General features: G+C 70.2%; 109 protein-coding genes, 2 tRNA genes and 3 pseudogenes (2 of these 114 only partly in view). 59 read left to right on the forward strand and 55 right to left on the reverse strand.

Features of this window, described 5'->3' with window-relative positions; genetic code table 11:
• The 3 genes from ACIA5C_RS29090 to ACIA5C_RS29100 all read left to right on the forward strand — a co-directional run.
• A protein-coding gene (locus ACIA5C_RS29090) for a PLP-dependent aminotransferase family protein (RefSeq protein WP_396060140.1) crosses the window boundary here: on the forward strand, positions 1–613 show its 3' end. It extends 662 nt beyond the left edge of the window; 613 of the gene's 1,275 nt are visible here — the last part of the coding sequence; its start codon lies off the left edge, out of view; the stop codon is at positions 611–613.
• A 74-nt stretch (positions 614–687) separates the two neighbouring features.
• Positions 688–1,236 carry a hypothetical protein gene (locus tag ACIA5C_RS29095; protein ID WP_396060142.1) on the forward strand — a complete coding sequence of 183 codons (549 nt, stop codon included), beginning with the start codon at positions 688–690 and terminating at the stop codon, positions 1,234–1,236.
• Positions 1,229–3,751: a M48 family metalloprotease gene (locus tag ACIA5C_RS29100; protein WP_396060144.1), complete on the forward strand. Its 2,523-nt coding sequence runs from the start codon at positions 1,229–1,231 to the stop codon at positions 3,749–3,751. Before ACIA5C_RS29095 ends, ACIA5C_RS29100 begins: the two co-directional genes overlap by 8 nt.
• An 8-nt stretch (positions 3,752–3,759) precedes the next feature.
• Here ACIA5C_RS29100 and ACIA5C_RS29105 read toward each other — a convergent pair whose 3' ends face one another.
• Positions 3,760–4,443: a hypothetical protein gene (locus tag ACIA5C_RS29105; RefSeq protein ID WP_396060146.1), complete on the reverse strand. Its 684-nt coding sequence runs from the start codon at positions 4,441–4,443 to the stop codon at positions 3,760–3,762.
• A 279-nt stretch (positions 4,444–4,722) separates the two neighbouring features.
• Between ACIA5C_RS29105 and ACIA5C_RS29110 the strand changes: the two genes are divergently transcribed.
• From ACIA5C_RS29110 to ACIA5C_RS29120, 3 genes are read left to right on the forward strand one after another with little or no spacing between them, the layout of a single operon-like run.
• Positions 4,723–5,931, forward strand: a complete 1,209-nt coding sequence (locus ACIA5C_RS29110) for an OmpA family protein (protein ID WP_396060148.1) — start codon at positions 4,723–4,725, stop codon at positions 5,929–5,931.
• Positions 5,928–7,307, forward strand: a complete 1,380-nt coding sequence (locus tag ACIA5C_RS29115; protein WP_396060150.1) for a hypothetical protein — start codon at positions 5,928–5,930, stop codon at positions 7,305–7,307. Before ACIA5C_RS29110 ends, ACIA5C_RS29115 begins: the two co-directional genes overlap by 4 nt.
• Positions 7,304–8,074, forward strand: coding sequence for a hypothetical protein (locus tag ACIA5C_RS29120; RefSeq protein ID WP_396060152.1), 771 nt, complete (start codon positions 7,304–7,306; stop codon positions 8,072–8,074). Before ACIA5C_RS29115 ends, ACIA5C_RS29120 begins: the two co-directional genes overlap by 4 nt.
• Here ACIA5C_RS29120 and ACIA5C_RS29125 read toward each other — a convergent pair.
• Both ACIA5C_RS29125 and ACIA5C_RS29130 read right to left on the reverse strand, forming a co-directional pair.
• The gene (locus ACIA5C_RS29125; RefSeq protein ID WP_396060154.1) at positions 8,052–8,768 is read right to left on the reverse strand and encodes a nucleotidyltransferase domain-containing protein; all 717 of its coding nucleotides are present in this window, start codon (positions 8,766–8,768) and stop codon (positions 8,052–8,054) included. The genes ACIA5C_RS29120 and ACIA5C_RS29125 overlap by 23 nt on opposite strands.
• 139 nt (positions 8,769–8,907) lie before the next feature.
• A complete protein-coding gene (locus ACIA5C_RS29130; protein ID WP_396060156.1) occupies positions 8,908–9,990 on the reverse strand; it encodes a YbfB/YjiJ family MFS transporter in 1,083 nt (360 codons plus the stop codon).
• Between the two features lie 92 nt (positions 9,991–10,082).
• Here ACIA5C_RS29130 and ACIA5C_RS29135 point away from each other — a divergent pair, with 92 nt between their 5' ends.
• Positions 10,083–10,997 carry a LysR family transcriptional regulator gene (locus tag ACIA5C_RS29135; RefSeq protein WP_396060158.1) on the forward strand — a complete coding sequence of 305 codons (915 nt, stop codon included), beginning with the start codon at positions 10,083–10,085 and terminating at the stop codon, positions 10,995–10,997.
• Here ACIA5C_RS29135 and pepN read toward each other — a convergent pair.
• Positions 10,994–13,417: an aminopeptidase N gene (gene pepN, locus ACIA5C_RS29140; protein ID WP_396060160.1), complete on the reverse strand. Its 2,424-nt coding sequence runs from the start codon at positions 13,415–13,417 to the stop codon at positions 10,994–10,996. The two genes, ACIA5C_RS29135 and pepN, sit on opposite strands and share 4 nt — an antisense overlap.
• Before the next feature lie 137 nt (positions 13,418–13,554).
• Between pepN and ACIA5C_RS29145 the strand changes: the two genes are divergently transcribed.
• Entirely contained in the window at positions 13,555–13,800 is a 246-nt protein-coding gene (locus ACIA5C_RS29145; RefSeq protein ID WP_396060162.1) for a FitA-like ribbon-helix-helix domain-containing protein, read from the forward strand.
• Positions 13,797–14,222: a type II toxin-antitoxin system VapC family toxin gene (locus ACIA5C_RS29150; protein WP_396060164.1), complete on the forward strand. Its 426-nt coding sequence runs from the start codon at positions 13,797–13,799 to the stop codon at positions 14,220–14,222. The genes ACIA5C_RS29145 and ACIA5C_RS29150 overlap by 4 nt, the downstream gene beginning before the upstream one ends.
• A 113-nt stretch (positions 14,223–14,335) precedes the next feature.
• Here ACIA5C_RS29150 and ACIA5C_RS29155 read toward each other — a convergent pair whose 3' ends face one another.
• The 4 genes from ACIA5C_RS29155 to ACIA5C_RS29170 are packed head-to-tail and all read right to left on the reverse strand — an operon-like array spanning position 14,336 to position 18,166.
• A complete protein-coding gene (locus ACIA5C_RS29155) occupies positions 14,336–15,052 on the reverse strand; it encodes a peptidase (RefSeq protein ID WP_396060166.1) in 717 nt (238 codons plus the stop codon).
• A complete protein-coding gene (locus tag ACIA5C_RS29160; RefSeq protein ID WP_396060168.1) occupies positions 15,052–16,275 on the reverse strand; it encodes a VWA domain-containing protein in 1,224 nt (407 codons plus the stop codon). The genes ACIA5C_RS29155 and ACIA5C_RS29160 overlap by 1 nt, the downstream gene beginning before the upstream one ends.
• Positions 16,276–16,293: 18 nt before the next feature.
• Entirely contained in the window at positions 16,294–17,226 is a 933-nt protein-coding gene (locus ACIA5C_RS29165) for a serine hydrolase domain-containing protein (protein ID WP_396060170.1), read from the reverse strand.
• Complete coding sequence (locus ACIA5C_RS29170) at positions 17,210–18,166, reverse strand: hypothetical protein (protein ID WP_396060172.1); 957 nt, start codon at positions 18,164–18,166, stop codon at positions 17,210–17,212. Before ACIA5C_RS29170 ends, ACIA5C_RS29165 begins: the two co-directional genes overlap by 17 nt.
• 76 nt (positions 18,167–18,242) lie before the next feature.
• On the opposite strand from ACIA5C_RS29170, the gene murD reads away from it, so the two are divergent.
• The 4 genes from murD (at position 18,243) to ACIA5C_RS29190 (ending at position 23,463) form a co-directional block, all read left to right on the forward strand.
• The gene (murD, locus tag ACIA5C_RS29175) at positions 18,243–19,589 is read left to right on the forward strand and encodes a UDP-N-acetylmuramoyl-L-alanine--D-glutamate ligase (RefSeq protein WP_396060174.1); all 1,347 of its coding nucleotides are present in this window, start codon (positions 18,243–18,245) and stop codon (positions 19,587–19,589) included.
• 195 nt (positions 19,590–19,784) lie between these two features.
• On the forward strand, positions 19,785–20,306 hold the full coding sequence (locus tag ACIA5C_RS29180; protein WP_396060176.1) for a hypothetical protein: 522 nt from the start codon (positions 19,785–19,787) through the stop codon (positions 20,304–20,306).
• Positions 20,307–20,432: 126 nt separating this feature from the next.
• Positions 20,433–21,161, forward strand: a complete 729-nt coding sequence (locus ACIA5C_RS29185; RefSeq protein WP_396060621.1) for a phosphotransferase family protein — start codon at positions 20,433–20,435, stop codon at positions 21,159–21,161.
• Positions 21,162–21,498: 337 nt separating this feature from the next.
• Positions 21,499–23,463 carry a methyl-accepting chemotaxis protein gene (locus ACIA5C_RS29190; RefSeq protein WP_396060178.1) on the forward strand — a complete coding sequence of 655 codons (1,965 nt, stop codon included), beginning with the start codon at positions 21,499–21,501 and terminating at the stop codon, positions 23,461–23,463.
• 121 nt (positions 23,464–23,584) lie between these two features.
• Here the strand turns inward: ACIA5C_RS29190 and ACIA5C_RS29195 are convergent, their stop codons facing one another.
• Positions 23,585–24,529: a GlxA family transcriptional regulator gene (locus ACIA5C_RS29195; protein ID WP_396060624.1), complete on the reverse strand. Its 945-nt coding sequence runs from the start codon at positions 24,527–24,529 to the stop codon at positions 23,585–23,587.
• A 98-nt stretch (positions 24,530–24,627) separates the two neighbouring features.
• Here ACIA5C_RS29195 and ACIA5C_RS29200 point away from each other — a divergent pair, with 98 nt between their 5' ends.
• Positions 24,628–25,266 (forward strand): HD domain-containing protein, encoded by a 639-nt coding sequence (locus tag ACIA5C_RS29200; protein WP_396060180.1) that lies wholly within the window; start codon positions 24,628–24,630, stop codon positions 25,264–25,266.
• A gap of 11 nt (positions 25,267–25,277) precedes the next feature.
• The gene (locus ACIA5C_RS29205; protein ID WP_396060182.1) at positions 25,278–26,189 is read left to right on the forward strand and encodes an NADP-dependent oxidoreductase; all 912 of its coding nucleotides are present in this window, start codon (positions 25,278–25,280) and stop codon (positions 26,187–26,189) included.
• On the opposite strand, the gene ACIA5C_RS29210 is transcribed toward ACIA5C_RS29205, so the two are convergent.
• On the reverse strand, positions 26,179–27,021 hold the full coding sequence (locus tag ACIA5C_RS29210; protein WP_396060184.1) for an alpha/beta fold hydrolase: 843 nt from the start codon (positions 27,019–27,021) through the stop codon (positions 26,179–26,181). The two genes, ACIA5C_RS29205 and ACIA5C_RS29210, sit on opposite strands and share 11 nt — an antisense overlap.
• A gap of 173 nt (positions 27,022–27,194) precedes the next feature.
• Positions 27,195–27,953, reverse strand: a complete 759-nt coding sequence (locus tag ACIA5C_RS29215; protein WP_396060186.1) for a DeoR/GlpR family DNA-binding transcription regulator — start codon at positions 27,951–27,953, stop codon at positions 27,195–27,197.
• Positions 27,954–28,011: 58 nt separating this feature from the next.
• Here ACIA5C_RS29215 and ACIA5C_RS29220 point away from each other — a divergent pair, with 58 nt between their 5' ends.
• Both ACIA5C_RS29220 and ACIA5C_RS29225 read left to right on the forward strand, forming a co-directional pair.
• Positions 28,012–28,365: a DUF4406 domain-containing protein gene (locus tag ACIA5C_RS29220; RefSeq protein WP_396060188.1), complete on the forward strand. Its 354-nt coding sequence runs from the start codon at positions 28,012–28,014 to the stop codon at positions 28,363–28,365.
• A gap of 64 nt (positions 28,366–28,429) precedes the next feature.
• Entirely contained in the window at positions 28,430–28,903 is a 474-nt protein-coding gene (locus ACIA5C_RS29225) for a hypothetical protein (RefSeq protein ID WP_396060190.1), read from the forward strand.
• A gap of 86 nt (positions 28,904–28,989) precedes the next feature.
• Here ACIA5C_RS29225 and ACIA5C_RS29230 read toward each other — a convergent pair whose 3' ends face one another.
• Positions 28,990–29,754 (reverse strand): SIMPL domain-containing protein, encoded by a 765-nt coding sequence (locus ACIA5C_RS29230; RefSeq protein WP_396060192.1) that lies wholly within the window; start codon positions 29,752–29,754, stop codon positions 28,990–28,992.
• Positions 29,755–29,838: 84 nt separating this feature from the next.
• Positions 29,839–31,302 carry a diguanylate cyclase gene (locus ACIA5C_RS29235; RefSeq protein ID WP_396060194.1) on the reverse strand — a complete coding sequence of 488 codons (1,464 nt, stop codon included), beginning with the start codon at positions 31,300–31,302 and terminating at the stop codon, positions 29,839–29,841.
• Positions 31,303–31,500: 198 nt separating this feature from the next.
• On the opposite strand from ACIA5C_RS29235, the gene ACIA5C_RS29240 reads away from it, so the two are divergent.
• The gene (locus ACIA5C_RS29240; RefSeq protein WP_396060196.1) at positions 31,501–32,295 is read left to right on the forward strand and encodes a MarR family transcriptional regulator; all 795 of its coding nucleotides are present in this window, start codon (positions 31,501–31,503) and stop codon (positions 32,293–32,295) included.
• A gap of 60 nt (positions 32,296–32,355) precedes the next feature.
• Here the strand turns inward: ACIA5C_RS29240 and ACIA5C_RS29245 are convergent, their stop codons facing one another.
• Positions 32,356–32,922 carry a hypothetical protein gene (locus tag ACIA5C_RS29245; protein WP_396060198.1) on the reverse strand — a complete coding sequence of 189 codons (567 nt, stop codon included), beginning with the start codon at positions 32,920–32,922 and terminating at the stop codon, positions 32,356–32,358.
• Positions 32,923–33,059: 137 nt separating this feature from the next.
• Between ACIA5C_RS29245 and ACIA5C_RS29250 the strand changes: the two genes are divergently transcribed.
• From ACIA5C_RS29250 to ACIA5C_RS29285, 8 genes are all read left to right on the forward strand, one after another.
• On the forward strand, positions 33,060–34,985 hold the full coding sequence (locus ACIA5C_RS29250; protein ID WP_396060200.1) for a sensor histidine kinase: 1,926 nt from the start codon (positions 33,060–33,062) through the stop codon (positions 34,983–34,985).
• Positions 34,976–35,620: a response regulator transcription factor gene (locus ACIA5C_RS29255; RefSeq protein WP_396060202.1), complete on the forward strand. Its 645-nt coding sequence runs from the start codon at positions 34,976–34,978 to the stop codon at positions 35,618–35,620. Before ACIA5C_RS29250 ends, ACIA5C_RS29255 begins: the two co-directional genes overlap by 10 nt.
• Before the next feature lie 371 nt (positions 35,621–35,991).
• Entirely contained in the window at positions 35,992–36,204 is a 213-nt protein-coding gene (locus ACIA5C_RS29260) for a type II toxin-antitoxin system HicB family antitoxin (RefSeq protein WP_396060204.1), read from the forward strand.
• Positions 36,205–36,235: 31 nt separating this feature from the next.
• Positions 36,236–36,421 (forward strand): type II toxin-antitoxin system HicA family toxin, encoded by a 186-nt coding sequence (locus tag ACIA5C_RS29265; RefSeq protein WP_396060627.1) that lies wholly within the window; start codon positions 36,236–36,238, stop codon positions 36,419–36,421.
• Positions 36,422–36,649: 228 nt separating this feature from the next.
• Positions 36,650–37,030, forward strand: a complete 381-nt coding sequence (locus ACIA5C_RS29270) for a YbaB/EbfC family nucleoid-associated protein (protein WP_396060207.1) — start codon at positions 36,650–36,652, stop codon at positions 37,028–37,030.
• Positions 37,023–37,334 carry a type VII secretion target gene (locus tag ACIA5C_RS29275; protein ID WP_396060209.1) on the forward strand — a complete coding sequence of 104 codons (312 nt, stop codon included), beginning with the start codon at positions 37,023–37,025 and terminating at the stop codon, positions 37,332–37,334. The genes ACIA5C_RS29270 and ACIA5C_RS29275 overlap by 8 nt, the downstream gene beginning before the upstream one ends.
• A 65-nt stretch (positions 37,335–37,399) precedes the next feature.
• On the forward strand, positions 37,400–38,485 hold the full coding sequence (locus tag ACIA5C_RS29280) for a WXG100 family type VII secretion target (protein ID WP_396060211.1): 1,086 nt from the start codon (positions 37,400–37,402) through the stop codon (positions 38,483–38,485).
• A complete protein-coding gene (locus ACIA5C_RS29285; protein ID WP_396060213.1) occupies positions 38,482–38,769 on the forward strand; it encodes a hypothetical protein in 288 nt (95 codons plus the stop codon). The genes ACIA5C_RS29280 and ACIA5C_RS29285 overlap by 4 nt, the downstream gene beginning before the upstream one ends.
• A 227-nt stretch (positions 38,770–38,996) precedes the next feature.
• Here the strand turns inward: ACIA5C_RS29285 and ACIA5C_RS29290 are convergent, their stop codons facing one another.
• Together ACIA5C_RS29290 and ACIA5C_RS29295 are read right to left on the reverse strand one after the other, a co-directional pair.
• Positions 38,997–40,115, reverse strand: coding sequence for an alpha/beta hydrolase (locus ACIA5C_RS29290; RefSeq protein WP_396060215.1), 1,119 nt, complete (start codon positions 40,113–40,115; stop codon positions 38,997–38,999).
• 11 nt (positions 40,116–40,126) lie between these two features.
• Entirely contained in the window at positions 40,127–40,537 is a 411-nt protein-coding gene (locus tag ACIA5C_RS29295) for a DUF6069 family protein (RefSeq protein ID WP_396060216.1), read from the reverse strand.
• Between the two features lie 131 nt (positions 40,538–40,668).
• On the opposite strand from ACIA5C_RS29295, the gene ACIA5C_RS29300 reads away from it, so the two are divergent.
• Both ACIA5C_RS29300 and ACIA5C_RS29305 read left to right on the forward strand, forming a co-directional pair.
• Positions 40,669–41,835, forward strand: a complete 1,167-nt coding sequence (locus ACIA5C_RS29300; protein WP_396060218.1) for a sensor histidine kinase — start codon at positions 40,669–40,671, stop codon at positions 41,833–41,835.
• Positions 41,823–42,482: a response regulator gene (locus ACIA5C_RS29305; RefSeq protein ID WP_396060220.1), complete on the forward strand. Its 660-nt coding sequence runs from the start codon at positions 41,823–41,825 to the stop codon at positions 42,480–42,482. The genes ACIA5C_RS29300 and ACIA5C_RS29305 overlap by 13 nt, the downstream gene beginning before the upstream one ends.
• 646 nt (positions 42,483–43,128) lie before the next feature.
• On the opposite strand, the gene ACIA5C_RS29310 is transcribed toward ACIA5C_RS29305, so the two are convergent.
• The 3 genes from ACIA5C_RS29310 to ACIA5C_RS29320 all read right to left on the reverse strand — a co-directional run bounded on the left by ACIA5C_RS29310 (position 43,129) and on the right by ACIA5C_RS29320 (position 46,636).
• Positions 43,129–44,397, reverse strand: a complete 1,269-nt coding sequence (locus ACIA5C_RS29310; RefSeq protein ID WP_396060222.1) for an ATP-binding protein — start codon at positions 44,395–44,397, stop codon at positions 43,129–43,131.
• A gap of 252 nt (positions 44,398–44,649) precedes the next feature.
• The gene (locus ACIA5C_RS29315; protein WP_396060224.1) at positions 44,650–46,203 is read right to left on the reverse strand and encodes a M1 family metallopeptidase; all 1,554 of its coding nucleotides are present in this window, start codon (positions 46,201–46,203) and stop codon (positions 44,650–44,652) included.
• Positions 46,204–46,273: 70 nt separating this feature from the next.
• Positions 46,274–46,636 (reverse strand): MerR family transcriptional regulator, encoded by a 363-nt coding sequence (locus ACIA5C_RS29320; RefSeq protein ID WP_396060226.1) that lies wholly within the window; start codon positions 46,634–46,636, stop codon positions 46,274–46,276.
• 58 nt (positions 46,637–46,694) lie between these two features.
• Here ACIA5C_RS29320 and ACIA5C_RS29325 point away from each other — a divergent pair, with 58 nt between their 5' ends.
• A complete protein-coding gene (locus ACIA5C_RS29325; RefSeq protein ID WP_396060228.1) occupies positions 46,695–47,405 on the forward strand; it encodes an SDR family oxidoreductase in 711 nt (236 codons plus the stop codon).
• Between the two features lie 46 nt (positions 47,406–47,451).
• On the opposite strand, the gene ACIA5C_RS29330 is transcribed toward ACIA5C_RS29325, so the two are convergent.
• Positions 47,452–50,058 (reverse strand): tetratricopeptide repeat protein, encoded by a 2,607-nt coding sequence (locus ACIA5C_RS29330; RefSeq protein WP_396060230.1) that lies wholly within the window; start codon positions 50,056–50,058, stop codon positions 47,452–47,454.
• A gap of 368 nt (positions 50,059–50,426) precedes the next feature.
• On the opposite strand from ACIA5C_RS29330, the gene ACIA5C_RS29335 reads away from it, so the two are divergent.
• Positions 50,427–51,644, forward strand: a complete 1,218-nt coding sequence (locus tag ACIA5C_RS29335) for an FIST signal transduction protein (protein ID WP_396060232.1) — start codon at positions 50,427–50,429, stop codon at positions 51,642–51,644.
• Between the two features lie 6 nt (positions 51,645–51,650).
• Positions 51,651–53,927 (forward strand): putative bifunctional diguanylate cyclase/phosphodiesterase, encoded by a 2,277-nt coding sequence (locus ACIA5C_RS29340; RefSeq protein WP_396060234.1) that lies wholly within the window; start codon positions 51,651–51,653, stop codon positions 53,925–53,927.
• Positions 53,928–53,966: 39 nt separating this feature from the next.
• On the opposite strand, the gene ACIA5C_RS29345 is transcribed toward ACIA5C_RS29340, so the two are convergent.
• From ACIA5C_RS29345 to ACIA5C_RS29355, 3 genes are all read right to left on the reverse strand, one after another.
• The gene (locus ACIA5C_RS29345; RefSeq protein WP_396060236.1) at positions 53,967–54,224 is read right to left on the reverse strand and encodes a type II toxin-antitoxin system Phd/YefM family antitoxin; all 258 of its coding nucleotides are present in this window, start codon (positions 54,222–54,224) and stop codon (positions 53,967–53,969) included.
• 438 nt (positions 54,225–54,662) lie between these two features.
• Positions 54,663–55,769, reverse strand: coding sequence for a serine hydrolase domain-containing protein (locus ACIA5C_RS29350; protein WP_396060238.1), 1,107 nt, complete (start codon positions 55,767–55,769; stop codon positions 54,663–54,665).
• Between the two features lie 494 nt (positions 55,770–56,263).
• Positions 56,264–56,737 (reverse strand): SRPBCC family protein, encoded by a 474-nt coding sequence (locus ACIA5C_RS29355; RefSeq protein WP_396060240.1) that lies wholly within the window; start codon positions 56,735–56,737, stop codon positions 56,264–56,266.
• 323 nt (positions 56,738–57,060) lie between these two features.
• Here ACIA5C_RS29355 and ACIA5C_RS29360 point away from each other — a divergent pair, with 323 nt between their 5' ends.
• From ACIA5C_RS29360 to ACIA5C_RS29375, 4 genes and pseudogenes are all read left to right on the forward strand, one after another.
• Positions 57,061–57,318, forward strand: coding sequence for a type II toxin-antitoxin system Phd/YefM family antitoxin (locus ACIA5C_RS29360; protein WP_396060242.1), 258 nt, complete (start codon positions 57,061–57,063; stop codon positions 57,316–57,318).
• A complete protein-coding gene (locus ACIA5C_RS29365; RefSeq protein WP_396060244.1) occupies positions 57,303–57,704 on the forward strand; it encodes a type II toxin-antitoxin system VapC family toxin in 402 nt (133 codons plus the stop codon). The genes ACIA5C_RS29360 and ACIA5C_RS29365 overlap by 16 nt, the downstream gene beginning before the upstream one ends.
• An 87-nt stretch (positions 57,705–57,791) precedes the next feature.
• Positions 57,792–58,556 (forward strand): maleylpyruvate isomerase family mycothiol-dependent enzyme, encoded by a 765-nt coding sequence (locus ACIA5C_RS29370; protein ID WP_396060246.1) that lies wholly within the window; start codon positions 57,792–57,794, stop codon positions 58,554–58,556.
• Positions 58,557–58,563: 7 nt separating this feature from the next.
• Positions 58,564–58,665, forward strand: a pseudogene (locus ACIA5C_RS29375) (transposase); the annotation flags it as partial.
• 47 nt (positions 58,666–58,712) lie between these two features.
• Here ACIA5C_RS29375 and ACIA5C_RS29380 read toward each other — a convergent pair.
• The 4 genes from ACIA5C_RS29380 to ACIA5C_RS29395 form a co-directional block, all read right to left on the reverse strand.
• Complete coding sequence (locus ACIA5C_RS29380) at positions 58,713–59,234, reverse strand: hypothetical protein (RefSeq protein ID WP_396060248.1); 522 nt, start codon at positions 59,232–59,234, stop codon at positions 58,713–58,715.
• Positions 59,188–59,592 (reverse strand): hypothetical protein, encoded by a 405-nt coding sequence (locus tag ACIA5C_RS29385; protein WP_396060250.1) that lies wholly within the window; start codon positions 59,590–59,592, stop codon positions 59,188–59,190. Before ACIA5C_RS29385 ends, ACIA5C_RS29380 begins: the two co-directional genes overlap by 47 nt.
• A 1,559-nt stretch (positions 59,593–61,151) precedes the next feature.
• A tRNA-Ile gene (locus tag ACIA5C_RS29390) sits at positions 61,152–61,225 on the reverse strand.
• A gap of 46 nt (positions 61,226–61,271) precedes the next feature.
• A complete protein-coding gene (locus ACIA5C_RS29395) occupies positions 61,272–62,534 on the reverse strand; it encodes an FAD-dependent oxidoreductase (RefSeq protein ID WP_396060252.1) in 1,263 nt (420 codons plus the stop codon).
• Positions 62,535–62,781: 247 nt separating this feature from the next.
• On the opposite strand from ACIA5C_RS29395, the gene ACIA5C_RS29400 reads away from it, so the two are divergent.
• Positions 62,782–63,774: a methyl-accepting chemotaxis protein gene (locus ACIA5C_RS29400; protein WP_396060254.1), complete on the forward strand. Its 993-nt coding sequence runs from the start codon at positions 62,782–62,784 to the stop codon at positions 63,772–63,774.
• A 16-nt stretch (positions 63,775–63,790) separates the two neighbouring features.
• Here ACIA5C_RS29400 and ligD read toward each other — a convergent pair whose 3' ends face one another.
• A complete protein-coding gene (gene ligD, locus ACIA5C_RS29405; RefSeq protein ID WP_396060630.1) occupies positions 63,791–64,711 on the reverse strand; it encodes a non-homologous end-joining DNA ligase in 921 nt (306 codons plus the stop codon).
• Positions 64,712–64,827: 116 nt separating this feature from the next.
• On the opposite strand from ligD, the gene ACIA5C_RS29410 reads away from it, so the two are divergent.
• From ACIA5C_RS29410 to ACIA5C_RS29425, 4 genes are all read left to right on the forward strand, one after another.
• Entirely contained in the window at positions 64,828–65,205 is a 378-nt protein-coding gene (locus ACIA5C_RS29410) for an Asp23/Gls24 family envelope stress response protein (RefSeq protein WP_396060256.1), read from the forward strand.
• A gap of 23 nt (positions 65,206–65,228) precedes the next feature.
• Positions 65,229–65,744 carry a peptide-methionine (S)-S-oxide reductase MsrA gene (msrA, locus tag ACIA5C_RS29415; RefSeq protein WP_396060258.1) on the forward strand — a complete coding sequence of 172 codons (516 nt, stop codon included), beginning with the start codon at positions 65,229–65,231 and terminating at the stop codon, positions 65,742–65,744.
• Positions 65,745–66,488: 744 nt separating this feature from the next.
• The gene (locus tag ACIA5C_RS29420; RefSeq protein ID WP_396060260.1) at positions 66,489–68,078 is read left to right on the forward strand and encodes a hypothetical protein; all 1,590 of its coding nucleotides are present in this window, start codon (positions 66,489–66,491) and stop codon (positions 68,076–68,078) included.
• A gap of 350 nt (positions 68,079–68,428) precedes the next feature.
• Positions 68,429–68,905 (forward strand): sigma-70 family RNA polymerase sigma factor, encoded by a 477-nt coding sequence (locus ACIA5C_RS29425; RefSeq protein WP_396060262.1) that lies wholly within the window; start codon positions 68,429–68,431, stop codon positions 68,903–68,905.
• A gap of 4 nt (positions 68,906–68,909) precedes the next feature.
• Here ACIA5C_RS29425 and ACIA5C_RS29430 read toward each other — a convergent pair whose 3' ends face one another.
• The 3 genes from ACIA5C_RS29430 to ACIA5C_RS29440 are packed head-to-tail and all read right to left on the reverse strand — an operon-like array spanning position 68,910 to position 72,336.
• Positions 68,910–70,289: a dihydrolipoamide acetyltransferase family protein gene (locus ACIA5C_RS29430; RefSeq protein WP_396060264.1), complete on the reverse strand. Its 1,380-nt coding sequence runs from the start codon at positions 70,287–70,289 to the stop codon at positions 68,910–68,912.
• Entirely contained in the window at positions 70,274–71,248 is a 975-nt protein-coding gene (locus ACIA5C_RS29435) for an alpha-ketoacid dehydrogenase subunit beta (RefSeq protein WP_396060632.1), read from the reverse strand. The genes ACIA5C_RS29430 and ACIA5C_RS29435 overlap by 16 nt, the downstream gene beginning before the upstream one ends.
• 11 nt (positions 71,249–71,259) lie before the next feature.
• The gene (locus ACIA5C_RS29440) at positions 71,260–72,336 is read right to left on the reverse strand and encodes a thiamine pyrophosphate-dependent enzyme (protein ID WP_396060266.1); all 1,077 of its coding nucleotides are present in this window, start codon (positions 72,334–72,336) and stop codon (positions 71,260–71,262) included.
• A 131-nt stretch (positions 72,337–72,467) separates the two neighbouring features.
• On the opposite strand from ACIA5C_RS29440, the gene ACIA5C_RS29445 reads away from it, so the two are divergent.
• On the forward strand, positions 72,468–72,926 hold the full coding sequence (locus ACIA5C_RS29445) for an Lrp/AsnC family transcriptional regulator (protein WP_396060268.1): 459 nt from the start codon (positions 72,468–72,470) through the stop codon (positions 72,924–72,926).
• A 3-nt stretch (positions 72,927–72,929) separates the two neighbouring features.
• Here ACIA5C_RS29445 and ACIA5C_RS29450 read toward each other — a convergent pair whose 3' ends face one another.
• Positions 72,930–73,688: a DeoR/GlpR family DNA-binding transcription regulator gene (locus ACIA5C_RS29450; RefSeq protein WP_396060271.1), complete on the reverse strand. Its 759-nt coding sequence runs from the start codon at positions 73,686–73,688 to the stop codon at positions 72,930–72,932.
• Between the two features lie 235 nt (positions 73,689–73,923).
• Between ACIA5C_RS29450 and ACIA5C_RS29455 the strand changes: the two genes are divergently transcribed.
• The 6 genes from ACIA5C_RS29455 to ACIA5C_RS29480 are packed head-to-tail and all read left to right on the forward strand — an operon-like array spanning position 73,924 to position 79,733.
• A complete protein-coding gene (locus ACIA5C_RS29455; protein ID WP_396060274.1) occupies positions 73,924–75,243 on the forward strand; it encodes an ABC transporter substrate-binding protein in 1,320 nt (439 codons plus the stop codon).
• Complete coding sequence (locus ACIA5C_RS29460) at positions 75,243–76,178, forward strand: carbohydrate ABC transporter permease (protein WP_396060277.1); 936 nt, start codon at positions 75,243–75,245, stop codon at positions 76,176–76,178. The genes ACIA5C_RS29455 and ACIA5C_RS29460 overlap by 1 nt, the downstream gene beginning before the upstream one ends.
• Complete coding sequence (locus ACIA5C_RS29465) at positions 76,178–77,017, forward strand: carbohydrate ABC transporter permease (RefSeq protein WP_396060279.1); 840 nt, start codon at positions 76,178–76,180, stop codon at positions 77,015–77,017. The genes ACIA5C_RS29460 and ACIA5C_RS29465 overlap by 1 nt, the downstream gene beginning before the upstream one ends.
• A 22-nt stretch (positions 77,018–77,039) precedes the next feature.
• Complete coding sequence (locus ACIA5C_RS29470) at positions 77,040–77,930, forward strand: SIS domain-containing protein (protein ID WP_396060282.1); 891 nt, start codon at positions 77,040–77,042, stop codon at positions 77,928–77,930.
• Positions 77,927–78,850, forward strand: coding sequence for a 1-phosphofructokinase family hexose kinase (locus ACIA5C_RS29475; RefSeq protein ID WP_396060285.1), 924 nt, complete (start codon positions 77,927–77,929; stop codon positions 78,848–78,850). Before ACIA5C_RS29470 ends, ACIA5C_RS29475 begins: the two co-directional genes overlap by 4 nt.
• 34 nt (positions 78,851–78,884) lie before the next feature.
• Positions 78,885–79,733, forward strand: coding sequence for a ketose-bisphosphate aldolase (locus ACIA5C_RS29480; RefSeq protein WP_396060287.1), 849 nt, complete (start codon positions 78,885–78,887; stop codon positions 79,731–79,733).
• Between the two features lie 46 nt (positions 79,734–79,779).
• On the opposite strand, the gene ACIA5C_RS29485 is transcribed toward ACIA5C_RS29480, so the two are convergent.
• From ACIA5C_RS29485 to ACIA5C_RS29500, 4 genes are all read right to left on the reverse strand, one after another.
• On the reverse strand, positions 79,780–80,571 hold the full coding sequence (locus tag ACIA5C_RS29485) for a hypothetical protein (protein WP_396060290.1): 792 nt from the start codon (positions 80,569–80,571) through the stop codon (positions 79,780–79,782).
• Positions 80,568–81,215, reverse strand: a complete 648-nt coding sequence (locus ACIA5C_RS29490) for a response regulator transcription factor (protein ID WP_396060292.1) — start codon at positions 81,213–81,215, stop codon at positions 80,568–80,570. The genes ACIA5C_RS29485 and ACIA5C_RS29490 overlap by 4 nt, the downstream gene beginning before the upstream one ends.
• On the reverse strand, positions 81,203–82,372 hold the full coding sequence (locus tag ACIA5C_RS29495; protein WP_396060295.1) for a sensor histidine kinase: 1,170 nt from the start codon (positions 82,370–82,372) through the stop codon (positions 81,203–81,205). The genes ACIA5C_RS29490 and ACIA5C_RS29495 overlap by 13 nt, the downstream gene beginning before the upstream one ends.
• 68 nt (positions 82,373–82,440) lie before the next feature.
• Positions 82,441–82,884: an ATP-binding protein gene (locus ACIA5C_RS29500; protein WP_396060298.1), complete on the reverse strand. Its 444-nt coding sequence runs from the start codon at positions 82,882–82,884 to the stop codon at positions 82,441–82,443.
• A gap of 118 nt (positions 82,885–83,002) precedes the next feature.
• Here ACIA5C_RS29500 and ACIA5C_RS29505 point away from each other — a divergent pair, with 118 nt between their 5' ends.
• Positions 83,003–83,878, forward strand: a complete 876-nt coding sequence (locus tag ACIA5C_RS29505; RefSeq protein WP_396060301.1) for a helix-turn-helix transcriptional regulator — start codon at positions 83,003–83,005, stop codon at positions 83,876–83,878.
• A gap of 81 nt (positions 83,879–83,959) precedes the next feature.
• Here the strand turns inward: ACIA5C_RS29505 and ACIA5C_RS29510 are convergent.
• A tRNA-Asn gene (locus tag ACIA5C_RS29510) sits at positions 83,960–84,035 on the reverse strand.
• 183 nt (positions 84,036–84,218) lie between these two features.
• On the opposite strand from ACIA5C_RS29510, the gene ACIA5C_RS29515 reads away from it, so the two are divergent.
• Complete coding sequence (locus tag ACIA5C_RS29515) at positions 84,219–84,506, forward strand: hypothetical protein (RefSeq protein ID WP_396060304.1); 288 nt, start codon at positions 84,219–84,221, stop codon at positions 84,504–84,506.
• A gap of 72 nt (positions 84,507–84,578) precedes the next feature.
• On the opposite strand, the gene ACIA5C_RS29520 is transcribed toward ACIA5C_RS29515, so the two are convergent.
• The 10 genes and pseudogenes from ACIA5C_RS29520 to ACIA5C_RS29565 form a co-directional block, all read right to left on the reverse strand.
• On the reverse strand, positions 84,579–85,517 hold the full coding sequence (locus ACIA5C_RS29520) for a hypothetical protein (RefSeq protein ID WP_396060306.1): 939 nt from the start codon (positions 85,515–85,517) through the stop codon (positions 84,579–84,581).
• A 415-nt stretch (positions 85,518–85,932) separates the two neighbouring features.
• Positions 85,933–87,090, reverse strand: a complete 1,158-nt coding sequence (locus tag ACIA5C_RS29525; protein WP_396060309.1) for a YihY/virulence factor BrkB family protein — start codon at positions 87,088–87,090, stop codon at positions 85,933–85,935.
• A gap of 177 nt (positions 87,091–87,267) precedes the next feature.
• Positions 87,268–88,077 (reverse strand): ABC transporter permease, encoded by an 810-nt coding sequence (locus ACIA5C_RS29530; protein WP_396060311.1) that lies wholly within the window; start codon positions 88,075–88,077, stop codon positions 87,268–87,270.
• 13 nt (positions 88,078–88,090) lie between these two features.
• Positions 88,091–88,849 carry an ABC transporter permease gene (locus ACIA5C_RS29535; RefSeq protein WP_396060314.1) on the reverse strand — a complete coding sequence of 253 codons (759 nt, stop codon included), beginning with the start codon at positions 88,847–88,849 and terminating at the stop codon, positions 88,091–88,093.
• A gap of 16 nt (positions 88,850–88,865) precedes the next feature.
• Complete coding sequence (locus tag ACIA5C_RS29540; RefSeq protein ID WP_396060317.1) at positions 88,866–89,789, reverse strand: ABC transporter ATP-binding protein; 924 nt, start codon at positions 89,787–89,789, stop codon at positions 88,866–88,868.
• Positions 89,790–89,855: 66 nt separating this feature from the next.
• On the reverse strand, positions 89,856–90,383 hold the full coding sequence (locus ACIA5C_RS29545) for a hypothetical protein (RefSeq protein ID WP_396060319.1): 528 nt from the start codon (positions 90,381–90,383) through the stop codon (positions 89,856–89,858).
• Positions 90,380–92,263: a DNA primase gene (gene dnaG, locus ACIA5C_RS29550; protein ID WP_396060634.1), complete on the reverse strand. Its 1,884-nt coding sequence runs from the start codon at positions 92,261–92,263 to the stop codon at positions 90,380–90,382. Before dnaG ends, ACIA5C_RS29545 begins: the two co-directional genes overlap by 4 nt.
• Positions 92,264–92,341: 78 nt before the next feature.
• Positions 92,342–93,043: pseudogene (locus ACIA5C_RS29555) on the reverse strand (LAGLIDADG family homing endonuclease); the annotation flags it as partial.
• A pseudogene (locus tag ACIA5C_RS29560) lies at positions 93,032–93,223 on the reverse strand (CHC2 zinc finger domain-containing protein); the annotation flags it as partial. The pseudogenes ACIA5C_RS29555 and ACIA5C_RS29560, both read right to left, overlap by 12 nt.
• 11 nt (positions 93,224–93,234) lie before the next feature.
• Positions 93,235–94,449, reverse strand: a complete 1,215-nt coding sequence (locus tag ACIA5C_RS29565; RefSeq protein WP_396060322.1) for a deoxyguanosinetriphosphate triphosphohydrolase — start codon at positions 94,447–94,449, stop codon at positions 93,235–93,237.
• 101 nt (positions 94,450–94,550) lie between these two features.
• Between ACIA5C_RS29565 and ACIA5C_RS29570 the strand changes: the two genes are divergently transcribed.
• Positions 94,551–96,044, forward strand: coding sequence for a methyl-accepting chemotaxis protein (locus ACIA5C_RS29570; RefSeq protein ID WP_396060325.1), 1,494 nt, complete (start codon positions 94,551–94,553; stop codon positions 96,042–96,044).
• Here the strand turns inward: ACIA5C_RS29570 and ACIA5C_RS29575 are convergent.
• Positions 96,041–96,394 (reverse strand): VOC family protein, encoded by a 354-nt coding sequence (locus tag ACIA5C_RS29575; protein ID WP_396060328.1) that lies wholly within the window; start codon positions 96,392–96,394, stop codon positions 96,041–96,043. The genes ACIA5C_RS29570 and ACIA5C_RS29575 overlap by 4 nt on opposite strands.
• Before the next feature lie 132 nt (positions 96,395–96,526).
• Between ACIA5C_RS29575 and ACIA5C_RS29580 the strand changes: the two genes are divergently transcribed.
• The 7 genes from ACIA5C_RS29580 to ACIA5C_RS29610 all read left to right on the forward strand — a co-directional run bounded on the left by ACIA5C_RS29580 (position 96,527) and on the right by ACIA5C_RS29610 (position 101,799).
• On the forward strand, positions 96,527–97,027 hold the full coding sequence (locus ACIA5C_RS29580) for a DUF4388 domain-containing protein (protein ID WP_396060331.1): 501 nt from the start codon (positions 96,527–96,529) through the stop codon (positions 97,025–97,027).
• A 153-nt stretch (positions 97,028–97,180) separates the two neighbouring features.
• Positions 97,181–97,528, forward strand: coding sequence for a hypothetical protein (locus tag ACIA5C_RS29585; protein ID WP_396060333.1), 348 nt, complete (start codon positions 97,181–97,183; stop codon positions 97,526–97,528).
• Positions 97,529–97,548: 20 nt separating this feature from the next.
• Positions 97,549–98,796 carry a MarR family transcriptional regulator gene (locus ACIA5C_RS29590; protein WP_396060335.1) on the forward strand — a complete coding sequence of 416 codons (1,248 nt, stop codon included), beginning with the start codon at positions 97,549–97,551 and terminating at the stop codon, positions 98,794–98,796.
• Between the two features lie 43 nt (positions 98,797–98,839).
• Positions 98,840–99,331, forward strand: a complete 492-nt coding sequence (locus ACIA5C_RS29595; protein ID WP_396060338.1) for a roadblock/LC7 domain-containing protein — start codon at positions 98,840–98,842, stop codon at positions 99,329–99,331.
• 65 nt (positions 99,332–99,396) lie between these two features.
• Positions 99,397–99,768, forward strand: a complete 372-nt coding sequence (locus ACIA5C_RS29600) for a hypothetical protein (protein ID WP_396060340.1) — start codon at positions 99,397–99,399, stop codon at positions 99,766–99,768.
• A 54-nt stretch (positions 99,769–99,822) separates the two neighbouring features.
• Entirely contained in the window at positions 99,823–100,956 is a 1,134-nt protein-coding gene (gene dusB / locus ACIA5C_RS29605) for a tRNA dihydrouridine synthase DusB (RefSeq protein WP_396060343.1), read from the forward strand.
• A 99-nt stretch (positions 100,957–101,055) separates the two neighbouring features.
• Positions 101,056–101,799 carry a hypothetical protein gene (locus ACIA5C_RS29610; RefSeq protein WP_396060346.1) on the forward strand — a complete coding sequence of 248 codons (744 nt, stop codon included), beginning with the start codon at positions 101,056–101,058 and terminating at the stop codon, positions 101,797–101,799.
• Positions 101,800–103,132: 1,333 nt separating this feature from the next.
• On the opposite strand, the gene ACIA5C_RS29615 is transcribed toward ACIA5C_RS29610, so the two are convergent.
• The 3 genes from ACIA5C_RS29615 to ACIA5C_RS29625 form a co-directional block, all read right to left on the reverse strand.
• Positions 103,133–103,582 (reverse strand): hypothetical protein, encoded by a 450-nt coding sequence (locus ACIA5C_RS29615; protein ID WP_396060349.1) that lies wholly within the window; start codon positions 103,580–103,582, stop codon positions 103,133–103,135.
• Positions 103,583–103,722: 140 nt separating this feature from the next.
• Entirely contained in the window at positions 103,723–104,844 is a 1,122-nt protein-coding gene (locus ACIA5C_RS29620) for an MFS transporter (RefSeq protein ID WP_396060351.1), read from the reverse strand.
• 81 nt (positions 104,845–104,925) lie between these two features.
• A complete protein-coding gene (locus ACIA5C_RS29625; protein ID WP_396060354.1) occupies positions 104,926–106,011 on the reverse strand; it encodes a DUF2786 domain-containing protein in 1,086 nt (361 codons plus the stop codon).
• Between the two features lie 337 nt (positions 106,012–106,348).
• Here ACIA5C_RS29625 and ACIA5C_RS29630 point away from each other — a divergent pair, with 337 nt between their 5' ends.
• The gene (locus ACIA5C_RS29630) at positions 106,349–106,831 is read left to right on the forward strand and encodes an XdhC family protein (RefSeq protein ID WP_396060357.1); all 483 of its coding nucleotides are present in this window, start codon (positions 106,349–106,351) and stop codon (positions 106,829–106,831) included.
• Between the two features lie 3 nt (positions 106,832–106,834).
• Here ACIA5C_RS29630 and ACIA5C_RS29635 read toward each other — a convergent pair whose 3' ends face one another.
• The 4 genes from ACIA5C_RS29635 to ACIA5C_RS29650 all read right to left on the reverse strand — a co-directional run bounded on the left by ACIA5C_RS29635 (position 106,835) and on the right by ACIA5C_RS29650 (position 111,292).
• Positions 106,835–108,898, reverse strand: coding sequence for a phosphocholine-specific phospholipase C (locus tag ACIA5C_RS29635; protein WP_396060360.1), 2,064 nt, complete (start codon positions 108,896–108,898; stop codon positions 106,835–106,837).
• A 74-nt stretch (positions 108,899–108,972) separates the two neighbouring features.
• On the reverse strand, positions 108,973–110,352 hold the full coding sequence (locus tag ACIA5C_RS29640) for a glycine--tRNA ligase (protein WP_396060363.1): 1,380 nt from the start codon (positions 110,350–110,352) through the stop codon (positions 108,973–108,975).
• A 66-nt stretch (positions 110,353–110,418) separates the two neighbouring features.
• Positions 110,419–110,934 (reverse strand): hypothetical protein, encoded by a 516-nt coding sequence (locus tag ACIA5C_RS29645; RefSeq protein ID WP_396060366.1) that lies wholly within the window; start codon positions 110,932–110,934, stop codon positions 110,419–110,421.
• A 16-nt stretch (positions 110,935–110,950) separates the two neighbouring features.
• Positions 110,951–111,292 carry an antibiotic biosynthesis monooxygenase family protein gene (locus tag ACIA5C_RS29650; RefSeq protein ID WP_396060369.1) on the reverse strand — a complete coding sequence of 114 codons (342 nt, stop codon included), beginning with the start codon at positions 111,290–111,292 and terminating at the stop codon, positions 110,951–110,953.
• A 24-nt stretch (positions 111,293–111,316) separates the two neighbouring features.
• Here ACIA5C_RS29650 and ACIA5C_RS29655 point away from each other — a divergent pair, with 24 nt between their 5' ends.
• Positions 111,317–111,330, forward strand: partial view of a DUF6703 family protein gene (locus ACIA5C_RS29655; RefSeq protein ID WP_396060372.1) — the 5' end (the start) only. The gene runs 241 nt beyond the window's last position; 14 of the gene's 255 nt are visible here — the first part of the coding sequence; it begins with the start codon at positions 111,317–111,319; its stop codon lies off the right edge, out of view.

The following is a 111,330-nucleotide window of genomic DNA, read 5'->3' on the forward strand; positions in this document are numbered from 1 at the left end:
CGACCGGGAGCGGCTTCTGGCGACGGCCCGGAGGCAGGGGGCGCTGGTCATCGAGGACGCCTCGTACGCCTTCCTGGAACCGGACCCGCCGCCGTCTCTGCGGGCCCTCGCGCCGGACATCACCGTGCACGTGTCGGGCTTGTCGAAAAGTGTCGCGACCGGGCTTCGGGTGGGCTTCGTCGTGGCACCGCCCGCTCTGGTCCCGGCCCTGGAACGGGCCATCCGGGCCACCACCTGGAACACCCCGGCCCTCGCGACGGCGATCGCGTGCCGATGGATCACGGACGGTACGGCCTCCGCGCTGGCCGCCCGCAAACGGTCCGACGCCGCAGTTCGTCAGGCCGTCGCCCGTGAGGAACTGGCGGGGCTCGGGCCGGTCGGCCACCCGTCGTCGTACTTCACCTGGCTGCCGCTGCCCCCGGATGCCCGGGCCGACCGCCTGGCGGCGACCCTCGCGGCGCAGCGCATCGCCGTGTCCACCGCCGAGCCGTTCGCCACCACGACCCATACGCCGCAAGCGTTGCGGCTCGCCCTGGGCTCGGCCGACCTGGTTTCGCTGCGGACATCGCTGCGTACGGTCAAGGCGACCGTCCTTGAGGACGCCGACCGCTGACGCAACGAGTCACTCGGACGGGGGAGGCTGTTCGCCGGATTCTCCGTACTACGCCGAATTCCTAGGCTTTCGGTGTGGAAAGCGTTGACGACTTCCGGCCGGCGGCCGTGGGCGATCGGTCCATCATGGCCGTGGCCGAGCGGGTTCTGGCCGCCGTCGACCCTGGGCACGAGGCGGCGCAGGCGGCCCGGCTGCGGATGGTCGGGCTGAGCCTGTTCGGATCGATGGCGGGCCGGCGCCGGATCGCGCGGGCCGTGTTCGACCGGCCGCGGCGCTCGGTCGGCGGCGGATTCGGCACCGAGCAGCTGGAGCTGGCCGGCCAGATCCTGCTTCTCATCCTCAACGGCGTCGGCACCGAACTGCTCGCCGACGTGGCCAAGCACCGGCTGGACGGTGCCGGGGGCTGGCTGCGCCGGCGCCGCGCGGCCCGCGCGATCTCCCGGGCTTCGGCCGCGCAGGGCGCGTCGACCCCGGTTCCGTTGCAGCGTCCCACCGACGCGCGGAACATCGGCGATCTCGTCACGCAGCTCGCCCTGCGGAGCGGGTGCGGTCGCGAGCAGGCCCAGTTGCTCGGCACGCAGATCGCGGCCGAACTGAGCGACCCGCGGCCGATGCGTGACTGAGGGAGCATCGGGGCGCCCGCCGCGGTTCGACTCGTTCACCCTTCCCGCCGCCACCGCGGCCCGATTCCTGCTGCTGATCATCACGGCACTCGCGGCTTCCGCGTACGTCTATGCCTGGCTCGTCGGACGTCTCGCCGCGGTGAGCGGCGCCCCCGCACTCTGCGCCGATGCCGCGCGGAGCGCGGCCGGCCGGGTGCAGCCGGACCGGCTGATCGACTGGTACGGCTCCTGCCAGCGCTGGGCCAATTTGCGGGAGGCCGGCTACATCGCGGCCATGATCGGCCTGCTCGTCGCGGCGACGGTGACGATCTACCTCCTCCGGCCTCGGTGGATCGCCCGCGGTACCGAGCCGGTCTCGGCCGTACGGCAGGTGTCCGGCCCGATGGACGTCTTCGACGCCGTGGTCAACGAGCTGCCGGACGCGAACCGGGTACGGATCCTGGTCGACACGGCGAGCCTGGACGGTCTCGGGCGGGCGTTCGGAGCGCTCGGCCGTTATCGCATCCTGCTGTCCGTCAACCTTCTGGGCGCCGGCGAGCAGGATCAGGTGGCGGCCCACGCCCGCCTGCGTACGGTGCTCGCCCACGAACTGGCCCACATCCGCAACCGCGATGTCGACCTGACCCAATTGGCGTACGCGATCTGGTGGGCCTTCCTGGCCGCCGCCGCGGTCCCATTTGTGGTGGTCGCGGTGCGGGCGCCGGCCCTGCTGCTCAGCTTCAGCTGGCGGCTGGCCGCGCTCCTCGCCCTGCTGTACGCCGTACGCGCCGGCGTGCTCCGAACGCGCGAGCACTACGCCGACGTGTACGCGGTGACCCGTTCGAGCGCCGACCTCGGCCTTCTCGCGAGCCTGGCCGGGGAACCGGGCCGCACCTTCGCCCCCAACCACCCGGGACGGGATGTCCGCGCCGCCGTCATGGCGAACCCGCGCCGGCTCTCCGCGCTCAGCACCCCGGCGGCCGCCGCGACCGGCGCCCTGGTCGGGATCGCCCAGCCCCCGGCCTTCTTCCTGGCCCGGTTGCTGCTTCCCGGCAACGCGCAGGTCGCCGGCTGGCTGGTCGGCCTGATTCTCGGCGGGCTGGGCGCGGCCGCGCTCACCGGCTCGGTGTGGCGCGCCACGCTGTGGGCCCTGGATCACGAGGAGGCCCGCCCCGGCACCTGGCCGAGCACGCTCGCACTGACCGGCGGGCTGCTCGCCGGCCAGCTGCTCACCCCGGACCTGCCGGCGATCGGCACCTGGCGCGGCATTCTGGTCGGCGAACCTCTGCTGGGTATCGCCATCGCGGCCATGCTCGCCGCCGGCCTGCACGCGTTCTTCCGATGGACGGTGCTGTGCGCGGGAACCTGGATGCCGTCGAGCCGCGTGCCGGTGCGCCCCTACCGGTTCGGGGTCGGCCAGGCGGTGATCGTGGCGGCGGTGTGGCTGGCCACCTGGTTCCAGCTGGTCGACCTGCTCAGCGACGGTGGTCTCCGCTGGGGGGTCGCCCTGCTCGCGCTGCTCTCCGGCGTACTGAACCCGGTCCTGCTGATCTCGATCGCCTGGGCCTGCCTCTATCCGCTGGCCGGCGAGTCGTTCTCGGGCCGTCGGGTCCCGCTGACCGGCGTGTACGCGGCGAGCGCCGGCACGATGCTGCTCTACGCGGCCGCTGTGGTGCCGTTCTATCCACAGCTGCGCGCCGCGTTGCTGCGCAGCCAGCAGCCCGGCATCGCGGCCGCCGACGCGCTAATGCCGATCGTGCTGATCCTGATCGTGCCCGCGCTGGTCACCGCGGTCGTCGGCGCGGTGGTTCTCGGGCTGTGCGCGGGCGGGCGTGGCCGTACGGGCTACGCGGTGGCCGCCACCGGCTGCAGCATGCTGATCTCGTCGATCGGCCTGCTGGTCATCGCGCTGGCCCACCTGACGTACGCGTTCCCGCTGGTCCGGCGGCTCGGCGTGCTGCTGACCGGGCTCGCGGGCATGGCCACCACCTCGGACGCACCGCGGAACCCGTCGCTCGGGCTGATGTTCCTGCTGCTCTACGGCGGTCTGCTGATCGTCGGCATCCCGGCCGCGATGGCCGGTTCCGGGATCCGCGCCCTGCTGCGCCCGGCTCGCCCGCGGCCGGCCCGGCGCTCGTGGCAGGTGGCGCTGCTGGTAACCCCGTTCGCGCTGGTGGCCTGCGGTTTCGGCTATCTGTCGGTGACCGAGTGGGTGCTGCCGCCGCGGGTGTCGGTGCCGGTCAGCGTCGACCACGCGGCGGTCGAGACCATCCTCGCCCGGGCCGGCACCAACACGGTCCCGCTCGGCCAGGCGTGCGGGCACCTCTACGCCCTGTACGGCCGGATGGAGCCGGCCGAGGCGGTCACCACCGGGCTGGCCGACCGCCTCGCCGCGGGCGCGGCGGCCGGTCTCTCGGCCGACGACGAGACGCTCAACACTATGGGCGAGGGTACGGCCGAGGCGCTCCGGCTCTCCGAGGTGACCCGGGCGTCGTCGGGCATCTCGGCGATGCTGCAGTACTGCGCAGCCGGCTAGGCGGCCGGCTAGACCGTCGCGGCTTTCGCGTACGCACGCCGGACCAGGTCCTCGGTGCCGCTCACCTCGGGCGAGTCGAACTGCATGAGCACCAGCAGCAGCACCAGGCCGCCCCGCCGCACGGCGACGACGTGGGCGTACACGGCCGCGCCGGCCTGCGCGACGGTCGCGGTCATGCGGAACGCCGCGGTGTCGTCCCCGACGCGCGGGAAGGTCAGGTGCCCGATGGCGACGTCGAACTTCATACCGCCCGGCGAACCGCCGTCGAACGATCCGCAGTTCTTGGTGACCTGGGTGAGTCCCTGCACGAGCCGGGTCGCATCGGCCTCGCTCATCGCCATCAGGGTTTCGCCGAAGAACGGGCCGGTGGGTCCCGCCTGGAGCATGACCCGGGCCTGACTGCCGGTCGCGGACGGGTCGTTCTGGCCGGCGCACTGCGTCATGCTGCTGCCCATCCCGGCGACCGGGCTGGTCTGCAGTGGACTCTGCACATATCCCGGGAGGTCGGCCGGGCCGAGCAGGGCGGAGCCGAGGCGCGCGTCGTCGGGCGGCGGCGTCGATCCGGTGACCGGGCCGGCCGAGACGGCGGGCGCGGGTGAGTCGGCCACGATGTCCGGCGGCTTCGCGGAGCATCCGGCGGCGGCCATCGCCAGTGCTACGGCGGCGGAGATGACAGGGTAATGGCGATGCATTTTCCGTCCGTTACCAAGAAAGGGAATTAGGTGTTCTCAAGGATGGCAGGGAGGCATGCCCGACACAGTTACCCGAACGCCGTCGTTCGACCGGAGATACGGCCGGACCAGCAGGTGATCAAGTTATACCGTAACGGATGAGGTAGTGCGGGAAACCGCAGCACAGCTCTTTCTCCGACGGCGGACCAGGGCGTTTCGCGATTGTCAGCGGCAATGTCCTATGCGTACGGTGAAGCGCAATTGCCTACCTTTCCCTAAGGAATTGATTTTATGTTTCGGATGAGGTCGATAGCGGCCGTCTCGTTGGCGGCCGGGCTGCTGGCCTGTGCGGGCTGTGACTCGTCGTCATCGGCGGGGACGCCGGCCGCGGGAGCACCGGTCGCCAACGAGCCGTCGGCCGCGGACTGCGACAAGATCGCCCAGGTGCCGCCGCCGGCCGGCAAGCCCCCGGTCGCGCTGGTCGTCGACAACACCGCCTCGCAGATCGGCCATCCCTTGCCGGACGGGCTGCTCAAAAAGCTGGGCGACGCGCAGCACGCCGGGCAGCCGCTGGTGATCGTCGCCGTCGACGGCCAGAGCCCGAGCGTGGTGCGTACGGCCGCGCTCGATCCCAGCCCGGACAAGGACAGCAAGGCCGGCGACAACGCCCGCGCCGAGGCCCTCCGGTGCGTCAACCGCTGGGCGCACGCCACCGAGTCGCTCCCCAAGCACCAGGGCAGCGACGTCCTCGAGGCGCTCAACGCGGCCAGCCGGCAGCACCCCTCGGCGGTCTACGTGGTCTCGGACGGGCTCGGCAACACCGGCGCGTTCAACATCGACGCCGTCGGCTTCGACGCCGAGCCGCAGGAACTCGCCACGTCGCTCCGCGAGGCCAACGCCCTGGCGCCGACCCTGAACAACCTCCAGATCACCTGGTACGAGCTCGGCGAGTCGGCCAAACCGCTCCCCCAGGCCGCCCGCACCTCGCTGCAGAACCTCTGGCAGGCGACGCTGAAGAGCGTCGGGACCACGGTCACCTTCGACCTGGCCACCGGCGGCCGCGTGGCCGCGCCGAGCGGGCTGCCCGCCGACGACGTGTCGATCCCCGAGGCGGCGACCGTCACCAGCGCCTGCGGCACCAGGATCACGGTGCCGGCGGCCCTGCTGTTCCACCCCGGCAGCGCCGAACTGCAGCCGGACGCCGCCGACGTACTCAAGGGCGTGGCCGGGACGCTGAACGGCCACCCGGACTGGTCGGCCAAGATCACCGGCCACACCGCCGACTACGGCACCGCCGACAGCCGCAAGCAGCTGTCGGTCCAGCGCGCCGGGGCCGTACGCGACTTCCTGGCCGGCGCCGGCATCGACCGGTCCCGGCTCGCGGCCGACGGCGTCGGCGCCACCCAGCCGGCCGTACCGGAGATCGTCGGAGGCCGGCACGATCTGGCCGCGGCGGCCAGGAACCGCCGCGTCGTCATCGAGATCGGACCCGGCGGGTGCGGTTCATGAGCCGCAATCTGTTCGGGCGTCTGTTCGGCATCCCGCGCGACGGTTCGGTGGAACGGCGCCGGATGAAGCAGCTGCGGGCGGAACAGCAGCTGATCGGCGAAACCGCACCCTCCGAACTGTCCAACGCCGAGATGTCGGTGCTGCTCAGCGTCAACGACACGCTGGTCACCGACGACATCCGCCGGGCCAGGAAGCTGCTCGACGCCCAGCTGCGCCTGATCGGCACCGCGCACCGCGGCGTACAGGCGAGGCAGCGCCTGCAGACGGCGCTGGCCGACGCCCGGTGGGTCAACCACGACGCCGCACCCACCCGGGACGGCGACGCGGCGGCCGACGACACGTTCCGGGAGAGCTTCGACCCGCACCGCCCGCTGATCGCCGAACGCACGCTGCTGATCATCGAGTTGATCTTCGTGGTGGTCGAGTTCTTCTTCTGGTACCAGGTCTTCAGCGAGGACGTCAGCCGCAGCGCACCGTGGTGGGACCCCACCCGGGTGGGTGCCGTGCTGCTCGCCGTCCTGCTGCCGATGTCCGGCATCATCGCGGCCCGGGTGATCGGCGCCCTCGCTCACCGCTGGGTCTCCGGCTATAGGAGGATCGGCCGGCGCGAGAAGCTCGGCACCGTGTTCAGCCTGCTGCTGGCGGGCGCCGCGATCTTCGCGATCTACCGGCTCGTGCACGACCGGTTCGACGAGACCCACCGGGCCATCGGCACGACCCAGCTGCCCGCCTCGGCGATGGCCCTGGTCTTCGTGGTCGTGCTGGTCGGCGACATGATGGCGCGGGTCTTCCTGCTGTCGGAGATCCGCAAGCAGACCGTCCGGTGGACCCGCCGGCTCAACCGGCTCACCGACAAGGCCACGACGGCCAACAAGGAGCACGCCGACGCCTGGGTGCGGCTACGCGGGGAGACCTCCGAGCAGCTCGACCGCTGCGAGCGGATCGTCGGCACCGGCGCGCGGATCATCACCGACTCACGGGCCGCGTTCGAGCGGGCGCCGCGTCAGGCCGGCCTGGGCGAGGCCCGCCCGGCGCACCACGGCACGTTCGACGACGTCGTCGGCTCCGGGACGATGGCGGTGCCGAACCCGGCCCAGCTGTCCATGTTCGACGCCGGCCCGCTCGCGCTGGGGCCGCTGCGCTGCGTCAGCGATGCCATCGACACGCTGCGCCGGTGGCCGCCGCTCGACCAGGAGAAGCTGGTCGAAACGCTGGAGCCGATGGTCGTCCGCCTCTACCGGCTCGACCCCGAAGACCGGCTGGACTCCGAAGAGAAGCCGGAGCCGACGGAGAAGACCGGGCCGGCCGAACCGGCGACCGCGAAGCTGACCAACGGCGCCGTGATCACGCAGAAGCTGCCCAGTGAGGCGCTGTGAGCGGCATCCTCCGCGACGGCGCCCCGCTGGCCGGACCGGCCGGTCTCGTCGAACCGCCCGGCCGCTACCGATTCCTGCTGCTGCCGCTCCTGGCCCTGGCCGGCCTGTTCGCGCTCTGGTGGTTCTGGCCGGCCGGCAAGGCGGCCCCACCGGCCGCGGCCGCCGCGGCGTCGCCCGCCGGCCTGGCCCACCGCGCGCTGGCCGGCCCGCGCGGCCCGTCCTGCATCCGGCTGGTCGTCGGGCTCGACGTCTCCGGCTCGATGCAGGCCTACGCCGGCGCCCGTGACGCCGCGCTGGCCCAGCTCATCGACTGGAGCCGGGCCAACCTGCGGCCGGACGACGAGCTCGCGGTGGTCGACTTCGCCGCCGACAGCGTCGCCCGGATCGGCCCGACCCGCCGCGACAAGCTCACCGGCGTCGGCTCGGCGGCCGGTGCCAACGACGGCACCTACACCAACCTGCTGCCGGCCCTGAACGCGATCGACGGGTTCCCGACCGGCCGGTGCGACACCGAGCTGGTGCTCATCTCCGACGCCCAGCTGGCCGACCTGCCGCTCGGACCGGCGGCCGCCGGCAACCTGCTGCGCGGCCATCACATCCACGACGTACGGCTGCTCGTGCCCGGCGAGGACATCGACGTACCCCAGCAGTGGGTCGTCGACTTCCCGGAGGCGTACCCGGACCGCTTCGACGGCACCGACCCGGACGCGACGGCGCTCGCCTTCGGTCAGGCCATCGCCGGCTTCACCGGCCAGACGCTGAAATAGCGGCGACCGTGCGGCGGGCGTCACGCCACGCTATCCAGGCGGTGCGCCGGCGCGGGGAGACGACCGGCTCGCCGCGGCGGCGGGCGGCCAGCTGGTCGATCAGCCACCGCGGTGCCGCCGCCTGCTCGATCGCACGGCTCTTGGTGAGCAGCTCGCCCGCGCGGAACGCGTGTCGCCCCCGGGCCATCGACGTCAGGCCCAGGTCGGCGATCTCCGGGGAGAGCCAGATCCAGGGCCGGCGGGCGGCCCACGCCCAGTAGCCGGTCACCTCCGCGAAGGCCGCGGCGCGGATGTCGGCCGCGGTCACCGGCGGGAAGAGCTCGGCCGGTGGCCGGCCGAAGACGGCGTAGCCGTGACGCGACAGCTCGGCCCGGGTCACCCCGGAGAGGATGCGGTGTACGAGCCGGCCGTGGGTCCACGTCGGATGCTCGGCCCGGCGATCCGGTATCGCGGCCACGGGAACATAGACGCAGCCCAGTTTCAGGCCGCGGGCGATGCCGGCGTCGAGGTCGCGGTGCAGCGCGGTGAGGTCCGGCCGGGAGACCGGGCCGTCGGTCACCGCGACCAGGTCGAGGTCGCTCACCCCCGGGACGTAGTCGCCGGTCGCCCGGGAACCGGCCACGAGCAGGCCGGTCACGCCGCCCAGCGAGGCCAGGCGGCGACCGAACTCCGAGACGGCCGGCAATTCGTTCATCGGTCCCGACAACCTACGCCAGCCGCGGCCAGCGGTGCCACAGAACGGTGGCCGCCACCGCGCCGGGTCTCGACCGGCCAGACCGGGCACGGGTAGCGGTGCCACAGAACGGTGGCCGCCGCCGCTTGGTCCGGACAACCTACGTCAGGCCCGGGTAGCGGTGGCGGAGGACAGCGGCCGCCGCCGCGCCGGCCGCGACGATGAGGGAGCCGGTCAGCAGCGCGGGGGCGTAGCCGTCATTCAGGAGCGGTGTCACCAGCAGCGGGCCCGCGATCTGGCCGACCGCGTAACCGGTTGTCAGGACGGCCGCCGAGTGGGCCACCCGCAGATGGTTTCCCACGGCCAGGGCCAGCGTCACCGCGCCCAGGAAGGTGCCGCCGAACAGTGCCGCCGACAGCAGCGCGGCGAAGGCGCTTCCGGAGAACACCGGCAGCGCGATGCCGATCGCCTGCGCGGTCAGCACGGCCAGCAGCAGCGTCGGCCGCGACCACGTGCGGCCCAGATGGGCCCACCACGCCGCCGACGGCAGCGCGGCCACCCCGACCAGGACCCAGGCACCGGCGCCGAGCGCGCCCGGTGCCCGCTCGTCGATCGCCGCGACCAGGAAGGTGCCGGCGATGATGTAGCCGATTCCCTCCAGCGTGTGGCAGACCACCAGCGCGACGAACCAGCGTGACCGGCCGGTGGCCGCGGCGGCCGGGCGGGAACCCGGGGTCAGCGACCAGGACAGGGCCGAGAAGACCGCCGCCAGAACGGCCGCGGCGAACCAGGCCGACCCCCACGAACCCCAGGAGCGCAACACCAGCACGAGGACACCCGACAGGGCTATGCCCAGCCCGATCCCGCCGAACGCCCACCCGGCCAGGTGGGCGCGGAAGTCGGCCAGCACGGCCTGGGCGGCGACCACGAAGACCACGGCACTGGCCACGCCGGCGACGAGCCGCAGGACGAGCCAGGCACCCGCGTACGGGAAAACGGGCATGAGCGCGAGCGTCGCGACCAGGGTGACCAGCGACGCCCGCAGGGCCGGCCGCGAGCGGGTGAGCGCGGGCACGGCGATGCCGGCCGCCGCACCCACCAGATAGCCGACATAGTTGGCGGTCGCGAGCGCGGCACCCAGGTGCGGGCTCAAGCCCATCATCGGAAGAATCGGCGTGAAGACGAAACGGCCCACGCCCATTCCGGCGGCCAGGGCCGACGCGGCGGCCAGCAGTCTCCCCATGCGTCCGAGCGTGCCCGGCGGCGAAACGACCGGCCACGACCGGCTTCCTCCCGCCTGCAAGGCAGCGCCTACCAGCGGCCTACGCTGGGCGGATGGAGCTTCGGCAGGTGCGCTACTTCGTCGCGGTGGCGGAGGAACTCAGCTTCACCAGGGCGGCCACCCGGCTGCGCATCGCCGGGCCGTCGCTGTCGCAGCAGATCAAAGCCCTCGAGCGGGACCTCGGCACGCGGCTCTTCGACCGGGACCGGCGGACGGTCACGCTGACCGCGGCCGGCGCGGTGCTGCTCCCCCGCGCCGCCGCGCTGCTCGAGCAGGCGGACGAACTCCGGCGTACGGCCGTGGGCCTCGCGAAATCGGACCCGGTGCGGCTCGGCTATGTGAACTGGAAGCCGCCGGACCTCGAACGGCGTGCCGCCGGCACCGCCCAACTCCTGGTCGACGCCTGGGTGATGCCGTCGCACGCGCAGGCCGCCCGCGTCGCGGACGGCAGCATCGACCTGGCCATCTGCTGGGTGCCAACCGCCACGATCAGCGATGGGTCGCTCCAGGCGCGCCTGCTCGGCGCCGATCTGCTGTACGCGGTGAGCCCCGGCCCGGAGACGACGGCCGTCGATGCCAAGGACACCGTCGTGCTGATCGACGCCGACGAGACCTCATGGTCGTCGTGGAACCGGTACGCGTACGAGTTGGCGGCCGAGACCGGCGCCCACCCGGTGTCCATCTCGGACGGCGGCGTGACCGGCCCGGCCTTCTTCGACCACGTACGCCGTCTCGGCCGTCCCGTGGTCAACTGCCCGAAGGGCCAGACCACGCCGGTGCCACCCGACCTGGCGGCCCGCCCGATCGTGCACCCGTCGCCCTACTGGACGTGGTCGCTGGTGTCGAGGCAGGAGGAGCAGCGGCCGGTGGTGCGGGCGGTCGTCGAGGCCCTCACCCGCCACATCGGCCGGCTGGGCCTCGACGACCCGGACGCCTGGCTGCCGGCCGACGACCCGTTCCGGCGTTAGACGCCCCGGCTGCGCAGCACCCGCCGCATCAGGTCACCGCGGCCCAGCACGGTCTTGCGGACCACCGGCGCCGAGCCCTCGGACACCTTCTCGGCCCGGTCGATGAAAGCCGCGTCGATCGCGTACAGCGGGAAAAGCCGGTTCGTGTACTGCATCGCCGAGATCATGCCGCGCTTGTCGAGGTGACCCAGGAGGGCGACGAAACGCTCCCCGTACGGCGCGAGCACCTCGTCCTGGCCGGGCCGCCAGAACGCCTGGCTCACCGAGGAGAGCAGCCCGATCGGCACCTCGCGGTCGTCGGCCATCGCCCGCCACGCGTCGGCCTTGCGGTCGGCGTCCGGTGCGGCCGCACGCACCGCGACCGCCCGGAACTTGGCGTCCGGGTCGGGGTCGACGGCCAGCAGGCGCTGCGCCTCGTCGTCGGTGTCGGCGCCCAGCTCGGACGCCCGCACCAGGATGCGCCACCGCAGGTCGACGTCGTCGCCGGCCAGCGCGCGGACCTCGTCGAGTTCGGCCGCCGAGGCGCCGACCGACGCGAGCATGCGCAGCGCGACCCGGCCCCGGTCGGGATGCCCGAGCATCGCGCGGGCCGCCGCCGCCACCTCGGCCAGCAGGGCCGGCCGCCGGAGGTCGGACGCCCACAACTCGGCCGCCTCGTGCGCCAGCTTCAGATAGGGCTGGACCAGCGCCTCCGACGTCTCGACGGCGAGCACCCGGCCGACGAGACCGACCAGTTCGGCCGGGGTGGCCTCGCCGGTCGTCAGCATGTCGCGCACGCCGGCGACCGCCACGCCGCGCGAGATCACGTCGGGCAGCCCGGCCGCGTCGGCCAGGAACCGTTGTTTGCCTACGATGTCCGGCCGGGTCGTGGCGAACGTCAGGTCGCGGTCGTTGACCAGGTAGAAGTCCGCCCCGGCGGGCAGGTCTACCGGGGTTCGGCCGGACGCGACCTCGACGGTGGCCGACGCCGTACGCGTAAGCCCGGCCCCGCGCGTACCGAAAGCACTCACCGCAAGCACCTGCGGCCTCGGCGGGCCCTCGGGCCCGGCGCCGGTCAGCACCAGGCCGTCGCCGTCGGCCGACAGCGTGAGCCGGTCGGTGCCCGCGGTTTCCAGCCAGCCCGACCGCCACGCGTCGAGGTCGCGACCGCTCGCCTCGGCCAGCGAGTCGATCAGATCCTGCAGCGTCGTGTTGCCCCAGCGGTGCCGGGCGAAGTACGCCTTCATGCCGGCGACGAAGTCACGCTCGCCGACGTACGTCATGAGCTGGTGCAGCACCGACGCACCCTTGGGATAGGTGATGGCGTCGAAGATGGACGCCGCCTCGGCGACGTCCGGCACCGGCAGCCGGATCGGATGCGAGACCGGGCCACGGTCGGTCAGATAGGCCCGCAACTTGTCCTCGATCAGGAAGGTCGCCCAGGCGTCGGTGTACGAAGTGGCGCGCTCGGCCGCCCAGTAGCACGCGAACTCGGCGAACGCCTCGTTCAGCCACAGGTCGTCCCACCAGGTCATCGTCACCATGTTGCCGAACCACATGTGCGCCATCTCGTGCAACAGGATGCCGGCGGTGCTCTCCCGCTCGGCGGCCGTCGACGGGGTGCGGGTCAGCACGGTGTCGGTCCAGGTGACGCACCCGAAGTTCTCCATCGCGCCGCCGAACTCGGGCATGAAGACCTGGTCGTACTTGGCCTGCGGGAACGGCAGCCCGAACACCTCGCCGAAGAACGCCAGCCCCTGCTCGGTGACGGTGAAAAGCTCGTCGGCGTCCCGCTCGAGCACGTCGGCCAGCGACCGCCGCGCGAACAGCCCGAGGTCGTACTTCTCGGTCTGCCGCCGGACCTCGTGCAGCGGGCCGGCGTTGACGACCGTGTTGTACGGCGACAGGCGCGGCGTGTCGGGGAACGTCCAGCGGTTACCCTCCCGCGCCGGGCCGCCGCTGTTGCTGACCACGGTCCAGTCATCGGGCGCGGTCACGACGAACCGGTGCGGCGCCTTGAGGTCGGGCTGGTCGAAACAGGCCCACACGTGATGCGCCTGATCCGGCTCGAACGTCGTCCACAGATAGACGGCGCCGTCTGCCGGGTCGACCGCCCGGTGCACGCCCTCGCCCTCGGTGGTCTCATCCTGGACCGACTCGACCCGCAGGACATTGCGCTCTTCGAGCGCCGGCAGCAGGATCCGCCCGTCGGCGGCGGCTTTCAGCGGTACGCCGTTCAGAGTCGCCGACAGCACACGGGCCGCGCAGTCGACGAAGGTTTCCGCCCCCGGCTCCCGGCACGTGAACGTCACCGTGGCGACGCAGCGCACTTCGGGCCCGCTCGGCAGGGCGGTGAGGTCGACCTCCACGTCGTACCGCTCCACCGCGACCAGCCGGGCCCGCCGACGCGCCTCGTCCTGCGTAAGGCTGCGAGTGATCACCAATCCTCCTCAACGAGGTCCGTCCCGCGATCGATCGTAGGCCTTGCTACCGATCCACCCGACCCCGTCCGGTTTGAGCAGCTACGCCGACAGCGCTAGCATTGCTGGCAATGATGTCGGCGCGAGGAGATGAGGCTATGGCCGCGCTCAGCATCCGGGACCTGGACGACTCCGTGAAGGAGAAGCTCCGTCTGCGGGCGGCGCAGCACGGCCGTTCCATGGAGGCCGAGATCCGGGCCATCCTCACCGAGGCCGTCGACGACGAGGCGCCGCGTGCCGACCTGTTCAGCGCACTCACCGCGCGGTTCTCCCAAATGGGAGGCGTCGACCTGGACATCCCGCCACGGTCCACACCACCGCGAGCGGCAGATCTGCCGGAATGATCGTCCTCGACACCAACGTGGTCTCCGAGCTGATGCGCGCTGCGCCGGCGCCCGAGGTCCTCGCATGGCTGCGGCAGAACTCCGCGCAGAGCCTGTACACCACGACCGTCACGGTCGCCGAAATTCGCTATGGCGTCGGCCGCCTGCCTGCCGGGCGACGCCGGGAGTCGCTGCACCAGGCGGCCAACGAGATCTTCGCCGCTTTCCCTCGTCAGGTCCTTCCTTTCGATCTGGCAGCAGCCAACGCCTACGCCGATATCGTCATCGGCCGCGAAGGCCGGGGCATGCCCATCGACGGCTTCGACGCCCAGATCGCCGCCATCTGCCGCTCCCAGGCCGCCACCCTTGCCACGGGCAACACCAAGGACTTCGCCGAGACCGGCGTCGCCGTCATCGATCCGTGGCAGATCCCGCCCCACTGACGTTCGTGAGTTGGGGCGGCCGAGCCGCCCCAACCTTCTACGGCTACTTCGCGGTCAGGCTCTCGACTTACATCCTCGTGCCCGGGACGACGCCATCCGCCGGCCGGCCGTCGTCAGGTCCTGGACCAGCGGCGGCGCCGTCGCGTCCAGGAGAAGCCGACCAGGCCGCCCACCGCGGCCAGGATGCCGCCGGCCGCGGTCCAGACCCAGCGCGACGAGAACTCGGGCAGTGCGAACGTGGAGCGGTCCGGTTCCGCCGAGGCCGCCGGCGACGGCGCGTCGGTCACCACTGCGCCCGGCCGGTTGATCTGGGTCAGCGGCGCCGAGAGTTTGCCCTGGTCGTCCCCGGTCGATCCGGTCGGTGCGGCCAGTGACAACTCGACCTGCACCGGCAGGCCCAGGTCCTTCTCGGGCAGTTCGGTCGACGAGATCCGCACGAAGTACTGGCCGGGCAGCGGATCCAGGTCGGACGGCTCGGCCCACGACCGCACCTGGCGCAGCCGGCAGCCGAGGGTGATCTCGGTGGCGCCGGCCGCGGCGACCGGGCTCTGGTCGCCGGCCACGCACGGCTGCCGGCGGCGCAGGCCGTCGAAGACCTCGACGATCCACGATTCGGGTCCGCCGCGGTCGGCCGGCGGCGGCAGCGTGACCTTGGCCGTCAGCTCGGGCTGCTGCGCGGCCTCGGCGGTGAACGACCAGTACAGATAGTCGCCGGTGACCGCGGCGACCCGGGCGGGCTGGTCGGGCGTCAGGGCGGTCGCGGTGAGGAACGTGGTGCCGGCGCTTCCGGCCGGCACCGCCAGCAGGACGGCGGTAAGGGCGGTGAGCATCAGTTCTCCCTCCAGGCGGCGACCCACCAGCGGGTCAGCCAGCCGGCCAGGACGCCGGCGATCAGTCCGGCGGCGGTGAGGACGAGCAGCAGAAGCCAGCCGCGGCCGAGGCCGGGCGCGTCGGGGGCGTGTGAGGCGTTCACCGTGTCGACGCTGAGCTCGATCGGCATGCCGGGCGCGTCTTTCGAAGTCGCCGACGCGAACGAATTGCTCACGATCAGGCAGACCGCGTCCGGCGATTCCGCCGTCCACCGCAGGCCGGTCGATTCCACATCGGACCGGCTGCTGCCGGCATCAAGACCCCGGACCAGCTCACGGCCGTCGTTGGTCACCGCTTTCAGGAGTACGCCGTAATCACGGTTGACCGGCCGGTCGAGGGCGACGCTGACCGAAGCTCGCAGCTCCTGGCCGGGCTGCAGGGGCACCCGGTAGTACCGGTGCTCGCCGATCGTCTCGCGGTCGCTGTAGACGCCCGGGCCGAGCTGCGGTGCCTTGTCGCACGACTCCGCGCCGGCCACGGCCGCCGGGACAACCGGCGGGGGCAGGGCGGCGCGACCCACCAGCTGCTGCACCCGGCCGGAGAGCTCCTGCTCGCTGCTCGCCGACGCGAACGTCCCGCCGGTCGCGGTCGAGATGCAGACCAGCTGTCTGCGGGTCTTCTCGTCCGGGGTCAGGCCGAGCGTGTCGATGACGAGGCGGGTGCCCTGGGCGGCCAGGTCGCGGGCGACCTCGCACGGGTCGGGCGGCGTGCAGGTGTCCTCGCCGTCGGTGATCAGCACGATCCGGCGGGCCGAGCCACCCTCGCCGAGGTCGTCGGCCGCCTTGCGCAGGGCGAGCCCGATCGGGGTGAACCCGTGCGGCTTCAGCGTGGCGATGGCGTCCTTGGCCTGCTGCGCGTCGACCGGGCCGACCGGAACGATCTGCTGGGTGTCGGTGCAGCCCAGCTTCTTGTCGTCGTTCGAGTATCTGGCGCCGAGCACCCGGATGCCGAGCCGGGTGGTCTCCCCCAGGCCGTCGACGACCTCGCCGAACGCCTTCTTGGCCACCGAGATGCGGGTCGCGCCGTCGATGTCGGCGGCCGCCATCGAGCCGCTCACGTCGAGGACGAGCTCGACCTCGGGCGCGTTCCGGGTGTCGTCGGCCTGCGCCGGCGCCGCCCCGAACAGCACGGATATCCCGATCAATCCGGAAGAGACCACTATGGACAGTCTTTTGTGGATCACGCGGCAAGATCATAAGGCCTAGCGGGGTGACCAGGCCTCCACCGAGGCCAGCAGGCGGTCACACCAGAGCCGGAACGGTTCGAGATTGCCGCGGCCCCGCAGGATGCGGTTGCTGAGGATCACCACGCCGTAACCGCGCTCCGGCTCGATCCAGATGCGGTTGCCGACGAAGCCGGAGTGGCCGTAGCCGCCCGGACCGGGGTTCGGCCCGCCGAGGCCGCGGGTCGGTGCAAGCCACCAGCCGAGCCCGTAGCGCTCGCCGTCCGGGCCGGTCGACCAGCACTCGGTGGCGCGGGAATGCTGGTTCAGCCACCACTGGGCGGCCCGGGTCACCAGGTCGAGCGTGCCGAACGCGCCGGCGTGACCCGACGATCCGCCCATCGCCCAGGCGTTCTCGTCGTGCACCTCGCCGACGATGAGCCGATGACGGATCGGACACCGCTCGGTGGGGACGGCCGGGCCTCCGGGCCCACCCAGACGCAGGTCGCTACGTTGTCCGGCGAGCGCCGCCAACGGCGTACCGGAAAGGTGCTGAACCAGAGCACCGAGAAGGAGAAAGCCGATGTCGCTGTAGACCGCGGCGGCCCGATTCTCGATTCCGGTCTCCAGTGCCGCCTCGACAATCGCGTCATAGCCCTGGAGACGCTCGAAGAAACGGACCGTCGCCGGGAGGCCGGCGCGGTGACTGAGCAGATCGGCAATCGTCGCCGCACCGATCGGACGGCCGGCCGCGCGATCCCAGACATCGCCGAGCCGCACCGAGACATCGGGGCACAGGTCCAGCACCTCGGGCAGCGTGACCAGCACCTTCGTGAGGCTCGCGAGATCCCACCAGTCGTCGCGACCGGCGCCGCGAACGGTTGCCGCCAGCACCTTTCGCCGATCGAAAACGCTGACGGCGACGGCCGGAACCGGAGCCTCCGCCGCGATTGCGTCAAAGCGCGCAGGCATCGTGCAGCCGCCTCATCGAGAGGATGCCGGAACGGATTTCCTGCAGGTACCGGTCGGGTCCGGTGGCGCCCGGCGCGAGCGGCACCGTCACCCGCCCGGGGTCGAAGCCGATCGTGTCGATTCCACAGCGGTACCGCAGGCCGAGAATGCGAATCGCGTCGCTGTGCTGAAACGGCACGTAGATCGGCGAGGTGATGACCAGAATCCGGTCGGTCGCACGCAGATGCACCCGCCGGGCCCAGAATTCGTAGGTGTCCGGTGTGTTGGCCCGCCGGATCCCGGGCTCGCTCGACGGCGCCGCGAGCACGTGGATCTCGGGGCGCCCGGCGCGGCGATAGGTACGCACATCCCACTCGCCCTCCGCCCCCTCCCGCCGGTCCGGCCGATCGAGGTCGAAGCCGGCGCGCATGCCCACGTCGATGGCATCGACCTCGAAGGCCGCCGCGTCCAGCCCGGGCAGTTCCCGCTCGGTCTCGGTGAGCGCCCGGAAGCTGCCCAGCGCGGTCAGCTCCGGCACCCGCACGGTCCCGGAAAGCACCAGCTCGGCGGTGTATTGCGACCGTTGCAGGCAGGCCCGCCCGAGGCCGCCGAGCACCAGCGCGTGCTCGTAGTCGGCGCGGGGCGGAGGGGCGGCCTCGACCAGCCGCAACGCGTTCGCCACGGCATTGATCAACTCGGTGCGCCCGGCGTCGAAGGCCGGCGCCTCCACCTGATCGCGCTCCACCCGGCCGTGCCGCCGGAAGTCCCAGCGCTCACCGGAGAAGGCGTCGAGCCAGGCCAGGAGGTCGCCGAGGCCGGCGTCGGGCAGGCTTCCCCCGTACGCCGCGACCAGCGCTTTCATCGGCTCGGACGCGACCCAGCCGCGGATCTCGTCGTCGAGCCGGCCGGGCCGGAACCCGGGCTCGCAGGCCGGAAGATCCACCGGCGCGAACGTCACCACGTCCGAATCCTAAGCGGCCGGTCACCGGGCGACGGGTATGGTGTCCAGCGGTAATCGACGGGCCGAAGGAGCAGCGGTGCACCTGCAGGAACTCACGGGCCGGCGGGTTGCGGTCTGGGGAACGGGCCGCGAGGGCATCGCCGCCGCCGAGGCCATCCATCCGCACCGGCCGGGCCGCCTGATCGCCGTGCAGGACAAAACGACAGTCCTGGCCACCGAATGGACCGGTCGCCGGGCCGCGATCGCTCCCCTGTTCACCGGCGAGGACGCGCACCGCGAACTCCAGTCGATCGACGTGATCGTCCGCTCGCCGGGCATCGCGCAGGTCCACCCGTGGATCGTCGAGCACCGCGCCCGTGGCGGCATCGTCACCGGCGGCACCTCCCTGTGGATGGCCGACCACGCGTCGCGCACCATCGGGGTCACCGGCAGCAAGGGCAAGAGCACCACCACCACCCTGATCCACCAACTGGTCGAGGCGGCCGGACGGCCCAGCACGCTCGGGGGCAACATCGGCATCGCCGCGCTGTCCCTGCCCGAGTCCGACCACTACGTGCTCGAGCTCAGCGCATACCAGTGCGCCGACCTCGACGACTCGCCGCGGGTGGCCGCGCTGACCTCGCTCTTCCCGGAGCACCTCGACTGGGCCGGCAGCGAGGAGCGCTACTACCGCGACAAGCTCAACATCGCGATGCACGGTGCCGAGGCGGTCGTCTACAACGCCGACGACCCCCGCCTGGTCGCGATGCTTCCGGCCGACCTGCCGCTGGTCCCGGCCAACTCGCCCGAGTCGTTCCACGTCGCCGACGGCTGGGTCCTCCGGGCCGGCGAGCGCCTCTTCGAGCGGTCCCGGTTCAAGCCGGTGGGGCGCCACAACGCCGCCGACCTCTGCGTCGCGCTGGCCGCCGTCGAGGCGTCCGGCATCGACGTCCTGGCCCACCGGGACGCCCTGGCCGAGGCCGTGGCGGCCTACGAGCCGCTCGGGCAGCGCCTCACCCCGATCAGCGACCCGTCCGGCCTCACCTTCGTCGACGACTCGCTGTCGACGATCCCGCAGTCGGCCATCTACGCCATCGAGGCGTACGCCGACCGCCCGCTGACCGTCATCCTGGGCGGCGAGAACCGCGGCGTCGACTACGCCCCGCTACGCGCGTTCTTCGAGGAGAACAAGGTCGAGGCGACCCTGATCGGCATCCCGGACAGCGGCGAATTCATCCTCGGCACCCTCAAGGGCCTGCCGGGCGTACACACCCTGCTCGCCGAGGACCTGCCCGAGGCCGTCCGGCTGAGCCGCGAGCACACCCCGGCCGGCGGCGTGGTCCTGCTCTCCCCGGCCGCGCCCAGCTACGGCCGCTTCGACAACTGGCTGCACCGCTCCCGGGTCTTCCTGGAAGCCATCGCGGCCACCGCTCCCGGCGCTTAGGCGGCCTACCGCACCACCGGTTCACAAACAAGTAGTGATACCGGGCACAACGGATTTATGACCGGCGGGTACGGCTGACCGGTCGTCTACAGGGCTCGGCCGTTCGTCCCCTTCTGTGAGCACCACCTCGACGATCCGTCGATCATGCACAACCCTGTGATCCGCTGCCGTCACCGCGAGATCAGGGACGATCCGATGACCGATTACGTTCCCGGCACGAACCCGCCCGAATCCTCGCCGAACCCCCACCGACCGGGTCGCCGCCGCGCCTGGCCGTACGTGGCCGTGATCCTCGTTCTCGGCGCCGCCCTCGCGGCGGTCTTCGTCTGGCCCCGCGTGAAGGGCAACGACCCCGCGTCGCCGGCCGCCGCCGCGGGCGCCACCGTCTTCACGGTCAACGGCATGCTCGCCCTGGGCCCCGGCCAGTTCGTGCCGATCGACGGCACCAGTTGCGCCGGCACCCCGGCCTACAAGGACCTCGACGTGGGCGCCACGGTCACGATCACCGACGGCGTCGGCGGCGTGCTCGGCACCGGCAAGATCAGCTCGCTGACCCTCGACGGTCTCGGCACGGCCGGCACCTGCGACCTGAAGTTCGCGGTGCCCGGCATCCCGACCGGCAAGGGCTCCTACGGCATCGAGGTCGCCCGCCGCGGCGCCATCAAGTACGACGAGGCCAAGGTGCGGCTCGGTCAGCTGCAGCTGTCGGTCAACTGATTACTGTGCATGGACGCATTGACTCTCCTCCCCCCGTGAGGCAGCCTCGTCGAGTGCGGGAAAACCCTTGCCCAGCCGCTGCTCGATTGGCTTGAGGCACAACTCGGCGTAGTCGCTGTCCGCTCGCTGCACGGCGGCGAGAGCCCGTGGTGGGTCGACGCCCGAGGGGCGTCCCCGGCGATCCTGAGAACCCCGAGCAGCCGGATCACGGCCGATCAGATCGCCACCAACGCGGCCGCGCTGTCCGTCGCCGAACGCCATCACCTGCCGGCGCCGCGCCTGCTCGCGACCGACCTGGTCGGCGGCACGCCGGTGACGCTGGAAACCGTCATCCCCGGCACGAGCACCTGGCCGGCCGTACCCTCCCGGGAGTTGCTGCTGGCGGCCGGCGCGGCGATCGCCCGGGTGCACGCCGTCGCCCTCGAGCCGCAGCCGAACCTTCCGTTCCGGCCCCGCCCGATCGCGGTCGACGACTTCGCCGCCGACCGCCGGGGTGGCCGCATGCCGACCACCCCGTTGCTCCGGCTGGCCGACCAACGCGTCCGGGCGGCCACGCCGCCCGACGGGCCGATCGGCTTCGTGCACGGCGACGTGTGGCCCGGCAACACGGTCGTCGCCGGGCGGCGGGTCCGAGCCCTGATCGACTGGAAGACGGCCGGCGTCGGCGACGCCGGCGTGGACGTCGGTGAGCTGCGCAAACAGGTGGCGATCCACTACGGCCGCGACGCACCCGAGCTCGTCGGTGCGCCCTATTGGGACGTCGTGGCCGCGCTCAACACGCCGACCGAGCTGTACAGCCCGCAGGCCACCCGCCGCCGCGACGAGTTCCTGCGGGCGGCCCTTGACCGGCTGTGACGTCGCCGGGCGCGCGATGTCCGACCTGACGTTGCTGTCGATGCCCGGGCGGCGGAACGCGCCGGCTGGCGCCGGGCCGCCTTCGCCGACGCCGTCGGCCGGCTGACGGCCTACTTCGCCGGCGAACTCACCCGGTTCGACATTCCCCTCGGCGGCAACGGCACCGATTTCCAGATGCGCGCCTGGCGCGTGCACTCAAAGGCGCCCTGCAGCCGGCTCTCCTGCCGTGACCGAGGCCTTCGGCCTCGACGCCCACGCCCCGCCGGCTTGGCCGGATTAAAAGTCCGATGTTTCGGGCCACGCTCAGCGGACCGCGCCACCGACCGAAAAGATGATCGTGGTGCTACCCCGCCTGACGATCAAGCTGCGTCTGATCATCTGCGTCGTTCTGGTCACCGGGCTCTCGCTGCTCCTCGTCGCCACCGTGATTGCGCGGCGCAATCTGGCGGAGGCCCGCCGGACCGGTTTCGCGTACGCGCAGGAGGTCGCGCAGCGCAACGCCGCGCAGGTGCGGCAAGCGCTGATGGAGCCGCTCGGCACGGCGCGGGACCTGGCCGAGGTGATGGCCGCCGACGCGGCCGGCGGCGCCACCCGTACGCGGGCGGACGCCGAGCTGAAGGCGGTTCTGTCCGCACACACCGACTACCTCGCCACCTGGACGGCGTTCGAACCGGACGCCTTCGACGGCCGGGACACCGACTATCGCAACGCCGACGTGCGCAGCGACGCGACCGGCCGGTTCGTGCCCTACTGGTTCCGCGACGGCGACACGATCAAGTCGAGCCCCCTCACCGACTACACCAAGCCCGGCGCCGGCGACTACTACCTGATCGCCCGCAACAGCGGGAAAGAGAAGGTGATCGAGCCGTACCAGTACGACGTCGGCGGCAAGACCGTGCTGATGACCTCGCTCACCGTGCCGATCAAGGTGAACGGCAAGACGGTCGGTACGGCCGGCGTGGACCTGCCGCTGGGCGCCCTCGGCACGGACCTGGCGGCGATCAAGCCGTTCGGCACCGGCAGCGCGGTGCTGATCAGCACCGGCGGCCAGCTCGTGGCCGGCGGCGAGAGCGCTCAGGCCGGCAAACCGGCCGACGCCGGCGCCACCGCGCTGGCCCGGAAGGCCGCCACCCAGGGGTCCCCGGTGCAGCAGCTGATCAGCGGCGGCCCGGAGAGGGTCCAGATCGCCGCCCCGCTCGCGCTGGGCGCCACCGACACCTGGACGCTGATCGTCAGCGTGCCGACCGCGACGATCCTCGCCGCCGCGCATGCCTCGCTGGCCGTCAGCATCTGGATCACGCTCGGCGCGGTGCTGGTGGCCGCGCTGATCGCGCTGCTGATCGCGCGTTCGGTGGTCCGGCCCATCGACCGGCTGCGCGATCGCATGGCGGAGATCGCCGACGGCGACGGCGACCTGACCCAACGGGTCACGGCCGACCGCAACGACGAGGCCGGTCAGCTGGCCACCGCCTTCAACCGTTTCGTCGAGAAGGTGGCCGCCACCGTGCGGGCCATCGCCGGCTCGGCCGACGAGGTGCGCTCCGCCGCCGACCGGCTCGCCGACGCGACCGAGCGCCTCAGCGGGGACGCCGCCCAGGCCTCCGAGAAGTCGGGCACCGCCGCCGAGGCGACGCAGACGGTCAACGAGGGCGTGCAGTCGGTCGCGGCCGGCGCCGAGCAGATGAACGCCGCGATCGCCGAGATCGCCGGGAGTGCCGCCCAGGCCGCCCGGGTCGCCGCCGACGGCCGGGCCGTCGCGGAAAGTACCAACAGCCAGGTGGCGCAGCTCGGCGCGGCCACCGAGGAGATCGGCGACGTGGTCCGGCTGATCACCAGCATCGCCGAGCAGACCAACCTGCTCGCCCTGAACGCGACGATCGAGGCGGCCCGGGCCGGCGAGATGGGCAAGGGCTTCGCCGTGGTGGCGGGTGAGGTGAAGGAACTGGCCCAGCAGACCGCCCAGGCCACCGAGGAGATCACCGGCCGGATCACCGCGATCCAGGCGATCAGCGGCACGGCCGCCACCGCGATCTCCGAGATCGTCCAGGTGATCTCGACGATCGGCGACTACACCACCTCGATCGCCTCGGCGGTCGAGGAGCAGACGGCGACCACGAACGAGATGAGCCGCGGCATCTCCGACGCGGCCGGCAACAGCATCCTGGTCTCCGAGTCGATCTCCGACGTCGCATCGGTCGCCGCGACCGCCTCGGCCAACGCCCGCAACGCCATGGCCGCGGTCGCCGACCTCAACCGCCTGGCCGCCGAGGTGACCACCACCGTGAACACCTTCCGCTACTAGGCCATCAGCGCGGCCGCCAGGTCGGCCACCCCGGCGCCGGTCATGCGGAGCAGCAGCCGGTACGCCTGCTGCTCGGCCGCCGGCAGGAGATCCAGCCGTTCGTTCACACCGGCACCAGCCTTCAGCCGGCCACGGCGCGGCGGGTCGTTCGGAACCGCCGCTGGTAGGCGGCCGGGCTGATCGACAGCTTCCGGGCGAAGACCCGGCGCATGCTCTCATAGCTGGGGAAGCCGGCCCGGGACGCGGCCTGCGTCGCCGTGTGCCCCTGGTCGAGCAGCGCCCGGGCCATGTCGAAGCGGATGTTCTCCACGTAGCGGGCCGGTGTCGTGGACAGCTCGTCGCGAAACAGCCGGGTGAGCTGGCGGGTGCTCACGTTGAGATGTTTCGCGAGTTCGTCGAGCGAATGGTCGCCCCGCGGATTCGCGGTCACCAGATCGGTGATCTTCCGCAGTGCCGGCGAGCGGGGCGGCGGCCCTTCCAGCGGGGCCGAGAACTGGGACTGGCCGCCGGCCCGCTGCATGTAGACCACCATGGAGCGGGCGACCGAGCGCGCGACGTCCGGCCCGTGATCCTCTTCGACCAGAGCGAGCGCCAGATCGATACCGGCCGTCACGCCGGCCGACGTGTAGGTGGTGCCGTCGCGTACGTAGATCGCGTCCGGCTCGACGTGGCACGTCGGGCACCGGGCGGCGAGCTCGCCCGCGACCTTCCAGTGCGTGGTCGCGCGCTTGCCGTCGAGCAGCCCCGCGGCGGCCAGGATGAACGCCCCGGTGCAGATCGACACGACCCGGCCGGCCCGGGCCGCCAGCATCCGCGCGGCGTCCGCCAGATCGGCCGGGACCGGGGCGCGGGGATAGAGGTCGGAGCCGGGCACCAGAAGAACGTCGGAGGCCCGCTCGGCGGAGACCGCGCCGTCGACCGCGATCCGAACCCCGAGGTTCGACGTCACATCGGAACCGGTCGGCGACAACAACACGGTCCGGTAGGCCCCGGCCTGTTTGAACACCTCGGCCGGACCGGCAACGTCCAGCAACGTCACGCCGTCGTAGACGAGTACCGCGACCATGGCCACCGGCCATTGGTAGCACAGCGCGTCCGGATCTGAGTGGTTCCTGGCCGGACGAGGGCGGCGCCGGACGTCGTACGAAGGGCAGCATGGAGGTCATGCCAGAGGTCATCGCAGGGCTGACGGTTCCCCGGACGGCCGCGGTCGCCGAGGCGACCCGGCTGATTCAGGACACCACCAGCCCCCTCGTCTACCACCACTCCCGGCGGGTCTTCCTCTTCGGCCTGCTGCACGCCGGTCGGCTCGGCCTGGAACCGGACCCGGAGCTGCTCTACCTGGCGGCCATGTTCCACGACACCGGCCTCCTGACCCCGTTCTCCGACGTCGAGCAGCGCTTCGAGCTCGACGGAGCCGACCATGCCCGCAAGTTCCTCGCCGGCCGCGGTTTCCCGCCGGCCGCCACCGATACGGTGTGGGCGGCGATCGCGCTGCACACCACGCCCGGCATCCCCGGCCGGATGGCCCCGGAGATCGCGGTCACACACTTCGGCGTCCTGACCGACGTGGCAGGCTTCGGCTGGGGCGAACTCGACCACGATCAGCTGGACGCGATCGTGGCCGCCCACCCGCGAGGGGACTTCAAGAACGAGTTCCTGAAAACCTACTTCGATGGGCAGAAGGATCGTCCGGAAACCACGAACGGCACCGTGAACGCCGACGTGGTCGAACACTTCGACGCCGGCTTCCACCACACGACGACGGTCGAGCGCGTCCTCGGCTCGCCGTGGCCCAGCTGAAAGGATCCACCATGCAAGCGATCACCGTGAACGACCGTGACGCGGGCGTCGACGGCCTGACCCTGACCGAGATGCCGTACCCCCACGCGGCGGAGAACGACGTCATCGTCCGTGTGCACGCCGCCGGGTTCACGCCCGGGGAGCTCGCCTGGCCGGCCACGTGGACCGACCGCGCCGGCCGCGACCGGACGCCCAGCATCCCCGGGCACGAGCTGTCCGGCACCGTGGTCGAGCTCGGCCCCGGAACCACCGGCCTGACCGTGGGCCAGCGGGTGTTCGGCATGGCCGACTGGGCCCGCAACGGATCCCTGGCCGAATACACCGCGGTCGAGGCCCGCAACCTCGCTCCGCTCCCGGCCGACATCGACCACACCGTGGCCGCCGCACTGCCGATCTCCGGGCTGACCGCGTGGCAGGCGCTGTTCGACCACGCCCACCTCACGACCGGCCAGACCGTCCTGGTCCACGGCGCGGCGGGCGGCGTCGGCTCGATCGCCGTCCAGCTCGCCCGCGAGGTGGGCGCCGTAGTGATCGGCACCGGCCGGGCCGCCGACCGTGACGTCGTGCTCGGCCTGGGCGCCCACTCCTTCCTCGACCTCGACGCCGACGATCTGAAGCAGGCCGGCGAGGTGGACGTGGTGCTCGACGTCGCCGGCGGCGACATCCTCGAACGGTCGGCGGAACTGGTCCGCCGGGGCGGCACCCTGGTCAGCGTCGCCATGCCGCCGAAGGTTCAGCCCCGGGACGGGCGGGCCGTCTTCTTCATCGTCGAACCCGACCGCGTACGCCTGGCCGACCTCGCCGATCGCGTCCGCACCGGCCGCCTGAAGCCGATCGTCGGCGCCGTACGGCCGCTGTCCGAGGCGCCCTCCGCGTTCGGCCGCAACCGCCGCCGCACCCCCGGCAAGACGATCATCGCCTGACCTGTCCCGGTTCCGACGGCGATCCCGTGCAGGCGGCCAGTTCGTGGAACGCCGCCCGCACCGCACCCGGCCGCTCGATCCAGGGAAAGTGCGCGGCGCCCTCGATCCGGCGGTGCAGGACGTGACCACCCCGGAACCGGGGCTCGTTCCACAGCCGCTGGGCGACGATCCGGTCCTCCGCGCCGCTGACGATCAGGGTCGGGACCGAGGCGGGCCACCACCGCATCTCGTACGTGCGGTCGAAGTTCCGCGCCGACCAGTCCACTGCGCCGGCGTTGTACGGCATCCGGCCCAGCAGTTCCGCTCCCGCGGCCACACCACCCGCGGCAAAGTTCCAGGGGGCCGACGCCACCGCCAGCCGCCCGAGATTCGCATCGGTGGGGTCGGCCTCGTAGACAGCGGCGGCCGCGTCGACCTCCGGCAGCGGGTTCTGTCTAGTCATCCGCTCGAAGTCGGCCAGCCACCCGGCGTGCGGCGCCGAGCTGACCAGCACGAGCCCGGCCAGCAGCGGCTCCAGCGCGGGCACCGACAGCAGGTACATCCCGCCGGTCGAGTGGCCGACGAACACGGCCCGGGGCAGCGCCTCGGCCGCCTCCACAAGCACACCCGGCCACCCGGCGAACGGGTCACCACCGCCCGGGTTGGACCCGTCACCGGGCAGGTCGACCAGCCACGTCACACCCGGCACGTCGATCGCCTCGGCCAGCCCGTACAGGCTCTCCGACCCGATTCCCGGACCACCCGGAAGCAACAGCCAGTTGAGTCCACCCGGCCGCTCACCCACCGCCCGCAGCCGCACCCCGGACCCGGTCCAGAACTCCCGCATAGTCACGCCGCGGGATCTTCCACCCCGCCGGCCCTCTCGCGCGAGACAATTTCCCGACGAGGAGCCGCTGAGCGCCGACGAACGGACCTGGCGGACATCCGCGGATATCGACAAGCTTTGGGCTACGACCTCCGCCGGCTGCGGGAGGAGTGCCGACGCTTCCGGACCGGATGGGCTGGTCAGCGAGCCTTGATGATCGTCGTCCCCCGGTTCAGCAGCTCGGCGATGACCGGATTGTCGTCCGGGGCGTCGGTGATGATGCCGCTCACCGACGTTACCGGCAGCACCGTGAACGGCGACGCGGTGCCGATTTTTTCGCTGCTGGCCAGCACGTAGGTGTCGGCCGCCTGCCGGGCGAGGGTGCGTTTCATCGCTGCCTCGTCGGCGTCGCCGGTGGTCAGGCCGGCCTCGTGGTGCACGCCTGTGACACCGAGCAGGAACAGGTCGGCCCGCACCTGGCCGGCCGCCTCGGCGGCGGCCGCGCCGCAGGTGACGGCCGAGTGTTTGAAGAGCCGCCCGCCGATCAAAAGCACCTCGGCGGCCGGGTGGTCGACCAGCGCGGCGGCCACGGTCACGCTGTGGGTGACGATCGTGACGGCCAGGTCGTCGGGGAGGGCGGCGGTGACGGCCAGCGCGGTCGTACCCCCGTCGAGCAGCACCGTGCTGCCGGGCCGGATGAGGGCGGCGGCCGCGGCGGCCACCCGCTGCTTGCTCGACGTGGCGACCGTCGTACGCGTCGCGTAGTCGGCGGCGGCCGGCGAGACCGGCAGGGCTCCCCCGTAGACCCGCTGGCAGAGCCCGGCTGCGGCCAGCTCGCGCAGGTCGCGCCGGATGCTGTCCTCGGCGATGCCCAACTCGACGGCGATGTCTTTGGCGACCAGCTTGCCGTCGGCGTGCAGCCGGGTCAGCAGGAAGTCGCGTCGCTCCGCGGCCAGCATGCGCGTTTATCCTCACTCTTATCGACTGTTGCGTGTTTTGCAGTGTAGCGTGCCGACCATGCTGATCCTCATCGCCGGGCCCTACCGCTCGGGCACGGGCGACGACCCCGACCTCATGGCCGCCAACCTGGCCCGGCTCGAAGTGGCGGCGTGGCCGATCTTCGAGGCCGGCCATGTGCCGATGATCGGGGAATGGGTGGCGCTTCCGGTGCTGCGGTCGGCCGGGGCGACCGGGGTGTCCGATCCGTTGGCCGAGCGCGTGCTCTACCCGACCGCCGAGCGGCTGCTCGCCCACTGCGACGCGGTGCTGCGGCTCCCGGGCGCCTCCACCGGCGCCGACCAGGACGTGGCAATCGCGCAGAAACACGGACTTCCCGTCTACTACCGGGTGGAAGACGTCCCGATCCATTGATCGAACCCGTTTGACCGTGGCTGGTAGCGTGCCGCGCGATATGAGGATCATGGGGGGAAAATCAATGCACTGGACCCGGCTCGTCCTGAGTGGCTCGGCCATCGCGGCAGTGATCGCGATGTCCGGTTGCGACCCGAAATCCAGCCCGGAAGCATCCGCAACGTCGCCGTCGGCGGCCGCCTCGCCGGCCCCGGTGGTTTCGAGTGCCGTTGCCCCGACTGAAGACCCGGCCACCACCAAAGCCTGCGGCGAAATGAAGAAGGACATCAAAGACAACGCGGCCAAGATCACCAAGGCCAAGAAGATCGGGCCACCGGCCGGGAACATCGCGGTCAGTGCCCAGTGGGCGGCCGGCTCGGCCGCGGTCATCGCGCATTCGATCGGCGCGAGCGAGACGGTCAGCACCGCCGCCGACAAGGTTCAGAAAGAAATGATGAACCTCAGCGACGAGTACAACAAATCCGCCGGCGCGAAGCCCAGTGAAAAGAAGCTGGAAGCCGCCATCAAGGACTTGAACACCGCCTGCGCGGCAGCCTGACCACAGGGAGCAGGCTGATCGCGTACGGCATCAAGCGCAACCGGCGACGGCCGTGACCGGACCGCCCGGGTCGGCCGGCTCGCGGGTCAGGGGTGCTTCGGCAGCGAGTCGAGAGCCCATTCCACGGTGACGTTCACCGTCACCCGCTGCCGGCCCGGCTCGATCGGAAACCGTGAATCCATTGCGGCCGGACTGAACTGTCCGACGGGCACCCCGTAGCTGGGCGCCGTCTCGTTCACCTGGACGACCCGGCCAAGCGGTCGACCGGCCTCGCGGGCATACAGTTCGGCCTTTTGCCGGGCGTCGGCGAACGCCTTCTTGCGGGCCTCGGCGAGCAGTGCGGCGTCATTCTCGATGGCGAACGACACGCCATTCAGCCTCGCCGCGTTACCTCCGGCGGCGATGGCGGCTGAGATAAGGTCCCCCGCGCGCCGCAAGTCCCGGATCTTCGCGGTGAGCCCTTGATTCACGGTGTAGCCGGTAATTTGCTGGTCGTTGTTCACTTTCGAGCCGATGCTGAAATTCGACGTCTGGAGGTCGGCCCGGGCAATCCCGGCCCGGACGAGCGCGTCTCGCATCTCCACGGCCGCGACCTTGGCGCCGTCCAGGGCCTGGCCGACCGTGGAGCCGCCGGCCTCCACCGCGAAGTCGACGGTGAGCGTGTCCGGCTCACCGGATACCTCGCCCGTGCCGGTGACCAGCACATTCTCCAGGAATTGACCGGCCGGCGGGGAATCCGCCGGGGCGGCGGCCGAGGCGAACGCCGGACGACCGCCGAGCGGCCCAGGCGACAGCAGGACAACCGATGCCAGCACGACGAGTACGGGCGTTGTGACACGTGACCGGATCATTCCGCCTATTCAAGGCGGCCCGGCTTCCGGCCGATGCCGTTTGCCGCACAAATAAGCCGTCCGGGCGAAGCGAACGACCCGATGTCAGCGTGCCGTTACGGCGTCGGCGGTGGCCGCCGCGACGATCCGGTCCCGGCCGGTGTGCTTGGCCTCGTAGAGTGCGGCGTCGGCACGGGCGATCAGTTCCTCCGACGTCTCGGTCCCGTCCCAGGCCGCGACTCCGGAGGAGAAAGTCTGCTCGGCGGGCGTTGCCGGGCGCAGCCGTTCCATGATCGCGCAGCCTTCGAGGACATCGGTGCCGGGCAACAGCACGATGAACTCCTCGCCGCCGTAACGGGCGAGGATGTCCTGCTGGCGCAGCCGGCTCAACCAGGCCGCAGCGGCCTCCTTGAGCAACCGGTCGCCGGCCTGGTGCCCGCGGGTGTCGTTGAACGCCTTGAAGTGGTCGAGATCCATCATGCAGACGCTGACCGGCCGGCCGCTCTGGCGGGCCTGCTCCAGCACCCGGGGCAGCTCGTCGGTCCACGCGCGGCGATTGGGCAGGCCGGTGAGCTCGTCCCGGCGGGAAAGCTCGCGCACCTGCTCGGCCTGCCGCTCCACGAAGCGCAGGAGCACCGTCAGACGCGTCACCACCAGCACCGACATGATCGTCGACCCGGCGGCGATCGCCACACCGTGCCGGAAAGCGCCGTGCGACATCTGCATGACGAGCACGGCCGGGGCCATCAGCAACGCCAGGAGCAGCATCGACATCAGCGGAATCCCGGGCGGGCGCGGCAGGGCGCCGGCGCGCTGCTTGTCGGTGGCGGTGGCATGCCGCATGGCGTACGCGAGGATCGCGAACGCGACGAAGTAGAAGATGTCGATGCCGCGGACAACCCAGGCCGGCACACTGTGGTCGCCGACGAGCAGCCAGATCAGATCGCCGAACAGGAAGCAGAGCAGGCCGGTCGCGAGCCACGGCGGCGTGGTGCCCCAGCGGCTGCGCCGGGGACCGGCATGGTCGCCGCTGCGCACCAGGATAAGCGCCAGGAAGATCAGCAAAAGGTCACCGACCGGGTACGCCACCCGCACGACCTCCCCGAAGGCGGTGTAGTCGCTGTCCTGCAGGGCCGGCGCGACGGCGTACACCCAGGCCAGCACCCCGATGCCCGAGGTGATCGTGGCCGCGTCGAGCGCGGCGGGCCGGATCAACCGGGGCGGCCAGCGGCGGATCATCAGTCCGATGCTGGCCAGAACGGCCGGATAGAACAGCAGGTAGAAGGCGTCGGCCACGGTCGGGTAGGTGTCGCTCTTCAACACCTCGGACACGATGGTGTTGGGCACCACGGCCGTCCCGTTCGCGAAGATGCCCAGCGCGAGCAGGTACCACGGTAGACGCGCGTTGCGGGGCAGCCGGGTCGCGGCGATCACGATCGCGGCAACGGGGCCAAGGGTGTTGACGAGTGACCAGACCAGTTCCGACCACGGACCGAGCGGCAGCACGAGATAACCGACGATAGCGAGCGCCATCGCCACGACGTACGTCTTCCACCCCCTACGACCCATAGGACCAAGGAAACCGCATTTCCGGTGCCCGCAGCGCGCGATATCAGGTGCAGAACGGGAGCAAGGAAAGCACGGCGAGCGAGTTGTCGTATCCGGGCCGCGTTGTTCGTAGCTAGGTTGAGAGGCCGCCCCCGAGGGCGGCGTCACGACCACAGGAGATGCCGACCGATGCCACACCCCCAGGCCAAGGTCCACCGCATGTTCGAGCTCGTCGAGCCGATCGCCACCGTCACCTTCTCCGAGGTGCCGAACGAGGCGTTCCTGGCCCTCGGCATGCGCAACTACTGGGACGGATATTTCGCGGGCCGCGCCGCGCCGCTGGGAATGGCACCGGCCGAGGTGGTGCACGCGGTCTTCTACAACTTCGCCGACGGTGAGGTGGCGCGCCACATCCCGTGGGTGTGGAGCAGGACCACCCCGCAGGAGGCGATCGCCGTACGGGAACGGGGCAGCGCCGCCGCGCTGCGGCAGATGATCGGCGAACTCGCCGGCTCCCCCGGTCTGGTGCGGGTCGCCGACCTGGCTACCCGGGCAGCGGTCAGCGCGCCCACCGAGGGCCGGGTGCTGTACGCCGGGCTCCGCGCGCTCGACGTCCCCGACGAGCCGGTGGCCCGGCTATGGCACGCGGCGACGCTGCTGCGGGAGCACCGCGGGGACGGCCACAACGCCGCCCTCGTCGCCCACGGCATAGGCGGCACCGAGGCCCACGTCCTGCTCGCTCTCGCCCTCGGCATGCGGGCGGAGCAGTTCGGCCGCGTACACCACCTCCCGGAGAAACAGCTGGCCGCTGTCGTCGACCGGCTGCGCGGCCGCGGCCTCGTGGACGCCGCCGGCGGGTTCACCGACGCCGGCCGGGACACCCGGGAGCGGATCGAGGCCCTCACCGACGAACTGGCGGCGCCGGCGTACGACGCGCTCACCGCGAACGAACTCGACGAACTCATCGCGGGGCTCGAGCCGATCGCCGCCGCGGTCGAGGCCGTCGAGGACTGACGACCCCGACTCGCATGGCAGCGCCGTCCGAGATGAGCCGCCGCCTGACCATGATCGGCTTCAGCTCGCCGCTTCGGGGGCCGGGTGGCTCACGCGCGGCGCCGGAGTGAGCGTCTTCAGCATTGCCACGGCGACGAAGCCGGCGACCAGGACGACGTTGTCGAGCACGGCCAGCCACTTGATGTCGGCGATGTGCGCAACCGGGAAGACGAGCGCCGCCACGGCGATCGCGGCCGTCGTCCAGAGCGGGGCTAGGCGGCGCAGCGCGACCGCACACATCAGCAGCGCGAGCGGGAAGCAGAGGCCCAGCGGTTTGATCAGGTTGGCGGCGCCCGGAGCGTCGACGAGCGCGGTGTCGCCGAGCGACACATGGATGGTGTCGAAGCCGTAGGCGACGTTGCCCGCCACGCCGAGGGCGCCCACGACCAGGAGGGTCGTGGCAACGATGCCATCGACGCGGCCGACCACCCACAAGATGACGAACTGGTACGCGACCGAGCCGAGGACCTGGATGACGCCGGCGGTCGGGTCGGCCCAGCCGCGCGCCGCGTACAGGCAGTCGGCCAGCAGGTAGATCAGTGGGGCGAATACCAGCGAGGAGGCGAGCAGGCGATCTTTGCTGTTCATGGCGGCTCCTGACCCGAGGGACACGCTGTCCGGCACAGCGTCTCCTCCACCGGTCAGCCGGGGCATCCGGGCCAGCCCGCCGACATTGCCGGGTTAACCCTGGTCACAAGCGATCGGCACGCTGGCACGATACAGACGTGTGGATCGGAGCGGCCCGATGGGCGGCGGGGACGGCAACCGCGGTGCTGGTTGCCGGCGGGTTCGCGCTCGGCCTGCACCTCGCGAACTTGCACAACGGCCTGATCGCCGTCTCGTTCACTCTGGTCGGGCTCTATGTGGTCGGCCGCCGCCCGGGCCATCGCGAGGGCCGGCTGTTCGTCGCGACCGGCGTCGCGCACGCGGTGATGTTCGCCGGCCGCCAGTACGGCCTGCACCCCGGCCCGCTGCCGGCCGCGTCCTGGATCGGCTGGCTGGGCGTGTGGCCGTTACCGCTCGTGCTGGTGCTCAGCTTCCTGACGCTGATGGCGTTCCCGACCGGCCGCCTGCCGTCGCCCGGATGGCGTCCGGTCGTCGTCGTCCTCGCGGTGGTCGGCGCGGTCCTCACCGCGGTGTCCGCGCTGTGGCCGGTCGAGTACGCGCGGACCGCACTCGTGGCGCCGCACCCGCTGCACGTGCCCGGCGACCACCTGGCCGAGGCTCTCTATCCCGGTTTCCGGTCGGCCGCCTATCTTCTGTTTCAGCTCATCGCGGCCGCCTGCGTGATCGTCCGGCTCCGGCGGGCGCGCGACGACGAGGCACGCCAGCTGCGTTGGTTCGTCTGGTCCGTAACGTTGTCGGCCGCAGTGATGGTGCTGGGCCTGATCGTGCTGCACTCGCCCGTCCCCGGGACGTTGACCGTGCCGCTGGTGGCGGCCGTCGCGGGGGCCGCGATCCTGAAGTACCGCCTCTATGACATCGACCCGGTCATCAACAAGTCGTTGGTGGTCGGCGCGATGGCGGCCGTGGTGACGCTGGGCTACGCCGCCGTCGTGGTCGGCGTCGGGCGGTTGGTCAACGGTGACGGCACGCTGCTGTCGTTGCTCGCCACCGCGCTCGTAGCGGTCGGGTTCGAGCCGCTGCGCCGGCGGGTGCAACGCCTGGCCGACCGTCTGGTCTATGGGCATCGGGCCACGCCGTACGAGGCTCTGGCCCGGCTGTCGGCCCATCTCGCCGCGCCCGCCGGCTTGCTGCTGGACAACATCTGCGCCACGGTGGCCGACGCCGTCGGTGCCCGCGAGGTGGTGCTGTGGGCGGGGCCGCCCGAGGCGCTGCGGGCCGTTTCGGCCTGGCCTGCGACTGTACGGCCGGTCGCGCCCCCCGACCTCGGCGACGGCGCGACCGTGCCGATCCGCCACGACGGACAGTTCCGTGGTGCGGTAACGGTGACGAAGGCGCCCGGCGACGCGGTTTCCCGGACCGAGCGCCGGCTGGTCGCCGACCTGGCGGCCCAGGCCGGGCTGGTGCTCGAGCTGCGGGCGACCGCGCAACGGCTCGTCGCGGCGGGCGACGCCGCCCGCCGCCGGCTCGAGCGCGACCTGCACGACGGCGCGCAGCAGCGGCTGGTGACCGTGGCCCTGGAGCTCGGCTCGGTGGTGCGGCTGGCCCGCGACGCCGGGTCGGTCGAGGTGGCCGCCCGCGCCGAACAGGTACGGACCGGGCTGCTCGCGGCGACCGCCGAGCTGCGCGAGATGGCACGAGGGCTGCACCCGGCCGTGCTCACCCAGGACGGTCTGGAGGCAGCGGTCGGCTTTCTCAGTGACCGGTCTGCAGTACCGGTCCGGTTCGTCGTCGATGTGGCGCGGCGGCTGCCGGCCGAGGTGGAGGCCACGGCGTACTTCGTCATCAGCGAGGGACTGACCAACGCGGCCAAGCACGCCGCCGCCGGGCATGTGGCCGTGCGCACCGAGCTCACCGCGGACGGGCTCGTCGTGGAGGTGACCGACGACGGCCGGGGTGGTGCCGCGATCCGGCCGGGCAGCGGCCTGGAAGGGTTGGCAGACCGGCTCGCCACGCTCGACGCCCGGCTGCGCATAGACAGCGGACCGGCGGGCACCAGCCTGCGGACGGTGATCCCGTGCGGGTGATGCTCGCCGACGACGCGGTGCTCTTCCGCGAAGGCATGGCCCGGATCCTCGCCGACTCCGGCTTCACCGTCACCGGCCAGGCCGGGGACGGGCCGGCGCTCGTCGACCTCGTCCGCGCCGACCCGCCCGATGTCGCGGTGATCGACCTGCGGATGCCGCCCGGCCACGCGGCTGAGGGCATCGATGCGGCCACCGCGATCCGGGCGCTTCAGCCCGCCGTCGGCCTGATGTTGCTGTCGCAGTACGTCGAGGTGCACCATGCGCTGCGGCTGATGACGGAATTCGACGGCGGCGTCGGCTACCTGCTCAAGGACCGCGTGTCAGATCTCTCCGCGTTCGGCGCCGACGTACGCAAGGTGGCCGGCGGCCAGACCGTCATCGACCCGGAACTGGTGGCCCGGCTGGTGGCCCGCCGCCGCGAAAAGGATCCGCTCGACGCGCTCACGCAACGGGAACGGGCCGTGCTCGCGCTGATGGCCCAGGGCCTGTCCAACGCGGCGGTGGCGGCGGACCTGCACCTCGCGGTGAAGACCGTCGAGGCGCACGTCACCTCGATCTTCACCAAGCTGCGACTCGCCCCGCACGACCGCGAACACCGCCGGGTGCTCGCCGTCCTGACCTTCCTGCGCGCCTGAGAAGTACGGTGGGCCGGATGTTGCCGTGCCGTCATCGCGCTGTTTCGAGGAATGCGGCGGCAACAAGCGGGGCAGCCGAGCATTGAGGAAGACCACGGTTCAGCATCTCGGAAAGCGAGATCTTGCTTCGGATCTGTGCCAAGTGATCCTCCAGCCGGGGCCGAACGTTGCACCATGCGAACCATCCGGCGGCAAGGGTGGGTGCCACTAACGGTCAGTCCGACGTCATTCACGGCGGGCACACCGGATCGCGAGGGATCGGTGCCGCCGACCACTTGAGCACCCCGTAGTCACACGACTATAGTCGTGTGATGGAACGCAGTCGCAGGACACCGACTGGCCAACCCTCATTGGCGCGCTATGGTGCCTTCATGGCCGAGCTTCGCCCCGTTACCGTGCCAGTCCTGGTGGAGCGCGACGAGGATGGGGTCTGGTCCGCTCATGCCCAGCTGCGTCCGGGTGTGGGCGCGCACGGCGAGGGCGAAACCGAGGAAGCCGCATTGGAAGATCTCCGTGAGGCGCTCGTCGGGCTGATCGAGGAGTTCGGCGTTCCTCGGGAGCTTTCGGTCACCGTGGCTGCATGATGTCTCCGGTACTTCGGTCTCCGGCTCACGAATCGTTCGGGCACTGGAGCGGCACGGCTTCAAGACCGCGCGGGTGAGCGGCAGTCATCAGGTCATGGGCCATCCAGACGGGCGGGGAACCACCGTCCCGGTACACAGCAACCGCGACGTCGCCAAGGGAACGTTGCGAGGCACCCTCAGCGATGTCGGCCTGACGATCGATCAACTCGCCCCCTGATTTCGACGGGCGGCACTGGCATTGCCCTATCACCTGACGAGTCACAGCAGGTCCGCCAAATCTGTGGGCCGAACGTTGGGCCAATCGAACTGCGCTGCCCTAGTTGCAGGCGATCTCCTGCCTGCACCTTGGGCCTGCTCACTGGCCTGAAGTGCTGGGCCCTGACCGGGCGACGGCCGACCTGGATGGCGGGCGGCTCGCGTGGACCGGGGCCGTTACGATGCCGGGATGTTCGACGGTGAGTCGGCAGATGAGGCGTTGGAGCGGATTGACGCGTGGGAGCGGTCGCTGGGTCGCCGTGCTGAGCAGGCGCAGGAGTTGGCCCGGCGAACTGCGGAGTTGACGGCGACCGCGCGCAGCCGTGACGGTCTGGTCGAGGTCACGGTCGGCGCCGAGGGCCGGGTCGAACGAATCCATCTCGACGAGCGCACGCGGCAGCAGCCCGCCGAAGACACCGCGCGAGATCTGATGGAAACCGTGCACGCGGCCAACGCGTCGTTGTTGAAGCAGTTCCAGGAGATCACCGCCGAAACGGTCGGGACGGATACCGAGACCGGACGGATGCTGATGGCCGCCCTGCAAAAGCGGCTCGGAGAGCGCGATGAGTGACCCCGGCACCTTCCAGGTCAACTCGGCATCGCTGATGTCACACGCCGGGGAGGTCGGCACGATCGGTGACGGGCTCACCGCTGCCGCCCAGGCCGGGCAGACCGTCCGGACGGACACCGGGGCGTACGGCCAGTTGTGCCAGTTTGTGCCCGCCCTGCTCAACGGCCTGCAGCAGGCCATGGTCGACGGCATCAACACGGCGGCCGGGTCCGCCCACGACACCGCGGACGCGTTGCGGTCGGTGGCCGCGTCGTACGACTCCACCGACAGGAGTGCGGCAGACCGGATCCGGAACACGCGATGATGCCGGTCCGGCCGCCGCTTGTCGCGGTGGCCAACCCGGCCGGTAATACCGACCCGTGGGCCGGGGTGTGGATCGCCGAGGACATCGAGACGATCCTGGCCGGGATCAAGGACGGCAGCTGGATCGACACCACGCTCGGTGCGGTATCGGCCGGGCTGGACGCTCTGGCGTTCATCTCCGACCCGATCGGAAGCCTGCTGCAGTACGGCGTCGCCTGGATCATCGAGCACGTCAAGCCGCTGTCCGAGGCCCTGGACTGGCTGGCCGGCGACCCCGGCCAGATTTCGGCACACGCGCAGACCTGGCGCAACGTCGCAAGCACGCTGCACGACCGCTCCTCAGATCTGGATCGCGCGGTGCGCTGGGACACCACCGAATGGCAGGGGGCCGCCGCCGACGCGTACCGGACCTGGACCGGCCAGCAGAAAGACGCCGTCGCCGCTTTGGCCGGCGCCGCCGAGACGATGGCGGCGGTCACCGAGGGCGCCGGCATGCTCGTCGCCGGCGTACGCATGATGGTGCGCGACGCCATCGCGGTGCTGGTGTCTCGCTTGATCACGTACGCGGCGGAGGAGGTCTTCAGCTTCGGGCTCGCCACTCCTCTGGTGGTCGAGCAGGTCAGTACCCTCTGCGCGTCATGGGGCGCCCGGATAGCCAAGTGGCTCCGTGGCTTGGTCAGCAGCCTCGAGCATCTGCGCGGCCTGACCGGGAAGCTGGGCGATGCGATCGAGGCGATCAAGAAGCTGCTCACCCGCCTCCGCCACGGCGACGCTTCCACCCTCGACAGGGTCAAGAAGCGCGGAGCCGGACCGACCCAGTTGTTCAACCATGAATCGGCTCGTAACATCGCGGCGAAGTACGGCATCGACATCTCGGACTTGAACATCTCGCTAGGCAGCAAGACCACCCGCGGGATCTGCGGCCGGACTCTTCCGAACGGCTCCATCGTGCTTTTCCCTACCGGCTTCCGCAGCGAGGAAGACTTGGCCAGAACGCTGGTCCACGAGAGGTTCCATCACGACGAGCTAGCGAGCGGAAAGCCGTTTCCGACGACGGCCGAAGAGTTCGATGCTTTTGAGGACCGCGCTTACGCACACGAGGAACAATGGTGGAACAGTCAACCGATCCGGCCGGAGCCGAGAACCCGATGACGGCGACCTACGACCAGTGGCTCGACGCGTTCAGCACCGCATACGACGCCGTCCCGGGTCCGCCCGGAAGTGCCTGCCCCAACTGTGGGCATCACTGCCTTCAGCTGGTCTTCACCGGTGACCTCGACGGCGCGATCGGGTACGCGCACTTGTGGTGCAATCACTGTCTCCAAGGCATCGGCATATCTCGCACCGCTATCCCGGACCAGGCCATCGTCCAGGACATCCGCCTGCCCCGCGACCAAAGGCGGCCGGAAATCCCCAACTACCACCTCGTCCAGTGATCGGCGCAGAACGCCCCAGCCGGGCCACGGCTGCTTCGGCGTAGGTATGGACGCTGAGCACCACAAGGTGCTCGACGAGAGCGCCGAGAATTGTGCCCTCAGACAGGTTGGTGTTGCCTTGCTCGGCGCCTAGCAGCGCGGCCGCATCGAGCCCCAGCAGTCTGACGGCCAGCACCGGGCCGGCCAGATCAAGCTGATTGCGGCTGGGGATCCAAGACGCGCAGCCATCAGACACGCTTGGCTGTGTGCAGCCAGGCGCCGAACGCGGCGACCGCTTCGATCACCTGGGTGTAGCGCAGGGAGTAGAACAGGTCGAAGGTGTGCTGGGCGCCCGGCAGTTCGGCGTACACGACGGGCTGGGTGCTGACTTCGCGCAGCCGGGTGACGAATGCGCGGGTGTCCTCCACGAGCGTCGAGCTGTCCTTGTCGCCGTGCAGGAAAAGGAACGGTGGCGCGTCGCGGAGCCGGTCCAGCGGGGACGAGCCAGGGCCGTCGACCCGGCCGTAGTACCCGTAGAAGCCGATCGCCGCGGCGACCGACGTGTCCACGCCCTCGAATCCGGGCTGGAAAGCCGGGTCGTTCGCGGTCAGCGCGGTCATGGCGGCCAGGTGGCCGCCGGCCGAGCTGCCGGACACGATGACCGTACGCGGGTCGCCGCCGTGGTCCGCCGCGTGCGTACGCACCCAGGCGATCACCCGTTTCGCGTCCACGTGGGCGTCGGGGAATTGGTGCGCCGGCGCGAGCCGGTAGTTGGCGCTCACACACACCCACCCCCGTGCGGCGAGCTGGTAGAGCAGGGCGCGGCCCTCCCAGCGCTTGTGCCCGACCCGGAAGCCGCCCCCATGGAAGTACACCAGGACGGGGCCGCCGGTGGGGCGGTCCCGGCGGTGGTACACGTCGAGCAGGTTGCGCTTGCCGGCGTCCCCGTACGCGATGTTGCCGACCCGGACGACGTCGCCGCGTCGCACGGCGAACGGGGCCAGCAGGATGTGCGCCCACGGCCGGTGTGCCGGTGGTAGCTCGATGCCGGCGTCGGCGGCCAGCGCGCGCCGCAGCACCGCGCCGGTCCCGAGCGCCCGCCGGATCAGGACGGCGAGGCCGGCCGCGGTGAGAACCGCGACGGCGAACGCGATCAGACCAGCGGGTGAGGAGAGGTCACCTTCGCTGAACGCCAGAAGGCTGTCCGCGGCGAGCGCGTACAGGGCGAGGAACGGCAGCTCGTTGATCATGAACGTGACCCAGAATCCCCAGTAGCCCTGGGTCGTATGGGCGGGTCGTGGCCCGATCAGGGCGGTGACGGTGCAAAACGTCAGGAGCGCGACCGAGATGACGTATCCGAGTGGCACGTTGTCCATCCTCACCGATAGTTCCGACGGCCGGGCAACCCGATGATCAGGGCGGCACCGACGGTCATGTGTATGGCGAGCAGCACCAGCCGGCTGCTCGTGCCGACGCCGCTGCCCAGCGGGCCGGCCAAGGAGAGGATCAGCACGATCGACGCGATGATCCGGTACGTCCGGACGGGGCGGCGGACGGTGCGCTCCAACAAGGTGAGCAGGCCCCCGGCGGCCAGGCCCGCGACCAGCGCGGTGAGCGCCACCGCGGCCGGGCCGATGTGCCGGGTGGTGTCGCCCTGGTGGACGGCGAGGTCGAGGCCGGCCCACGGGCCGTCGACCGTCCAGAGCAGCAATGCGCCGGCCGCGGCGGCGACGATGGTGATCGCGCGGCCGGTACGCCGTACGGCGGTGTGCTGGATGTCGTTGGTCATGCCGGAAAGCATCGCGGTTCGGGCCGGACGACCACATCGGACCAGGGGCGACACCGGTGCTCTCTTTGGATAGGCCGACCACCAACTTTGGATGGTGTCGGCGGCCGGCGCCGTCCGGCTAGCCTCGCCGGGTGAACACCTTGCCTCCGGGGCCGGACGACCGTGAACGCCACCTGCGTGCCAGCGTCGCGGTGGTCGTCAGCATCGCCGGGGCGCTCATCGGGGCGACGCTCCTGGGTTGGTGGAACGGCCGCTCGCCCGGGCCGCTGCTTGTCCTCGACGTCGCGGCCGGTGCGCTGAGCTGGGTGTTGGCGCCGTTGACCCTGTGGCGGCCGGTCGGCGCCACGGCGGTACTGACCGTGCTGGCCGCGTTGTCACCGGCCGCCACTCCCCCGGCCACGATCGGCGCGCTGCAGGTGGCCCGGCGCCGGCGCTTCCCGGTCGCGGCGGCGGTGGCGGCGGCCGGGGTCGCCGCGCACGCGGTCCAGGGCGGTTGGCGGGCCAACGGCGGCTTGTCGTACGGCTGGTGGCTGGTGCTGGTCACGATCGGCTATGGCGCGCTGCTCGGGTGGGGTGCGTGGGCGAAGGCCCGGGAGGCGTTGATCCGCTCGCTGCACGAGCGGGCCCGGCGCGCCGAGGCGGAACAGGGCCGCCGGGTGGCCGAGGCGCGGATGCTGGAACGTCGCAAGATCGCCCGGGAGATGCACGACGTCCTCGCGCACCGGTTGTCGCTGGTGGCCACGTTCGCCGGTGCGATGGAGTACCGTCCGGATTCGTCACCCGAGCGGCTGGCCCGGGCCGCGGGAGTCGTCCGCGACGGCGTGCACCAGGCACTCGACGAGCTGCGCGAAGTGATCTCGCTGCTGCGTGACGACGACCCACCGGAGGGTGAGGGCATCCGCCCGCAGCCGGTTCTCGCCGACGTCCCGCGCCTGGTCGAGGAGTGCCGTGACGCCGGCACCGAGGTGCTGTTGCGCGAGGCGGTGGACGAGCCGGCCGAGGCGCCACCGGCGCTGGCCCGGACGGCGTACCGGGTGATCCAGGAAGGCCTGACCAACGCCCGCAAGCACGCCGCCGGCCAGCCGGTCCACGTCGCACTGCGCGGCGGGCCCGGCACGGGCCTGGAGATCGACGTCCGCAACCCGCTGGCGCCGCACCGCACGACCCAGCCCGGCTGGTCCGGCGGCGCCGGCCTGGTCGGGCTCACCGAACGGGTAGAGCTGGCCGGCGGGCGGCTCGACCACCAGACGGTCGACGGCGAGTTTCGGCTGCACGCATCGATACCATGGCCGGCATGACCCCTCCGGTACGCGTGCTCGTCGTCGACGACGACGCCCTGGTGCGCGCGGGCCTCACCATGATGCTTGACGGCGCCGACGGCATCGCGATCGTCGGCGAGGCGGCCGACGGCGACGAGGTCCCGGCCGCGGCGGACGCGCACGCGCCCGACGTCGTACTGATGGATCTGCGCATGCCCCGGGTCGACGGCATCACCGCGACCCGCCGCCTGCGGGCCCGGCCGCGCCCGCCCGAAATCATCGTGCTGACCACGTTCGACACGGACGAGAACATCCTGCACGCGCTGCGCGCCGGGGCCAGCGGCTTCCTGCTCAAGGACACCCCGCCGGCCCGGATCGCCGAGGCGGTACGGCAGGTGGCCGACGGAGAACCGATCCTGTCACCACAGATCACCCGCCGCCTGATGGACCGGGTCGCCGTCCAGGCCGGCGCCTTCGCCCGCGCCAAGGCCGCCCTCGCCGCGCTCAGCCCGCGCGAGCACGACGTGGTCGTGGCGATCGCCCAGGGCCACAACAACACCGAGATCGCCCGGGTGCTGAACATGACCCTGGCCACGGTGAAGACCCACGTCTCCCACATCCTGACCAAGCTCGACCTGGACAACCGCACCCAGCTGGCCCTGCTCGCCCACGACGCCGGCGTCTGAACAGGTTCATAGAACAACAGTCGCCCGTCACGGGTCTGCGGGCAAGCAGAACGAAAGACTTGGTCGACTCGTACGGCCGGTGAGACAGTCGTTCCGCGGCCGTACGGCCGTCGGCGTCGAGCGCGGCGCTGTCGTCCCCGCCATTGAAGCAGCCGATGCTCGGCGAAGAAGGCGAAGCCGCCGTCGTACCAGGTGTTGATCTACCGGTGGTGGCCCAACCGATTGTCGCGGTGCCATCCGCAGCGAGGATGGATCGCTCAGGGTGGCCGGCTCATCGGCCACACAGCACCAGGCTTCAGCTCGTTAACGGATCGTTCAAAGCCGACGCGAGTCGCGAGGTAAGCGACGCGCGCCGGCCTTGAACCGCGCAGTGACTAATCCGAGGCCGGCGAGCATGTCATCGATGCCCGTCGCGGCCCCCATGCGAACCGCTTCCTGATTGCAGGCGCTCGCTTGTCAGAAACTCTGACCGCCTCAAGGCGGCCAGACCGCCGGCGCAGTTGACCGTGCTGCGAGCGCTCGGCCGGCAACGGGTACCGCGGCCTACGCGGCCGTCGGCGATCACCTTCGTCATCGCTGAGGTGCGGAGTGCTTGCGCAGCGCAAATCCGCGGCAGTGCCCGAATTCGAACCGCGTCCTGCCGGCGTCACGGGCCAACCAGCGCCAACGGAACGACGGCAACGTCGTCGCGGCGACGATAAGCATGCTCGCCGGCATATATGACGACGGAATCGATCAGGTCTTCACCGATCCGATCGCGGAGCCAGTGCAGGTGCCTGGTGTCAGCATCCTCAACGCGGTCGGCCAGCTTGACCTCCATGCCCAGCACCCTTCCATCAGCCTGCTGAACTATGAGATCCACCTCGTGGTCGCTGTTGCGAGTCCGCAGGTGACTGACCCGGGCCTCAGCCGCCTCGGCATAGGTGTGAACGCTCAGCGCCACGAGGTGCTCGAAAAGGGCACCGAGAATCGTGCCCTCGGACAGGTTGGTGTTGCCTTGCTCAGCACGTAGGAGCGCGGCGGCATCAAGTCCTAGAAGCCGGGCGGCCAACGCCGGGTCGGCCAGTTGGTGTCTGGCGGATTGACCGAGCCGGTCAAGATGATTGCGGCCGGGAATCCACGGTGGCAAATCATCGAGCAACCACAGTGACGACAGTGCGTCACGGTAAGCGATAGTGGTTTCCTTGGCCGGTTTGTTCGCCAGCCCGGCTGTAGCCGCGTCGAGAATCTTCGAGTACGCCGCCGTTGACGACGTCGCGGCTGCATAGGCTGCAAGCCAGGCGCGCAGTACTGCCGGACGCCGGACCGGGTAACCCTGTTCGGAAAATTCACGCTGAACAACGTTCTCGAGATACGCGTCCAACTCAGCTCGGCGAACCCGAGGCGGCAGGCCTCGAATGGCAGGAAATCCTGAGGCGACGATCTCTTCGACGTAGTCGGCCAGCCGGAGCCCGGTGGTTCCCCCGACATCCCGGTTGCCGGCCAGGAGCGCGGCCAGGCTCACGGTGGGGGTCTCGATACCGCGCTCCGCCATGCTGAGCGGGCGCATCCGCATCGGGACGATCCGCCCGGCACCCGAGTGGACCACCGCACCCCGAGGTGCCGAACTACCGGCGATGATGAAATGCCCCGGCGGAGAGCCGGCGTCAACGGCGTGGCGGACCTGATCCCAGACCTCGGGAAGCCGCTGCCACTCATCAACCAGCACAGGCCCCGGCGATCGAGTCAAGATCGAGGGATCGGCAGCCACTATCTCCCGCTGGGCAGGAAGACTCAGGTCAATGACCGACACGGCGCGCTGCATGGCCGTCGCTGTCTTTCCCACGCCCTTCGGCCCGTGGATCGACAGAGCACGCAGGTGCGGCTGAAGCTCGTCCAGTGCATCGTCCAAGACTCGGCGCCGGTAGTCGACCACGCGCGTACTCTACCAAATGCAGGCCCCGTAGTCTTCCATTAGCATCGCTTGTAGTCTACCGATCGCAGGCTCCGATGCGGCTTCGGGCTGGTCAGGCCAAGGGGGCGCCATGCCGCTTCGGCTCAGGGCGGTCGGTGCATCGGCCATGGAACGCCCAACGATCAGGTCAGGCTTCGCTTTGTCAAGGGATCGTTCAAGGCCGACGCGGTCGGCGAGTTGAGCGACACGCGCCGGCCTTGAACAGATCAGTGACTAGTAGGTGAGGGTGGCCGCCGGCGCCGGCGTGGACATGGTCGCCGGCGTCACCGGGGTGACGGTCCAGTCCGGGTGACCCGGCATCGGCGGGGTCTTGGTGCCGTAGAGCCAGTCGTTGAGGAAGCCGCGAAGGTCCTGCCCGGAGTCCTTCGATGCCAGGGCGATGAAGTCCTCGGTCGACTTCGACTTGCCCTTGTTCCGCTGCACCCAGTCGCGTTCGATCTTGGCGAACTTGCGGTCGCCTACCTGCTGCTGGAGGGCGTAGAGAACGATCGAGCCACCCGCGTAGACGTTCGGGTTGAAGACGTCCCAGATCGAGTCCGACTTGAGCGGGTGGGCCACCGGGCCGTACTTCGCGCGGTACTGGTCACCGCGGGCGTACCGGTTCTTGTAGTACGCCTCGAGCGTGTCGAAGCCCGCGTACGCCTTGAGCGTCCCGTGCTCGGCCGCGTAGTGGATCTCGTAGTACGACGCGTGGCCCTCGTTCTGCCAGACGTTGCTCCACACCTCGGGCGCCACGCTGTCGCCGAACCACTGGTGCGCCAGCTCGTGGGTCAGCACCGGGTCGAGTCCGGCCGAGTCGGACGGGAACGAGCCGGTGTCGAAGAGCGACAGCGTCTGGGTCTCGAGCGCGAAGCCGAGGTTGCCGTCGATGACGACCACGCCGTAGTTCTCGAACGGGTACTTGCCGACCTTGCTCTCCATCCAGCGGACCTGCTCCGGCTCGTTGGCGAACCTGGGCAGCAGGGTGTCGGCGAGCCGGCGGGGCACCACGTCGCGGATCGGAATGCCGTCGACCTTCCCCCGCGAGTACTGCAGGAAGTCACCCACCGCGACCTGGACCAGCTCACTGGCCATCGGGTTCTTCTCGCGGTAGGTCCACGACTCGCGACCGTGGCTCTCGCTGGTGCGGACCAGCTTGCCGTTCGCGGTGGCGGTCCACCCGTCCGGCGCGGTCATCTTGATCGTGTACGTGGCCTTGTCGCTGGGGTGGTCGTTGCTCGGGAAGAGGTTGTGCGACGAGGCCGGCTGACCGGCCAGCACGGTGCCGTCCGGGGTCTTGACGAAGCCGACCGGCGCATCCGCGTCGGGAGCGACCGGGGTGGCCTTGAAGCCGCTCACCACGACCTTGAAAACGGCGCCATCATGGATGGCGCGGCCGGGCGTGATGACGAGCTCCTCGCCCGTACGGGTGAACGCGGCCCTCTTGCCGTCGACGGTGACCGCGCCGACCGCGTCACCGGCGAAATCAAGGTCGAACCGGGACAGGCTCTGGATGGCTCGCGCGGTGATGGTCACGTCCCCGGTGATCTGCTGGGCCGGGTCCTTGCGCGCGTAGTCGAGCGACAGGTCGTAGTTGCGGACGTCGTACCCGCCGTTTCCGAGCGTCGGGTAGAGACGGTCGCCGACGCCCGCGGATCCGGGTGACGGCTTGTGAGCGGCCGCGGATGCGGGCGCCACGGTGAGCACACTGCCGCCGGTAACCCCGATCAGGGCGGCGACACCGGCGGCCAGGACGGATGGCAGGCGATCGCCAGTCAACACAGTCATGGCCGTTGATGCTACTTCGGACAGTGGCGCTAGCCCATCTAGATAGCTGTGGATTTCTGGTCCGGGCCGCTCATGCGTAGTCGCACTCCGGGTTCGGCCTCGACGTCGCGTCGATGATGTCGTTCAGCCTGTCGCGGGCGATGGTCAGCTCGGCGATCTGCGTGTTGATCCGGTCCCGCTCCGCCGCCAGCCGCTCCCGCGACTCCGGCGTGCTCACCTTGGCGTCCACGCACGGCAGCAGCTCCGCAATCGTCTTGCTGGACAGTCCCGCGCCGTACAACTGCTGAATCAGCCGCACCCGGTTGACCGCCGCGTCCCCATAGAGCCGCTGCCCGCTCTCACTACGCGTCGAGGCGAGCAGCCCCTGCTCCTCGTAGTACCGCAGCGCCCGCACACTCACCCGCGTCGTGGTCGCCAGATCCCCGATCCGCACAGTGATCCACCTCGCAACACTTGCCTCTGACGTCAACGTGAGGTTTTAGCCTAGCGGCATGCAGATCAACGGCACAAAAGCTCTCGTAACCGGCGCCAACCGCGGCCTCGGCAAGGCCTTCGCCGAGGCTCTCCTCGCCCGCGGCGCCACCACCGTGTACGCCACCGCCCGCCAGCCGGACCGGATCAACATCCCCGGCGTCGTCCCCCTCCAGCTGGACATCACCGACCCGGCGTCGGTCCAGGCCGCGGCAGCCGAGGTAGGCGACCTCAACATCCTCGTCAACAACGCCGGCATCTCCACGAACGCCCCGCTGCTCGGCCCGTCCACGGAGAACATCCGCCGCGAGTTCGACACCAACTTCTGGGGCACCCTCGCCGTCACCCGCGCCCTCGCCCCCCGCCTCGCCGACGGCGCCATCCTCAACGTCATCTCGGCGCTGAGCTGGTACGCCTTTGCTCCCGCCAGCAACGGCTACGCCGCATCCAAGGCCGCCGAATGGTCTCTCACCAACGGCATCAGGCTCGAGCTGGCCGACCAGAAAACCCAGGTCACGGCACTGGCCCTAGCTATTGCCGACACCGACATGATGGCCGCGTACGACATCCCTAAACTCCCACCCCACGAGGTGGTCGCCATGGCCCTGGACGGCCTGGAAGCCGGCAAGCTGGAAGTGATCGCGGACGCTCCCACCGCCAACGTCAAGGCCTCCCTCTCCCGCGATCCCGCCCTCTTCTACGCCGACATTCCCGCCGCCCTCTTCGGCTGACACGACCCGCCGGAGCCGGCGCGGGCGGTGAACAATCCACCGAGCCTCACCGACCCGCTGGGTCGGTGCCGGGTAGCGCCGCGAGGTGCGTGCGGATCTCGTCGGCGTGGTGCGTGCCCAGGTCGGTGTAGAGGGCCAGGGCTTGTTGCCAATGGTGGTGGGCCTGGTCGGCGTTGCCCAGGGTGCGATGGGCGTGGCCAAGGCCGGTGTGGGCGCGCGCCTGCTGCACGCGATCGCCGACATCCGTGGCGATGATGACCGCGGCCGTGTGGTGAGCGATGGCGTCGCTGGGGCCGGCGGTTTCGCCGAGGCCGTTGAGCGCGCAGGCTTCGCCGTAACGTGCGCCGATCTCCCGGAAGATGGCCAGGGCCCGCTCGTAGTGCACGGTGGCCTGGTCGGGCTCGCCGAGGCGGGTGTGCAGGATGCCGATGCTGTCCAGCGCGTGGGCTTCATTCGTACGGTTGCCGAGCTGCCGGTACAGGGTCAGAGCCTGGCCGAGATGGTCGGCGGCGGCCCCGTAGCGGCCCATCCGCATTTCCGCGTCGCCGAGGTTGATCAGCGCATTGGCTTCGCCGTGCTGGTTGTTGGCCTGCCGGTACAGGGTCAGGGCCTGCTCGTGATGTGCGGTGGCCGGTTCGTAGCGACCCAGCCGCGCCTGGACGAGGCCGAGGCTGTTGACGGCGCGGGCTTCGCCGTGCCGGTCGCCGGCCTGCCGGTACAGGGCCAGTGCCCGCCTGTAGTGCTCGGCGGCGTCCTGGTAGTGGCCCAGCCGCTCATCGACGCCACCGAGGTTGCCAAGGGCGCGGGCCTGGCCGTCGAGGTTGCCGGCCCGCCCGAACAGGTGCAGAGCCTGCGTCAGGTGGTCGGCGGCGTCCTGGTAGTGGCCGAGCTGAGCGTGGATGAAGCCGAGGTTGGTCCGGGCCTCGGCCTGGCCGTCCGAGTCGCCGGATTGTCGGGCGGCGTGCAGGGCGTGGCCGTGGACAGCCAGGGTGTCGGCGTGGTCCCCGCCGGAGAGGCTGCGGAGCAGGGTGGTCGACAGGCGGGTGGTGTGGGTCGGCCAGCCGTGGGTGGCGGTGTACGCGGCGACGGCGACCAGGGTGGGACGTTCGAGGTCCAGCCACGCCCGTGCGATCCCCGGGTCGGTCAGGGTCGGGGTGGGTGTCTTCGGTGCGGGGATCCGCGGCCGGCGGTGCTTCTCGGCCGGGTACAGGGTGTCCATCGCGGCGGCGGCGGTGGCCAGGAAATAGTCGAACAGGCGGGTGAGGGCGGCGCGGCGTTCGTGTGGTGGATCGTCGTCGACTGTGTGGTTCATGGCGTGGGCGCGGATCAGGTCGTGCTGGTTGTACCGGTCGGGGCTGACCTGTTGCAGCAGGTGGTCGCGGTGTGACCGGTCCAGCACGGTGCGGGCGGTGTCGAGGTCGGTGTCGGCCAGCGCGGCAGCGGCGTAGGCGTCGAGGTCCTGGCCGGGGTGTAACGCGACCAGGCGCAGCAGCCGCTGCTCCGCCGCCAGTAGCTGCCGGTAGGACAGGTCCAGGGCGACCTGGACGCCGGTTTCCATGCGGCGGTGCTGGTGATGCTCGTCGAGCCGGTCGGCGTGGTCGGTCAGCGTCCAGCCGGGTTTGGCCCGGATGTGCCCGGCGACCAGGCCGAGCGCGAGCGGCAGGTGACCGCAGCGGGCGGCGATGCGCGCCACGGCGTCGGGATCGTCGCCGACCGGCACCCCGGGCGCGGCCCGGGTCAGGTACTGGCGTGCTTCGGCGGAGGTGAACACGTTCACGGTCACGTGGGTGGCCGGGCGCAGCAGGTCGCCAAGGTCGCGTCGGCTGGTGACCAGCACCAGGCAGCCCGGGCTGCCGGCGGTGTCGGGCAACAGCGGCCGGACCTGCTCGGCATCGGCAGCGTTGTCCAACACCACCAGGGCGCGGGCACCGGCCAGCCGGTCGCGGTACAGGGCGGCCCGGGCGGTCATGCCGTACGGGATCTGCTGCCCGGGGACGCCGAGCAGGCGCAGGAAACCGTCGAGGACGGCGGCCGGGTCGGCGGGCGGCTGGGCGGGGTCGGGGTGGAAGCCGCGCAGGTTGACGAACAGCACCCGGTCGAAGCGCTTCTCGCGCAGCAGGTGATGCCCGAGGCGAACGGCCAACTGGGTCTTGCCGACCCCAGCCATCCCGGCGAGCGCGGAGATCACCACCACGCCCGTGTCGGACCGGTCCTGGCCGAACGCGCGCCGCAGCCGGCCCAGCTCGGTGGTACGGCCGGTGAACCCGGCCAGATCCGGCGGCAGCCGGTCCTGCACACGGACCTGCCCAGCCGGCGAGATCTCCCCGGCGATCATCCGCAGCGCCTGCTGCCACTGCGCCGCGTACCCGGCGTCCGGGTGCAGCGCCGACACCACCGCGGCCACCAGATCGGCGTTCAACCGCCGCCGGCCCGCCCTGAAGCAGTCGACGACGGTGGTCTTGCCCGGCACCTCCGCGGCCGGTCGACCGGCCGCCGTCCACCCGGCGGCGACCCGGCCGGCGATCTGCTCGTAGGACGGGTTACCGGCCCACACCTTCAGCCGCCGCAACCGTTCCACGAGATCATCGACGGTCCTGGCCTCGCCGGGATCCGGCAGCGCCGTGAACCTGTCGATCGACTCGCGCGACGGCATCACTCACATCCAGCGTGTCACTCGATAGCTCGGCCGGGGTTCCACAATAGCCACCCCGTACATCCGATCATTCGAATCGTCCCCACCATGCTCGACGGGATTCGGATCCGCCCAGTGGCCGGTCGCGTACAGCCAGAAGCGCAACCACCAACGGCCGGCACCGACTCGCCCAGCGCGGTCACCGTAACGGCTGAGACGGCAGGCAGCACTGATCGAGCACTTTTCGATCAACGACCGGTGGTAGTTTCATTACGCGAATCTTGGCTGTCGCGATACGGTCATGCCAGGAATCAGAGACCACGGTGGACTGTGGTCGAGGTTTGGTTCGTTCTCCTGAGCACTACCGGTTGGGAGTCGATGGGCTGCCCGTGGACGACGACTTTCGCACGTACGCAGCACAGAGCACCCGGTGGTTCGACGTCGGGATCAGCTCGGAGACCGATCCCCATCGTGCCGGGGCCGCGGCGGCTTCCCGCGCGCTCGCGGGCCCGGATCCTCGCCTGCTGGTCGTGTTCTGCTCGATCCGTCTGGACCCGCACGCAGTGCTCGCCGGCATCAAAGAGGTTGCCGCCGGGATCCCGCTGATCGGCTGTTCCTCCGGCGCCGAGATAGGCGCCGATGGTCCGGGCACGGGCCTTGTAGCGGTTGCTGCGTTCGGTGGCTCCGGCTTCTCGGTACGGACCAGCGCCGCGACCGGAACCCGGACGGCGCCGCGTGAGGGTGGCATCGCGGTGGCCCGCTCGGCCTTCGCTGGGATGGACGGCACGAACCAGCTCATGTTGCTGTTGACTGACGGCCTTGTCCAAGACCAGGACGAAATCATCGGCGGGGTTTACGAGATGCTGGGCGCCGGCGTCCCGCTGGCGGGCGGTGCCGCAGGTACCGCGCTTCTCGCCGACGGCGCAAATGCTGACACCTTTCATATGTACGATGGCGCAGTTCTCACCGACGCCGTCGTGGGCGCGGCAATCACTTCTGACGGACCGTTTGGTCTGGCGATGCGGCACGGTTTCCGGGAGGTCGGGGAGCCGATGGTGGTGACCCGCAGCCGCAAGGGCCGCATCTACACGCTTGACAACCGACCGGCGCTGCACGCCTACCTGGACCGACTGGGCGCGCCGGCCGAGGCCTACCACGACAAGAAGGCGTTCGTCGCGTTCTCCCGGCTGCGGCCACTGTGCGTCCTGCGGCGCGCGACGGAGGAGGTCCGCTTCATCACCGAGCACGTCGACCTCGACGAGGGTTCGCTGATGTGCGTCGGCGACGTCCCGGAGGGAGGCGTGGTCTGGCCGCTGGACTCCGACGCGGACAGCACCATCGAAGCGGTCGACCGCGCCTGGCCTGCCGCCGTCGAGGCGCTACGAGGCCGGCAGGCGCTCGGTTTCCTCGCCTTCGACTGCGGCATCCGGCAGGACATCCTGAGTCAGGCTGCCACCGGCAGTCGGGTGGCCGAAGAGGTCAGCTCAATGGTTCGCCAGGCGAGGGACCTGCCCTTCATCGGCTTCTATACCTGGGGTGAGATCGCCCGCGTTCGCGGCGTCAACGGACTGCACCACCAAACCCTCGTCGTCTTGGCCGTTGGCTGATCGCACATGTACGACATCGCTGCAGCCCTCGTCGTACAGCAACTCGCGGAATTCCTCGGCGCACTGTCCGAGGTTTCGGACGTGCCGAATGCGTACCGCATCGCCACAACGAGCGCGGCGCGCGCTCTGGACGCCGAGGTGGTCGCGGTGTTGCGCGGCGGTGCCGTAGCCGCTGCCATCGGGTTCCCGGCGGGTCAGGCACCGGTGCGGGATCTGTCAGCGGTCGTTTCCGGTGAGCGGGCCACGGTGGACGTACCCGGCTGTGGCCCGTGCCAGGCGATTTTCGCGCCCAGCGGCGTCGAGCCGGCCGAATATCTGGTAGTGGCGCGCGCCGGCCCGGAGGGCTTCACCGTCGAAGAGGCGAGCCTCGTACGCGGCATGGCACGGGTATTGGAGTTGCATGTCCACATGGTGCAGAGCCTGGCCGCCGAGCGTCGCCAGGCGGCACTCAACAGCGAACTCGTCGATTCACTGAGCGAGCGGCAACGCCTGCTGGAGCACTTGTCCGGAATCCAGCGCGCCATCGCCCGCCGCGCATCGCTGCCGCGGGTCCTCGACATGATCACTGCCGGTGCCCACGAGATGCTCGGCGGGGACGGCGTGGTGCTCTGGCTGCTGGACAGTGACGAACCGGACATGCTTGTGATGACTTCGGAGATCGGACTGCCCAAACCGGTCGCGCGGCGACTGTCCCGGGCCACGGTGGCGGAGGCCGGGACGGTGGGTCAGGCCGTCGTTGAGGACAAGCTGCTGACGGCTACCGAACCGGATGAAGCCGGCATGGCGGTGCCCGTACACGACAGCGGCACGGTCGTCGGCGCCCTTGCGGTGACAGCACACGGTAGCGACCGCAGGTACGAGAAGCGGGACCGGGACATCCTGCACGCCTTCGCCGAGCACACCAGCCTCGCCATCACGGACGCGAAGACGTTCCAAGCTCTCAACAAGGCTCACCACGACCAGGTCACCGGGCTCGTGAGTCGTAGCCCGTTCATGGAACAGCTGCAACGTGGCCTTTCCATCGCCTGCCGTGCGGGCGATCGGCTCGGCCTGTTGTTCGTCGACCTGGACGGATTCAAGCTGGTCAACGATTCGCTCGGCCACGCCACCGGCGATGCGGTGCTGGCGGAGGTCGGTGCCCGGTTGCGGGCCTGTGTCCGCAGCATGGACACCGTGGCCAGGCTCGGCGGTGATGAGTTCGCGGTCCTCCTGGCCGGTTTTGAGACCGACGATGAGGTGATCGCCGTCGCCGACCGGGTCCTCGACCAGATGAGCCGGCCGTTCGATCTGACCGGGCAGGAGGTCTTCATCGGTGCGAGCGTGGGCATCTCGATGAGCGACCCCGCCTCGCCGGACGCCGACGCGCTCATACGGGACGCCGACCTTGCGATGTATCACGCCAAACGCACCGGCAAGGCGCGGTACGAGATCTTCCGACCAGAGATGCAGGAAGCCTTCGAGAAGACCGTGAACCTCGCGACGGACCTTCGCCTGGCACTGGAACGCGACGAATTCGTCGTCTACTACCAGCCAATATGCACGCTTGCGGACGGGGAACTGACCGGGCTGGAGGCGTTGGTTCGCTGGCGGCACCCGACGCGCGGAATGGTCGCTCCCATGGAGTTCATCCCGGCGGCCGAGGAAACGGACCTCATCATTCCGATCGGTCGCCGGGTGTTGCGCGAAGCCTGCAGTTCCACATCCGCGTGGAATCAGCGACGGGCACTCGCCGGGCTTCCCGAATTGACCGTTCACGTCAACGTCTCGACTCGGCAGCTTCGAGGCGACACGGTGGAGATGGTGGCCGACGCGTTACGCGAGACAGGGCTGGCGGCATCAAGGCTGGTCCTGGAGATAACCGAATCGCACCAGGCGCTCGATCTCACGCAGGTCTGCCATCAGTTGCACCGGTTCAAAGACCTGGGCGTCGGGCTCGCCATCGACGATTTCGGAACCGGGTACTCGTCGCTGCTTGCCCTGCGGCAGTTTCCGATCGACACGATCAAAATCGACAAGTCATTCGTCGACGACCTCGACGGGTGTGACGATCGCTCGGATCTCACCCGGGCCATCGTCCAACTGGGGCGCGCGGTGCGGCGGGACGTCGTTGCCGAGGGTGTCGAGTCGGAGCGGCAGCGGCGGGCACTGCTGGACTGCGGCTGTCGCCTCGGCCAGGGCTACCTCTTCGCCGAACCATTGGACCACGCGGCAGCGACGGCCCTGGTACTGGAGGCGCGGGCGACGGTTGGACCGGCGGTGCTCGTCGAGGGTCGGCCGGACTGACCCGAACAGCTACACCTGGATGTCGCTGCGCGGGTGTGCTTACCGGTTGCCGTAGTGGCCGGACAGTTCACCGCGGAGAGCCTCGGGCTTGCCGATGTATCCGTTACGCATGATTTCTGCGATGAGGTCGTTGGCCAAGGGCACGATGACGACCGGTTCATGTCCCGAGCGGGTCACTACGAGTTCCTCTGCGTCGTCGGTAACGCTGTCGAGCTCAGCGGCCAGGTTTTGACGCAGCTGTGTGAAGTTGACTGTCCGCATGGCCGATGCGACGGCCGACGAAGTCTCCAGGCCCACTGTCCCGGCTATTGGGCCAGCTCGAGTACAAACCGACAGGATTGAACCGATCATGCAACTTGGCCATATGGCCGTGATCACCGACGGCCCTGCATCGGGACGCCCAGCGCGCCACGCAACGTGGGTCTGGGGTCGCCCCCAGGAGCAATCAGCGGATCCTCAGGTCCGTTGCTCGCCGCCCGGCCCGGCTGGCAGCTCGACCGTCATGGCGTTCCGATCGGGGCTGCGCAGACGCGTTGTCCTCGCTGAAGCATCCGGAGCCGCCGACCGCGCCCCAGGCCCTGGCTGACCGTCACGCTGTTTACGCCCAGCATGGCGTGGCGAACGCACGGTCATGGCGATGAGAGAGCTACCCCGCCGGTCACCTCGACCAAGCCTGGCCGGGCTGCGGTCGTAGATCAATTAGATAAGTAGCCGATGAGCGGATGCACTGGTTGATTAGCGTCGAGGCGCCAAGGCATCGCGGACGTGGTTGGCGATATGAGCGGCAAGGTCTTGAGGCGGTGCGGCCATCCGATTATGCGTGAAAGCAATAGCGAGGTCGCTTCCGGGATCCGCGAAGGCGATGCTTCCGCCACTGCCCTTACATCCGAAGGCGCCAGGGTGGCTACCAAACTCGGGGAGTCCGGAGAAATAGCCGAGACATTTCGGGATGGGAGCGCCCAGGACGAGGTCGACATCGGTGGTAGCGACGTGGGCGACGTGGGCGAGACGCTCGGCCGAGATCAAACGGACGCCGTCAATGTCTCGCGTCATCGCCGCATACATTCGAGCTGCAGCGTGGGCGGTCATCGTGCCGGCGCACGGAACATCGATGGAGAGGTAGTCGGGTCGGTTGCCGAGGGCGGCACAAGGTTGGACAGCGCGGGGAGCGGCTCGGAAGAACAGCGAATCGGCGGGCCGCGCCGTCAAGGCGTCCGACCAGTTGCCGTCCTCCAACCGTGCTATCCGGTCGTGGTGCGCTGGGGGAACCCCGAAGAACAGTTCGTCCGCGATGCTCAGCGGCTCCGCGATGTCCTTGCGAAGCACTTCGGCGATGGGCCGGCCGGTGGCTCGACGGACGACCTCACCAAGGATGTAGCCAAAGGTCAAGGCGTGATATCCGGTCGCGGTGCCAGGCTCCCAAAGTAGGGGCAGCGCCGCGATCCGTGCACACATGCCGTCCCAGTCACCCAGGTCAGCGGCGCTAGTGCCGTCCGGCGCCTGCGGCACGCCGGCGCGATGGGTGAGAACATGGGCGACGGTGACTCGGTGTTTGCCGTGGGCGGCGAACTCTGGCCAGTAGTCAGAGACCGGTGTGTCATAGTCCAGCAGCCCACGCTCGGCCAGCACGTGGATCACGGTGGATGTCATGCTCTTACCCGTCGACCAGCTATGGAACAGTGTGCGGTGATCGACCGTGCGACCGGTGTACTGGTCGGCAACACCCGCGGATGCATTTACCACCGGCTGGCCCCGCACGTACGCGGCAACCTGCAGACCCGTCTCCTGTCCGCCCTCGATAAGGTGATCGAGGTACCGCTGCACCCGCTGCTGGGCGTTCACTCCAAGCCCCTTTCCGATGACGACACATGCAACTCCATGGCGTTGTACAGATCCCGGCGTAATGGGAATGTTGCCGAGTATCGGCTGTGGCTGAGCTGAGCAATTCGTCCTTGCCAGTCGAATCGCCCCTCGGAGCGAGGGACAACAACATCCGCTGATGCCGCAGAGCGCGGCCTGGCGAAAGGTGCTGGCGGATCTGGGACCCGGCTCCGTGGTCGGCCAGCGCTCCGAGGCGCCTGGCGCGGTTACCACCTACACCGCTGACGGCCAGAAGCTCCATGACTTGAACTGGCGCACGGATCTGCCGCAGATTAAGCGCGCTGCCCGCTACGCGAAGAGTCGACCGGGCCCCGGTGACGTTGGCCTCGCCTGTCACACGCGCAGGGTTGCAAGGCACCAAACGCAGGCGTTTTCGCAGTTCAGGCATATTTCGCCGAGGCGGTTCGGCTACCGCCGCACCCCGTTTGATGTTTACCCGGCTCAGGGGTTCTTCGTCAGCCGGATTGACGCTCCACGTCTCGGGCCATCGCTCGCAGGGTTGCCCCGAAGCCGATACGGCCGGCGAAAGACAGCAACGGCCCAGCGAATCTTGTGACGCGATGAGGAGTCACGGTCACGTCCTCGTCCCAATCGACTCGGCACCGGCCGGAATGCAGCGGCACCACCGAAAACCCGGCTCGGCCGAACACCACCCCGCCCCGCTTGACCACCTCGCAGCGGCCTGGCCCATCACCCGGCGCGTTCCCGCCCGGCGGCTGCCACAGCTTCACTGTCATCGGGTCGTCGAAGGCCAACAAACCGATCCCCGTCCGGGCGACGAACTCCACACCGACACCATCGGGCAGGGATGTCGTCACCCGCACGGTCGTCAACGGCGCCCAGTCGCCGTGCCGCCGCCAGTCCACCATCGCGGCCCAAACCGACCGGGCGGGCGCAAGCACCTGTTGGGTGACGGTAAACCGGGCCATACGGCGACTCCTGTACTCCGATGAGGTTCGAGGTCAACCGGCGTTGCCCGGTCGGCCGCCACAAGCAAAACACGCGATCACCACGTGAGGTTCCGCTCGCGCCGGACCCGCTCCACCAGCCGTACGGGATGTCTCGAATCAGGCTGCCGGTTCGCATGAAAGATCATCGTGAGCCGACGTTGCACCATGCGAACCGCATTCTCACCGTCCAGGCGTCGCGTTGCCACCGCTGCCCCCGTTTCGGATCGCCAGGTAGAAGCCCCGAACTCGGCCGAGGCTGGCGAGAACGCTGGACGCCGAATCTGATTAGATACCGTCGGTTCATGCGGACCATGACCGCGACGGAAGCGTCCCGGAAGTTTTCGGACCTGCTCGACGCCATCGAGCGGGGAGAGACCGTGACCATCACGCGAGGCAACCACGCTGTCGCCGAGATCGCACCGGCCCGTCGGCGGACCGGTGCCGACCTTCACGCGGCGCTGGCCGACATCCCGCCTCCTGATGACCAATTCGTCGAGGATGTCACCTCGGCGGTCGCGTTCCTGGAGTCCGACCGAGGAGACCCGTGGGCCGACGCCTGATCCTCGACACGAACGTGCTGATCGCCTACGAGCGCGGCACCATCGACCGCTCGGCCCTCGATCGCGACGAACTCGCCCTTGCTGCGATCACCATTGCCGCATATCGCTTCGGCATCGAACTCGCCGACAGCGCCGAACGCGCCGCGGCACGGGCGCGCGCCTTGACCGCCATCGAAAGCGTTGTCGACGTCCTGGCCTACACAGACACGACGGCTGCGCACCACGCCTGCCTGATCGCCCACGTTCGGCGAACCGGAGCGCCCCGAGGCGCCCATGATCTGATCATCGCGGCCCACGCCGCCGAGACCGGCCGGACGGTGCTGACCCGCGACATCAAAGCCGGCTTCGCCGGACTGCCCGGCGTTCTCGCGATCGATACGCCTTAGTCGACGCCGCGCCGCACGACTGATCACATGCATCAGTAGCGACAAGAAACCGGTGTCGGTTGGCGGAGCAGGGTGGTACAAAGCCGCGTGGAGAAGACTTTGGAGTTCGCTGACCTGTTGCGGCTGATGCAGGAGCGATCGACCGCTTTCCAGGCGGCGGTCGCCGCGGCACCCAGCCTCGACGTGCAGGTGCCGACCTGCCCCGAGTGGACATTGCTCGACCTGGTGCAACACCTGGTGGAGGGGCGCCACAAGTGGGCCGCCACCGTCGCCGCGGGGCCCGCCGACGCTCTGACGATCGTGTCCGCCCCGGTGGCGCCGCGGGAGCGCGAGGCCGTGCTGGACTGGTTCGCCGCCTCGGTTCGGGAGCTGCTGGACGCGCTGCGGGAGGCCGGACCGGACCGTGGCTGCTGGACGTGGTGGGGCACGTCGCAGTCGCCGCAGACCAGCGGTGCCGTCGCTCGCCACCAGCTCCAGCAGCTCGCCGTGCACACCTACGACGCCCAGGTCACGGTGGGCGTCCCGCAGCCGCTGTCCAGCGAGGTGGCGCTCGACGGGGTCGACGAGTTCCTGACCACCTGCTGCGCAGGAACGGAACCCTGGCCTCACGAGCCGGCGGTCGTCGATTACCACGCCACCGAGGGCCGCTCATGGCGCCTCCGGGTCTCCGACGGCCGCACGCGCGTCACCCGGCTCCCAAACGGTGCTACCGCCGGTGTGGACGCAGAGCCGGCCGACGTAGCCGCCTGGGGCACCGCAAACGAGCTGGTCATGTTCTTCTACGGCCGGATTCGCACCGAGTCGCTACGCACCGAGGGCGACCGGGGCATCCTCGACCAGCTCCACGCCTAGAAGCCGGGACGGCCGCAAGGACGTTCTGGGGCTGTGGGCCGGCGTCGGCGGTGAAGGCGCGAAGTTTTGGATGGGTGTCTTGGTGGACCTGAAGAACCGGGGCGTACGGGCCCGAACAGTACGATCGTGGCCCGGCGCCGTCTCGTCGAGCACCGTCTACGAACGCAATTCCGCCAAGGTCGCGCCGGCAACGATGCGTGCGATGTTCCCGTCATGGTCGCGACCGGCCAATCGCCTGGCGAGGTCGTCCAGGTCGGCAACGTCGCCGTACCTCGCCCGCAAGAGTGCCCGCATCCCGTCGACGCGGCCTTGCTCCAAGCCCTGCTCCCGGTTTCGGCGAGCGATCTCGCGGCCCGACTCCGTCTGCTCGAGAACGTCGTTCATGCCTCTCCTTCGCAGTGCTTCGAGAACCTGGGCCGCCAGCGAACCTCCCACGAGCATACCCAGCTCGACCTGGACCAGTTGCTTCTCGAGCGCAGCTGTCGCGGCAATCCGATCGGCGACCCGTTCCACAAGGTCGCGCGGTGGTTTCTGCGACCACAACGCGAGCGGCGCGAGCGGGCTGCCCAGGAGGATGCCCGGATCCAGGTCGTCGGGTACGTTGACCGACCGGTAGTCGAGCCTGGCCTGGTCACGGCGGAAGCGACCCGGATATCCTCCGCCCAGCGGCCAGACCACAACCTGGTGGATTCGGTGTTCCGTGCGGCGGTACTTTGAGCGCCAGGGCCGCCCAGTAGGCCACCATCCGCTCCTGGAAGTCCTCGGTGCGCTGGACCTGGACCTCAATATGGTAAAAGTCGGCCGGAACACCGTCACTGCGCCGAACCAAGAACACCTTGTCGCGCTGGCGGCTGCGTTGGCGCGGCTGCTCGGTCGGCCCGTCGAGGACGACCGCCACGCCCTCGAGTCGCGCGCCGCACAACAGATGCAGCGCTTCCCGGGGGTGAGCCTCCAACGGCGCCTTGTACAAGCCGTCGAAGTCGCGGGCCGGTACCTGCCGCGAAGATGCGACATCGGAAGGCACGCTGTCGGTCATTGTTCCTCCTTCGCGCCTGCCATCGGCGCGAAGGACAGCTTCGCGTAGGTCATGACTACTAGTCAAGAGACGGGCTGTCTCATGCCTAGGGCCGCCGCGTATCGGAACTTTTCATTGAGTGTGCGACCCCCCGCACCCGGGCAGACCGAAGGCGGTCAGCTCAGATGGCCCGAGCCAACCTCCGCCTTTCGTTGAGGGCGGCGGTTGCGTTGCGGGCAGCGATTCGACGAGCTTGCATGGATGACCCGCGTCGAAACGCGACCAGACTGCCTGACGCGTGGGCCGAAGGCCATGCCTTGGTAATCGCTACTGGGCAAGCGTCCAACCAATTCTCGCCACGGCAAGAGGCGCGATTCGCAATAACTTGAATAAGTTTCACGATGATGGTTTCGCTCGAGCGAAACGTTGCTCGATGTCGACTCAGTAGACACGCGCGAAGTCTCGCCGTGCTCGCCCGCTCTCGTAGACCGGCCGATCCGAGGCTGACGCCCGACAGGGCCAAATTTGCTGTCTTGACGCGAGATGAAACAGTGGACACGTGGCATTTCCAGAAAAAGCAGACCACGCAGATCAGAATCGCCGTTCAGTCAAGTTGTTGGATAGGCTTGTCGTATCGGCGGCAGCCGTAGGCGGACTCGCGGCCGCTACATGGCTGCGGCAAAATGCACGTCTTCTTTTGAAGATGCTCACCACGGGCCTAGCGGTGGCGTCGTTCGGGGCCGCAATACATCTTTTCCTTACTAATTTGTGATCGTCGGCAGCTTTCCTTCATCCTTGGTGGTATTTCGTTGGCAGCGCTTGGATGCAATATATAGGGAAGCCCCTCGAAAGATTTCGTCTGGAAGTTTCCCGTAGCCTACGCGATGAGCACCAGGTGCGGATTCCTTGCAATGGCTGCCGGTTGATATTCATACAAATTGGACTCAGCATCGCCATATTGGGCAACCCAGCCGCCAGCACCTCTTGCCTTGCCCGAGCATTTTGCGCCCAGCTGGCCGCACTGGCCTGCTTCTCTCGAAACCGGTCTCTGTTCGCCACCGCCGCCATCGGGTGGGGTCTCAGCACTATGTCAGAAGGGATTACCTGGGCATTCCATGCTCGGAGTGCACTGTTCGGAGCCATCGGGATTGTTCTGGGCATGACAGCTTCCAGCTTCGCTCTTGGCTACTTTCGTGAATATATTCGACGCCAGTATCAGAAGATCCTGGCGCTCTTCGAGGAATCTCAGGCAGAGGGGATGGCATCCGGTGGTACCCCAGGACGACTGATTGGCCACCGCCGATCAAAGCCGAAGTGGTAGCACTCGCTCATCATCCGGCGGGACGAGATCGCCAAGGCCTCCGACGACGAACTTGCCCCCTCGTCGCCCGACACGCTCAACCCCATCCGCAAGCACTTGGCGAATGTCATTGCCGACGGCACCTCAGCGAAGTGCGAGGCAACCCTCGAACGGCCGGCCACCTGCGCCAGAGAAGCGCGACCAGCGACGGCCCGGCGCCCGACCGCCCAGCGCCACCACCGTAACGTGGGGTCTGGGGGTCGCCCCCAGGCTAGTACGGTGGGGCGGGCGGGACTCGAACCCGCGACCGAGGGATTATGAGTCCCCTGCTCTAACCCACTGAGCTACCGCCCCGTACCGGCGGCGATCCTAACCCGCGACCTCATCGGCAAGCCACTGATCAAACCGGTAGGCGTGCCCCCAGCCAGGAAAGCACCGCCCCCGCGGTTCGCCAGCCGCCGGCCATGGCGCCCTGGAGGGAGGGGCTGTCGCGGTGGTCGCCGGCGACGAACAGGCCGTCGCCGAGATCGACGGGCTTGCGTAGGCCGCCCTGCGGGACGCGGGCCGCGGGCAGCGCCGCGGGTAGTGAGACGACTTCGAGCAGTTCCCAGTCGTCGGCCGGGGAGCCGTACAGGCGGCCCAGTTCGACGCGCATGACCTGCTCGGATGCGGTGGACGGGGCGGAGACGCCGACGACCGAGGCGGCGATGAGGGATTTGCCCGAGGGCGCGTATTCCGGCGCCGCGTTGCTGACGACGACCGTGTTGGCGATGATCTCGCGGCGGTCGCCGTCCAGGAGCAGGGTCGGTTCGTCGAGCGGGGCGTGGTCGGCGCCGAAATAAAAGGTGGTGAGGCCGTGCATGTCCGGGCGCGGCAACTGCGGCAGCAACTCGGAGGCGGTGACCGGATCCGTGGCGACAATCACCGCCCGGCAGCGGATTTCGCCGCCCTCCGTGACGACCAGGCGGGGGCCCAGTGACACCGTGCGAGCGCCGATCAGCAGTTGCGGGAACGGCAGCGGGCCGGCGATCGCGGCGGGCAGGGCGGCCATGCCGGCGGCCGGCACGCCGATGCGGCCTCGGAAGAACGAGCGCAGCACCATCGCGAAGACGTGGCTGGAGGTCTCGAGCGACCGGTCGGCGAAGACGCCGGAGAGGAACGGCCGCAGCACCTCCTCGATCATGCGGTGGGACAGGCCGGCCCGGCGGAGCATCTCCTGGGTCGTCGTCTCGCGCGCCGCCAGCAAACGGTGAGCGGGCGTGGTCGCGCAGTAGGTGGCGAGCGCGGCGAACTTCAGCCGGTCACCGAGGGTGCCGACGCCCGACGTCAGAGCGTGCGGGGCGGCGAGGGGTTGTCGCAGCGGGTTCTCGAGGCGGTGCAACTCTCCGCCACGGCGCACGATCACGCCGGAAGTGAAATAGCGCAAGTCGAGCGCATCCACGTCGACCAATGCGGAAAGGCGCGGATAGGCGGTGTTGAGCACCTGGAATCCGCGATCGAGATGCCAGCCGTCCATGACGTCGGTGGCGACCCGCCCGCCGATCCGGTCGGAGGCCTCGACCAGCAGCCATTCGACGCCGGCACGGTCGAGCCGGCGGGCGGCGGCGAGGCCGGCGAGACCGCCGCCGACGATGACGACGTCCACCTCAACGGGTTGCGACACGGGCACCTCACAAGGGGACGAACCAGGCAGGCAAGCCTCAGACTAACGGTGGTCGGTGGTTGCGGCAGGAGAAACAGGCGTACGCCCTACGCGTACCCGCCGCAGTCAACGTCATCCCACGCCGAACCGGATCCTCGCTGCCCGCCCCGCCCTTCCCGGGTAGGGAGGAAATACCCCGTTTCCGGCATCCGCCAGGGCTCCAGCGGCGAGAATCCTCCCGAATGATCCTCCTCGGCTAGGAGCTCGCATGGCGTTCGGCACCCGCAGGAATGATCTCCAGGCCTCCGCGAGCGCCGCCTACACCGACGACGCCGTCGCCCGCCTGACCGCCGAGAACGACGAACTCCGCCGCCAACTCACCGACCGGCAGGCCGAGCACGCGATCGCGATCCAGCGCTACGAGCTGATGATCGAGGCGGCCGGCATCGGCCTGTGGGACATGGACGTCAACCCCGACGATCCGGTCAACCCGGACAACGAGTTCCAGTGGTCGCAGGAGTTCCGCCACATGCTGGGCTACACCGACGAGCGCGACTTTCCCAACGTCCTCAGCAGTTGGGCGTCCCGCCTGCACCCGGACGACGTCGACCGCACGGTCACCGCGTTCATGAACCACCTCAACGACCGCACCGGCCGTACGCCGTACAACATCGAGTACCGCCTGCAGCTGAAGACCGGCGAGTACCGCTGGTTCATCGCGACCGGCGCGACCAGCCGCGACCGCAGCGGCGTGCCCCTGCGGGTGGCCGGCGCGCTGCGTGACATCGACAACGAGAAGACCCTGGCCGAGGCCTCGGAACGCCAGGTGGCCCAGCTGTCCGCCTCGACGGCGCGGCTCGGCGGGGTCAGCGCCGACCTGTCCAAGGCGGTCGACGCCGCGGTGCGCCGGGCCTCCGCGGCCACCGAGACGATCGCCCACCTGGACGCCAGCAGCGCCAAGATCGGCGAGGTCATCAAGATCATCACCGGGATCGCCTCGCAGACCAACCTGCTCGCCCTGAACGCGACCATCGAGGCCGCCCGGGCCGGTCAGGCCGGACGCGGCTTCGCGGTGGTCGCCCACGAGGTCAAGGAACTGGCCAACGAGACCAGCCAGGCCACCGGCAACATCTCCCAGCAGGTCGAGACGATCCGCACGCAGACCAGCGAAGCGGTCCGCAGCATCGAGGAGATCCAGTCGTCGATGCAGGCGCTCACGTCGACCCAGCAGGCGATCGAGAGCCTCATCGAGGGCGTTTAGCGACCGGCACGCACCATCAGCCGCTGAATTTCGCCTCCTCGGGGCGCCGGTCGGGGCGCAGGCCACGCCACGAGGAATGCCGCAGCCGGCCGTCGGAGGTGAAACTGCGGTATTCCACCTCACCGACGATCACCGGCTCGACCCAGATGGCACCCCGGGCGTCGCGGCGCGGCACATCGTCGACCGGCGGCGTCGCACCGGCGCGGATCAGAGGAGTCAATTGCTGCTGCAGATCGTGCAAAGCCGCATCGGTGAAACCGGTGCCGACGCCGCCCGCGAACGACAATTTCCCGCCCCGGTGCAGCCCGACAAGGAGCGCGCCGATCGTGCCCGCCCGACGGCCCTCGCCCTCCGTGAATCCCAGGATCACCACTTCCTGCGTACGGATAAAGGGTGCCTTTATCCAGTCGGGTGACCGACGCCCGGGCTCATAGCGTGAGTCCAGCCGTTTCGCGATGACGCCCTCGAGCCCCCGTTTTCTCGACTCGTCGACGACCGCGTCGGGCGTGTCCGCCACGAACGACGGCGTCAACTGAAGGCCGGTCAGCGTCTCGAGCCGCGCGCGGCGCGAAGTGTAGGGCGCATCGACGAGCGACTTCCCCTCGAAATGCAGCACATCGAAGACGTTGTAGTGCAACGCGAACTCCTCGATGAGGGCCGGCGTCGGCTGGTGCACGTTCATCCGGCGCTGCAGCCGCGCGAACGACGGCCGCCCCTTCGCGTCCGGCGCGACGATCTCGCCGTCGAGCACCATCTCGGTCCGGCGCCCGGTCAGGTCACCGGCGACATCCGGGTACGCCGTGGTCACGTCGCGCTCGTTACGGCTCAGGACGCGTACGCCGGAAGCCGTCACGTAGATGACGGCCCGCACCCCGTCCCACTTGTATTCGTAGGCCCATCCGCCGCCGGTCGGCAGCGTGCCCAGCGTGGCCAGCATCGGCGGAATCGGATCGAGGAAGCTCACCCGATCATTGGACACCCTCGGGCTGATCAATTGGTACGCTCGCGCGGCGTTCGAGCTTCGATGTGTTCGACATGTGTGGAGAGGGCTTCATGGCTGACGGTGTGAGCGGCGTCAACTCGGTGTCGCGCGAGGTCGTAGAGAAGATCGCCGCGTCCGCGGCCCGCGAGGTGCCGGGCGTGGTCGAGCTGGGCGGCGACGTGTCCCGCTTCATGAACAAGATGCTCGACGCGGTCGGCCTGGACGAGGTGGGCGACGCCACCCGCGGCACCCACGCCCAGGTGAAGGGCGCCGCCGTCGACATCACCGTCGTCATCGTGGTCGAGGCCGGCAAGGTCGTCGGCGAGGTCGCCAAGGCCGTCCAGCTGGCGGTGACCGAGGCGGTCTCCGGTTACGGCCTGACCGTGACCGGCGTCAACGTGAAGGTCGACGACATCGCGATGCCTTCTTCGCCGGCCCCGTCGCTGTAGCCGCCGAAGGTACCGTGGTGGTCATGAGCCAAACCGAGACCGCCATCCTGGCCGGCGGCTGCTTCTGGGGCATGCAGCAATTGATCCGCCGCCGTCCCGGCGTGCTCAGCACCCGGGTCGGCTACTCCGGCGGCGACGTCCCCAACGCGACCTACTACAACCACGGCACCCACGCCGAAGCCCTCGAGATCGTCTTCGACCCGGCCGTCACCTCGTTCCGCGACATCCTGGAATTCTTCTTCCAGGTCCACGACCCGACGACGAAAAACCGGCAGGGCAACGACATCGGCCTGAGCTACCGCTCGGCGATCTTCTACACTTCCGACGAGCAGAAGCGCGTCGCCGAGGACACCATCGCCGACGTCGAGGCCTCCGGCCTGTGGCCCGGCAAGGTAGTCACCGAGGTCGAACCGGCCGCCCCGTTCTGGGAAGCCGAGCCCGAGCACCAGGACTACCTGGAACGCCTCCCCAACGGCTACACCTGCCACTTCCCGAGGCCCGGCTGGGTACTCCCGAAGCGCAACACCACCCCGGCCTGACCGAGCCCACCGACCTGCACGGCCGAGGGCCTCATGAACCCTCGGCCGCGGAGCCATGAGCAGCAACCCGCTCGTAGCGCAGAGTCAGTCGCCACCGACCTGGCCGGCGGCCCGTGGGATCTCGGCGTCCGGGGGCGCCCCCGCGACATTGGCGGATCTTCGGTCCCGGCCCGCTGGATCAGTCGGCGCAATGTCTACATTGGTGACGCTCTAAGCTGCGCCTTTACGGGTGTCTCCACACACATCGACGGTGCTAACATCCCTCGCCGCCCGCCGTTCGGGTGGGCGTTAACGGGGAGAAAGCCATGGGCACATTGCGTCGTGGGCTGGGGATCGCGACGGCGGTTGCGGTTGGGCTCGGGGCGGCCGCGGTCGGGTTTGCGGGACCCGCGCAGGCGATGAACATTCAGTCGGCGAAGCCGGTCAGCTGGACCTGGACCGACTCGGCGGAGCCGGGGACCGTGAACGCCGATCCGGACGGCAACGTGCGCTGTGGCCGGTCGAGCACCCCGACCAGCGGGTCCAGGCGACCGGTTCGGGGTACGACCCGCGCGCCACGTTCGATCTGCGCGGCTACCCGGACGGGACGATTCTCGCCTGGCAGGCGCAGGCCTCCGACTACGACGACGCCGGGCCGTGGGGTAAGACCTGCTATCTGACCGTCGACAACACGGCACCCGCCGCGCCGAAGGTCTACTCGCGACGTAAGACACCGATGAATATCCGGGCTCGGGCGGTGAGGGCGTGCCGGGTACGTTCGTCTTCGACGCGCTCGGCGACCGCGACGTGGTGGCCTTCAATTGGGTCGACGAGACCACGTTCAGCAACGGCCAGGTTCCGGCCAAAAGGCCGGGCGGCCGGGCCAAGCTCACCCGGGTTCCCTCCCGCGGCGGGGAGAACGAATTTCGCGTACGCGCGGTGGACGCGGCCGGCAACGTAGGACCGTCGACGTCGTACAAGTTCGTCGTCGTGCCGTTCAGTGCGCCCGGCGTCGCCGTGACCGTGGGCGGGATCGGGCTGCCCAGCCACATCCGCCTGCACTCGGCGGCGGCCGGGATCACCTCGTACGGCTATTCGGTCGACGGCGGCCCCGAGACGGCCCTGCCCACCGGTGCGGGCGACGTGACGTTCACCAGCACCGGCGTGAAGACGATCGTGGCGCATGCCTATGCCGGGACGAAGCTGGCCGGGGCGAGCACCCAGCAGGTCACGGTCAGCGACTCGCCGCTCGTGGCGTCCAGCCACTTCAACCTCGACGCCGACCCGGAGCCGGTCTCCGGCGAGGCCGGCACCTTCACCTTCGCGCCCCGGCGCACCGACGTGGCCGCCTACCAGTACGACTTCGGGGACGGCGTCCAGCAGCGGATCGACGCCGACGCCGACGGCCGGGCGACGCCGGCGTGGACACCCGATCACGGCACGCTGTTCACGCTGACCGTACGGTCGGTGAACGCCGACGGCACCACCTCCGCCCCGGCGACCTGGGCGTTCCGCGTCATCGACGCCCGGCCGACGGTCGTCTCGGACGCCGGCGCGAACTGGCCGCGCACCGACGGCGTGGGCCTGCCGGCGAACGTCTACATCTCGACCGAACTGCCCGACGTGACCGAATACGTCTACCGCTACGACGGCGGCCCGGAGCGTTCGGTGCCGTTCGACTCGGAGGCGACGGTCCAGGTCGTACCGACCCACGCCGGCGACTCCACGTTCACCGCGTGGGCCCGCCGGGCCGACGGCAGTCTCACGCCGGCCACCACGATCACGATCAGCATCTCCTCCGGGCCGACTCTCGCGCTCGCCGCGGCGTACGGGTCTCCGGCCGTCGCCGGACGCACCGGGACCGTGACCTTCTCGCCGGGCCTGCCGGATGTCGTCAGTTATCGCTATGTCTTCGACGGCGCCCAGGGTGAGCAGACCGTCGACGCCGCGGCCGACGGCACCGCGACCGTCCCGTTCGCGCCGGGCACGCCGGGCTGGTGGGAGCTGACGGTGTCCAGCGTGAGCGCCAACGGCACGGTCTCCGACACCCGCCAGTACGACCTGAACGTCGACGATCCGAAGGTCTCCGTCTACAGCGCCTGGGACGACTGGGCGCCCTGGGGCGCACCGGGCGAGGCGGGCACGTTCGAGTTCTCCGGCGACCTGACCGCGGCCACCACCGAATACCTCTGGCACGTCAACGACGACCCGGTGCGGACCGCCGCCGCCGCCGACAATCCGACGGTGGTCGGCTACACCCCGGACCGCTCCGGCGAGAACACTCTGTACGTCCAGCGACGCTTCACCGACGGCACGCTCTCCGCGATCACGGAGCACCCGTTCCTGGTCGGCTAGTGCTCGCGAACAGCCGAGGGGGCGCTGGTCAGCGGCCCCTCGGCGCCGGGCCGATCGGTAATCCGACAACCTTTTTCGTGAAAGGTTTTCAACATTCTCGCAACGTAGTCGGCCGGGAACGCAGAAGGCATTTTCCGTCACTTAAAGCACATCGTTTTATCACCGTGCGCGGCGGTAAGAAACCGTTAAGCAAGAGCCGCATTGTCGGCCCGGCACGCGTGTCGTACGGTGATCATCGCCATCTGGTGACAGCCGTCATCTGATCGACCTGTTGGCCCCCAGGTCGTTCCGGCACTGAAGGAGATATCCATGCGGGAGGGGTCAAGGAATTGCGGGAAGACCACGCACGAATGGTCGAATTGCACGCCGAACACAGATCGGCGTTGCTCAGATTCCTCATCGGGCTGACCGGGGGCGAGTGGTACGCCGCCGAGGATCTGGTGCAGGAAACGATGATCCGGGCCTGGCGCTCATTGGAGAGCGTGCCCGCCGACAGCCACGGAAGCCGGCGCTGGCTCCTCACGGTCGCCCGCCGGGTGGCCATCGACTCGGCGCGGCGGCGGCAGGCCCGGCCCGCCGAGGCCGGGCCCGTCGACGCCGAGCGCATCGCCTCGGTCGACGACACCACGGAGATCGTGGTGCTCGCCGACTCGTGGCGGAACGCGGTGCACCGCCTCAGCGACACGCACCGAACCATCCTGTCCGAGCTGTACTTCCAGGGCCGCTCGCTCGACGAGACGGCCCGGACGCTCGGCATCCCGCTCGGCACCGTGAAATCACGCGCCCACTACGCGGTCCGCTCGCTCCGGGAGGCGGTCGCCGGGTAGAGACTCACAGCTGAGCAATGGCGTGCGCCGGGTTCTCGATCGCATCTGCGACCGCCCGCATGAACCCGGCCGCCGTCCCGCCGTCGCACACCCGGTGGTCGAAGACGAAGCTCATCTGCGCGACCTTGCGTACGCACAACTCCCCCGCCACCACCCACGCCCGGTCGATGATCCGGCCGAAGCCGAGGATCGCGACCTGCGGATGGTTGATGATCGCGGCACTCCCGTCGACCCGGAACGCCCCGTAGTTGTTGAGCGTGAACGTGCCCTCCCCGCTCACCCGGCCCGCGCGCGCATCCGCCACGACCTGCCGGATCGCCGAGTCCAGTTCGGACGTCGTCATCGTGGAGGCACCGCGCACCGCCGGAACGACGAGGCCGCGCTCCCCTTGCACCGCGATGCCCAGATCGACCCGGTCGAGCTGCACGATCTCCTGCCGGTCGACGTCCAGACGAGCGTTGAGCACCGGATATTGCCGCAGACCGGCAACCACGAACCGCGACAGGTAGGCCATCAGCCCCGGACCGGCCGGCAGACTCTCGCGCAGCTGCCACAGCGCCGTGAAATCGACATCCACCCAGACGGTCGCCTCGGGGATCTCGGCCCGGCTCCGCGACAGCGCGGCCGACGCGGCCTTCCGGAAGCCGGACAGCGGAATGCGCTTCTCCCCCACTGTGGACAACGGCGGGAACTTGTCGCCCGCAGCTGCTTTACTCGACCCACCCAGTGCCGGGGCGGGGGAGGCGGCGGCCGCGGCGGCAGGAGCGGAAACCGGCAAGACCCGCTCGATATCAGCACGGACGATGACGCCGCCGGCTCCGCTGGGCTTGACCGTACGCAGGTCCACCTCATTCAACCGCGCGAGCCGCCGCACCAGAGGCGAGCTGACCAACGGCACCCCGGAGCCAGATGCGGGCACCACGGTGACCGCCCCGTTCCGAGGACGCCGACGCCGCCCCGACGCCGCCACAGCCGCCGTCCCGTATCCAATCAGGACATTGCCCGATCCGGCCCGCTCCTCCTCCCGATAGACGTCGGCAGGCGAGGAGGACGAGGAGGACGAGGTGGGCAAGGAGAGGGACGAGGGGGAGGTGGCCAAGGAGGGCGACGAGGGCGACGACGGTGCCGACGGGACCGGGCGGACGGTCAGTAACGGCTTCCCCACGTCGACCGTCGCCCCTTCGGGCGCGTGCCGCACCGCGATCACCCCGGCGAACGGTGACGGCACCTCCACCAACGACTTGGCCGTCTCGACCTCGACCACCGGCTGATCGACGTCGACCACGTCACCGTCGGCGACGAGCCATCGCACGACCTCCGCCTCGGTCAGCCCTTCGCCGAGGTCGGGCAGGTTGAAGATCTGGTCGCTCATCCCTCGCCCCACTGCAGGTCGTCGACGGCGTCCAGGATCCGGTCGACGCCGGGCAGCTGGAATTTTTCCAGCTTCGGCGGCGGGAACGGGATGTCGAATCCGGTCACCCGGCGGATCGGCGCGGCCAGTGAGTGGAAGCATCTTTCGGTCACTCGGGCCACGATTTCCGAGGCCACGCTCGCGAACCCGGCCGCTTCGGCGATCACCACCGCCCGCCCGGTTGAAGCGACCGCCGCGCACACCGTCTCGTCGTCGAACGGCACGATCGATCGCACGTCGACCACCTGGAGGCTTCGGCCTTCCTGCGCGGCCACGTCGGCGGCTTCGAGGGCGACGGGCACGCTCGGCCCGTACGCGATGAGCGTCGCGTCGGTCCCGGCGCGCCGGATCACGGCTTTCCCGATCTCGGAGGAGAAGCCGGCGGAAAGGTCGACCTCTTCCTTGCTCCAGTAGAGCTTTTTCGGTTCCAGGAACACGATCGGGTCGGGCGAGGCGATGGACTCGCGCATCAGCGCGTACGCGTCGGAAGCCGTCGCCGGTGCAACCAGCTGCAGCCCGGGGGTGTGTGCGTAGTAGGCCTCGGACGAGTCGCAGTGGTGTTCGACTCCGCCGATGCCGCCGGCGTAGGGCACCCGGATGACCATCGGCAGCGTGACGCGCCCGCGGGTGCGGTTCCGCATTTTCGCGACGTGGCTGACGACCTGTTCGAAGGCCGGGTACGCGAACGCGTCGAACTGCATCTCGACGACCGGGCGCATGCCGTTCATCGCCATGCCGATCGCGACGCCGACGATGCCGGCTTCGGCGAGCGGGGTGTCGAAGCAGCGGTTCTCGCCGAATTCGGCGGTGAGCCCGTCGGTGATGCGGAAGACGCCGCCGAGCGCGCCGACGTCTTCGCCGAACACGACGACCGAGTCGTCCGCGGTCATGGCGTCGCGCAGTGCACGGTTGAGTGCCTGCGCCATGGACAGCTTCTCGTGGGTCACAGCGCTGCCTCCCGGGAGAGTTCGTCCGCGAGCATCGCGGCCTGTTCGCGCAGTTGCGGGGTGGCCCGCGCGTAGACGTCGCGGAAGAGCGCGGACGGGTCGGGTTCGACGTCCGTGTTGATGCCGTCGCGCACGTAGGCGGCGACGCGGTCGGCTTCCGCCCGGAACGCGGCCAGCTGGTCCTCGCTGAGCTGCAGGTACGCCGACAGGCGGGTGAGCGGGTCGCGCGCGAGCCACGGCGTCACCTCGGACTCGTCCCGGTAGCGGGTCGCGTCGTCGGCGTTGGTGTGCGCCTGCACCCGGTACGTGTGCGCCTCGATCAGCTGGGGGCCGCCTCCGGAGCGGGCCCGGGCCACCGCCGCCCCGAGCACCGCGAGCAGCGCCGCCGCGTCGTTCCCGTCGACCCGCTCCCCCTGGATGCCGTAGCCGATGCCTTTGTGGGCGAGCGACGGCGCCGCGGTCTGCTTGGCCAGGGGGACGCTGATCGCGTACTCGTTGTTCTGCACGAAGAAGATCACCGGCGCGCGGAGGACGGCCGCGAAGTTGAGCGCCTCGTGGAAGTCGCCCTCGCTGGTTGCGCCGTCGCCGCACATCGCCATGACCACGGTCGGCTCGCCGCGCAGCCGGGCCGCGTGGGCCACGCCGACCGCGTGCGGCAGCTGGGTGGCGAGCGGTGTCGCGTGCGGGGCGACCTGGTGTTCGTTCGGGTCGTAGCCGCAGTGCCAGTCACCCTTGAGCAGGCTGAGCGCCTCGACCGGGTCGACGCCGCGGGTCATGATCGCCACCGTGTCGCGGTAGGTCGGGAACAGCCAGTCGCCGTCGGCCAGCACCTGCGCGGCGGCGACCTGGCACGCCTCCTGCCCGTGCGACGACGGGTACACCGCGAGCCGGCCCTGCCGGACCAGCGCGTTCGCCTGCTCGTTGAATCGCCGCCCGGTGACCAGGGCCGCGAAGGCCACCATCAGCGCTTGATCATCGGGCCGGGGGAAGGCCGGGTTGTCGACCGTCCGCCCGCTGGGGTCCACCAGCGTGACCGGAACGTCCGAGGGGAGAAGGTGTCCATCACCTGTCATGGCGCAATCGTCGTAGCGTTGCCATTCGGACTCCACAACTGCCGGAAAAGCGAGATAACGTTCCCGGTCACCGGGCAAAAAACCGCCGAACGTCCAGCGACGGGAGGCCCCGAAAGAGGAGGATGAGACGAATGGCCGAGCCTCTGGACGACATCGACCGCGGCATCCTCGACGAGCTCGTCGCCGACGGGCGCATGTCGATGCGCACGCTGGCCGAGCGGCTGCACATTTCGCGCGCCAACGCGTACGCCCGGGTCGAGCGGCTGCGCGCGACGAACGTGATCCGGGGTTTCCGCGCCGACGTCGATCCGGTCGCGGCCGGCCTCGGCACGTCGGCCTACGTGACGATCAATCTGCGCCAGACCGAATGGCGGGTCGTACGGGAGAAGCTCCGCGCCCTGCCGGGGGTGGTGCACGTGGCCCTGGTCGGCGGCGAGTTCGACGCCATCCTGCTGGTCCGCATGACCGACAACGCCGAGCTGGGTCGCCTGGTTCTCAACGTCATCCAGGACATGCCGGGGGTGGTCAATACACGGACGCTGCTGGTGTTCGAGGAAGCGGAAGCTCCCGCTCACTTTTTGAGCAACTAACGCTCAAACCGTGAGCACCTGGCAACCCTGAGCCCGGATCGCATCCAGGGCCGAGGCACTCGCCCGGCCGTCGGTGACCAGCACGTCCACGTCGGACATCTTGCAGACCTGGGCGAGCGCCACCCGGCCGATCTTGGTGGCGTCGGCGAGCACGACGCTGATCCGGGCCTGTTCGCGCAGCACGGCGTTGACCCGGCAGCCGACCGGGTCGTAGTTGGTGCAGCCGGCCACCGCGTCGACCCCGTCGACCCCGATGAACGCCACGTCGATGTTGTAGCCGGCCATGAAGCTCTCGGCGCTCGGCCCGACCGCCTCCTGGCTGCTGCTGCGCACCTCGCCGCCGGCCGAGAAAACCCGCAGCCGCGGGTTGGACACGAGGTAGGTCGCCACGTTGAGCGCGTTGGTGACGATGGTCAGCCCGTCGCGTTCCATGAGCAGCCGGGCGAACTCGGACACCGTGGTGCCACCGGTGGTGCCGATGACCCGGGCCCCGTCGAGGAACCTCAGCGCCTGCCGCGCGATGCGCCGCTTCTCGCCCGTGTCCTGCTCGGTCTTGTAGGACAGCGGCAGGTCGTTGAACGAGGCGTGCGTGGTCGCCCCGCCCCGGGTGCGGCTGACCAGGCGCTGTTTCTCCAATACCTCGAGGTCGCGGCGGACCGTGGCGTGCGAGACGTCGAACAGTTCGGCCAGGTCCTCGACCTCGAGGCCGCCCTTCTCAACGATCGCCGACACCATCTCGCGCAGGCGTTGCTTGCGTTGCATGGCGGAGACGCTAGCACCGCGCCCGCGCATTTCGATACGGCCCTTCTGCACCTTTACTCATCTCAGATGCGCGTAACGCGCAGCTTTACCGACCTAAGCTGCACGTTACGCAACAACTGCGCAATCTTGTCTTGACCGTGCGCATACCCGGTGCCATCGTCGTCCCCACTGCGGCCCCCGGTTGCGCATGTGTGCACCAGGGTGCGCGTCGTCAGTACGAGAAGGGCTGACCGTGATGACTTCCTCCAGAATCCTTTTGAGCGCCGGGGCCGTGGTGCTCGTGGGCGCCCTGACCACCGGTTGCGGTGGCAAGAGCAAGAGCAGCGCCGAATCCTCCAAGACCACCGGCGTGACGATCACGGTCGCCCTCGCCACCGAGCCCCCGCCGCAGGCCTCGATCGACGCCTTCACCAAGAGCACCGGCATCACGGTCAAGTGGACCAACACCGACTGGGACAGCCTGCAGACCAAGATCGCCGCGGCGGCGACCGCGAAGACCTACTTCGCCGACGCGACCGACGTCGACTGGTCGCGGGTCGGCCAGCTGGGCAAGCTCAACTGGTTCTACCCGATGGACAACTACCTCGACACCAAGTCGCTGGCCGGCGAGATGCCGCAGCTGACCTCGTTCACCTCGGACGGGAAGGTCATCGGCATCCCGTACGACGCGTCGTTCCTGGTCACCACCGTGAACAAGAAGCTGTTCACGAAGGCCGGCATCACGACCATGCCGACCACGATCGACGAGTACACGAACGACCTGAAGCAGATCAAGAGCAAGGGCGTCGTGCAGTACCCGCTCAACATCCCGTTCGCCGCGGCCGAGGGCCTGTCGACGAACTGGTACCAGACCACCGCGGCGTTCGGCGGCACGATCCTCGACGGTTCCGGCAAGCCGCAGTTCGCGACCGCCGACTCCCCCGGTTACAAGGCCGCCCAGTGGATGGTCGACGCGATCAAGAAGAACGGCCTGGTGCCGCCGGGCAACATCAACGTCGCCGACAGCCAGGGCCAGCAGACACTGATGGCCAAGGGCCAGGTGGCCAGCACCTTCGGCGACTACTCGGGCAACGTCGGGAGTCTCTACAGCGTGCCGGCCTCCTCGACCGTGGTCGACCAGGTCGAATACCTGCCGACGCCGGGCGTCAGCGGGATCGGCCCCAACATGAGCAACCCGGACGGCATCGGCATCCCGCGCCAGGCGAAGTACCCGGCCGCCGCGGCCAAGTTCATCGACTGGTTCACCAACGGGCAGAACCAGGCCGACTTCGCCGGGGCGAGCGGTCCCGACAAGGTGATGCCCGGCTACTTCCTGCCGTCGCGGCTGACCGGCATGACCGAGCTGACCCAGAAGGGCAAGCTGATCGGCGGCCAGCAGCTCGGTGACCTGCTCAAGAACAGCGCGAAGCCGGTGTTCCCGCAGGGCGCGCCCTCGTGGTACCCGGAGTTCTCCAAGTCGGTCTACACCAACCTGCACGCCGCGGCGACCGGTTCGATGAGCGTCGACGACGCCATCAAGGCGATCGCCGGCACCGCGAACAAGCTGTCGAGCTGATGGTCGGTACCCACAGCGAGGTGCGGCCGGCCCGCACCGCGGCGCCCCGGAAACCCGGGCGCCGCGGGCGGCGGTTCGACCTTCTCCCGTACGCCCTGGTCACGCCGCTGGCGGTGTTCATCGTGGCGCTGGCGCTGTTCCCGGCCGGCGTGACGATCGTCCAGTCGTTCTTCCGGGTCGACGAGCTCAACCCGCCGACGACGTTCAACGGCCTCGACAACTTCCGGAACCTGTTCGCCGACAACGCGATCCGGTCGAGCCTGGTCAACACCGGCCTGTACGTGCTGATCGGCGTGATCCTGTCGACGCTGCTCGGGATCATCATGGCGGTCACCCTGCAGCGGCCGTTCCGCGGCCGCTCGATCCTGATCGCCGTACTGATCCTCCCGTGGGCGCTGCCCGGCGTCGTCGAGGGCATCGTCTGGACCGGCATCTGGGACAGCAACACCGGCCTGCTCAACAGCGTGCTCACCTCGTTCCACCTGATCGACCACTATCAGGTCTTCCTCGGCCAGCACCGGTTCCTCACCATCTTCGCCATCGAACTGGTGCAGGTCTGGCAGATGACGCCGCTGTCCACGCTGCTGATCCTGGCCTCGCTGCAGAACATCCCGGGCGAGCTCTACGAGGCGGCGGTGCTCGACGGCACCACGCCCTGGCAGGCGCTGCGGCGGATCACGCTGCCGCTGGCCCGGCCGGGCATCGCGATCGCCATGGTGCAGGCGGTCATCGCGACCCTCAACGTGTTCGACCAGCCGTACGTGCTCAACGGCTCGGCCGACACCGGGGCCTCGCTGACCATGCAGACCTACTTCATCAGTTTCCAGAACCTCGACTTCGGCGAGGGCTACGCGCTCTCGCTGCTGATCACCGTCGCCACGCTGATCGTCTCGCTCGGGGTCGTGAAGCTGGTCTACCGGCAGGTGGAGTTCTGATGCCAACAAGCCGTCGTCACTGGATCCGCACGATCGGGATCGCGTTCATCGTCCTGTGGTCGCTGGTGCCGCTGTACTGGACGCTCAACACCAGCCTGCAGACCGACTCGCAGATCAGCGCCAAGCCCTCGCACTACGTGCCGCCGACGCCGACGCTGCACAACTATCGCGCGCTGCTGTCGGGAGCGGGCGAGATCCCGGACACCATCCGCCAGTCCTCGATCAACATCTCCATCGAGTGCGCCGCTGCCACGATCATCACGGTCGTGCTGGCCACGCTCGCGGCGTACGCCTTCGCGCGGATGAAATTCCGCGGCCGGCAGCTGCTGTTCTATGCCGTCCTGGCGACCATGGCGTTCCCGGCCTACACGACGCTGATTCCGCTCTATCGGATCATGAGCGTGTTCGGGCTGGTCAACACGTACACGGGCATCGTCCTGGTCTACGTCTCGGGTTTCCTGCCGCTGGCGACCTGGATCCTGCACAGCTACATGATCAGCCTGCCGATCGCGATCGAGGAGGCCGGTCAGGTCGACGGCGCCGGCCGCATGCAGATCCTGTGGCGGATCGTGCTGCCGCTGGCCTGGCCCGGCATCGTCTCGACCGCGATCATCACGTTCCTGTTCGCGTGGGCCCAGTTCCTGTTCCCGCTCGTGCTCTCCAGCGACATCTCGACCCAGCCGCTCACCGTCGCCATCGCCGCCCTGCAGGGCCGGCACGTGGTGCCGTTCGGGCTGCTCAACGCGGCCGGCGTGCTCGCTCTGGCGGTACCGGCCGTGATCGCGGTCGCCCTCAATCGCTTCATCGTCAACGGCCTGCTGAGCGGCAGCGTCAAGTAACCCTCGACTCGAAGGACGTCTCGTGACCGACACCTCTTTGAAACTCGGACAGACCACCGCTCAGGAGATCGGCAGCCAGCCGGAGTGCTGGGAGCGGGCCTCTTCTCAGAAGATCACCGGGCTGCCGGCCAAGGGTCAGCGCGTGCTCGTGCTGGGCTGCGGCACCTCGTACTATGTCGCCGCCGCCTACGCGTGGCTGCGCGAGCAGGCAGGTCACGGCGTCACCGACGCTCTGATCGCCTCCGAGCTGCCGCCGATCGTCCGCGACTACGACCGCGTCATCGCGATCAGCCGCTCCGGCACCACCACCGAGGTCGTGCAGGCCCTCCAGGCGCTGCCCGCCGGCACCCCGGTCACGGCCGTGCTCGGCGAGCTGGGCACGCCGGTCGGCGACCACGCGACCGACATCGTCGACCTGTCCTACGCCGACGAGAAAAGCGTTGTGCAGACCCGTTTCCCGACCACCCTGCTCACGCTGCTGCGCACACATCTCGGTCTGGAGACCTCGGACCTCCCCGGTCAGGCCCGCTCGGCGCTGGCCGAGGCGACGACCACCCCGGCCCCGCGCCAACTGGTCGTGCTCGGAACCGGCTGGGCGGCCGCGCTCGCCCAGGAAGCGGCCCTGAAGTGCCGCGAGTCGGTCGGGATGTGGGCCGAGGCCTACGCGAGCGGCGAATACCGCCACGGCCCGATCAGCGTCGCCGGCCCGGGCACCCTGGTCTGGGCGCTGACCGAGCTCACCCCGGTGCAGGTCGAGGCCATCGAGGCGACCGGCGCGACCGTACGCCAGGGCACCCGCGACCCGCAGGCCGAACTCGTCGCGATCCAGCGCCACGCCGTCGCCTGGGCCACCGCCGCCGGGCGCGACGCCGACGTACCCACACATCTGACCCGGTCCGTCGTGACCCTGTGATACTCGCGGTCTGCCTCAACCCGGCGGTCGACGTCACCTATGTGGTCGATGCGGTGCGCCCCGGCGCCTCGCACCAGGTCTCGACGGTGCATCGGCGGCCGGGCGGCAAGGGCGTCAACGTGGCCCGGGTGCTGGCCCAGCTGGGCGAGCCGGTCACGCTCTGCGGTTTCGCCGGCGGCGCCCCCGGCCGGTGGCTCCGCGCTGCACTGGCCGGCTCGGGCGTGATCGACCGGCTCACCGAGATCGAGGCCGGCACCCGTCAGACGATCACGGTGGTCGACGACGCCGACGCCACCGTCTTCAACGAGCCCGGCCCCCCGCTGACCACCGACGACTGGACCCGCTTCACCGAGACCTTCGACGAACTGGCCAAAACCTGCGAGGTGGCGGTCATGTCCGGCTCGGTGCCGCCCGGCGCGCCGGGCGATGCCTACGGCCTTCTCGTACGCCGGGCCAAGCACCACAAAATCACGACGGTGGTCGATGCGTCCGGAAGTCAGATGCTGGCCGCGGCCGAAGCGGGCCCCACCGTCCTGGCCCCGAACCGTGCCGAGGCCGGCCTGCCCGACGCCGGCCCGGCTTCGCTGTTCGCCGCCGCATCGACCCTGGCCGGGCGCACCGGCAGCGCCGTGGTGATCTCCGCCGGCCGCGACGGCCTGGTCGCCTCGGACGGCCGCCACGGCTGGACCGCCACCCCGCCCCGCCAGGTCTCCGGCAACCCGACCGGGGCCGGCGACGCCCTGACGGCCGGCATCGCCCGGGGCCTGGCCCACCGGTCGCCGCTGCCGGACGTGCTCGCCGACGCCATGGCCCTGGCCGGCGCCGCCGTAGCCGCCCCGGTCGCGGGCCAGATCGACGAACCCCTGTACCGCGAACTAGCCGCATCCTCATCCGTCCAGGAGGTGGCCCCGTGCCCCTGATCTCCCTCTCCGACCCGGTCAGCGAGGTGGCGTCGTGCCGCTGATCCCCACGTCCGAACTGGTCCGCGAGGCGTGCGAGCGCCACTCGGCGATCGCGGCGTTCAACGTGATCACGCTGGAGCACATCGAGGCCGTGGTCCGCGGCGCCGAGGAGGCCGGCGCCCCGGTGATCGTCCAGATCAGCGAGAACGCCGTGAAGTTCCACGCCGGCCGCCCGATCCCCCTGACCCGCGCCGCCGCCGCACTCGCCGAGTCGGCCACGGTCGGCGTCGGCCTGCACCTCGACCACGTCACCGACATGGCCCTGCTGCACCAGGCCGCGGACGCGGGCTTCTCCTCGGCCATGTTCGACGCCGCCCACGAGTCCTATCCGGACAACGTCGCCCACACCGCCGCCGCGGTCCGCTGGGCGCACGACAACGGCCTGTGGCTGGAGGCCGAACTCGGCTACGTCGGCGGCAAGCCCGACGCCCCGGCCAGCGCCCACACCGCCGGCGTACGCACCGACCCGGACGAGGCCCGGCAGTTCGTGGCCCAGACCGGCGTGGACGCCCTGGCCGTAGCGGTCGGCAGCTCGCACGCCATGACCACCCGCACCGCCACCCTCGACCACGACCTGATCGCCGCCCTGGCCGCCGCGGTCCCGGTGCCGCTGGTCCTGCACGGCTCCTCCGGGGTCCCCGACGAGGACCTGTCCCGCGCGGTCGCGGCCGGCATCCGCAAAATCAACATCGGGACGGCGCTGAACATCGCGTACACCCACGGCGTACGGGAATTCCTCGACCACGACGCCAAAGTGGTCGATCCCCGGAAATACCTGTCCCGCACCCGCACCGAGATGACCGGCGTCGTGCGGCACCTGCTCGGCACGGTCGGCGCCTGAGGCCCTATCGGCCGCGCACCACGCCCTCGATGGTGAACAGCCGAGGTCACCAGCCGCCGGCGAAGAAGCCTTCGAGGCCGGGTTGCGGGTGGGCGGCCGTGGTCGCGTTGGCGACCACGATCACGGCCAGGGTCAGCGCGAGCAGCGGCGTGAAAACGCCGTACGCGGCCAGCAGCCGCCGGGTTCGCCGGGACGAAGCCCGGGTGAACCGGCGCCACAGCAGGACGGTCAGAGCGAGCAGCACGGGAACCACGATCGCGCCCTCGATCGCCATCACCGCGTGGAACTTGATGTAGTCACTGGTGATCGCCTCGAGGGCGGGCGGGTGGTGCCCGTCGGCCAGCTGCTGCCTGACCTGGCTGAGCGTGGTGGCCAATCCGGCGTCGGAACGGGTGCCGGCGTCTCCGAACAGCATCGGCAGCAGCGAGCCGAACGGCGCCGCCATGCCGTGGATGTTGGCCATCACGGCCGCCAGCGAGAGCACCGCCAGGCCCGTGACCACGGTGCCACCGGTCGCCAGCGCGGCGGCCCGCAGACCGCCCGCCCGGAGAAAGCGCCGCCAGATGGCCACGCCGAGCCCGAGGAGCGCGACCAGCAGCGCGGCCGCGAGCGCGGCCTTGGCCACGTGGTAGCGGAACCAGTAGTCGACCACGCTCCGCATGGCCGGGTCGAAGGCCCGCTCGCCGGAACCCCAGTACCCGACGAACGCGCCCCGGAAGGCGGCAACGAGGCGACCCTGGGAGGTCAGGTCGGTGGTGGAACCGTTGGCCGCCAGGGTGGCCGGGGCGAGAACGAACGCGACCAGGAGAGCGACCGTGAGGGCGGCAAGCCTTTTCATGATTGACCTCGTAGATAGGTGAGTACGGCGAGGACCCGCCGATTGGTGTCGTCGCTGATCGGGAGGTGCAACTTGGCCAGTAGGTTGCCGATGTGCTTGCCCACGGCGGCTTCGCTCAGGTCGAGGGTGCGGGCGATCGCCGCGTTGGAGTGGCCCTCGGCGAGCAGCGCGAGCACTTCGCTTTCTCGCGGGGACAGGCGGCCGAGTGGGTCGCGACGGGCGAGCATCATGCGGCGTACGACCTCGGGGTCGACGACCGTGCCGCCGTCCGCCACCCGGCGGAGTTTCTCGACGAACTCGGCCACGTCGGCCACCCGGTCCTTGAGCAGATAGCCGATCCCCCGGCCGTCGCCCGAGGCGAGCAGCTCGCCGGCGTAGCTGTGCTGCACCCACTGACTCAGCGCCACCACCGCGAGGCCCGGGTGGGCGGCGCGGAGGGCCACGGCCGCCCGCAGCCCCTCGTCGGTGAAGCCGGGCGGCATGCGCACGTCGGTGACGACCAGGTCGGGGATGGTCTCCTCGACGGCGGCGAGCAGTGCGGGCGCGTCGCCCACCGCGGCGACGACGTCGAAGCCGAACCGGGCCAGCAGGCCGGCCAGCCCCTCGCGGAGCAGGACCGAGTCTTCGGCGATCACGACGCGCACGGCAACTCCACCCGCAGGATCGTCGGCCCGCCGGGCGGGCTCGACATCAACAGCCGGCCCCCGGCGGCCGCCGCCCGGTCGGCGAGACCGGTGAGACCGGTGCCCCGCGACGGGTCGGCCCCGCCCGGCCCGTCGTCGCGGACCTCGACGGTCAGCAGATCGCCCGAGCGCCGGGCGGCGACGGCGGCGTGGCCGGTGGCGGCGTGCTTGGCCGTGTTGGCCAGAGCCTCCGACACCGCCGCGAACGCCACCGTCTCCGCTCCGGGCGCGAATCGGCCGGCGACCACGTCGACCGTGATCCGCAGCGGGCTGCCGGCCGCCAGCTCCTCGACCGCGGCCCGCAGGCCGAGCTCCCGCAGGGTCAACGGGCTGATCCCGCGTACGAGATCGCGTAGCTCCGCCATCAGGGCCTTGCCCTGTTCGAGAGCCGAGGTCAGAGCCTCGGCGGCGGGCGATCCGGCCGGCAGGTCGAGCTTGGCCAGGCCGAGCTGCATGGTGAGGCTGACCAGCCGCTGCTGGGCGACGTCGTGCAGGTCACGCTCGATCCGCATCCGCTCGGCGTCGAACGCGTCGGCCATCCGCGCCCGCGAGCGGGTCACCTCGACCAGCCGGGCCTCAGCCGGGTCGGGCAGGGCACCCAGCAGCCTCCGCGCCACCGCGGCGTGCCCGGAGGCGAACACCGACGCCAGCCCCAGCACGACCGGGACCAGCACCAGCCCCAGCGCGAGGCGGCCGGCCACGTCGCCGATGGCGTTCGCGGTGGCGATCCGGTGATAGACCGCGATCGGCGTGGAGACCACGAGCGCACCGGCCAGCGCCATCACGCCGAGCCACGGCGGCGCGACGACGACCAGCAACAGGGTGTACGTCAGCGCACGCCACGCGCCGGGATCGGGGGAAGCGGCCGGCAGCCGCAGGCGCCATCGCTCGACCACGGCCACCGCCGTCGCGAGCCGCGGACCCAGAAACACGAGCAGGCCCGCGCTGACCAGCCCGAGCACCGCCGCGATCACCAGGTGGGTGTCGGTCGGCCGGTCGCGCACCAGCAGCACGGCCACGACCAGCGGCGTCAGCGGGACCGACAGCACCACCCACAGCAGGCTCGCGGCCAGCGCAGTGGTCACGGTCGCCGCGAGCGCACGCCACGTTCTCGTCATGGCGACCAGCTTGGCGAATCCGCGCGGCGCAAACCATGACACCAGGGCGACTCTTCAGGTATGCCTAGCTATACCCCGTCAGGCGCGGTACGCGGGAACGACGCCCAGATGTGCTTGGTGGACCCGGTCGCGTACCAGCCGACGTCCAGCGAGAACGACCGGGCGATGAGCAGCCCGCGGCCGCCCCCGTCGGCCGGCCGGGCGTCCACCAGTTCGGGAAGGTTCTCGAGGTCGTCGTCGGCGACGTCGAGAACGAACTCGTCGTCGGTACACAACAGCCGGATCACCGTGGGCGGCCGGCCGTGCCTGATCCCGTTGGTGGCGAGTTCGGTGGCCACGAGCACCACCCGTTCGGGGATGTCGTCCAGGCTCTCGCCGGCCACCAGCGGGTTCCCGGTCAGCGCTTCGTACAGGTTCGCCCGCAGCATTCTCAACTCGGCCGTGGTGTTGAGAACCCAGGCGTGCAGCTCCTGGGCCTTCGGCGGTGGCTGTGATGTTCGGAGGTTGCCCATTCGCAATGAGATGCCCAACTCACCGTGGTTCCATTCCGACCTGCCCCGATCGGGGCCCGGCTTGGCAGGTAATGACAGGACCCCTCTGCCGCCCGCCGCGGACCGTACCGTGGCTGGCATGGACACCCAGGGCGACGTACGCGAGTTCCTGGCCTCCCGGCGCGCCCGGATCACGCCCGAACAGGCCGGACTCCCCAACTTCGGCGGCACCCGCCGGGTCGCCGGGCTGCGCCGGGCCGAGGTGGCGATGCTGGCCGGAGTCAGCCCCGACTACTACACCCGTCTGGAACGCGGCAACCTGTCCGGCGTCTCCGACAGTGTCCTCGACGCCATTGCCCGCGCCCTGCAACTCGACGAGGCGGAGCACTCCCACCTGCACGACCTGGCCCGCGCCGCCAACACGAGCCCGCGGGCCCGGCGGCGCCCGCCGAAGCAGCAGATCCGCCCCGGGATACGGATCCTGCTCGACGCCATGACCGACGCCCCCGCGTTCGTCCGCAACGGCCGGCTCGACGTCCTCGCGGCGAACCTTCTCGGCGAGGCGCTCTACTCGCCCGCCTTCGCCTCCGGCCCGCGACCGGTCAACCTGGCCCGGTTCTGCTTCCTCGATCCGGCCGCCGACGACTTCTATCCCGACTGGAAGGGCGCCGCGGACACCACCGTCAATCTGCTGCGCACCGAGGCCGGCCGCGACCCGTACAACAAAGCACTGAGCGAACTGGTCGGCGAGCTCGCCACCCGCAGCGACGACTTCCGCACCCGCTGGGCGGCCCACAACGTGCGCCTGCACCACACCGGCGCCAAACAGTTCCAGCACCCCGTCGTGGGCCGGCTCGACCTGGCGTTCGAGGCGATGCCGCTGCCCGCCGACCCGGGACTGACCCTGACCGCCTACAGCGCCGAAGCGGGCACCCCGGCCCACGACGCGCTACGCCTGCTGGCCAGCTGGGCCACAGCCAGCAGCCCGGCGCTGCACACCTCGGCCGAGCAGTAACCACCCGCCGCCCATTCGTCAGGGCCGGCTAGGGGCCGGAACGAGAAAAGGCCACCCAAGGTGGCCTTCGAACTGCTGCTCTGGCTCCCGCAATAGGACTCGAACCTATAACCTGCCGGTTAACAGCCGGCTGCTCTGCCAATTGAGCTATGCGGGATCGTGCTGGCACCCACCCTTCCTGGTGCCGGGGAACAGAGTACATGACGGGCCGGCGTCCGCGCGAAGGGGTTCCCCGGGCGCGCCGTCGCCGGGGAAACTCGGCCCGCAGGAGTATCCGACGGGAAGGATGGGTATACCCGCAGTGACGCAGGCGCGTCACCGAACGGAAGGAGCCGCCATCATGCGCGGAAAGCTGATGTTCATCACCGGTCTCGCGGCGGGCTTCGTCCTGGGCAGCCGTGCCGGCCGGGAGAAGTACGAAGAGATCCGGGCGAACGCGAAGAAGGTCTGGGAGAACCCGACGGTGCAGGAGGCCGCGGGGGTTGCTCAGGCGCAGGCCACGAAGCTCTACAGCGAGAGCAAGGACAAGCTGCAGTCGACGAAGTTGGGCGAGAAGCTGCAGACGTCGTCGTCGGACTCTCAGCCGCTGAGCTCGTCGAACAGCACCACGTCCGGCAGCACCGTCTAACTCTGCCGGATTTGCCGAAGGCCGTTCCCCTTCCCCCCGGGGGGCGGCCTTCGGCCTGCCCGGGGGTCGGAATCAGCGGGCCGCGCAGGGTTCGTTCTCCGGCGCGAGGCCGAGGGCGGCGAGCTCCGCCCGGAGGTACGCGAGGTCCGACGCGATCTGTTCCGCCGAGGGGTCGTCGACGTGCCGGGCGAGCGTCAGATATTCGGTGCGGGGACCGTCGGGGCCGAGCAGCATGGCGAGGGCCGCGCGCCAGGCGTCGAGCCGGGGGCCGGGGGCCGCGGTGAGGCGGACTTCGATGATCGAGAGCCCGGCGTCGAAGAGCGTTTCCAGGCCGGCGACCGGGTCGTCCCACGTGCGGGTGACGTGGTCGAGGTCGAGGCGCACGCCGAGGCGGTCCTTGTCGATGCGGGCGAGCGCGGCCACGGTTTCTTCGGGGCTGTCGAGCGCGTACCCGGAGGCGGTGTGGAATCCGACCCGGACCGCGCGTCCGGTTTGCCAGGCGATGTCGGCGAGGCCGCCGGACAGGCGGCGGAGGATGCCGGTGCCGGTTTTCGCGGTCTCCTCGTCCCAGTGGTCCTTGGGCGCGAGCCCGATGGTGTTGACGGCGCCGCGGACGGTTTCGTCGGGCAGGAGGTCGACGAGGACGCGGGCGAGGTCGAGCGTGTATTCGCGCCGGGCCGGTTCGTCCCAGAAGAGCTGCTCGCCGCCGCCCTCAGCGAAGGGTGAGCCGTTCTCCTCGTCGAAGGACAGTCCGCTCAGCGTGACGACCTCGAGCCGTCGGGCGTCGAGTTCGGCACGCAGCCGGGTGCGGATCCGTGCTCCGGTGGCGAGGGCGGCGGCGAGCGCGGGCGGAAGCCAGAGGCTCACGCCGAGCGAGTCGGCACCGATCATGGTGCGGACCGCGGCATAGGTGTCGAGCTGGGCGATCACCTGGGCGACCCGGCGGGCGGGCCGGGGGGTGATCTCGTAGCCGAGGTGCACGATGCGGCCGGTCGGGTGTCGCAGCCGCATCAGAGTCCTCCCTGGACAAGGGCACCGGTGCATCTGCACGTGCATTCGCGCGTGCTAGCTGATCCAGTATGGACCATGTGGGCCCCGGTGCTCGAAGTGCGCGCCGCGGGCCGACGGGTTGCCATGACGCCCTCCATCCGTGGGTCACTTGCCCACGAATACGAGCGTCATGTGCCACCGGGATCAGCGGCGTACGGTCCGTGCGATGCGGTGACCGGCCCGGACATGATCCAGGAGGGCCCACCGAATCGGCATCCATGGATGACTGGGGCAGCGGTGACCAGCCGGTAAGAGTGTTTCCTGGCAAGCCGCCACGCCTCAGAGTGCGAGAGCGGATGTGCGCTAATTGCACACTCGGACACGCACGCGACGATCACTCGTGCGGGTGCACCGGTCGGGAAATCTACGGGTCGTATCAGCCCGCGCTCAGACCGTGCTCGCTGCCCTTCTTGATCTTGCGATCGTCCCGGAGCTCGAGGAACGGCTCGTCGTTCGGGTCGTGGCCGGCCGCGATCGCCCGGCCCCGCTCCAGCTCGGCGTCGAGCTCGGCGCCGAACAGGATCGCGATGTTCGAGATCCAGAGCCAGACCAGGAACGCGATCACGCCGCCGAGGGTCCCGTACGTCTTGCTGTAGTTGGCGAAGTTGGCCAGGTAGATCGCGAACGCGCCGGACGCGATCAGCCACAGCACGACGGCGAAGATGCCGCCCGGGCTGATCCAGCGGAAGCCGCCCGTCTTGGCGTTCGGGGAGGCCCAGTAGAGGATCGCGAACATCAGGCTGACCAGGATGATCAGGACCGGCCACTTGGCGATGCTCCACACGGTCACGGCGACGCCGCCCATGCCGAGCTTGCTGCCGACCACCTCGGCCAGGGAACCGGTGAACACGACGATGACCGCGGAGAGGATGAGCATCACGCCGATGACCGCCGTCACGCCGACCCGGATCGGCAGCGTCTTCCAGATCGGCCGGCCCTCGGGCACGTCATAGACCGCGTTGGACGCCCGCATGAACGCCGCGATGTAACCCGACGCCGACCAGAACGCCAGCACCACACCGATGATCGCCGCGAAGCCGGCCGAGCCCGAGCCCTGGACCTGACTGAGGACGGTGTCGACCAGGTTCTCGATCTGCTTGTTACCGGCGATCTGGCGGACGGTGTCCTGAACCGTGCCCTTACCGTTCGGGCCGAGCAGACCCACGATCGACACCAGCACCAGCGCGCCCGGGAAGATCGACAGCACCCCGTAGTAGGTGAGCGCGGCGGCCCAGTCGCCCAGGTTGTCGACCGAGTACTGCTTGAAGGTCCGCTTGACCGCCGCCATCAGGCCCTTGGCCCGCAGCTCGCTCGGCTTGTCCGGGCCGGCGTCGGGCGGCAGCGCGTTGATGTCCTTCGCCTCCACACCCGGGGTCTCGGTGGTGGCGGCCGCCTCGAGGTCGTAGTCCTTCTTACCGCGCTCCCAGGCGTCCTCGTCGTCGCGGTGGCCGTGCCGGGGCTCCGAGGCCTCGGCCCCTCCGTGCGACGTCTTCGCGTCGGCCGATTCGTGCTTCCGGTGACCAAGGAGCTTCATCGCGGGTGCCTCCAGCGCGGCAGGAGTCGGTCATATGCCATCGGCCGCCGCCCGCACGGGTCACTCCCCGCCGCCGCGCGACAGCGGCCTGACCTGCTCATGCCCGCCGCGTCGCACCCTTAACCACACTCCGTAGCCCACCCGTGGCGATTCGTGCCCACGAGGACCAGATGTCCGTTACTTGCACAGGAGGGTGTTCATGCGCCGCCCCGCGATGGCCAGGCCGACCGCCATGAGAGCCGCCAGGTAGGCGACGTCGATCAGCTGGGTGCGGCCGAACGCCCCGGCGCTCAGCGCGCGGATCAGATCGACCGCGCGGTAGAGCGGCGAGAACTCGACCAGCCAGCGGAGCGCGGCCGGGTACGAGGTCGGCGGGACGAACGTGCCGGAGAACAGGAACAGCGCGAACTGGGCCGAGGCGATCAGGTCGAACTCCTGCCAGCTGCGGATCAGCGTCGACACGGTCATGCCGAGCGCACCGAAGGAGAAGCCGACCAGGATCGTCGCCGGGAACATGGCCAGGGCGTGCAGGGCCGTGGTCAGATGCATCAGCACCATGATGATCAGGAAGGCGGCGGAGTAGAGGGCGCCGCGGACCATCGCCCAGCTCAGCTCGCCGAGGGCGATCTCGATCGGGCGTACGGGCGTGGCGAGGATGCCGTCGTAGAGCCGCATGAACTTCATCTTCCCGAAGAAGTTGAACGTCGTCTCGGACAGCGCCCCGGTCATCGCCGAGGACGCCAGCATCGCCGGAGCCACGAACTCGGCGTAGCTGACCACCCGGCCGCCCGGCAGCGTCAGGTCGCCGATCAGCGCACCCACCCCGACGCCGATCGAGAACAGGTAGAGCACCGGCTCGACGAAGCCGGAGATCATCACGATCCAGTACGCCGAGCGCAGCGCGGCCACGTTGCGCTCGGCGACCCGCGCCGAACGCCGCCCGGTGCCCTCGAAGGCCACCAGTCGCGGCAGAACAAGTGTCACCACGGTCGAGCCCTCCTCAGACGACGAGCCGGCGACGGAACCGGCGGTGAGCGATCCACCAGCCGGCCGCGCACCAGGCGAGCAGATAGACGACGTGCCACAGCCCGGCCCAGCCGGGTGCCCGGCCGAGCGTCGCGTCGCGGCTCAGCTCGACGCCGTGCGACAGCGGCAGCACCCAGGCGACCCAGCGCAGCAGCACCGGCAGCGACTCGACCGGGAAGAAGACCCCGGAGAAGAGCGACATCGGCAGCACCGCGAACCGCAGCAGAATGGCCAGATAGCTGTCGGTGGTGACGGTGGCGCTGTAGGCGGCCGTCGGCGCGGCGACCGCGAGAGCGGCCAGCACCGAGGCGATCAGGGTCAGCGGCGCCCACCACGAGTGCAGCGAACCGAAGAGGGCCGCGATCACCAGGAAGACGCCGGCACTGGTCACCACCCGGAAAATCATGAAGGCCAGGTGGCCGCCGAGGATGTCGGCGACCCGCAGCGGGGCCGCCGCCTGGGCGAAGTAGACCTTCAGCCACTCGAAGTTGCCCAGCACCGGCCAGGTCGCCTCGCCGATCGCGCTCTGCACCGCGGTCGAGGCGATCAGGCCCGGCACGATCCAGTCGAGGTAGGACGCGCCGTCGATGCCCTGATCGACGTAGGAGCCCACCCCGAGGCCGAAGCCGACCATCGTGAGCAGCGGGATGACCAGCGAGGACAGCGCGCTGCCCCGCCAGGTGCGCTTGTAGTTGACCAGGTGGTATTCGAGCACGTAGACGCCGGGGGTCATCTCGGTCCACCCCTTCTTAATCGACCAGGGTGCGGCCGGTCAGGTGGAGGAAGACGTCCTCCAGGCTGCTGCGGCGTACGAACACGCTGACCGGGCTCAGCGAGCCCCGCTGCACCTCAGCCACCGCGGCGTCGCCGTCGGGCACGTAGAGCAGGATGCGGTCGGGAAGGACCTCGAGGCGCTCGGCCAGGGACTGGAGCTTCTCCGCGTACGCCTCCTGGCTGTCACCGGCGAACCGCAGCTCGACCACCTCCCGGGTCGAGTAGCGCTCGATCAGCTCCCGGGGCGACCCCTCGGCGACGATCCTGCCACCGTCCATCACCACGAGCCGGTCGCACAACTGCTCGGCCTCGTCCATGTAGTGCGTGGTCAGGACCAGCGTGACGCCCTGCTGCTTGAGCCGGAACAGCCGCTCCCAGACCAGATGACGGGCCTGCGGGTCGAGACCGGTGGTCGGCTCGTCGAGCAGCACGATCTCGGGCTCGTTGACCAGCGCCCGGGCGATCGTCAGCCGGCGCTTCATGCCACCCGACAGCGGCTCGACCTTGCTGTCGGCCCGCTCGCTCAGCTGCACGAACTGGAGCAGCTCGTCGGCCCGGCGGCGGGCCACCTTGCGCGGGATGCCGAAGAAGCGGGCGTACGTCGTCAGGTTTTCCCGCACGCTCAGCTCGATGTCGAGGTTGTCGAGCTGCGGGCAGACGCCGAGCTTGGCCCGGATGCGCGGGCCGTCGCGGCGCGGGTCGAGCCCGAGGATCTCGAGAACCCCCTCGGTCGGCGGCGAGACACAGCCGATCATGCGCATGGTCGAGCTCTTGCCGGCCCCGTTGGGCCCCAGGAACCCGAACGCCTCGCCCCGCTGGACGTCGACGTCGATGCCGGCGACGGCAGTGAAGTCGCCGAACCGCTTGATCAGGCCGCGCGCGCGAATGAGGGAGTCCACGCCTCAGACCCTAGACACCGGGTCTGACATATTTGCCGGCTCCGCTTCGCTCCGCGGGCGATCGCCTCAGTCAAGCGGCGCGATCGTGGCCTGCGCGGACGAGACCAGCTCGTCGGTCAGCTCGGCCACGGCCGGCAGCTCGACCGGGGTGCCCGCGTCGTAGCGGACGGCCCAGCTCAGGCCGTTCTCACCGCTCACCCGGCGGCCCACGATGCGCACGCCGCCGGTCGGCATCGGATGGTGGGTCGTATAAGCCACCGAGCGTGTCACCCGGGCGCGCACCTGATCGGGCATGTCACCGGGCGCCAGCAGCAGGAACGACACCACCGGGCCGTCGGCCAGCACCGCGTAGCCGGAGCGGGTCTGCGCCACCTCGGCCGGGGTGATCCGCAGCTCCCGGCCCGACCAGGCCGCCTTGTGGATCTCGTGCCAGCCGAGCCGCTTGCCGTCCGGCAGCCACAGCCCGCGGTTGGTCGCCACCAGCACGGTGTCCCCCGAGTCGCCGACCACCGCCCAGGTCAGGATGCGCTCGTCGGACTCCAGCGGCGGCCGGCGGTCGGCCGGAAGCTTGGGACGACGTCGAAAGAGGCTCACAGTCCACCTACTGCCTGATCGCGGAGGGCGCGCGCCTGCTGCTCCAGCGACACCAGATCGCCGGCGAGCGCGAAGTATTCATCCTTGTGGACCACCGGGTTGATCCGCTGGATCTTCGACTTGAGGTCACGGATGCGGGTGGTGACCGAGCCGACCTGGAGCCGGGCCATGGTGACCTGCACGTAGCGCGGATCGACGACCCCGTCGACCCGCAGCGGCTCGATCGCCAGCTCCGGGATCGAGGCCTTGGCGCCCAGGTCGTCACAGAGGTCACGGACCTTCTCGATCCAGACCACCCCACCGGTCGACGCCGACGACGCTCCCCCGGCCGCCTCGATCGCCACGCGGATGGCCTGATAGACCGGGTCGGCGTAGTTTTCCGGGCCGACCGTGTCGAACATCGGGCCGGCCATCACCGGCTCCTGCAGGGCCAGCTTCACCGACTCACGCTCGACCAGACGCTGCGGCGACTCCGCCGCCTTGCGCGCCGCCGCGGGAGAAGCATCGGCGCCGCGGGCCGCGGCATTCACCGCACGTTGTACGGGTTCCAGATCCATCCCGAGATCAGCGGCCAGCTTCCGGGCGTACTCCGGCCGCTTCTCCCGGTCCTTGATCTTCGCCACCAGCGGGGCGGCCTTGCGCATCGCGTCGACCCGGCCCTCCACGGTGTCGAGGTCGAAGCGGGCGATCGTGTGTCGCAGCGCGAAGTCGACGAGCGGCTCCCGGCCGGCGATCATGTCGCGTACGGCCAGATCGCCGCGCGCCAGGCGCAACTCGCACGGATCCATGTTGTCCGGACTGACCGCGATGAAGGTCCGCCCGACGAACCGCTGGTCCTCCTCGAAGGCGCGCAGCGCCGCCTTCTGCCCGGCCGCGTCCCCGTCGAACGTGTAGATGATCTCGCCGGTGAAGCTGTCGGAATCCATCAGCAGGCGCCGCAGCACCCCGATGTGATCGATCCCGAACGCCGTCCCGCACGTCGCGACCGCGGTCGGCTCGCCCGCCTCGTGACAGGCCATCACGTCGGTGTAGCCCTCGACGATCACCGCCCGGCCGCGCTTGGCGATCTCCCGTTTGGCCTGGTCGACGCCGTAGAGCACGTGGGACTTCTTGTAGAGCGGCGACTCCGGCGTGTTCAGGTATTTCGGGCCGTCGTCGTCGTCGAACAGCTTCCGCGCCCCGAACCCGATCACCTCGCCGCCCAGGTCCTTGATCGGCCACAGCAGCCGCCGCCGGAACCGGTCGATCAGCGACCCGGACCGCGCCGGCTTGGTGAGCCCGGCCGAGTTGAGCTCCTCGGCCGTATATCCCTTCTGCCGCAGATGCTTGGCGAGCGCGTCCCACGAGTCGGGCGCGAAGCCGCACCCGTACCGCTCGGCGGCGTCGCGGCCGAAGCCGCGCTGCGCGAGGAACTCACGCGCCTTGCGCGCGCCGGGCGTCCCCAGCTGTTCACGGTAGAAGTCGGCGGCGTCGACGTGCGCGGCGAGCAGCCGCTGCCGCTGCCCGCTCGGGGGCCGCGGCCCGGCCGGCGCCGAGTTGTCGGTCTCGTAGCGCAGCTGCAGGCCGGCCCGCGAGGCGAGCCGCTCCAGCGACTCGACGAACGACAGATGCTCCGCATCCATCAGGAACTTGATCGCGTCCCCACCGGCCCCGCAACCATGGCAGTTGCCGGTGAGGATGTTGTCCTCGAGAACGAAGGAGTGCGTGCCCTCGACCACGGGGCAGAAGACCTCTTCGACCTCGCCATGATCCTCGATCGCCTCGACGACCCAGCCGCGTCGCTCGTACTTCTTGCGGGCCCGGAGGAAGCGCTCGCGATGGGCGGCGATCAGGAAAAAGTCCTCGGGGAGGTCCTCACCCATCAGGGTGAGGCGGTACATCGGGCCGGTGCAGCCGATCTCACCGTTCGACCGTTGCAGGTCTGCGAACCCGGTGCGGATGTACTCGCGGATGCTGTAGGTGCCGACGCCGATCCGGGTGCACAGGTCGCGGACGTACTCCAGATGCTCGCGGTGGGCCGAATTCAGCGAAATACAGCCGTCGGCCGCCACGTCGCCATCGGCCGCGAAATAGCCCGCCAGCCACCCGAAAAGATAAGTCAGGGACTCGGTGAGCGGTGGCAGGTCGGTCTTGAAGTAGGCCGGGAGGTCGGTGACGACGATCTTGCCCGGCGACGAATAGGTGTCGCTGAGCGGGAACCACTTCAGCAGGTCACGATCTTTGTCCCCGTAGAGGACGGCGATGCTGCCCTTGTTGAGCAATGTGCCGTCGCCGAAGACGATCCCCCGAGCCACGCCGAACGGCGAGGGCGCCAGGGAATGGCCGCAGTCACGGGTCTTCAGAGCCCGCGGGAAGGCGTATGCCAGGCGATCGCCGACCTTGAGCTGGGAAGTCGTGCGCTCGGCCCGTCGTTCCGGACGACCGCCGCCACGGGTGCGCACGAACCACCGGTGCTCTGGGGTCGCCCGGATGGTCTTCCTGATGCCGTTGCGGGTGAGCCGCACGTGGAGCAGCGGCTGCTCGCCGAAGGAAAAGAACGGTGCTTCGACGAAGCGGCCGTGCGTGGTGATCACCCGATGGTGACCCCCGGCCAGCTCCCGGATCTCGCGGATGCCCTGGTCTGTGATCACCCTCGTCTCGCCGGCCAGGCAGTAGTACACGTTGCGAGCTGGGGAAACGTTGAAGGACGGCGTCTTCTCGTCGTGGAAGGGGCAGAGGCCCTTCAGGTTGCCACCGCCGGCTGGGCGCAGGGTGACGGATTCGCCGATGATGTCGGCGATGGTGGTCCGGTCCCGGACCAGCGCGATGTCCTCGTCCTTGACCCTGGCCACGGCAGACATCTTGCCTCGCGTCAGCCCGGCGCCGCCACCAGGGTCCGGTGCCAGGCCACGGCGGCGTGGTCGGTGAGCGACGCGACCTGGTCGATCACCACGCGTAGTGCCGCGGCATCACTCTGGGCGGCTTCGAACAAAGGCCGGAAGACCGGGTCAAGAGCTTCCGGCGTACGCGGTAAGACGTCGACGAGCTCAGCCAGGATCGTCCGCTGCTTCGCGTACCAGTCCTCGGCCGCCCGGGACCGCATGACGTAGCGCAACGCCATGCCCTTGAGCAGCGCGCACTGATCACGGACCGTGCGGGGGACGATGAGGTCGGCCTGGTAGCGCCGCACCGAGTCGGTGCCGTAGTGGCTCTGGGTGGCCCCGACCGCCGAGGCCACGAAACGGCCGGTCAGCACGCTGGTCATCCGTTTGAGGGCGACCTGGGAGCCGAACGTGCCGTCGTAGTCTGCGACGGCCGTCACGATCGGGTCGGCCAGCAGGCCCTCCAGGGAAACGACGAGGTCGTCCGCGGACTGGTCCGAGTAGCTGGCGGCGACATCGGCACAGAGCGCGGCCCGCTCGATCGGATCGTCGAGCAGGGGACGCAACGAGATGTAGGCCCCGTGCACGCCGTCCTCGACGTCGTGCACCGAGTACGCCACGTCGTCGGCCCAGTCCATCACCTGGGCTTCCAGGCAGCGCCGTTCACCGAGGCCGGCCGGGTGGATCCACTCGAACACCTCGAGGTCGTCGGAGTAGACCCCGAACTTGCGCCGCCCGGGCTGCCGCGGCCACGGGTATTTGCAGGTGGCGTCCAGGGAGGCGCGGGTGAGGTTGAGGCCGGCCCCCGGCACCTTGGCCTCGAGCCGGGTGAGCACCCGCAGGGTCTGTGCGTTGCCTTCGAAGCCGCCGCACGGTTCGGCGACCACGTGCAGGGCCGCCTCGCCGTTGTGGCCGAACGGCGGGTGGCCGAGGTCGTGGGCGAGACCGGCCACGTCGACGACGTCGGGGTCGCAGCCGAGGCGGGCGCCCATCTCGCGGGAGATCTGCGCGACTTCCAGCGAGTGGGTCAGCCGCGTACGCAGGAAATCGTCGGACCCGGCCGTGTGCACCTGGGTCTTGGATGCCAGCCGGCGGAAGCCGGCCGAATGCAGCACGCGGGCCCGGTCGCGCTGGTACGGCGTGCGTCCGTAGCCGCTGTCCTTGGCCGCTTCGGTGACCCACCGCCGGGCGTCGGACGCCGTCATGGATTCAGCCTAAGCGGGACGTCGTTGGTGCCGATGAGGAAGCCGTGGAGTCCGATTTGTCGGTAAAGAGCGGTCTGACGATTGTCGGCCGCCTTGTTGCCATGGTCGTAGCCGGCCTGGTGGCGGTCGTTCTGGTAGTCACGTTCGCGGTCTACAGCTCGTCGCGCCAGGCGGCCTCGAACCGGGACATCGCGCGGATCAGCGACGGCATGTCGCACCAATGGAACGCCGACATGATGCACGACGCCCTGCGCGCCGACGTGATGTCGGCGCTCTATGCGAAGGCCCCGGTCGCCGAGGTCACCGACCACGGGTCGGAGCTGCTGGACAACTACGACGCGGCGGCCGTCGAGGCGCCGGCGAGCCTGCAGGACGACTACACCCGGATCCGGCCGCCGCTGGTGGACTACGTCCGGTCGGCGACCGAGCTGGCGGAAAAACCCGCCCCCGCAGGACTGGCGGCCTATCTCGCTCTCTATCACCAGCTGGAGACCGACCTGTCCCAGCTGGACGACGCGATGATGGCCGCGGTGGAAGCAGCGAGCGCCCGCGGCACCCAAACCTCGCACACCAGTGATTGGATCATCCTGCTGGCCGGTGTGCTAGGTGCGCTGATCACCGCCCTGGTCGGATTGCGCACACTGCAGGCGATCCGCCGGCCGCTGCAGCAGATGCTGGCCGGGCTGCGCGCGGCCGCCCGCCGAGACCTCACCGCCGAGGTGCCGGTCACTCGGCGCGACGAACTGGGCGCGATGGCCCAGGCCCTCAACGACGCGCTCGGTTCCATCCGCACGACGGTGGCCGCCACGGCCGCCCGGGTAGGCACGCTCACCGAGGCGAGCGGCGACCTGCGTACGCTCGCGGGCCGGCTCGACGACTCGGCCGAGCAGACGTCGTCCCAGGCCCGGACCGCCGACGCCTCGGCCCGCAACGTGTCGGCGACCGTGCAGGACATGTCGGTCGCGACCGGGCAACTGGCCGGCTCGATCCGGGAGATCGCCCGGCAGACGACCTCGGCCGCGACCACGACCAACGCGGCCAACCAGAGTGCGGCCGAAACCGCCGAGGCAGTGGGCCGGCTGAGCGAGGCGAGCCGGGAGGTCGGCGCCATCGTCCAGCTGATCACCAACATCGCCGAGCAGACCAACCTGCTCGCCCTGAACGCGACGATCGAGGCCGCCCGGGCCGGCGAGATGGGCAAGGGATTCGCGGTGGTCGCCACCGAGGTGAAGGACCTGGCTCAGGAGACCGCGCAGGCGACCAGCGACATCACCGCGAAGATCTCGGCGATCCAGGAGATGACGGCCGGCACCGCGGACGCGATCGCCCGGATCACCGACATCATCACGGCGATCGACGACGGGCAGCGGACGATCGCGGCCGCCGTCGAGGAGCAGTCCGCGACGACCGACTTGATGTCACGCAACGTCGCCGAGGTCTCGTCGGCGGCCGGCGAGATCAGCGGCACGCTGTCGCACATCACCGCCTCGACCGAGCAGACCGCCGAGGGTGCGAACACCACCCGGCAGTCCGCCGAGCGGGTCAGCAGCGCGGCCGGCGAGATCCGCACCCTGATCGGCGAGTTCCGCTACTAGCCCTTTTTCGAGGCCAGCACGCAGAACTCGTTGCCCTCCGGGTCGGCCAGCACGACCCAGGTCACGTCACCCTGGCCGATGTCGACCGGGCGGGCTCCCATGTCGACCAGCCGCTCCACCTCGGACTCCTGATCGTCCGGCCGCAGGTCGATGTGGAGCCGGTTCTTCACCGTCTTGGCGCCGGGCACCGGTATGAACAGCAGGGCGGGCGTGCGGTCGCGGTCGCGGCGGATCTCCACCTCGTCGGGCGAGTCGTGCACGATCACGTACCCCAGCGCCTCGGCCCACCACCGGGCGAGCCGCGCCGGGTCCTCGGCGTCCACCACGATCTGCTCCCAGCTGCTCGGCATCGGGCCTCCTGCGCGTCACCGCAAAGTCATCGAAAAGTGGCGATCATGTTACGCGCCCGGGGTGATTCCGCCGCCCCGCCGGAGGGGGACCGCACCGGCCGTGCGACACACCCCGCGCCGCGCGGACTGAGGATGACCGATGTGATACCAGGCTCATCTGCGACCGCGACCCTCCGACGTCGACTCACCGAACTGGGCGAGACCGGCCGGACCGGCGCACTGCACGTCGGCGGACACCCGGGCGGCGTGCTCTATCTGGCGGCCGGGAGGATCGCGTACGCCGAAACCCCCGCCTGCCCCGGCCTCGGCGACCGCCTGGTGGCCAGCGGACGGGTGTCGGCCCGGGACTGGGCGGCCGCCGTCGCCGAGGGCCGCGGCGCCCACCGGGTCGGCCGGGTTCTGGTGCGCGACGGGCTGATCGGCGAGAACGAGCTGGCCCGGCGCGTGGTGTCGACGATCGCCGACGCCACCGGGGAGCTGCTGCAGGCCGAGACCGAAGGGCCGGTGCGCTTCGTGCCCGGCGAGCGGCACTGGCTCGGTGACATCACGCGGGTCGAACTCGGGGGCCTCGGCCATGCGACGGCTCAACGGCTCCGCGGCGTACCCGAAAAGCGCAAGCCGGCACTCAGATGAACCCCGCCGACGATGACGCACACCGGGTGCGACCGTCCGGTCGCACGGCACCTCAGGATGGCCAGCGGTGACGGCGCGTCGGCGCCGCCGCCACGGGGACAACCGCGCTGAGGGAGAAACGTGCCCGGCGTCGATCATTGCTTGCAGGAGGCCATGGCGATACCTGGCGCGGTCGGCGCCAGCATCGTCGACTACACCACCGGCTTCCCGGTCGCCACGACGGGAGCCGCACCGAACTCCGATCACGAGGCCGCAGCAGCGGGCACGGCCGACGTGGTGCAGGCCGCGACCAGCCGGTCGCTGTTCGTCTCGGCCATGCCGCACGACCTGCTGGAGGACCTCATCATCACCACCGCCGGGGGCTACCACCTTCTGCGGATCGTCCACACCGAATTCGACAGCCGACTGGTGCTCTATCTGTGGCTGGACCGGCAGCAGGGCAACCTCGCGGTGGCCCGGCGCCGGATGCAGACACTCGCCGCCGAACTCGTCGCCCGATGACCCACCCGGACGGAGGAACCGTGTCGTCCTCGAACGCGCCGGTCACCCTGCTCCGGCAGGCGGCCGGCGAGGGGTGGACGGGCGCACTGGTCGTCGGCGGCCATCCGGGCGGCACGGTCTACCTGGTCGAGGGCCGGGTCGTGCACGCCGAATCACCGGCCGCGCCGGGCGTCGGGGAACTGCTCACGTCATCCGGCCGGTTGGCCGCCCGCACCTGGCAGAACGCGCTCGACCTGGGCACCTCGACCGCCCGGGTCGGCCGGCTGCTCATCGAACAAGGTCATCTCACCCAGGGGGAGCTGGAGCTGTGCGTACTCGGGGCGATCTACGACGCCGCGTACTTCGTTCTCGCGCCGTCCCTGCTGCCGGCTCCGATGGAGTTCCTCGAGGGGGCGGCGCACTGGCTGGGACCGATCGTCCACATCGACCCGGCCGCGGTGATCCTCCAGAGCCGGCGCCGGGTGAAACTGCTCGACGAGATCTTCCCGGATCGGCGGGTGGACACCGCCCCGGTCAACCCGGTGCCCCGGCCGCCCTGGGAGCGGGTCTGGCTGACGGCTCCACAGTGGGAGCTGCTGGTCGCCGCCGACGGCCAGCGGACCCCGGCCGACCTGGCCCAACTTCTCGGACGGGCCGGCTTCGCGACGGTCCAGGAGCTGCGCCGCCTGGCGGCGCAGGGGTTGCTCGAGCTTCCGGAGGTACGCGCGGACGCGCCGGAGTTCGTCCGTCTCCCCCGGGCCGGCGGCACGGCGGCCGACGTGAAGCGGCCGCCGATACGGATGGACGACCCGCCGGCGCCGATGACCAGCGGACGAGCACCGGTGGTGGCTCCGGTGATCTCGGCGCCTCCGGCCCCCGTGGTCCCGGCGCCTCCGGCCCCCGTGGTCCCGGCGCCTCCGGCCCCCGTGGTCTCGGCGCCTCCGGCCCCCGTGGTCTCGGCGCCTCCGGCCCCTGCGGCTTCGCCATCTCCGGCACCGTCGGCGCCTCCGATGCCGGGGCCCCCGGTTCCTTCGGCCTCGGCGATGCCGGCTCATTCGATGGCGGGACCGCCGGCTCATTCGGGCTCGGCACCGCCGGCTCCTTCGACCCCGGAGCCTGCCGTCGACGGCGGCGCCAACCCGGGCGCCTACCGGCCGCCGCGGCTGGCCCGCCGGAAACCGGGCGCCAAGCTGCCCAAAGAACTGGCGGGCGAGCCGCCGCCGGTCCATCCCGGCACCGACGAAGTCCTGCTGAAGCGCATCCGCACCGCATTACGGGCCCTGCGGTGACGCGCGCACCCCCTGGAACCAGCCTGTTAAGGAGTGACCGAGGATGACGGTGGATCCGGCGGTGCTCGAGGAACTCGACCGCCTCCGCGGGCGGATGCCCGAACTGTCCGGCAGCGTGCTCGCCACCACCGACGGGCTGGTGGTCGCGCACGACGCCCACGACATCGAGCCGGACAGCCTGGCCGCCCTCGCCGCCGCACATTTCGCGCTGGCCCGCCGGTTTGCACACGCGGTTAACCACGGGGACCTGCGCGAGGCGGTGGTGGAGTGCGACCGCGGCTACATCACCACGTACACCGCGGGCCCGAACGCCCTGCTCACCCTCGTCACCTCGGGCGACGCCAACCTGGCCATGGTGCATCTGGAGGCGCGTCGTTGCGTACGGCGTCTTGTAAAGATCTTGGCGCTGGAAGCGCCCCAACCGCAGCTCCGGCCCGGGATTCCCACCCAGGCCGGGCCTCCGACGCCGCTGGCCCGGCGCACCCCGATGGCCACCCTGTCCAACAACGTCCGCCGCCACCAGGCGGCGGGTTGAGGTCCCACCGGTACCGCCACTGATCGGCGGACCGCCATCCCACCGCATAACGGAGGAACTCATCCATGGCTGACATGGACACCGCGCTCAAGGAAATCATGGAGATCGACGGCGCCATCGGTGTCGCCCTCGTCGACCACACCAGCGGCATGGCGCTGGGCACGATCGGAGGCGGCAAGGAACTCGACCTGACGGTCGCGGCCGCCGGCAACACCGACGTCGTGCGGGCCAAGCTGCGTGCGATGGAGATGCTCAACATCTCCGAGAAGATCGAGGACATCCTCATCACCCTCGACACGCAATACCACCTGATCCGGCCGCTCACCAGCCGCGCCGGCAAGGGCCTGTTCCTGTACCTGGCGCTGCGAAAGGACCGCGCCAACCTGGCGATGGCCCGCCACCACCTGCGCCGGGTCGAGAACGACATGGATGTCTGATTCGTCGGGCCGGCCTTTCCGGGCCGGCCCGGCTCCGTGGCATCCTTTTCTGTTGTGACCCCTTCGCTCAAGCTCGGCGAGCACGCCGTGAACCCGCCCGTCGTGCTGGCCCCCATGGCCGGCATCACCAACGTGGCGTTCCGGCGACTGTGCCGGGAACAGGGCGGCGGCGTCTACGTCTGCGAGATGATCACGACGCGGGCGCTGGTCGAACGGATCCCCAAGACGCTCAAGATGATCGCCTTCGCCGCGGACGAGGGTTTCCGCAGCCTCCAGCTGTACGGCGTCGACCCGGACGTGACGGCGGCGGCCGTACGCATGGTCGGCTCGGAAGGGCTGGCCGACCACGTCGATCTCAACTTCGGCTGCCCCGTACCGAAAGTGACCCGCCGCGGCGGCGGCTCCGCCCTGCCCTGGCGCCGCCGCCTCTTCGGCCGCATCGTCTCCCAGGCCGCGGCCGCCGCGGCCGAGTTCGGCATCCCGCTGACGATCAAGATGCGCAAAGGCATCGACGACGACCACCTGACGTACGTCGAGGCCGGCCTGATCGCCCAGGAAGCCGGGGTGGCGGCGGTCGCGCTGCACGCCCGCACCGCCGAACAGCGCTACTCCGGCAAGGCCGACTGGGACGCGATCGCCACCCTGAAACAGGCCCTCGACGTGCCGGTGCTCGGCAACGGTGACATCTGGGAAGGCTCCGACGCGCTCCGCATGGTTTCGCACACCGGAGTCGACGGCGTCGTCGTCGGGCGAGGCTGCCTGGGGCGGCCGTGGCTCTTCGCCGACCTGGAGGCGGCGTTCACGCAGGGTGCCTCCTACCAGCCGGTGCTGCCCACCCTGGGCGAAGTCGCCAAAATCATGGCCCGGCACGCCGCGCTGCTGGTCGACGCGCTGGAGGACGAACGCCACGGCTGCGCCGACTTCCGCAAGCACGTGGCGTGGTACCTGAAGGGCTTCCCGGTCGGCGGCGACCTGCGCCGCTCCCTGGCGATGATCTCGTCCCTGGCCGAACTAGACGATCTGCTCGGCAAGCTCGACGTCTCATTGCCGTTCCCGGTCGAGTCGCTGGGGCAGCCCCGCGGCCGGATCAACGCGCCGGGCAAGGTTTCGTTGCCCTACGGGTGGCTGGACAGCCGTGATGACGAGGCTGTGCCGCACGGGGCTGAGATGGAGAATTCCGGCGGGTGAGGGCGGATCGCTCTCCCGCGCTCTGCCTTTCCGCGGCCCGGCCGAGCCGCCCGTCCGTGGGCGGCTCCATCAGCGGCGGTGCGGCATGTGGGTGACTACATGCCGAGCGGAACCTGGATTCCGGTGGCGACGATGCCGGAGACCACAGTCGTGGCGGGGGCGGAAGCCGGCTCGAACGGGACCGACACGCCGGCGTCCGTCTCGGGCGCGCTGCCGCTCGCGGGCGTGGCCGGCGAGGTCTCGGCCGGGCCGGCGGAAGGCTCCTCGGCCGCCGGTGCGCCGCCGGCCGTCGTCTCCGTGCCCGGCGTCGTGGCGGCTGCCGGCTCGCTGGCCGGCTCGGTCGCGGATGCGCCGCCAGCCGTAGTGTCGGCCCCCGGCGTCGTGGCGGCTGTCGGCTCGGTGGCCGGCTCGGTCGCGGGTGCGCCGCCAGCCGTAGTCTCGGCTCCCGGCGTCGTGGCGGCTGTCGGCTCGGTCGCGGGTGCGCCGCCAGCCGATGTCTCCGCGCCCGGCGTCGTGGCGGTCGCCGGCTCGGTGGTCGGCTCAGCCGTCGGGGCAGCCGTCGGCTCGCCCGCGGGTGCCCCGCCGACCGTTGTCTCGGCGCCCGGCGTCGTGGCGGCCCCCGGCTCGGTGGTCTGCGGGGCGGCCGGCTCGGTCGTCGCCGCCGGCGCACCGCCGGCCGTGGTGGTGGGTTCGGTCGTGGCGGTCGAGGTCGGCTCGGGCGTCGCGGTCGGCTCCGGTGTCGCGGTAGCGGTCGGCTCCGGCGTCGCGGTCGCGGTGGGCTCGGTGGTCGGTGTGGCCGTCGGCTCGGTGGCCGGCGTGCCGCCTGCGGTCGTCGCGGGCTGAGCTGTCGGGTTGGCGGCCGGCGATTGGCCGCCGCTCACCTGATCCCCCGGGTTGCCCGTCGGGCCGCTGGGGTTACCGACGGGACCGCCCGCGTTGCCCGTGGCACCGCCCGCATTGTCCGTCGGACCGCCCGCATTGTCCGTCGGACCGCCCGCGTTGCCCGTCGGACCGCCCGCGTTGCCCGTCGGACCGCCCGCGTTGCCCGTCGGACCGCCCGCGTTGCCCGATGGACCGCCCGCGTTGCCCGTGGCACCGCCCGCGTTGTCGGCCGGACCACCAGCGTTGCCCGTCGGACCGCCCGCGTTGCCCGTGGCACCGCCCGCGTTGTCCGCCGGACCACCAGCGTTGCCCGATGGACCACCCGGCTGGCCTCCCTGAGGTCCGCCCATGCCGCCCTGGGGTCCGCCCGGCTGGCCGCCCATCCCACCCAGCGGTCCGCCCATGCCACCCAGGGGTCCGCCGAGCTGGCTGCCCATGCCGCCCATCGCTCCGCCCATGCCACCCAGCAGGGGCCAGCTCAGGTTGCCGTGGAACAACATGATCAAGAGGCCGGAGAAGTCGCCGGAGGTCTGTGGGCCGCCGCAGCCGGTCGGTGCGAACGACTCCTTCATCGAGTCGCAGATTACGGTTGGACGCGTTCCGGGCCCGTCGGCCGCGAACGCTGCCGTTCCCGGTCCGGCGACCATCGCCGCCCCGGCCGCCAGGCCCATTCCTGCGCGGCCAAGACTCCTGATTCCGCTTTTCATCACAATCCTTTCGAGGAGGTCTTCGACCCGCAAAGTTCAACACCGGCGGCTTGCAATTTCCGGCATATCCCGGAATCCGGCATTAATCCTCTGGCCTCGATATACGACTGTGGCCGCTGGTGTTCATGCACGACTGCGAGGCTGCATTTCCGTACGGAAGCCCGCATTCACCAGGCATATGCGGGTATGACGGTCGGCTACCCGAAATAATTCCGACGACAAATACGACACTTATCGCGGATTTCCCGGAAGGGCATTCGGCGGCCCAATCGATTCGCTATCGGGGTGCGCGTAACCACGCTCGCGAGGAGACGTTTCTCGGCGCGGCAGGCCGGGCACGGGGTGAGGTTGGCCACCCACGGCGAGTTCGAGGCGCTGATGGGCGCCGGTGGGGCAGGCACGGTTGTGCACAGAGGCGCAGGCGGCCCCACCGGGCATGGCTCCCAGGTCCCCGCCCAGCGACCTGCCCGGCCCGCTCAACCAGCTCCCACGTCGTGCCGACTGGCGGCTGAACGCACACCTCCCGGGAGCCACGGGTCGAGGACGGCGCGCGGACCGCCCTCGCCGTCCTCGAACAACCCGCCTGGTCAGGCGACCGGCGACTGCTGCTGGAGCGCGTCGGCCAGCTGCTGGGCGTTCTTCTTGTCGATGCGCGGGAAGGTGAGCGCCACCCCGTCCCCGTTCGGGCCGAACGCGAGGCGCACCAGGCTCACCGTCCCCATTTTGATTTCGGCCACGCCGATCGCGGCCCGCGGGACCTCGCCGATGATCCGCTTGCCCGGGCCGCCCATGAAGGTCTGCGACATGAAGATCATGCGGTGCGTGGTGAGGACGAAGAACTGCTTGCTGCTGCCCGACGCGATCGCCGCGCCGAGCGCCCCACCGGCCTCGACGAGCACGGCCTGCTTGACGACCGCCCCGAACCGGCTCGAGTCGAACTTGCCGACCAGCGCCCGCGCACCCACGAGAGGCTGTTCGCCCGGCTGAAGCATGCCCGCGACCTGCTCGAAGGCGCGCGTCTGAAGCTTTTCCTGCACTTTGACTCCCCGTTGCTGAAATCCGACCGCGTGACGCTAGCGGCCCCCGACATCGACGCACATCATATTTTCGGGTGCTTTCCGCCGGTTCTCGGACGCGCGGCGGGCGCATCGAGGCGACGCCGCACGGCCGCCCCGGGTCAGAGGTGGCGAGCGGTGGCGAGGGCGGTCGCGGCCAGCGGAAGGGCGCTGAGCGCGAACAGCGCCGGGAGCGGAGCGTCCAGCGCGAACAGGCCGTAGAGGGCGACCGCGAACACCTCGCTGAGGAAACCGCTGATCGACAGGACGGTGGTGCGGGCTCGGCCGGTGATCGCCTCCTGCAGGCGGGTCTCGGTGAGGATCAGGGCGAACTGGAGGAGGCCGAACGCGGCCGAGACGGCAGCCATGCCGAGCAGGGAGCGGGTGAGGGCACCGGCCGCGACCAGCGCGGCCGCGAGGGCGAGGAGCGCCGCCAGGCGGCGCGGGGCCAGGTCGGGGAAACGGCCGGCGACGGCGCTTCCGGCGGCCATCGCGAGGGCGGTCAGGGCATAAAGCAGGGGTACGACCGTGGTCGCGGCACCCTTCTCGCGCGACAGCAGCGGCAGGTATTCGTCGAGTGCGGTGAACCCGGGAACCAGCGCGGCGATGACCACCGCCCAGACGACGCGGCGGTTACGCACCGACGCGCGCAGGCCTTCGCGGAGGGTAGCGGCGTACGTGCTCGGACCGCTGTCAGTGACAACTCCGGCGTCACCCAACGGCTCGGAGGGTTCGGGGACTGCTTCCGGCGTACCGGAAACGGCCGGAGGCAGGCGAAGCGCGAGCAGCCCGCCCAGGGTGACCGTCGCGACGCTGGCGATGCCCACCAGGCGGTAGCCGCCGACGGCATAGACCGGCGCGGCCAGCAGCGTCGCGGCGAGCATGGCGAGAATGCCGGCGGTGCCGGCGCGGCCCATCACCCGGGCGTAGTCGGGTGAGCCCAGATGGTCGTAGACCAGGGCCTCGAGTGTGCCGGACGCGCAGGCGCCACCGATGCCCCAGAGGACGAAGCCGAGCGCGAAGCCCGGATAGGCCGGCCAGAGGATCCACAGTGCATAGCCGGACGCGGTGACCCCGGCGCCGACCGCGAAGAGGCCGCGCTGGGACCAGCGGTCGGCCAGCGCGCCCGAGGGCACCTCGGCCAGGAACGACACGATCGACCAGATCGCGAACAGCGACGAGATCGCGCCGGTGGACAGCCCGGCGTCGGCGAACAGGAGCGCGTAGACCGGGTAGAGGAGCACGCCCTCCTGGCAGGCCCGGACGGCGTACAGATGTCGGGTTCAGCGTCAAGCCGGATGCATGCCCTCATCCTGCCGCACGTGTCAACGGATTTCGGCCTCGTCGGCGGCGGCCCGCCCCGACTCCCACCCCTCGAGGCTGTCGATCCGGCGGCCGCGGGCCCGGACGGTGTGCGGGAAGACGCGATCCATCGCCTCGCGTACCTGCAGGTCACGGTTGCGCAGCACCGGCAGAAGGTCCATGTGCTGCTCGATTTCGGCCCGGGTCGCCTGCGCGAGGCGCTCGCCGATGCGCACCGAATAGGCGACCAGGAAGCTGCGCCGGAACGCCTTGATCCGCGCCTTCCCCTTGGCCGGCTCGTCGCGCACCATCGCCCGGTTGGCCTGCACCAGCAGCGACGTGTAGACCAACTCGACCGCGTCGATGTCGGCGTCGAACCCGAACACCGTCGAAAAGCCGAACTCGGGCGACCACACCGTGCGGCAGTGATTGGCGCGCGCTACGGCGTCGAGCAGGCCCGCCTTCTCGCTCTCGTACGGGTGATCGACGCCGATCCGCTTGGCGTAAGGCACCACCTCGACGCGGTCACGCGCGGTGAGCGCCTCCTCGATGCTGTGCCGCGCGATCAGCTCCTGCGCCTTGGCCGAGTAAGCCTCGGCCTCGGCCGGAAAATCGGTCGATTCGGCCTTGGCGAGCAAGGCACGCACCCGATCCAGTACGCGGGTGTCAGCGCTGCTGTCGGCACGGGCCGGGGCGACCGTGCCCGGCGGCGGGAGAAGCACCTCGATCGGGGGTAGTTTGCCCAGCTCGATCAGGAGATCAAGCTGCGCGTCGAGCAGGTCGAACCGGTCGGCGCTCCGGGTTGCCCGCGGCAGCTCTTCCGCCTGGGCGAGCCAGCGAGGGTCCACCGGGCTGCTCGCCTTGGCGGCGTTGATCGCGGCTTCGGCAACGATGTCGCCCTGCAGCGGGTTGCCGCGCCGGGCCACGACCCGATGCAGTTCCGCCGGCTGCCACCCGCCGCGGAACAGCCGACCGAAGGCATCCTTGAGTGCCGCCGCAAGCGCCGCATCGACCTCACCGACGGCCGCGACGCCGAGCGCAACCACCGCGTCCTCGAAGGCGACGGCCCCCGACCGCACCCCGCGAATCGTCTCGGCCGGGCTCACCATGCCGAGAATCCTCCCCCATCGCCCGCCGGCCACCGACCGCGGGCCAAGACCCACCGCGGCCCCCCGCAGTGCAGCCAAGCGCGCCGCAGCCCAAGCGCCACGCGGCCCACCCGCCACGCAGACCAACCGCCACGCAGACCAACCGCCACGCGAGCCAACCGGGCGGCGTAGGCCAACCCGGCAGCACAGACAAACCCGGCAAACAGGCAGCCGGACCACGGACGGAGACCCCCGCGGACCCAAAGGCCGCGGGCGGAACTCATTCAGTCGCGACGGGTGGAAGCCGGGCGTCGGCGGGTGGGGGTTGCCGGGTGGTGGCTGTGGCAGAGTCGGCGGTATGGGTGACGACGGGCGGGCTCGGCGGCTGGTGGCAGTGTTTGCGTCGCCGGTGGCGGAGATGCTGCAGCGGTTCGGGGTTGAGCTCGGGTTTCAGTCGGTGCTGGTCGAGCCCGATCCGACCAAGCTGATGGGTGCGCCCCGGCCGCACGGTGACCTGTTCGTGCACGACCTGGCGGCGGCCCACCTGGACGACGACACCGACGTCGTGCTGACCGATCATCACCGGGCCGAGATCGGGGACGTGCTCAAGGAGGCGCTTGCCTCGGACGCCCGGTGGATCGGCATCGTCGGCAACCCGAAGGCGGAGGCGCCGCACGTTGCCGCCCTGCGGAAGCTCGGGGTGGGTGACGCCGAGATCGCCCGGGTGCACCGCCCGATCGGCCTGAACATCGGCAGCCGCACCCCGGCCGAGATCGCCGTGGCGACCCTGGCCGGGCTGATCGCGGACCGGAACGGCCGACCGGGCGGGTTCGAGTTCTAGAAACTAGCCCGAAATGCTCGGCCGGCCGGTTTCGACGTGGCCGGCGAAGCGCTGCGCCCAGCCGTGGTCCGAGCCGGCCGAGACGGTCAGGTCGTACCAGCCGTGGCTGAGCGACGGCACGTCGATCGTCACCGTCCGGCTGCCGCGGGCGGCGACCTTGACCGCTTGCGGGCGGGTGTGGATGTACTGGTTGTGGGCGACCGTGAACGCCACCGGCGCGTGGCCGTCGTTGTGCAGGGTCAGGTGGAGTTTGCCGTCGTGGTAGGACGACTCGACGCGCAACTGCCGGCCGGCGGTGGCCGTGTCGCCGACGAAGCGGCGCAGGAAGCGGTTCGGGCCGACCACGGTCAGGTCGTAGCGGGTGCCCTGGATCGGGCCGGTCGCGGTGGCCGCCTTGCCGGCCGCCACCGTGTGCTGGCCGGGGAACGCCGCCGGGTACTGGGAGAGCGCCGGCGCGGCGGCCAGGTTGTCGTAGACCGCGAAGTGGCTGGCCCGGGAGACGAACGGCGCGACGTTGCTCAGCGCCAGCCGGGCGACGCCGCCGGCGAAGCCGGTCAGGTACGCGTTGGGCTGGAACGGCAGCGGCCGCGCCTTCCGCGTGCCCGGTTCCTGCGTCGGCATCTTCGAGTCGGCCGGCTGCGGGTTGTACCGCATCTCGGGGATCAGCGGACCGGTCGACGGGAGCTTCGGTACGCCGTACACGGGGGAAGCGAAATCGAATGCGGCCGTGAGGTCGCCGCAGACCTTGCGCCGCCAGGCGCTGATGTTGGGTGAGACGGCCGGGGTGCCGAGCGCGGTGGTCCACTTCTCCAGGAGCTGGATCACCGAGGTGTGGTCGGTGACCTCGGAGGTCACCCAGCCGCCCCGCGTCCAGGGGGAGATCAGAATGAGGGGGACCCGGAATCCGAGGCCGACCGGGAGGCCGGCGACGAACTCGTCCGCCTCGCCGGTGGCGGGCACCGGCGGCGGCACGTGGTCGAACTGCCCGTCGTTCTCGTCGTAGTTGACGATCACCAGGGTCGAGTCGAAGACGGCGGGGTCGGCGGCCAGGGCGTCGAGGACGCCGCGCAGGAAGTACGCGCCGTTGCTCGGCGCGGTGACCGGGTGCTCGGAGAAGAACTGGTTGTTGACGATCCAGCTGACCTTGGGCAGCGTGCCGTCCAGGACATCCTTCTTGATCGCGGCGGCCAGGTTGTCGGCGTTGCCGGACAGCCCGGTGAGCGGCTCGGGCACGTTGGCCACGCCGTTGTCGTAGTACGGGTTGCCGGGCGCGGCCGTGCCGCCCTGGGAAGGGTCGAGCTTGGCGAACGTGTCGAAATATTCGACCCCGTTGTCGCCGTAGTCGTCGGCGCACTGGTAGACCCGCCAGCTGACGCCCGCCTCCTGGAGTGTCTCGGCGTACGACTTCCAGGGCAGGAATTTGCCCAGCTCGTCGCCGCCGGAGTAGGCGATGTAGTCGCCGTGCCGCCGGTCGGCGTTGATCGTGCCGCTCCACAGGTAGGTGCGGTTCGGGCCGGTCGCGCTGATCACCGAGCAGTGGTACGCGTCGCCGATCGTGTACGCCTCGGCCAGCGCGTAGTGGAACGGCAGGTCGCGCCGGTCGAGGTAGCCGAGTGTGGTCGGGCCGCCCTTGGCCGCGTACCAGCCGTTCATCAGGCCGCCGCACCAGGCGGCGTGCTGGTCGTCCCAGCCGTGGGAGGTGCCGCCGTAGTTGGCCGCGCCCGCCTCGGGCGACGGCGGGGTGGCGCCGTCCCACGTCTTGGCGCCGCTCAGGCGCCACGGGTATTGGGTTTTGCTGCCGGCCGGCTGCTCCCACACGTCCTTGCCGCCGGGCAGCTGGATGGTCGAGCGGTCGCCGAAGCCGCGTACGCCGCGCAACGCGCCGAAGTAGTGGTCGAAGCTGCGGTTCTCCTGCATGATCACGACGACGTGCTTGATGTCACGGATGTCGCCGTGGCGCTTGGCGGCGGGCGCTGCCTCGGCCGGGGCAGCGGGCAGGCCGACGGCGGCCGCGCCGGTGACGGCGGCGGCGGTGCCGAGGAATGTTCTGCGGGACAGTTCAGGCATGCCGCCGACGCTCGTCCGGGAAAGTTGCTGGAAGGAGAAGGCGGGTTCATCGATTCATGAACCCGCCTCGACCGTCAGCAGCCGGGCAGGCGCTCGAGAAGGTAGCTCTCGATCTGGTCGAGCGAGACCCGCTCCTGCTTCATCGTGTCGCGGTCGCGCACGGTGACCGCGTTGTCGGTCAGCGTGTCGAAGTCGACGGTGACGCAGAACGGCGTGCCGATCTCGTCCTGCCGGCGGTAGCGACGGCCGATCGCCTGCGAGTCGTCGAACTCGACGATCCAGCGCTTGCGGAGGTTGGCCGCCAGCTCGCGGGCCTTCGGCGAGAGTTCCGGGTTGCGCGACAGCGGCAGCACCGCGACCTTGACCGGGGCGAGCCGCGGGTCGAACCGCATGACCGTGCGCTTGTCGACACCGCCCTTGGTGTTGGGGGCCTCGTCCTCGTCGTACGCCTCGAGGAGGAACGCCAGCACGGCCCGGGTGAGGCCGGCCGCCGGCTCGATGACGTACGGCACCCAGCGTTCCTGCTTTTCCTGGTCGAAGTACGACAGGTCGACCCCGGACTGCTTGGAGTGGGTGCCCAGGTCGTAATCGGTGCGGTTGGCGATGCCTTCGAGTTCGGCGAACTCGGTGCCACCGAACATGAAGCGGTATTCGATGTCGACGGTGCGGCTGGAGTAGAACGACCGCTTCTCCGCCGGGTGCTCGTAGAACCGCAGGTTGGACTCGGAGAGCCCGAGGTCGCGGTACCAGTTCCAGCGCTCCTGCAGCCAGTACTCGTGCCACTTCTCGTCGGTGCCCGGCTCGACGAAGAACTCCATCTCCATCTGCTCGAACTCGCGCGTGCGGAAGATGAAGTTGCCCGGGGTGATCTCGTTGCGGAAGCTCTTGCCGACCTGGGCGATGCCGAACGGCGGCTTCTTGCGGGCCGCGGTGGCGACGTTGTTGTAGTTGATGAAGATGCCCTGTGCGGTCTCGGGCCGCAGGTAGTGCAGGCCTTCGGCGCTGTCGGTCGGGCCGAGGAAGGTCTTCATCAGGCCGTTGAAGTTTTTCGGCTCGGTGAAGGTGCCCTTGTTGCCGCAGTTGGGGCAGTTGAGTTCCTGCAGCGAGGAGGGCGGCGAGCCGTGCTTGGCCTCGTACGCCTCTTCCAGGTGGTCGGCCCGGAAGCGCTTGTGGCAGGACTGGCATTCGGTGAGCGGGTCGGTGAACGCCTCGACGTGGCCGGAGGCGACCCAGACGTCGCGGGACAGGATGACGGCCGAGTCGAGGCCGACGATGTCGTCGCGCTGCTGCACCATCGTGCGCCACCACTGGCGGCGGACGTTCTCCTTCAGCTCCACGCCCAGCGGACCGTAGTCCCAGGCGGAGCGGGTGCCTCCGTAGATCTCGCTGGAGGGGAAGACGAAGCCACGGCGCTTGGCCAGGCTGACTACGGAGTCGATACGGTCGGCGGGCATGTTCCTCCTACGCCGGCTGGATGTCGGCGGGGACATCGGGATTTTTGATCAGGACAAACAGCGAGATTACTCCCCGAGGTCGCACACCTCGAAAGCGCCTGTGTCCTGGTTTTGCCCCAGGTAGGCCAGGAGCTGACCGGTGTCGCCGGTGTCGTAGGTCGCGTCGACCGGGACGGTGAAATTGATCAGGTCGAGTTTTTCCAGCCGGTAGCTGACGATGGGTTCCATGCCGGACACCCGCACCCGGTATTCGGCCGGGGACTCGTCCTGCTTGGCTTCGCGGCAGAGCATCGAGTAGGCCTTCTCGTATTGCTGGGCGACCACGGCGTCCAGGTATTGCGAGACGACCTTGTGGGTCTGCTCCTGCAGCGCGCTCTGGGCCGAGGTGGCGAGCCCGGCCACCGCGGCCGCCCCGCCGCCGCAGATCAGCAGCAGCACGCCGGCCCCGATGCCCAGGGTCCAGCCGATGCGCTTGCCCTTGCCCTCGACCGGCGGGGCCGGGAACGGCGGCTGCACGCCCGGCCCGGGTGGGGGCGGGGGCACGGCCGCATAAGGCGGGTACAGAGGCGGGGCCGAGGTCATGGTCACAGCCTAGTTGTCAGCGCCACGGTTCGGCGGCCCGGTCGCTGGCCGTCACGACCACCTCGCCACCGGGTTCGGCACTGGCCAAGGTCTCGTACGCCGAGGGCTCGTCGATCGATTCCGAGAGCAGCGGGGTCGCCGTGACCTTGACCTCGAATCCGCCGAGGGCGCGCCGGTAGGCTCCCACCGACTCCCACTCGGTGACCAGCGTCCAGTAGGTGGGGTCGTCGAGCGCGCGGGTGAGCCGGCCGGAGAGATAACCGGGGCGTTCGGCCAGGACGGCGAGCGCGGCGTGGGCCCGCGTGACGAAGCTGTCCTGCGTTTCCGGCGTGACGACGAAGCGGTTGAGCACCAGCATGCTGACGAGCTTAAGGAGTGCCGCATGGCGCCGAGCGA

Origin of the sequence: Actinoplanes sp. NPDC051343 (genome assembly GCF_044455125.1) — a bacterium.
In the GTDB taxonomy this organism is placed as follows: Bacteria; Actinomycetota; Actinomycetes; order Mycobacteriales; family Micromonosporaceae; genus Actinoplanes.

Coding starts and splice junctions, on each gene's coding strand:
- ACIA5C_RS29595 (WP_396060338.1), top strand. CDS start 98,840: ATGACGGTGGATCCGGCGGTGCTCGAGGAACTCGACCGCCTCCGCGGG.
- ACIA5C_RS29340 (WP_396060234.1), top strand. CDS start 51,651: ATGTACGACATCGCTGCAGCCCTCGTCGTACAGCAACTCGCGGAATTC.
- ACIA5C_RS29130 (WP_396060156.1), bottom strand. CDS start 9,990: ATGGGGAGACTGCTGGCCGCCGCGTCGGCCCTGGCCGCCGGAATGGGC.
- ACIA5C_RS29150 (WP_396060164.1), top strand. CDS start 13,797: ATGATCGTCCTCGACACCAACGTGGTCTCCGAGCTGATGCGCGCTGCG.
- ACIA5C_RS29165 (WP_396060170.1), bottom strand. CDS start 17,226: ATGCCTGCGCGCTTTGACGCAATCGCGGCGGAGGCTCCGGTTCCGGCC.
- ACIA5C_RS29575 (WP_396060328.1), bottom strand. CDS start 96,394: ATGCCGAGCAGCTGGGAGCAGATCGTGGTGGACGCCGAGGACCCGGCG.
- ACIA5C_RS29440 (WP_396060266.1), bottom strand. CDS start 72,336: ATGACAGGTGATGGACACCTTCTCCCCTCGGACGTTCCGGTCACGCTG.
- ACIA5C_RS29135 (WP_396060158.1), top strand. CDS start 10,083: ATGGAGCTTCGGCAGGTGCGCTACTTCGTCGCGGTGGCGGAGGAACTC.
- ACIA5C_RS29495 (WP_396060295.1), bottom strand. CDS start 82,372: ATGACGAGAACGTGGCGTGCGCTCGCGGCGACCGTGACCACTGCGCTG.
- ACIA5C_RS29285 (WP_396060213.1), top strand. CDS start 38,482: ATGACGGCGACCTACGACCAGTGGCTCGACGCGTTCAGCACCGCATAC.
- ACIA5C_RS29275 (WP_396060209.1), top strand. CDS start 37,023: ATGAGTGACCCCGGCACCTTCCAGGTCAACTCGGCATCGCTGATGTCA.
- ACIA5C_RS29105 (WP_396060146.1), bottom strand. CDS start 4,443: ATGCATCGCCATTACCCTGTCATCTCCGCCGCCGTAGCACTGGCGATG.
- ACIA5C_RS29260 (WP_396060204.1), top strand. CDS start 35,992: ATGGCCGAGCTTCGCCCCGTTACCGTGCCAGTCCTGGTGGAGCGCGAC.
- ligD (WP_396060630.1), bottom strand. CDS start 64,711: ATGCTGGCCACGCTGGGCACGCTGCCGACCGGCGGCGGATGGGCCTAC.
- ACIA5C_RS29425 (WP_396060262.1), top strand. CDS start 68,429: ATGGTCGAATTGCACGCCGAACACAGATCGGCGTTGCTCAGATTCCTC.
- ACIA5C_RS29640 (WP_396060363.1), bottom strand. CDS start 110,352: ATGCCCGCCGACCGTATCGACTCCGTAGTCAGCCTGGCCAAGCGCCGT.
- ACIA5C_RS29305 (WP_396060220.1), top strand. CDS start 41,823: ATGGCCGGCATGACCCCTCCGGTACGCGTGCTCGTCGTCGACGACGAC.
- ACIA5C_RS29505 (WP_396060301.1), top strand. CDS start 83,003: ATGGACACCCAGGGCGACGTACGCGAGTTCCTGGCCTCCCGGCGCGCC.
- ACIA5C_RS29625 (WP_396060354.1), bottom strand. CDS start 106,011: ATGGTGAGCCCGGCCGAGACGATTCGCGGGGTGCGGTCGGGGGCCGTC.
- ACIA5C_RS29200 (WP_396060180.1), top strand. CDS start 24,628: ATGCCAGAGGTCATCGCAGGGCTGACGGTTCCCCGGACGGCCGCGGTC.
- ACIA5C_RS29360 (WP_396060242.1), top strand. CDS start 57,061: ATGCGGACCATGACCGCGACGGAAGCGTCCCGGAAGTTTTCGGACCTG.
- ACIA5C_RS29565 (WP_396060322.1), bottom strand. CDS start 94,449: ATGACGGCGTCCGACGCCCGGCGGTGGGTCACCGAAGCGGCCAAGGAC.
- ACIA5C_RS29645 (WP_396060366.1), bottom strand. CDS start 110,934: ATGACCTCGGCCCCGCCTCTGTACCCGCCTTATGCGGCCGTGCCCCCG.
- ACIA5C_RS29600 (WP_396060340.1), top strand. CDS start 99,397: ATGGCTGACATGGACACCGCGCTCAAGGAAATCATGGAGATCGACGGC.
- ACIA5C_RS29295 (WP_396060216.1), bottom strand. CDS start 40,537: ATGACCAACGACATCCAGCACACCGCCGTACGGCGTACCGGCCGCGCG.
- ACIA5C_RS29235 (WP_396060194.1), bottom strand. CDS start 31,302: ATGGGTCGTAGGGGGTGGAAGACGTACGTCGTGGCGATGGCGCTCGCT.
- ACIA5C_RS29650 (WP_396060369.1), bottom strand. CDS start 111,292: ATGCTGGTGCTCAACCGCTTCGTCGTCACGCCGGAAACGCAGGACAGC.
- ACIA5C_RS29180 (WP_396060176.1), top strand. CDS start 19,785: ATGACCGATTACGTTCCCGGCACGAACCCGCCCGAATCCTCGCCGAAC.
- msrA (WP_396060258.1), top strand. CDS start 65,229: ATGAGCCAAACCGAGACCGCCATCCTGGCCGGCGGCTGCTTCTGGGGC.
- ACIA5C_RS29450 (WP_396060271.1), bottom strand. CDS start 73,688: ATGCAACGCAAGCAACGCCTGCGCGAGATGGTGTCGGCGATCGTTGAG.
- ACIA5C_RS29525 (WP_396060309.1), bottom strand. CDS start 87,090: ATGAAGCTCCTTGGTCACCGGAAGCACGAATCGGCCGACGCGAAGACG.
- ACIA5C_RS29410 (WP_396060256.1), top strand. CDS start 64,828: ATGGCTGACGGTGTGAGCGGCGTCAACTCGGTGTCGCGCGAGGTCGTA.
- ACIA5C_RS29155 (WP_396060166.1), bottom strand. CDS start 15,052: ATGCTCACCGCCCTTACCGCCGTCCTGCTGGCGGTGCCGGCCGGAAGC.
- ACIA5C_RS29215 (WP_396060186.1), bottom strand. CDS start 27,953: ATGCTGGCCGCGGAGCGACGCGACTTCCTGCTGACCCGGCTGCACGCC.
- ACIA5C_RS29535 (WP_396060314.1), bottom strand. CDS start 88,849: ATGACCCCCGGCGTCTACGTGCTCGAATACCACCTGGTCAACTACAAG.
- ACIA5C_RS29145 (WP_396060162.1), top strand. CDS start 13,555: ATGGCCGCGCTCAGCATCCGGGACCTGGACGACTCCGTGAAGGAGAAG.
- ACIA5C_RS29195 (WP_396060624.1), bottom strand. CDS start 24,529: ATGGTCGCGGTACTCGTCTACGACGGCGTGACGTTGCTGGACGTTGCC.
- ACIA5C_RS29630 (WP_396060357.1), top strand. CDS start 106,349: ATGGGTGACGACGGGCGGGCTCGGCGGCTGGTGGCAGTGTTTGCGTCG.
- ACIA5C_RS29570 (WP_396060325.1), top strand. CDS start 94,551: ATGGTCGTAGCCGGCCTGGTGGCGGTCGTTCTGGTAGTCACGTTCGCG.
- ACIA5C_RS29515 (WP_396060304.1), top strand. CDS start 84,219: ATGCGCGGAAAGCTGATGTTCATCACCGGTCTCGCGGCGGGCTTCGTC.
- ACIA5C_RS29445 (WP_396060268.1), top strand. CDS start 72,468: ATGGCCGAGCCTCTGGACGACATCGACCGCGGCATCCTCGACGAGCTC.
- ACIA5C_RS29230 (WP_396060192.1), bottom strand. CDS start 29,754: ATGATCCGGTCACGTGTCACAACGCCCGTACTCGTCGTGCTGGCATCG.
- ACIA5C_RS29325 (WP_396060228.1), top strand. CDS start 46,695: ATGCAGATCAACGGCACAAAAGCTCTCGTAACCGGCGCCAACCGCGGC.
- dnaG (WP_396060634.1), bottom strand. CDS start 92,263: ATGTACCGCCTCACCCTGATGGGTGAGGACCTCCCCGAGGACTTTTTC.
- ACIA5C_RS29115 (WP_396060150.1), top strand. CDS start 5,928: ATGAGCCGCAATCTGTTCGGGCGTCTGTTCGGCATCCCGCGCGACGGT.
- ACIA5C_RS29485 (WP_396060290.1), bottom strand. CDS start 80,571: ATGAAAAGGCTTGCCGCCCTCACGGTCGCTCTCCTGGTCGCGTTCGTT.
- ACIA5C_RS29205 (WP_396060182.1), top strand. CDS start 25,278: ATGCAAGCGATCACCGTGAACGACCGTGACGCGGGCGTCGACGGCCTG.
- ACIA5C_RS29400 (WP_396060254.1), top strand. CDS start 62,782: ATGGCGTTCGGCACCCGCAGGAATGATCTCCAGGCCTCCGCGAGCGCC.
- ACIA5C_RS29585 (WP_396060333.1), top strand. CDS start 97,181: ATGGCGATACCTGGCGCGGTCGGCGCCAGCATCGTCGACTACACCACC.
- ACIA5C_RS29125 (WP_396060154.1), bottom strand. CDS start 8,768: ATGAACGAATTGCCGGCCGTCTCGGAGTTCGGTCGCCGCCTGGCCTCG.
- ACIA5C_RS29580 (WP_396060331.1), top strand. CDS start 96,527: ATGACCGATGTGATACCAGGCTCATCTGCGACCGCGACCCTCCGACGT.
- ACIA5C_RS29110 (WP_396060148.1), top strand. CDS start 4,723: ATGAGGTCGATAGCGGCCGTCTCGTTGGCGGCCGGGCTGCTGGCCTGT.
- ACIA5C_RS29385 (WP_396060250.1), bottom strand. CDS start 59,592: ATGACCGACAGCGTGCCTTCCGATGTCGCATCTTCGCGGCAGGTACCG.
- ACIA5C_RS29220 (WP_396060188.1), top strand. CDS start 28,012: ATGCTGATCCTCATCGCCGGGCCCTACCGCTCGGGCACGGGCGACGAC.
- ACIA5C_RS29315 (WP_396060224.1), bottom strand. CDS start 46,203: ATGACTGTGTTGACTGGCGATCGCCTGCCATCCGTCCTGGCCGCCGGT.
- ACIA5C_RS29240 (WP_396060196.1), top strand. CDS start 31,501: ATGTTCGAGCTCGTCGAGCCGATCGCCACCGTCACCTTCTCCGAGGTG.
- ACIA5C_RS29610 (WP_396060346.1), top strand. CDS start 101,056: ATGCCGAGCGGAACCTGGATTCCGGTGGCGACGATGCCGGAGACCACA.
- ACIA5C_RS29270 (WP_396060207.1), top strand. CDS start 36,650: ATGTTCGACGGTGAGTCGGCAGATGAGGCGTTGGAGCGGATTGACGCG.
- ACIA5C_RS29500 (WP_396060298.1), bottom strand. CDS start 82,884: ATGGGCAACCTCCGAACATCACAGCCACCGCCGAAGGCCCAGGAGCTG.
- ACIA5C_RS29355 (WP_396060240.1), bottom strand. CDS start 56,737: ATGGCCCGGTTTACCGTCACCCAACAGGTGCTTGCGCCCGCCCGGTCG.
- ACIA5C_RS29520 (WP_396060306.1), bottom strand. CDS start 85,517: ATGCGGCTGCGACACCCGACCGGCCGCATCGTGCACCTCGGCTACGAG.
- ACIA5C_RS29245 (WP_396060198.1), bottom strand. CDS start 32,922: ATGAACAGCAAAGATCGCCTGCTCGCCTCCTCGCTGGTATTCGCCCCA.
- ACIA5C_RS29465 (WP_396060279.1), top strand. CDS start 76,178: ATGCCAACAAGCCGTCGTCACTGGATCCGCACGATCGGGATCGCGTTC.
- ACIA5C_RS29330 (WP_396060230.1), bottom strand. CDS start 50,058: ATGCCGTCGCGCGAGTCGATCGACAGGTTCACGGCGCTGCCGGATCCC.
- ACIA5C_RS29455 (WP_396060274.1), top strand. CDS start 73,924: ATGACTTCCTCCAGAATCCTTTTGAGCGCCGGGGCCGTGGTGCTCGTG.
- ACIA5C_RS29460 (WP_396060277.1), top strand. CDS start 75,243: ATGGTCGGTACCCACAGCGAGGTGCGGCCGGCCCGCACCGCGGCGCCC.
- ACIA5C_RS29635 (WP_396060360.1), bottom strand. CDS start 108,898: ATGCCTGAACTGTCCCGCAGAACATTCCTCGGCACCGCCGCCGCCGTC.
- ACIA5C_RS29225 (WP_396060190.1), top strand. CDS start 28,430: ATGCACTGGACCCGGCTCGTCCTGAGTGGCTCGGCCATCGCGGCAGTG.